At 39.2% G+C, this 115,343-nt stretch carries 112 protein-coding genes, 1 tRNA gene and 1 riboswitch (1 of these 114 running past the window's edge); of the genes, 55 read left to right on the forward strand and 58 right to left on the reverse strand.

Annotated elements, in window-relative coordinates; genetic code table 11:
- The 22 genes from QM959_RS01550 to lacD all read left to right on the forward strand — a co-directional run.
- Positions 1–374: transposase (locus QM959_RS01550; RefSeq protein WP_414370959.1), on the forward strand; the 374-nt coding region annotated here is incomplete at its 5' end.
- 202 nt (positions 375–576) lie between these two features.
- Entirely contained in the window at positions 577–1,374 is a 798-nt protein-coding gene (locus QM959_RS01555; protein WP_414370961.1) for a formate/nitrite transporter family protein, read from the forward strand.
- 152 nt (positions 1,375–1,526) lie between these two features.
- Complete coding sequence (locus QM959_RS01560) at positions 1,527–2,807, forward strand: O-acetylhomoserine aminocarboxypropyltransferase/cysteine synthase family protein (RefSeq protein ID WP_414370963.1); 1,281 nt, start codon at positions 1,527–1,529, stop codon at positions 2,805–2,807.
- 95 nt (positions 2,808–2,902) lie between these two features.
- Entirely contained in the window at positions 2,903–4,177 is a 1,275-nt protein-coding gene (locus QM959_RS01565; RefSeq protein ID WP_414370964.1) for a DUF2130 domain-containing protein, read from the forward strand.
- Between the two features lie 9 nt (positions 4,178–4,186).
- Positions 4,187–5,065, forward strand: coding sequence for a tRNA pseudouridine(55) synthase TruB (truB, locus tag QM959_RS01570; RefSeq protein ID WP_414370966.1), 879 nt, complete (start codon positions 4,187–4,189; stop codon positions 5,063–5,065).
- 112 nt (positions 5,066–5,177) lie between these two features.
- Positions 5,178–5,816 (forward strand): uridine kinase, encoded by a 639-nt coding sequence (udk, locus tag QM959_RS01575; protein WP_414370967.1) that lies wholly within the window; start codon positions 5,178–5,180, stop codon positions 5,814–5,816.
- Positions 5,817–5,943: 127 nt separating this feature from the next.
- Complete coding sequence (xseA, locus tag QM959_RS01580) at positions 5,944–7,284, forward strand: exodeoxyribonuclease VII large subunit (RefSeq protein ID WP_414370969.1); 1,341 nt, start codon at positions 5,944–5,946, stop codon at positions 7,282–7,284.
- Positions 7,262–7,474: an exodeoxyribonuclease VII small subunit gene (locus QM959_RS01585; protein WP_000043226.1), complete on the forward strand. Its 213-nt coding sequence runs from the start codon at positions 7,262–7,264 to the stop codon at positions 7,472–7,474. The genes xseA and QM959_RS01585 overlap by 23 nt, the downstream gene beginning before the upstream one ends.
- Positions 7,471–8,346 (forward strand): polyprenyl synthetase family protein, encoded by an 876-nt coding sequence (locus QM959_RS01590; protein ID WP_414370971.1) that lies wholly within the window; start codon positions 7,471–7,473, stop codon positions 8,344–8,346. Before QM959_RS01585 ends, QM959_RS01590 begins: the two co-directional genes overlap by 4 nt.
- A complete protein-coding gene (locus tag QM959_RS01595; protein WP_414370972.1) occupies positions 8,339–9,154 on the forward strand; it encodes a TlyA family RNA methyltransferase in 816 nt (271 codons plus the stop codon). Before QM959_RS01590 ends, QM959_RS01595 begins: the two co-directional genes overlap by 8 nt.
- Positions 9,147–9,578, forward strand: coding sequence for an arginine repressor (locus tag QM959_RS01600; RefSeq protein WP_020900686.1), 432 nt, complete (start codon positions 9,147–9,149; stop codon positions 9,576–9,578). The genes QM959_RS01595 and QM959_RS01600 overlap by 8 nt, the downstream gene beginning before the upstream one ends.
- 6 nt (positions 9,579–9,584) lie before the next feature.
- A complete protein-coding gene (gene recN, locus QM959_RS01605; protein ID WP_414370974.1) occupies positions 9,585–11,252 on the forward strand; it encodes a DNA repair protein RecN in 1,668 nt (555 codons plus the stop codon).
- Position 11,253: 1 nt separating this feature from the next.
- Positions 11,254–11,982 (forward strand): metallophosphoesterase family protein, encoded by a 729-nt coding sequence (locus QM959_RS01610; protein WP_414370975.1) that lies wholly within the window; start codon positions 11,254–11,256, stop codon positions 11,980–11,982.
- 78 nt (positions 11,983–12,060) lie between these two features.
- Positions 12,061–13,884 (forward strand): translation elongation factor 4, encoded by a 1,824-nt coding sequence (gene lepA / locus QM959_RS01615; RefSeq protein ID WP_414370977.1) that lies wholly within the window; start codon positions 12,061–12,063, stop codon positions 13,882–13,884.
- A 263-nt stretch (positions 13,885–14,147) separates the two neighbouring features.
- Positions 14,148–14,624, forward strand: coding sequence for a PTS sugar transporter subunit IIA (locus tag QM959_RS01620; protein ID WP_247934364.1), 477 nt, complete (start codon positions 14,148–14,150; stop codon positions 14,622–14,624).
- A 38-nt stretch (positions 14,625–14,662) separates the two neighbouring features.
- The gene (locus QM959_RS01625; protein ID WP_000590547.1) at positions 14,663–14,968 is read left to right on the forward strand and encodes a PTS sugar transporter subunit IIB; all 306 of its coding nucleotides are present in this window, start codon (positions 14,663–14,665) and stop codon (positions 14,966–14,968) included.
- A 48-nt stretch (positions 14,969–15,016) separates the two neighbouring features.
- Complete coding sequence (locus tag QM959_RS01630; protein ID WP_033683550.1) at positions 15,017–16,492, forward strand: PTS galactitol transporter subunit IIC; 1,476 nt, start codon at positions 15,017–15,019, stop codon at positions 16,490–16,492.
- A gap of 101 nt (positions 16,493–16,593) precedes the next feature.
- A complete protein-coding gene (locus QM959_RS01635; RefSeq protein ID WP_414370980.1) occupies positions 16,594–17,490 on the forward strand; it encodes an aldose 1-epimerase family protein in 897 nt (298 codons plus the stop codon).
- A 291-nt stretch (positions 17,491–17,781) separates the two neighbouring features.
- Positions 17,782–18,207 (forward strand): galactose-6-phosphate isomerase subunit LacA, encoded by a 426-nt coding sequence (gene lacA, locus QM959_RS01640; RefSeq protein WP_000029277.1) that lies wholly within the window; start codon positions 17,782–17,784, stop codon positions 18,205–18,207.
- A 148-nt stretch (positions 18,208–18,355) separates the two neighbouring features.
- Positions 18,356–18,871 carry a galactose-6-phosphate isomerase subunit LacB gene (lacB, locus tag QM959_RS01645; protein WP_001216913.1) on the forward strand — a complete coding sequence of 172 codons (516 nt, stop codon included), beginning with the start codon at positions 18,356–18,358 and terminating at the stop codon, positions 18,869–18,871.
- A gap of 10 nt (positions 18,872–18,881) precedes the next feature.
- A complete protein-coding gene (locus QM959_RS01650; RefSeq protein WP_414370982.1) occupies positions 18,882–19,811 on the forward strand; it encodes a tagatose-6-phosphate kinase in 930 nt (309 codons plus the stop codon).
- 1 nt (position 19,812) lies between these two features.
- Positions 19,813–20,793 (forward strand): tagatose-bisphosphate aldolase, encoded by a 981-nt coding sequence (gene lacD, locus QM959_RS01655; RefSeq protein WP_001229114.1) that lies wholly within the window; start codon positions 19,813–19,815, stop codon positions 20,791–20,793.
- 172 nt (positions 20,794–20,965) lie between these two features.
- Here lacD and QM959_RS01660 read toward each other — a convergent pair whose 3' ends face one another.
- The 4 genes from QM959_RS01660 to nrdH all read right to left on the reverse strand — a co-directional run bounded on the left by QM959_RS01660 (position 20,966) and on the right by nrdH (position 25,487).
- Positions 20,966–21,733, reverse strand: a complete 768-nt coding sequence (locus QM959_RS01660) for a DeoR/GlpR family DNA-binding transcription regulator (protein WP_414370984.1) — start codon at positions 21,731–21,733, stop codon at positions 20,966–20,968.
- Between the two features lie 143 nt (positions 21,734–21,876).
- Entirely contained in the window at positions 21,877–22,839 is a 963-nt protein-coding gene (gene nrdF, locus QM959_RS01665) for a class 1b ribonucleoside-diphosphate reductase subunit beta (RefSeq protein ID WP_004262458.1), read from the reverse strand.
- A 189-nt stretch (positions 22,840–23,028) separates the two neighbouring features.
- On the reverse strand, positions 23,029–25,188 hold the full coding sequence (gene nrdE / locus QM959_RS01670; protein ID WP_414370986.1) for a class 1b ribonucleoside-diphosphate reductase subunit alpha: 2,160 nt from the start codon (positions 25,186–25,188) through the stop codon (positions 23,029–23,031).
- An 80-nt stretch (positions 25,189–25,268) separates the two neighbouring features.
- Positions 25,269–25,487 carry a glutaredoxin-like protein NrdH gene (gene nrdH / locus QM959_RS01675; protein ID WP_049500732.1) on the reverse strand — a complete coding sequence of 73 codons (219 nt, stop codon included), beginning with the start codon at positions 25,485–25,487 and terminating at the stop codon, positions 25,269–25,271.
- Positions 25,488–25,836: 349 nt separating this feature from the next.
- On the opposite strand from nrdH, the gene QM959_RS01680 reads away from it, so the two are divergent.
- The 6 genes from QM959_RS01680 (at position 25,837) to QM959_RS01705 (ending at position 31,130) form a co-directional block, all read left to right on the forward strand.
- Positions 25,837–26,100 (forward strand): phosphocarrier protein HPr, encoded by a 264-nt coding sequence (locus QM959_RS01680; RefSeq protein WP_000146947.1) that lies wholly within the window; start codon positions 25,837–25,839, stop codon positions 26,098–26,100.
- Positions 26,101–26,105: 5 nt separating this feature from the next.
- Positions 26,106–27,839 (forward strand): phosphoenolpyruvate--protein phosphotransferase, encoded by a 1,734-nt coding sequence (ptsP, locus tag QM959_RS01685; RefSeq protein WP_414370987.1) that lies wholly within the window; start codon positions 26,106–26,108, stop codon positions 27,837–27,839.
- Between the two features lie 239 nt (positions 27,840–28,078).
- Entirely contained in the window at positions 28,079–28,573 is a 495-nt protein-coding gene (locus QM959_RS01690) for a YkgJ family cysteine cluster protein (protein WP_000031476.1), read from the forward strand.
- A 226-nt stretch (positions 28,574–28,799) separates the two neighbouring features.
- Entirely contained in the window at positions 28,800–29,843 is a 1,044-nt protein-coding gene (locus QM959_RS01695; protein WP_414370988.1) for a glycosyltransferase, read from the forward strand.
- Positions 29,840–30,751, forward strand: a complete 912-nt coding sequence (locus QM959_RS01700; RefSeq protein WP_414370990.1) for a phosphodiester glycosidase family protein — start codon at positions 29,840–29,842, stop codon at positions 30,749–30,751. The genes QM959_RS01695 and QM959_RS01700 overlap by 4 nt, the downstream gene beginning before the upstream one ends.
- Positions 30,726–31,130 (forward strand): hypothetical protein, encoded by a 405-nt coding sequence (locus QM959_RS01705; RefSeq protein ID WP_414370992.1) that lies wholly within the window; start codon positions 30,726–30,728, stop codon positions 31,128–31,130. Before QM959_RS01700 ends, QM959_RS01705 begins: the two co-directional genes overlap by 26 nt.
- Positions 31,131–31,493: 363 nt before the next feature.
- On the opposite strand, the gene dhaQ is transcribed toward QM959_RS01705, so the two are convergent.
- Together dhaQ and dhaS are read right to left on the reverse strand one after the other, a co-directional pair.
- On the reverse strand, positions 31,494–32,483 hold the full coding sequence (gene dhaQ, locus QM959_RS01710) for a DhaKLM operon coactivator DhaQ (RefSeq protein WP_414370993.1): 990 nt from the start codon (positions 32,481–32,483) through the stop codon (positions 31,494–31,496).
- Positions 32,480–33,010 (reverse strand): dihydroxyacetone kinase transcriptional activator DhaS, encoded by a 531-nt coding sequence (dhaS, locus tag QM959_RS01715; protein ID WP_414370995.1) that lies wholly within the window; start codon positions 33,008–33,010, stop codon positions 32,480–32,482. Before dhaS ends, dhaQ begins: the two co-directional genes overlap by 4 nt.
- 152 nt (positions 33,011–33,162) lie before the next feature.
- Here dhaS and dhaK point away from each other — a divergent pair, with 152 nt between their 5' ends.
- From dhaK to QM959_RS01805, 18 genes are all read left to right on the forward strand, one after another.
- Entirely contained in the window at positions 33,163–34,152 is a 990-nt protein-coding gene (gene dhaK, locus QM959_RS01720; protein ID WP_414370996.1) for a dihydroxyacetone kinase subunit DhaK, read from the forward strand.
- 21 nt (positions 34,153–34,173) lie between these two features.
- Positions 34,174–34,749 carry a dihydroxyacetone kinase subunit DhaL gene (gene dhaL, locus QM959_RS01725; protein WP_414370998.1) on the forward strand — a complete coding sequence of 192 codons (576 nt, stop codon included), beginning with the start codon at positions 34,174–34,176 and terminating at the stop codon, positions 34,747–34,749.
- Complete coding sequence (gene dhaM / locus QM959_RS01730) at positions 34,749–35,123, forward strand: dihydroxyacetone kinase phosphoryl donor subunit DhaM (RefSeq protein ID WP_414371000.1); 375 nt, start codon at positions 34,749–34,751, stop codon at positions 35,121–35,123. The genes dhaL and dhaM overlap by 1 nt, the downstream gene beginning before the upstream one ends.
- Before the next feature lie 643 nt (positions 35,124–35,766).
- Positions 35,767–36,498 (forward strand): hypothetical protein, encoded by a 732-nt coding sequence (locus tag QM959_RS01735; RefSeq protein ID WP_414371001.1) that lies wholly within the window; start codon positions 35,767–35,769, stop codon positions 36,496–36,498.
- Positions 36,499–36,796: 298 nt separating this feature from the next.
- Positions 36,797–36,988, forward strand: coding sequence for a hypothetical protein (locus QM959_RS01740; protein WP_414371003.1), 192 nt, complete (start codon positions 36,797–36,799; stop codon positions 36,986–36,988).
- A 30-nt stretch (positions 36,989–37,018) separates the two neighbouring features.
- Entirely contained in the window at positions 37,019–37,252 is a 234-nt protein-coding gene (locus QM959_RS01745; RefSeq protein WP_414371005.1) for a hypothetical protein, read from the forward strand.
- A gap of 39 nt (positions 37,253–37,291) precedes the next feature.
- On the forward strand, positions 37,292–37,510 hold the full coding sequence (locus QM959_RS01750; protein WP_414371398.1) for a hypothetical protein: 219 nt from the start codon (positions 37,292–37,294) through the stop codon (positions 37,508–37,510).
- A 124-nt stretch (positions 37,511–37,634) separates the two neighbouring features.
- Positions 37,635–38,327: a YjjG family noncanonical pyrimidine nucleotidase gene (locus QM959_RS01755; RefSeq protein ID WP_414371007.1), complete on the forward strand. Its 693-nt coding sequence runs from the start codon at positions 37,635–37,637 to the stop codon at positions 38,325–38,327.
- A 64-nt stretch (positions 38,328–38,391) separates the two neighbouring features.
- Positions 38,392–39,147 (forward strand): DUF4336 domain-containing protein, encoded by a 756-nt coding sequence (locus QM959_RS01760; protein ID WP_414371399.1) that lies wholly within the window; start codon positions 38,392–38,394, stop codon positions 39,145–39,147.
- A gap of 11 nt (positions 39,148–39,158) precedes the next feature.
- On the forward strand, positions 39,159–39,812 hold the full coding sequence (locus tag QM959_RS01765) for a uracil-DNA glycosylase (protein WP_414371009.1): 654 nt from the start codon (positions 39,159–39,161) through the stop codon (positions 39,810–39,812).
- Positions 39,813–39,821: 9 nt separating this feature from the next.
- On the forward strand, positions 39,822–40,286 hold the full coding sequence (locus QM959_RS01770) for an NUDIX hydrolase (protein ID WP_414371010.1): 465 nt from the start codon (positions 39,822–39,824) through the stop codon (positions 40,284–40,286).
- Between the two features lie 12 nt (positions 40,287–40,298).
- Entirely contained in the window at positions 40,299–41,567 is a 1,269-nt protein-coding gene (locus QM959_RS01775) for a dihydroorotase (RefSeq protein WP_414371011.1), read from the forward strand.
- 41 nt (positions 41,568–41,608) lie between these two features.
- Positions 41,609–42,949 carry an MATE family efflux transporter gene (locus QM959_RS01780; protein ID WP_414371013.1) on the forward strand — a complete coding sequence of 447 codons (1,341 nt, stop codon included), beginning with the start codon at positions 41,609–41,611 and terminating at the stop codon, positions 42,947–42,949.
- Between the two features lie 181 nt (positions 42,950–43,130).
- Entirely contained in the window at positions 43,131–44,099 is a 969-nt protein-coding gene (locus QM959_RS01785; RefSeq protein ID WP_414371015.1) for a thiamine pyrophosphate-dependent dehydrogenase E1 component subunit alpha, read from the forward strand.
- Between the two features lie 16 nt (positions 44,100–44,115).
- A complete protein-coding gene (locus QM959_RS01790) occupies positions 44,116–45,108 on the forward strand; it encodes an alpha-ketoacid dehydrogenase subunit beta (RefSeq protein WP_414371017.1) in 993 nt (330 codons plus the stop codon).
- 327 nt (positions 45,109–45,435) lie between these two features.
- Complete coding sequence (locus QM959_RS01795) at positions 45,436–46,479, forward strand: dihydrolipoamide acetyltransferase (RefSeq protein ID WP_414371018.1); 1,044 nt, start codon at positions 45,436–45,438, stop codon at positions 46,477–46,479.
- Positions 46,480–46,518: 39 nt separating this feature from the next.
- Positions 46,519–48,225 carry a dihydrolipoyl dehydrogenase gene (gene lpdA, locus QM959_RS01800; protein WP_414371020.1) on the forward strand — a complete coding sequence of 569 codons (1,707 nt, stop codon included), beginning with the start codon at positions 46,519–46,521 and terminating at the stop codon, positions 48,223–48,225.
- Positions 48,226–48,283: 58 nt separating this feature from the next.
- The gene (locus tag QM959_RS01805; protein WP_414371022.1) at positions 48,284–49,273 is read left to right on the forward strand and encodes a lipoate--protein ligase; all 990 of its coding nucleotides are present in this window, start codon (positions 48,284–48,286) and stop codon (positions 49,271–49,273) included.
- Between the two features lie 136 nt (positions 49,274–49,409).
- On the opposite strand, the gene tnpA is transcribed toward QM959_RS01805, so the two are convergent.
- The 10 genes from tnpA to QM959_RS01855 all read right to left on the reverse strand — a co-directional run bounded on the left by tnpA (position 49,410) and on the right by QM959_RS01855 (position 64,597).
- Complete coding sequence (tnpA, locus tag QM959_RS01810; RefSeq protein ID WP_414371023.1) at positions 49,410–49,883, reverse strand: IS200/IS605 family transposase; 474 nt, start codon at positions 49,881–49,883, stop codon at positions 49,410–49,412.
- A 211-nt stretch (positions 49,884–50,094) separates the two neighbouring features.
- A complete protein-coding gene (xerS, locus tag QM959_RS01815; RefSeq protein ID WP_414371025.1) occupies positions 50,095–51,165 on the reverse strand; it encodes a tyrosine recombinase XerS in 1,071 nt (356 codons plus the stop codon).
- A gap of 334 nt (positions 51,166–51,499) precedes the next feature.
- Positions 51,500–52,243, reverse strand: a complete 744-nt coding sequence (locus QM959_RS01820; protein WP_414371027.1) for a CPBP family intramembrane glutamic endopeptidase — start codon at positions 52,241–52,243, stop codon at positions 51,500–51,502.
- A gap of 61 nt (positions 52,244–52,304) precedes the next feature.
- The gene (locus QM959_RS01825) at positions 52,305–53,855 is read right to left on the reverse strand and encodes a chloride channel protein (protein WP_414371028.1); all 1,551 of its coding nucleotides are present in this window, start codon (positions 53,853–53,855) and stop codon (positions 52,305–52,307) included.
- A gap of 16 nt (positions 53,856–53,871) precedes the next feature.
- On the reverse strand, positions 53,872–54,651 hold the full coding sequence (locus QM959_RS01830) for a ribonuclease HII (RefSeq protein WP_414371030.1): 780 nt from the start codon (positions 54,649–54,651) through the stop codon (positions 53,872–53,874).
- A complete protein-coding gene (ylqF, locus tag QM959_RS01835; protein ID WP_414371032.1) occupies positions 54,638–55,489 on the reverse strand; it encodes a ribosome biogenesis GTPase YlqF in 852 nt (283 codons plus the stop codon). The genes QM959_RS01830 and ylqF overlap by 14 nt, the downstream gene beginning before the upstream one ends.
- 188 nt (positions 55,490–55,677) lie before the next feature.
- Positions 55,678–56,856 (reverse strand): hypothetical protein, encoded by a 1,179-nt coding sequence (locus tag QM959_RS01840; protein ID WP_414371034.1) that lies wholly within the window; start codon positions 56,854–56,856, stop codon positions 55,678–55,680.
- 17 nt (positions 56,857–56,873) lie between these two features.
- Complete coding sequence (gene addA / locus QM959_RS01845; RefSeq protein ID WP_414371036.1) at positions 56,874–60,524, reverse strand: helicase-exonuclease AddAB subunit AddA; 3,651 nt, start codon at positions 60,522–60,524, stop codon at positions 56,874–56,876.
- The gene (gene rexB, locus QM959_RS01850; protein ID WP_414371038.1) at positions 60,521–63,796 is read right to left on the reverse strand and encodes an ATP-dependent nuclease subunit B; all 3,276 of its coding nucleotides are present in this window, start codon (positions 63,794–63,796) and stop codon (positions 60,521–60,523) included. The genes addA and rexB overlap by 4 nt, the downstream gene beginning before the upstream one ends.
- A 129-nt stretch (positions 63,797–63,925) precedes the next feature.
- Positions 63,926–64,597 (reverse strand): lysostaphin resistance A-like protein, encoded by a 672-nt coding sequence (locus QM959_RS01855; RefSeq protein WP_414371040.1) that lies wholly within the window; start codon positions 64,595–64,597, stop codon positions 63,926–63,928.
- 201 nt (positions 64,598–64,798) lie between these two features.
- Here QM959_RS01855 and QM959_RS01860 point away from each other — a divergent pair, with 201 nt between their 5' ends.
- From QM959_RS01860 to QM959_RS01870, 3 genes are all read left to right on the forward strand, one after another.
- Positions 64,799–65,608, forward strand: coding sequence for a Cof-type HAD-IIB family hydrolase (locus QM959_RS01860; protein WP_414371042.1), 810 nt, complete (start codon positions 64,799–64,801; stop codon positions 65,606–65,608).
- A gap of 164 nt (positions 65,609–65,772) precedes the next feature.
- A complete protein-coding gene (locus tag QM959_RS01865) occupies positions 65,773–66,681 on the forward strand; it encodes an ABC transporter ATP-binding protein (RefSeq protein ID WP_414371043.1) in 909 nt (302 codons plus the stop codon).
- A 10-nt stretch (positions 66,682–66,691) separates the two neighbouring features.
- Positions 66,692–67,444, forward strand: a complete 753-nt coding sequence (locus QM959_RS01870) for an ABC transporter permease (RefSeq protein ID WP_414371045.1) — start codon at positions 66,692–66,694, stop codon at positions 67,442–67,444.
- 40 nt (positions 67,445–67,484) lie between these two features.
- Here the strand turns inward: QM959_RS01870 and QM959_RS01875 are convergent, their stop codons facing one another.
- The 9 genes from QM959_RS01875 to QM959_RS01915 form a co-directional block, all read right to left on the reverse strand.
- Positions 67,485–68,363 (reverse strand): sensor histidine kinase, encoded by an 879-nt coding sequence (locus tag QM959_RS01875; protein ID WP_414371046.1) that lies wholly within the window; start codon positions 68,361–68,363, stop codon positions 67,485–67,487.
- A complete protein-coding gene (locus QM959_RS01880) occupies positions 68,360–69,061 on the reverse strand; it encodes a response regulator transcription factor (protein ID WP_414371401.1) in 702 nt (233 codons plus the stop codon). The genes QM959_RS01875 and QM959_RS01880 overlap by 4 nt, the downstream gene beginning before the upstream one ends.
- 175 nt (positions 69,062–69,236) lie before the next feature.
- Positions 69,237–70,112, reverse strand: a complete 876-nt coding sequence (gene aguB, locus QM959_RS01885; RefSeq protein ID WP_414371048.1) for an N-carbamoylputrescine amidase — start codon at positions 70,110–70,112, stop codon at positions 69,237–69,239.
- 9 nt (positions 70,113–70,121) lie between these two features.
- Positions 70,122–71,207 (reverse strand): agmatine deiminase, encoded by a 1,086-nt coding sequence (gene aguA, locus QM959_RS01890; protein WP_414371050.1) that lies wholly within the window; start codon positions 71,205–71,207, stop codon positions 70,122–70,124.
- Positions 71,204–72,331: a carboxynorspermidine decarboxylase gene (gene nspC, locus QM959_RS01895; RefSeq protein WP_414371052.1), complete on the reverse strand. Its 1,128-nt coding sequence runs from the start codon at positions 72,329–72,331 to the stop codon at positions 71,204–71,206. Before nspC ends, aguA begins: the two co-directional genes overlap by 4 nt.
- Positions 72,331–73,590, reverse strand: a complete 1,260-nt coding sequence (locus tag QM959_RS01900) for a saccharopine dehydrogenase family protein (RefSeq protein WP_414371053.1) — start codon at positions 73,588–73,590, stop codon at positions 72,331–72,333. The genes nspC and QM959_RS01900 overlap by 1 nt, the downstream gene beginning before the upstream one ends.
- The gene (gene speE / locus QM959_RS01905) at positions 73,587–74,447 is read right to left on the reverse strand and encodes a polyamine aminopropyltransferase (protein WP_000366713.1); all 861 of its coding nucleotides are present in this window, start codon (positions 74,445–74,447) and stop codon (positions 73,587–73,589) included. Before speE ends, QM959_RS01900 begins: the two co-directional genes overlap by 4 nt.
- A complete protein-coding gene (locus QM959_RS01910) occupies positions 74,448–75,902 on the reverse strand; it encodes an aminotransferase class I/II-fold pyridoxal phosphate-dependent enzyme (RefSeq protein WP_414371055.1) in 1,455 nt (484 codons plus the stop codon).
- A 629-nt stretch (positions 75,903–76,531) separates the two neighbouring features.
- Entirely contained in the window at positions 76,532–77,548 is a 1,017-nt protein-coding gene (locus tag QM959_RS01915; protein ID WP_414371057.1) for a hypothetical protein, read from the reverse strand.
- A 249-nt stretch (positions 77,549–77,797) separates the two neighbouring features.
- On the opposite strand from QM959_RS01915, the gene QM959_RS01920 reads away from it, so the two are divergent.
- A complete protein-coding gene (locus QM959_RS01920; protein ID WP_414371059.1) occupies positions 77,798–78,817 on the forward strand; it encodes a hypothetical protein in 1,020 nt (339 codons plus the stop codon).
- A 61-nt stretch (positions 78,818–78,878) separates the two neighbouring features.
- Here the strand turns inward: QM959_RS01920 and QM959_RS01925 are convergent, their stop codons facing one another.
- The 20 genes from QM959_RS01925 to QM959_RS02020 all read right to left on the reverse strand — a co-directional run bounded on the left by QM959_RS01925 (position 78,879) and on the right by QM959_RS02020 (position 94,655).
- Positions 78,879–79,190 carry a hypothetical protein gene (locus QM959_RS01925; RefSeq protein ID WP_414371060.1) on the reverse strand — a complete coding sequence of 104 codons (312 nt, stop codon included), beginning with the start codon at positions 79,188–79,190 and terminating at the stop codon, positions 78,879–78,881.
- Positions 79,191–79,194: 4 nt separating this feature from the next.
- Positions 79,195–79,377 (reverse strand): hypothetical protein, encoded by a 183-nt coding sequence (locus QM959_RS01930; protein WP_414371062.1) that lies wholly within the window; start codon positions 79,375–79,377, stop codon positions 79,195–79,197.
- Between the two features lie 14 nt (positions 79,378–79,391).
- Positions 79,392–80,276, reverse strand: a complete 885-nt coding sequence (locus tag QM959_RS01935; RefSeq protein WP_414371064.1) for a DUF4300 family protein — start codon at positions 80,274–80,276, stop codon at positions 79,392–79,394.
- 176 nt (positions 80,277–80,452) lie between these two features.
- On the reverse strand, positions 80,453–80,974 hold the full coding sequence (locus QM959_RS01940) for an RDD family protein (RefSeq protein ID WP_414371066.1): 522 nt from the start codon (positions 80,972–80,974) through the stop codon (positions 80,453–80,455).
- 41 nt (positions 80,975–81,015) lie between these two features.
- A complete protein-coding gene (locus QM959_RS01945; protein WP_414371068.1) occupies positions 81,016–81,897 on the reverse strand; it encodes a diacylglycerol/lipid kinase family protein in 882 nt (293 codons plus the stop codon).
- 242 nt (positions 81,898–82,139) lie between these two features.
- Positions 82,140–82,712: a hypothetical protein gene (locus QM959_RS01950; protein ID WP_414371069.1), complete on the reverse strand. Its 573-nt coding sequence runs from the start codon at positions 82,710–82,712 to the stop codon at positions 82,140–82,142.
- Between the two features lie 111 nt (positions 82,713–82,823).
- Positions 82,824–83,234 (reverse strand): DUF7668 domain-containing protein, encoded by a 411-nt coding sequence (locus QM959_RS01955; protein WP_414371071.1) that lies wholly within the window; start codon positions 83,232–83,234, stop codon positions 82,824–82,826.
- 198 nt (positions 83,235–83,432) lie between these two features.
- Positions 83,433–84,182, reverse strand: a complete 750-nt coding sequence (locus tag QM959_RS01960; RefSeq protein ID WP_414371073.1) for a lysostaphin resistance A-like protein — start codon at positions 84,180–84,182, stop codon at positions 83,433–83,435.
- A 178-nt stretch (positions 84,183–84,360) separates the two neighbouring features.
- The gene (locus tag QM959_RS01965; protein WP_414371075.1) at positions 84,361–84,969 is read right to left on the reverse strand and encodes a Type 1 glutamine amidotransferase-like domain-containing protein; all 609 of its coding nucleotides are present in this window, start codon (positions 84,967–84,969) and stop codon (positions 84,361–84,363) included.
- Positions 84,970–85,016: 47 nt separating this feature from the next.
- Positions 85,017–85,445 (reverse strand): aminoglycoside 6'-N-acetyltransferase, encoded by a 429-nt coding sequence (gene aac(6'), locus QM959_RS01970; RefSeq protein WP_006151520.1) that lies wholly within the window; start codon positions 85,443–85,445, stop codon positions 85,017–85,019.
- 306 nt (positions 85,446–85,751) lie between these two features.
- Positions 85,752–87,110 carry a 23S rRNA (uracil(1939)-C(5))-methyltransferase RlmD gene (gene rlmD / locus QM959_RS01975; protein ID WP_414371077.1) on the reverse strand — a complete coding sequence of 453 codons (1,359 nt, stop codon included), beginning with the start codon at positions 87,108–87,110 and terminating at the stop codon, positions 85,752–85,754.
- 73 nt (positions 87,111–87,183) lie between these two features.
- Positions 87,184–88,158 (reverse strand): DUF1002 domain-containing protein, encoded by a 975-nt coding sequence (locus QM959_RS01980; RefSeq protein WP_414371079.1) that lies wholly within the window; start codon positions 88,156–88,158, stop codon positions 87,184–87,186.
- A gap of 73 nt (positions 88,159–88,231) precedes the next feature.
- A complete protein-coding gene (gene pmp23, locus QM959_RS01985) occupies positions 88,232–88,846 on the reverse strand; it encodes a cell wall hydrolase Pmp23 (protein ID WP_414371081.1) in 615 nt (204 codons plus the stop codon).
- Entirely contained in the window at positions 88,846–89,820 is a 975-nt protein-coding gene (locus tag QM959_RS01990; protein WP_414371082.1) for a nucleoid-associated protein, read from the reverse strand. The genes pmp23 and QM959_RS01990 overlap by 1 nt, the downstream gene beginning before the upstream one ends.
- Before the next feature lie 7 nt (positions 89,821–89,827).
- Entirely contained in the window at positions 89,828–91,084 is a 1,257-nt protein-coding gene (glyA, locus tag QM959_RS01995; RefSeq protein ID WP_414371084.1) for a serine hydroxymethyltransferase, read from the reverse strand.
- Between the two features lie 49 nt (positions 91,085–91,133).
- Entirely contained in the window at positions 91,134–91,565 is a 432-nt protein-coding gene (locus QM959_RS02000; protein ID WP_414371085.1) for a GNAT family N-acetyltransferase, read from the reverse strand.
- A 1-nt stretch (position 91,566) separates the two neighbouring features.
- Complete coding sequence (locus QM959_RS02005) at positions 91,567–92,169, reverse strand: L-threonylcarbamoyladenylate synthase (protein WP_414371086.1); 603 nt, start codon at positions 92,167–92,169, stop codon at positions 91,567–91,569.
- Positions 92,153–92,989, reverse strand: coding sequence for a peptide chain release factor N(5)-glutamine methyltransferase (gene prmC, locus QM959_RS02010; protein ID WP_414371088.1), 837 nt, complete (start codon positions 92,987–92,989; stop codon positions 92,153–92,155). Before prmC ends, QM959_RS02005 begins: the two co-directional genes overlap by 17 nt.
- On the reverse strand, positions 92,989–94,068 hold the full coding sequence (gene prfA, locus QM959_RS02015; protein ID WP_290105487.1) for a peptide chain release factor 1: 1,080 nt from the start codon (positions 94,066–94,068) through the stop codon (positions 92,989–92,991). Before prfA ends, prmC begins: the two co-directional genes overlap by 1 nt.
- Positions 94,065–94,655 (reverse strand): thymidine kinase, encoded by a 591-nt coding sequence (locus QM959_RS02020; protein WP_050306048.1) that lies wholly within the window; start codon positions 94,653–94,655, stop codon positions 94,065–94,067. Before QM959_RS02020 ends, prfA begins: the two co-directional genes overlap by 4 nt.
- 123 nt (positions 94,656–94,778) lie before the next feature.
- Here QM959_RS02020 and QM959_RS02025 point away from each other — a divergent pair, with 123 nt between their 5' ends.
- Together QM959_RS02025 and mnmE are read left to right on the forward strand one after the other, a co-directional pair.
- Positions 94,779–94,961: a 4-oxalocrotonate tautomerase gene (locus QM959_RS02025; RefSeq protein ID WP_001117401.1), complete on the forward strand. Its 183-nt coding sequence runs from the start codon at positions 94,779–94,781 to the stop codon at positions 94,959–94,961.
- A gap of 137 nt (positions 94,962–95,098) precedes the next feature.
- The gene (gene mnmE / locus QM959_RS02030) at positions 95,099–96,472 is read left to right on the forward strand and encodes a tRNA uridine-5-carboxymethylaminomethyl(34) synthesis GTPase MnmE (protein ID WP_414371090.1); all 1,374 of its coding nucleotides are present in this window, start codon (positions 95,099–95,101) and stop codon (positions 96,470–96,472) included.
- 46 nt (positions 96,473–96,518) lie between these two features.
- On the opposite strand, the gene dapA is transcribed toward mnmE, so the two are convergent.
- From dapA to QM959_RS02050, 4 genes are all read right to left on the reverse strand, one after another.
- Complete coding sequence (gene dapA, locus QM959_RS02035; RefSeq protein WP_414371092.1) at positions 96,519–97,454, reverse strand: 4-hydroxy-tetrahydrodipicolinate synthase; 936 nt, start codon at positions 97,452–97,454, stop codon at positions 96,519–96,521.
- A 56-nt stretch (positions 97,455–97,510) separates the two neighbouring features.
- Complete coding sequence (locus QM959_RS02040; RefSeq protein WP_414371093.1) at positions 97,511–98,587, reverse strand: aspartate-semialdehyde dehydrogenase; 1,077 nt, start codon at positions 98,585–98,587, stop codon at positions 97,511–97,513.
- A 388-nt stretch (positions 98,588–98,975) separates the two neighbouring features.
- Positions 98,976–99,048, reverse strand: a tRNA-Thr gene (locus QM959_RS02045).
- A gap of 99 nt (positions 99,049–99,147) precedes the next feature.
- Positions 99,148–99,657 (reverse strand): QueT transporter family protein, encoded by a 510-nt coding sequence (locus QM959_RS02050; protein ID WP_414371095.1) that lies wholly within the window; start codon positions 99,655–99,657, stop codon positions 99,148–99,150.
- Positions 99,655–99,751: riboswitch (PreQ1 riboswitch) on the reverse strand. It overlaps the preceding gene by 3 nt.
- A gap of 28 nt (positions 99,752–99,779) precedes the next feature.
- On the opposite strand from QM959_RS02050, the gene QM959_RS02055 reads away from it, so the two are divergent.
- Both QM959_RS02055 and mscL read left to right on the forward strand, forming a co-directional pair.
- Positions 99,780–100,211 (forward strand): GtrA family protein, encoded by a 432-nt coding sequence (locus QM959_RS02055; protein ID WP_414371097.1) that lies wholly within the window; start codon positions 99,780–99,782, stop codon positions 100,209–100,211.
- Between the two features lie 80 nt (positions 100,212–100,291).
- A complete protein-coding gene (gene mscL / locus QM959_RS02060; RefSeq protein WP_049526579.1) occupies positions 100,292–100,672 on the forward strand; it encodes a large conductance mechanosensitive channel protein MscL in 381 nt (126 codons plus the stop codon).
- A 41-nt stretch (positions 100,673–100,713) separates the two neighbouring features.
- On the opposite strand, the gene hemH is transcribed toward mscL, so the two are convergent.
- Positions 100,714–101,808: a ferrochelatase gene (gene hemH / locus QM959_RS02065; protein WP_414371098.1), complete on the reverse strand. Its 1,095-nt coding sequence runs from the start codon at positions 101,806–101,808 to the stop codon at positions 100,714–100,716.
- Between the two features lie 153 nt (positions 101,809–101,961).
- On the opposite strand from hemH, the gene pepT reads away from it, so the two are divergent.
- Positions 101,962–103,185, forward strand: a complete 1,224-nt coding sequence (gene pepT / locus QM959_RS02070) for a peptidase T (protein WP_414371099.1) — start codon at positions 101,962–101,964, stop codon at positions 103,183–103,185.
- 36 nt (positions 103,186–103,221) lie between these two features.
- Here pepT and QM959_RS02075 read toward each other — a convergent pair whose 3' ends face one another.
- The 8 genes from QM959_RS02075 to QM959_RS02110 form a co-directional block, all read right to left on the reverse strand.
- On the reverse strand, positions 103,222–106,779 hold the full coding sequence (locus tag QM959_RS02075; protein ID WP_414371101.1) for a pneumococcal-type histidine triad protein: 3,558 nt from the start codon (positions 106,777–106,779) through the stop codon (positions 103,222–103,224).
- Between the two features lie 208 nt (positions 106,780–106,987).
- Complete coding sequence (locus QM959_RS02080) at positions 106,988–109,990, reverse strand: pneumococcal-type histidine triad protein (protein WP_414371103.1); 3,003 nt, start codon at positions 109,988–109,990, stop codon at positions 106,988–106,990.
- 7 nt (positions 109,991–109,997) lie between these two features.
- Positions 109,998–110,915, reverse strand: a complete 918-nt coding sequence (gene adcAII / locus QM959_RS02085; RefSeq protein WP_414371105.1) for a zinc-binding lipoprotein AdcAII — start codon at positions 110,913–110,915, stop codon at positions 109,998–110,000.
- Between the two features lie 142 nt (positions 110,916–111,057).
- On the reverse strand, positions 111,058–112,449 hold the full coding sequence (locus tag QM959_RS02090; protein ID WP_414371107.1) for an APC family permease: 1,392 nt from the start codon (positions 112,447–112,449) through the stop codon (positions 111,058–111,060).
- 122 nt (positions 112,450–112,571) lie between these two features.
- Positions 112,572–113,138 (reverse strand): thiol-disulfide oxidoreductase-associated lipoprotein SdbB, encoded by a 567-nt coding sequence (gene sdbB, locus QM959_RS02095; RefSeq protein WP_414371109.1) that lies wholly within the window; start codon positions 113,136–113,138, stop codon positions 112,572–112,574.
- 10 nt (positions 113,139–113,148) lie between these two features.
- Entirely contained in the window at positions 113,149–113,856 is a 708-nt protein-coding gene (gene ccdA2 / locus QM959_RS02100) for a thiol-disulfide oxidoreductase-associated membrane protein CcdA2 (protein WP_414371111.1), read from the reverse strand.
- Positions 113,857–114,220: 364 nt separating this feature from the next.
- Positions 114,221–114,496, reverse strand: a complete 276-nt coding sequence (locus tag QM959_RS02105) for an HU family DNA-binding protein (RefSeq protein ID WP_001284637.1) — start codon at positions 114,494–114,496, stop codon at positions 114,221–114,223.
- A gap of 107 nt (positions 114,497–114,603) precedes the next feature.
- Positions 114,604–115,343, reverse strand: partial view of a DegV family protein gene (locus tag QM959_RS02110; RefSeq protein ID WP_414371113.1) — the 3' portion only. 100 nt of this gene lie beyond the right edge of the window; 740 of the gene's 840 nt are visible here — the last part of the coding sequence; its start codon lies beyond the right edge, outside the window; the stop codon is at positions 114,604–114,606.

A 115,343-nucleotide genomic window follows, 5' to 3' on the forward strand; every position in this document is an offset into this window, starting at 1 on the left:
ACCGTGAGTATAAGAGTAATCCCAAAGTATGTGTTGCCTGTCCTTTATTATCCGTTTGTACCCAAAGCAAGAATTTTCAAAAAGTAGTAACGAGACATGTCTGGAAAGATGACCTTGAATTTTGTGAAGAGGTTCGCCACCAAAAAGAAATGAAGGAACTCTATAAGAAGCGCAAAGAAACAATTGAACGACTCTTTGGGACAGCTAAGGAGTACCATAACTTGAGATACACTAGAGAGAAAGGAAAGTCCAAAATGGAGGATAAAGTTGGGCTTACTTTGGCATGCTTAAATATTAAAAAATTGGTGAAATGGATAGAGAATATCCCTTTTTATTTTGTTCTAAATCCGGTTTTTGGTTGGAATATCAGATGATGAGACAAAATATTTTTGAAAAGCAAAAAAGACAAACGCCAAAAATGACGTTTGTCTACATTCTGAATCAGTAAAATCTCAGGTTTTACTGATTTTTTATAAATAGATTTTCAAAATAAACTGTTATGAATTACAGAAAACGCTTCCTTAATTCTAAAGTTTGTGATATAATTATCAGGTAAAAAAATTTTAGGAGTTTATTATGGTCTCTTCAGAATTTATCTCAAAGATTGAATTTGCTTGCAAGAAGAAGGAAAATCTTTATAATAAAAGCAAATTTAAGTATGCGATTCGTTCCATGTTCGCAGGTGCATTTTTAACCTTTAGTACTGCTGCAGGTGCAGTTGGAGCTGACTTGATTAATAAAATTGCACCAGGTAGTGGACGCTTCCTTTTCCCCTTTGTCTTTGCTTGGGGATTGGCCTACATTGTTTTCTTGAATGCCGAGTTGGTAACATCCAACATGATGTTCTTGACTGCAGGTAGTTTCTTGAAAAAAATCTCTTGGAGAAAAACAGCAGAGATTCTACTTTACTGTACCTTATTCAACCTTATCGGAGCCTTGATAGCAGGTTGGGGCTTTGCTCATTCGGCAGCCTATGCACATCTGACTCACGATAGTTTCATCTCAGGTGTTGTTGAGATGAAGTTAGGCCGCTCAAATGAATTAGTCTTGCTTGAGGCGATTTTGGCAAATATTTTCGTAAATATTGCGATTCTTTCATTTATTTTGGTCAAAGATGGTGGAGCTAAACTTTGGCTTGTTTTATCAGCAATTTACATGTTTGTATTCTTAACAAACGAGCACATTGCTGCGAACTTTGCTTCTTTCGCGATTGTAAAATTCAGTGTTGCTGCGGATTCAATTGCTAACTTCGGTGTTGGAAATATGCTTCGTCACTGGGGTGTAACCTTCATCGGAAACTTAATTGGTGGTGGTCTCTTGATGGGTCTTCCATACGCCTTCCTCAATAAAAACGAAGATACTTATGTAGATTAAGAAAATGAGCACAGCACGATTGAGTCGTGCTGTGCTCATTTTTAAAATAAGGCAATAGCTATTTCTTATATCAAAATATAGAAAATTAATATTTGTAAACTATACCTTAAGGTGCTACAATATCCTTAATCAAACTATTTGGAGGTCGTTTTATGACTCGTGATTTTAAATTTGAAACTTTGCAACTACATGCTGGTCAAGTTGTGGATCCAGCTACCAAGTCTCGTGCAGTGCCGATTTATCAAACAACATCCTTCGTTTTTGATGACACGCAGGAAGGTGCTGATCTATTTGCCTTGAGAAAACCAGGGAATATCTATACTCGTATTACCAACCCTACAACAGCTGCCTTTGAAGAACGAATTGCTGCTCTTGAAGGTGGTGTTGGAGCTCTTGCAACAGCATCAGGTATGGCCGCAGTGACTTATACGATTTTGGCTCTTGCCCATGCTGGTGATCATGTAGTAGCGGCATCAACTATTTACGGTGGAACCTTCAATCTCTTGAAAGAAACCCTTCCTCGTTACGGAATCACAACAACCTTTGTTGACGTGGATAATTTGGAGGAAGTGGAAGCAGCGATCAAAGACAATACCAAGCTTGTATTGATTGAAACCTTGGGCAACCCCTTGATTAATATTCCTGACTTGGAAAAATTGGCGGAGATTGCTCATAAGCATCAGATTCCACTTGTTTCTGACAATACCTTTGCTACACCTTATTTGATTAATGTCTTTTCTCACGGTGTCGATATTGCCATTCACTCAGCTACTAAGTTTATCGGTGGGCATGGTACGACTATTGGTGGAGTGATTGTCGATAGTGGTCGTTTTGACTGGGCAGCTTCAGGAAAATTCCCTCAATTTGTTGAGGAAGATCCAAGCTACCACAATTTGAGCTATACTCGTGATGTGGGTGCAGCAGCCTTTATTATCGCTGTTCGTGTCCAATTGCTTCGTGATACGGGTGCGGCCTTGTCTCCATTTAATGCCTTCCTCTTGCTACAAGGACTTGAAACTCTCTCACTTCGTGTGGAACGCCATGTGCAAAATGCTGAGAAAATTGTTGATTTCCTTGTCAATCATCCTAAGGTAGAAAAGGTCAATTATCCAAAACTTGCAGATAGTCCTTATCATGACTTAGCTGAGAAATATCTTCCTAAAGGTGTGGGCTCAATCTTTACTTTCCATGTTAAAGGTGGGGAGACAGAAGCACGCAAGGTTATTGATCATTTAGAAATCTTTTCTGACCTAGCAAACGTGGCAGATGCTAAATCGCTTGTTGTCCATCCAGCTACAACCACTCACGGTCAATTGTCAGAAAAAGACCTTGAAGCAGCAGGTATCACACCAAACCAAATCCGTTTGTCTATCGGTCTTGAAAATGTAGAAGATTTGATTGAAGACTTGCGCTTGGCCTTGGAAAAAATTTAAAGTAACAGAGGATAAACAGTGGGTTTCGACTCGCTGTTTTTGATTTTCCCTCAGGCATGATATAATGGTTAAAGAAGTCTAGAAAGAGGAACGTTATGAACGAAATCAAATGCCCCAACTGTGGGGAAGTCTTTACAGTAAATGAAAGTCAGTATGCTGAACTTTTGTCCCAAGTGAGAACGGCAGAGTTTGATAAGGAATTGCACGATCGGATGAAGCAGGAACTGGCTTTGGCTGAGCAAAAGGCCATGAATGAACAACAGACCAAACTAGCTCAAAAAGACCAAGAAATTGCACAATTACAGAGTCAAATCCAAAACTTTGATACAGAGAAAGAATTGGCCAAGAAAGAAGTTGAACAGACAAGCCATGAGGCTTTATTGGCTAAGGACAAGGAAGTACAAGCCTTGGAAAACCAACTGGCTACCTTGCGTTTGAAGCATGAAAATCAACTGCAAAAGACTTTTTCTGACCTAGAAAAAGAACGAGATCAGGTTAAAAATCAACTTCTTTTACAAGAAAAAGAAAATGAGCTTTCTCTTGCATCAGTTAAACAAAACTACGAAGCACAGCTCAAGGCGGCTAGTGAGCAGGTCGAATTTTACAAGAATTTCAAAGCTCAACAATCTACAAAAGCTATCGGGGAAAGTCTGGAACAGTATGCAGAGAGTGAGTTTAACAAGGTACGAAGTTTTGCCTTTCCAAATGCTTACTTTGAGAAGGATAACAAGGTCTCTGCACGTGGGTCTAAGGGGGATTTTATTTTCCGTGAATGTGATGAAAATGGAGTAGAGATTATCTCCATTATGTTTGAGATGAAGAACGAAGCGGACGGAACAGAGAAGAAACACAAGAATGCAGATTTTTACAAGGAATTGGACAAGGACCGTCGGGAGAAGAATTGTGAATATGCGGTTTTGGTGACCATGCTTGAGGCTGATAACGACTACTTTAACACAGGGATTGTTGACGTCAGCCACGAGTATGAAAAGATGTATGTGGTTCGTCCTCAATTCTTTATTCAGTTGATTGGGCTCTTGCGAAATGCAGCGCTTAATTCTTTAAAGTATAAGCAGGAGTTGGCCTTGGTTCGCGAGCAAAATATCGACATTACGCATTTTGAGGAAGATTTGGACGCCTTTAAGCTAGCTTTTGCTAAAAACTATAATTCAGCTTCGACCAACTTTGGTAAAGCTATTGATGAAATAGACAAGGCTATCAAACGCATGGAAGAGGTCAAGAAATTCTTAACTACATCTGAAAACCAACTCCGACTGGCTAATAATAAGCTGGAAGATGTTTCAGTAAAAAAACTGATTCGGAAGAATCCAACCATGAAAGCCAAGTTTGATGCCTTGAAGGGGGAGTAGAAAGCAAATATGAACGGTATTATTAACTTAAGAAAAGAAGCGGGCATGACCTCGCATGATGCAGTTTTTAAGCTGCGTAAGATTTTGGGAACAAAGAAAATTGGTCATGGTGGGACCTTGGATCCGGATGTAGTGGGTGTTTTACCGATTGCGGTTGGGAAGGCGACTCGCATGGTAGAGTTTATGCAGGATGAGGGCAAGGTCTATGAGGGGGAGATTACTCTAGGCTATTCCACGACGACTGAGGATGCTAGTGGGGAAGTGGTTGCAGAGACCCCTGTTTTGTCGCACTTAGATGAAAAGCTTGTCGATGAAGCGATTGCGAGCTTGACTGGGCCTAATACCCAGATTCCGCCTATGTATTCGGCAGTCAAGGTCAATGGTCGCAAACTTTATGAGTATGCACGTGCTGGACAGGAAGTGGAGCGTCCAGAACGTCAGGTGACCATTTATCAATTTGAGAGGACAAGTCCGCTTTCTTATGAGAGCGAACTTGCACGCTTTACTTTCCGTGTAAAATGCAGTAAGGGAACTTATATCCGTACCTTGTCGGTTGACTTGGGAGAGAAGATGGGTTATGCGGCTCATATGTCTCAGTTAACACGGACGAGTGCTGCAGGTTTACAACTGGAGGATGCTCTGACCTTGGAAGAAATTGCTGAAAGAGTAGAGGTAGGGCAACTAGACTTTCTCCATCCTCTTGAGATTGGGACGGGTGACCTTGTCAAAGTTTTCCTAACTCCAGAAGAGGCTACAGAAGTACGCTTTGGTCGTTTTATCGAGTTAGACCAAACAGATCAAGAATTGGCTGCCTTTGAAGGCGATACTTTGTTAGCCATTCTAGAGAAGCGAGACAATCTCTACAAGCCAAGGAAGGTTTTTAACTAGTATAACTGGGGTGTAGGAATTGGAATTGTTTCCCCTAAACTATCCAAACCAGACTATAAATTTTGCAAAAAATGTGATAGAATAGACGACGGATAAAAAAACGGAGGATAGCATGCAAAATAGACCAATCATTATCGGAGTGACAGGTGGTTCTGGTGGTGGTAAAACCAGTGTTTCAAGGGCCATTCTATCGCATTTCCCTGATGAAAAGATTTCCATGATTGAGCATGATTCATACTATAAGGATCAGTCTCACTTGACCTTTGAAGAGCGTGTCAAAACCAACTACGACCATCCTTTTGCCTTTGATACAGACTTGATGATTGAGCAGATAAAGGAATTGTTGGCAGGGCGTCCAGTGGATATCCCGACTTACGACTATACAGAGCATACACGAAGCAGCAAGACCTATCGTCAAGAGCCTCAAGATGTCTTTATCGTTGAGGGGATTTTGGTCTTGGAGGATAAGCGTCTGCGTGAATTGATGGATATCAAGATTTTTGTGGATACGGATGATGACGTGCGCATTATTCGTCGTATCAAGCGTGATATGGAAGAGCGTGGCCGTAGTTTGGATAGCGTTATTGACCAGTATTTAGGTGTGGTCAAACCAATGTACCATCAGTTTATCGAACCAACAAAGCGTTATGCTGATATCGTCATTCCTGAGGGAGTCAGCAATACAGTGGCTATCGACCTTTTGACAACCAAGATTTCTAAGATTTTGGAAGAAGCTCGAAATAGCAAATAATCAGATGTGGAGGCCTTGCCTCCTTTTTCTATTTTTCCCTCATATTGGTACATAAATGGAGATTTTTAGGCATATTTTTGGTATAATAATACCCATGGAAAAGCAAGAAAATGAATAGTAGGTGGAGATGGAAAAGTATTTATCGGTAACAACTTTGACCAAATATCTGAAAATGAAATTCGATAAAGACCCGTACTTGGAACGGGTATATTTAACTGGTCAAGTTTCCAACTTTCGTAAACGACCTACTCACCAATATTTTTCCCTAAAAGATGACCATGCAGTTATTCAAGCGACTATTTGGTCTGGAATTTATCAGAAATTAGGTTTCGATCTGGAAGAAGGGATGAAAATCAATGTGATTGGGCGTGTGCAGGTCTATGAACCTAGTGGTAGCTACTCCATCATCATTGAAAAGGCAGAGCCTGATGGGGTTGGTGCGCTTGCGATTCAGTTTGAACAGCTCAAGAAAAAATTGACAGAAGAAGGCCTGTTTCAAGAACGCTTCAAGCAAGCTCTGCCCCAATTTTCTAAGAGAATTGGGGTGGTAACCAGCCGCAGTGGAGCTGTTATTCGAGATATTATCACAACTGTCAGCAGACGGTTCCCAGGTGTAGATATCCTACTTTATCCAACTAAGGTGCAAGGTGAAGGTTCTGCGGAGGAAATTGCTCGAAATATTGCGCGTGCTAATGAACGGGACGATTTGGACTTGCTGATTATTGGTCGTGGTGGAGGTTCCATCGAGGATCTCTGGGCCTTTAACGAAGAAATTGTGGTACGAGCGATTTTTGAATCTCGTTTGCCAATTATTTCTAGTGTAGGTCATGAGACGGATGTGACCTTGGCGGATTTTGTGGCAGATCGTCGCGCTGCAACTCCAACAGCTGCTGCTGAGCTGGCAACACCTGTGACCAAGCTGGATCTATTAGCTCATTTGCAAAATCAGGAAAAACGGATGGCAACAGCAGTCCGAAATGTCCTATCTAAGAAACAAGAAGCCCTAAAAAAATGCAGTCAGTCAGTAATCTTTAGACAACCAGAGCGGTTATATGATGGCTATTTGCAACGCTTGGATCAACTGCAACTGCGCTTAAAACAAAGTTTGCGAACACGGATTTCTGATAACAAACAAGTCGTCCAAGCAAGGACGCATCAACTAGTCCAATTATCGCCTGTTACCAAAATCCAACGTTATCAAGACCGTCTAGGCCAGTTGGACAAGCTCCTCCGTAGCCAAATGGCGCTGGTTTATGACGCCAAAGTTGCTGAGGTCAAGCGACTTTCAGAAGCCTTGCTCATGTTGGATACCAGTCGAATCGTGGCGCGTGGTTATGCAATTGTCAAAAAAGAAGAGTCGGTTGTAGATTCGGTTGAGAGTTTGAAGAAAAATGACCAAGTGACGCTTTTGATGCGAGATGGTCAAGTAGAATTAGAGGTTAAAGATGTCAAAACAAAAGAAATTTGAGGAAAATCTAGCAGAACTGGAAACCATTGTCCAAAGTTTAGAAAATGGTGAAATTGCTCTGGAAGATGCGATTGCTGCCTTTCAAAAGGGCATGGTCTTGTCAAAAGAACTCCAAGCGACCTTGGACAAGGCTGAAAAGACTTTGGTCAAGGTTATGCAAGAAGACGGAACAGAAAGTGATTTTGAATGAAGAAGCAAGAAAAATTAGCTCTTGTTGAGTCGGCTTTGGAAGACTTTTATGGAGACCAGCAGTTTGCCTCTAGTTTAAGGAAGTCTGTTCTCTATTCTATTCATGCTGGTGGCAAGCGTATTCGTCCTTTTCTCTTGTTAGAAGTTCTGGAAGCCTTACAGGTTGCCATTAAACCTGCTCACGCGCAGGTGGCTGCGGCCTTGGAGATGATACATACAGGGAGCTTGATTCATGATGACCTTCCTGCAATGGATGATGATGATTACCGTCGGGGACGGTTGACAAATCATAAAAAATTCGGTGAAGCTATGGCGATTTTGGCTGGAGATGCCTTGTTCCTAGATCCTTATGCCTTGATAGCGCAGGCAGATTTGCCAAGTCAGATCAAGGTAGACTTGATTGCAAACTTATCGCTTGCTTCAGGAAGTCTGGGCATGGTGGCAGGGCAGGTTTTGGACATGGAGGGCGAACATCAGCATTTGTCTTTGGAAGAACTTCAGACCATTCATGCTAATAAAACTGGAAAATTACTAGCCTATCCCTTCCAAGCAGCTGCTATCATTGCGGAATTGGCTCCTGAAATGCAGGTAAAACTGAAAACTGTTGGCGAATTGATTGGGCTTGCCTTTCAAGTCAGGGATGATGTACTGGATGTGACTGCTAGTTTTGAGGAAATCGGCAAGACACCGCAAAAGGACTTGCAGGCAGAAAAGTCAACCTACCCTGCCTTGTTGGGCTTGGAAGAAGCCATTACCTTCTGTAACCAAACTCTTGATCAAGTCGAGGCTAAATTAGAAGAAATCGCCCAGCAGATTCCCTTTGAAACAGAATCGATTGTTAGTGTAGTAGAAAGTTTGAGAATCAATGGCTAAGGAAAGAGTGGATGTACTAGCTTATAAACAGGGCTTGTTTGAAACGCGAGAACAGGCCAAGCGCGGTGTCATGGCTGGTCTAGTTGTATCAGTCCTGAATGGCGAACGGTTTGATAAACCAGGGGAGAAAATCCCAGACGACACCGGGCTAAAACTCAAGGGCGAGAAGCTCAAGTATGTCAGCCGTGGTGGCTTGAAATTGGAAAAAGCCTTGCAGGTCTTTGATGTGTCAGTTGAAGGAGCGACCACGATTGATATCGGTGCCTCTACTGGAGGTTTTACCGACGTCATGTTGCAGAATGGTGCCGAGTTGGTCTTTGCAGTTGATGTTGGTACCAATCAGTTGGCTTGGAAACTACGCCAGGACCCGCGAGTTGTCAGCATGGAGCAGTTTAATTTCCGCTATGCTGAAAAGACTGATTTCGAAAAGGAACCGAGCTTTGCCAGTATTGATGTCAGTTTCATTTCCCTCAGTTTGATTTTGCCAGCCTTGCACCGTGTCTTGGCTGATCAAGGTCAGGTTGTGGCTCTGGTTAAGCCTCAGTTTGAGGCAGGACGTGAGCAGATCGGGAAAAATGGAATTATTCGCGATGCCAAGGTCCATCAGAATGTCCTTGAATCTGTCACAGCTATGGCAGTAGAGGAGGGCTTTTCAGTCCTTGGTTTGGACTTTTCTCCCATCCAAGGTGGTCATGGAAATATTGAGTTTTTAGCGTATTTGAAAAAAGAAGAGTCAGCAAGCAATCAGGTTCTTGCTGATATTGAAGAAGTAGTAGAGAGGGCGCATAGTCAATTTAAAAATGAATAAAAAAGAAAGACTTGAAAAAATTAGACGATTTGTGACAGATTATCAAATCGGTACGCAAGAAGAAATCGTAGAACATTTGAAAGAAGCAGGTATCACTGCTACTCAAGCAACGGTATCCCGAGATATCAAAGAGCTAGGTATTGTCAAAATTCCTTTGAGAGACAATACCTATGTCTATGAATTGCCAAAATCAATCGTAAAAAGTTTGCAATTGGCTGAAGACAATATCGAATCGGCAGAATTGATGGACAAGATGATCAATCTCCAAGTTATTCCAGGAAATACGGCTTTTGTAAAAGCTCAGTTAATCGAGACTTTTGCGGATAAGATTTTCAGCTGTTTAGCTGATGATAGCTCGATTTTAGTCATTGCCAGAAGTGAAAGTCTAGCCGAGGAAATCTTTGAACAAGTAAAAAATTGGTAGGTCTATATGTTACTTGAAATTTCGATAAAAAACTTTGCCATTATTGAGGCTATTTCCCTCAATTTTGAAAAGGGGATGACTGTCCTGACTGGTGAAACGGGTGCAGGGAAGTCGATTATCATTGATGCCATGAATATGATGTTGGGGGCTCGTGCGACGACAGATGTTATTCGTCATGGTGCACCAAAGGCAGAGATTGAGGGCCTTTTCTCAGTTGAGAATAGTCGCCTTTTACAGGAAATTTTTGATGAGCAAGGTTTAGAATTGGGTGATGAAATTATCATCCGTCGGGAAATTCTGCAAAACGGTCGCAGTATCAGCCGTGTGAATGGTCAGATGGTCAATCTGTCGGTTTTGCGTGCTATTGGGCAACATCTGGTGGATATTCATGGTCAGCATGACCAAGAGGAGTTAATGCGTCCTCAACTGCACATCCAGATGCTGGATGAATTTGGCGATGCAGCTTTTTGGGACTTGAAAGAAACCTATCAGACGAGTTTTGATGCCTATCGAAAAATGCGCAAGCAGGTTCTGGAAGTCAAGAAAAACCAACAGGAACACAAGGCTCGTATTGAAATGTTGGAATTTCAAATGGCAGAGATTGAGGCGGCTAATTTGCAAGCAGGTGAAGACTTGGCTCTCAATCAAGAGCGAGAGAAGCTCCTTAACCATAAAAATATTGCAGATACACTGACCAATGCTTACAGCATGTTGGACAATGAAGAGTTTTCAAGTCTAGCTAATGTTCGTTCGGCCATGAATGACATGGAAAGTGTCGAAGAGTATGATACCGAATACCGTGAAATTTCAAGTTCTTTGTCTGAGACCTACTATGTCTTAGAAGATATTAGCAAACGTTTGGAAACTATTATTGAGGACCTTGATTTTGACGGCAATCGTCTCATGCAGGTTGAGAATCGTTTGGACCTCCTTCATACTATTACCCGTAAGTATGGTGGGACTGTAGACGATGTCTTGCTTTATTTTGCTAAGATTACGGAAGAATACAATCTCTTGACAGGCAACAACCTTTCTTCTGAAGATATGGAAGCTGAACTCAAGAAATTGGAAGTTAATCTTGTTGATTTGGCCGGTCAGCTTGCCTCTGCTCGTCATGATTTGGCCCAGCAGCTCGAAGCTGAGATTAAACAAGAACTGCAAGACCTTTATATGGAAAAAGCCCAGTTTCAGGTTCGTTTTAGCAAGGGCAAATTCAGCCGTGAGGGCAATGAAACAGTTGAGTTTTACATTTCAACCAACCCTGGCGAAGACTTTAAACCTTTGGTCAAGGTTGCGTCTGGTGGGGAATTATCTCGTCTCATGCTAGCCATTAAATCTGCCTTTTCTCGTAAAGAGGGCAAGACAAGTATTGTCTTTGATGAGGTGGATACGGGAGTTTCAGGTCGTGTAGCTCAGGCTATTGCTCAGAAGATTCACAAGATTGGCCAGCATGGTCAGGTACTGGCTATTTCCCATTTACCACAAGTAATTGCGATTGCGGATTATCAATTTTTTATTGAGAAGATTAGCAATGAGCATTCAACAGTTTCGACTGTTCGCCTCTTGACGGTTGAAGAGCGAGTGGAAGAAGTTGCCAAAATGTTGGCAGGCGATGATGTGACAGAAGCAGCCCTCACGCAAGCCAGAGAATTATTGAGAAACAGGGAGAAATAAGATGACAGACTATTATGTAATTGGAGATGTTCACGGAAAAGCTGGAATGCTGGAAGACCTTCTCAAAACATGGGATGGTCAGACCCAGTTGCTCTTTCTAGGGGATTTGATTGACCGAGGTGAGGATAGTCGCCGTGTTCTAGAGATGGTTAAGGACTTAGTGGACAATCAAGGGGCTATCTGTTTGTCTGGAAATCATGAGTATATGTTTTTGACTTGGCTCGATAACCCAGAAGAAAGCTATGACCACTATCGTCGCAATGGTGGAGATACAACTATTAACTCAATCCTAGGTCGTCCCTTGGATGCACCAGTTGACGGGGTGGAGGATGCCAAGCGTGTTGCCACTGAAGCAGCAGATTTGGTTGCATTCATTCGTCAAATGCCATTTGTAGTAGAAACAGACAAGTATATCTTTGTTCACGCAGGTATTGATTTGACTTTGGATGATTGGCATGAAACAACAGATTACAAGAAAGTCTGGCTTAGAAAACCATTCCACGAGGCAGAAAATCATACTGGAAAAATCATTGTCTTTGGGCATACACCGGTTTATGGCTTGTTAAAGCAAGAACGAGGTACAGCTGAGCTTTGGACTACAGAAGATGGCAAGATTGGAATGGATGGAGGAGCTGTCTACGGTGGTGTCCTTCACGGGATTGTTTTTACAGACCAAGGGATGACAGAACACCACTTTATCGAGAATGACGGCTTTGTCGCTGAAGATTAGTACTCCTAGCAGGGTATGGTCTTGTCAAAATGTCAAAAACAATTTATAATAAATAGATACCCTGAAAGGAAGAGAATCATGAACTTAGAAGAATTGAAAAAACGAAAGGAGAAGATCCGTAACTTCTCCATCATCGCCCATATTGACCACGGGAAATCAACTCTAGCAGACCGCATTTTAGAAAAAACAGAGACGGTTTCCAGCCGTGAAATGCAGGCCCAGCTTTTGGATAGCATGGATTTAGAAAGGGAACGTGGGATTACCATTAAGTTGAATGCCATTGAGCTCAATTATACTGCAAAAGATGGGGAAACTTATATTTTCCACTTGATTGACACGCCGGGGCACGTTGACTTTACCTATGAAGTTTCACGTTCGCTAGCTGCCTGTGAGGGAGCGATTTTGGTGGTCGATGCTGCCCAAGGGATTGAGGCTCAAACCCTTGCAAACGTTTATTTGGCCTTGGACAATGATTTGGAAATTATGCCAGTCATTAACAAAATTGACCTGCCAGCTGCAGACCCTGAGCGCGTACGCACGGAGATCGAAGATGTGATTGGTTTGGATGCTAGTGAAGCAGTTTTGGCTTCTGCCAAGGCTGGTATCGGTATTGAAGAAATCCTCGAGCAGATTGTAGAAAAAGTACCAGCACCAACGGGTGATGTGACGGCGCCGCTTAAAGCTTTGATTTTCGACTCTGTTTACGATGCTTACCGTGGGGTTATCCTCCAAGTGCGTGTCATGGACGGAGTGGTCAAACCCGGCGATAAGATTCAACTTATGAGCAATGGCAAGACTTTTGATGTGACCGAAGTTGGTATTTTTACACCGAAAGCAGTTGGTCGTGATTTCCTTGCGACTGGGGACGTTGGTTATATTGCAGCTTCTATCAAGACGGTTCAGGACACTCGTGTGGGTGATACCGTTACCTTGGCAACCAATCCTGCGGCAGAGCCATTACATGGCTATAAGCAGATGAATCCTATGGTCTTTGCGGGTCTCTACCCAATTGAGTCAAACAAGTACAATGACCTTCGTGAAGCCCTTGAAAAATTGCAACTGAATGATGCTAGTCTTCAGTTTGAACCAGAAACATCACAGGCTCTTGGATTTGGTTTCCGTTGTGGTTTCCTTGGACTTCTTCATATGGATGTCATCCAAGAGCGTTTGGAACGTGAGTTCAACATCGACCTTATCATGACAGCTCCGTCTGTTATTTATAAGGTTAATTTGACCGACGGGGAGTCAATGGATGTGTCAAACCCATCTGAGTTTCCAGACCCAACTAAGATTGCGACCATTGAAGAGCCTTATGTTAAGGCGCAAATCATGGTACCTCAAGAGTTTGTTGGAGCAGTAATGGAATTAGCTCAGCGTAAGCGTGGGGACTTTGTGACTATGGACTATATTGATGACAATCGTGTTAATGTTATCTATCAAATTCCACTTGCTGAAATCGTTTTTGACTTCTTTGATAAGCTTAAGTCTTCGACACGTGGTTATGCAAGCTTTGACTACGAATTGTCAGAGTATCGCCCATCTAAGCTGGTCAAAATGGACATCCTTCTCAACGGAGATAAGGTCGATGCCCTCAGCTTTATCGTTCACAAGGATTTTGCTTACGAACGTGGAAAACTCATCGTTGATAAACTCAAGAAAATCATCCCTCGTCAACAATTTGAAGTGCCAATTCAAGCGGCTATTGGACATAAGATTGTGGCTCGTACTGATATCAAAGCCCTTCGTAAAAACGTACTTGCTAAGTGTTATGGTGGTGACGTTTCTCGTAAACGTAAACTCCTTGAAAAACAAAAAGCTGGTAAGAAACGTATGAAAGCTATCGGATCAGTTGAGGTACCACAAGAAGCCTTCCTCAGCGTCTTGAGCATGGATGAAGAGTAAGTCATCAAAATTGTTTTTCCTTCTTCATAGGAAATTTATATAAGAATCAATAGTAAAGCAGGCTAAAATGGTCTGCTTTTTTAGTTTCGAGAACAGAAAAAATGGTTGAAATGTTTGTTTATGTGTTTGTTTTTTTACGCAACAAACCGAAAAAGCAACAAAAGTATAAAAAAAGAGACAAAAAAAAACAGAAAAATCTTGACAACGATTTCATATAGTGTTATACTTATAGCATAAAGCTAATGGAAAGAAGGGAAAACCTTATGGGATTAGATCATTTCTTTGACAAAAACCTTGTGTTTTGCTTAGAAGCGGATAATCAAGAACATCTCTTTGATCAGGTTGCAACTTTATTGGAAGAACGAGAAATCGTAACTCCAACCTATCGTGAAGCCTTGATCACGCGTGAAAAGTCATTTCCAACTGGCTTAGATATGGAATTCTTGGGTAAGGATTTGCCGAATGTGGCTATTCCTCACACAGATATTGTTCATAACCTAGCCGAAAAAGTTGTGGTCGTTCGATTAGAGAAACCGGTGACTTTCCACAATATGATTGCACCAGATAAGGAAGTAGAAGTATCTTTACTCTTCTTTATCATTAATAACTCAAGTTCAAGTCAAACTAACATTCTTGCTCAGTTGATGGACTTCTTTACTGGAAATGGTCATCTTGAAGATCTATCAAAAATTTCTGAACCAGAAGCCCTCTATGCTTATATAGCTGAAGCAACCGTTTAATCTTGTCTATTAAAAATATTAAATCGGAGGAAATCCATATGATTAAAATTCTTGCTGCCTGCGGTGCAGGTGTTAACTCAAGCCACCAAATTAAAAGTGCTCTTGAAGAAGAACTTTCAAACCGCGGTTTTGATGTTCATTGTGATGCGGTAATGGTCAAAGACGTTAATGAAGACCTTATCAAAGGTTATGACATCTTCACACCAATTGCTGCGACAGATCTTGGCTTTGACCCAGGTATTCCAGTTATCGAAGCTGGACCAATCTTATTCCGTATCCCAGCGATGAGTGCTCCAGTATTTGACAATATTGAAGCAGCCATTAAAGAACACGGGTTAAGCTAATTAATAATTTGTTAACATTCATATAACATAAAAAAGGGAGGAACTGTTATGGATGCAATCTTTGGCCTAATCAAAGACTTTTTCACACCCATCTTAGATATGGGTGGACCTGTCATCATGTTAATCATTTTGACAGTATTGGCTTTACTTTTTGGAGTGAAATTCTCCAAAGCTCTTGAAGGTGGTATTAAACTTGCCATCGCTCTTACTGGTATTGGAGCTATCATCGGTATGCTAAATGGTGCTTTCTCAGCATCACTTGCAAAATTCGTTGAAAATACTGGTATCCAATTGAGTATTACTGACGTTGGATGGGCACCACTTGCAACAATCACTTGGGGATCAGCTTGGACACTTTACTTCTTGCTTATCATGTTGATTGTCAACGTAGTAATGCTTGCTATGAAGAAAACTGATACACTTGACGTTGATATCTTTGATATCTGGCACTTGTCTATCACAGGTCTTTTGATTAAATGGTATGCAGACAACAACGGTGTGAGCCAAGGGGTTTCACTCTTGATTGCTACAGCAGCTATCGTACTGGTTGGTGTGTTGAAAATTATCAACTCTGACTTGATGAAACCTACATTTGACGATCTTCTTAACGCTCCAAGTTCATCACCAATGACTTCAACTCACATGAACTACATGATGAACCCAGTTATCATGGTTTTGGATAAGATTTTTGAAAAATTCTTCCCAGGTCTAGATAAATATGACTTTGACGCTGCTAAATTGAACAAGAAAATTGGTTTCTGGGGTTCTAAATTCTTTATCGGTTTCATCCTTGGTATTGTTATCGGTATTATGGGAACTCCACATCCAATTGAAGGGGTTGCAGATGCAGATAAATGGCGTCTAGTTATCAAAGGTTGGTTGTCTCTTGGTTTGACTGCCGGTGTGTCTTTGGAACTCTTCTCACTTATCGGTTCATGGTTCATCGCAGCCGTAGAACCTCTTTCACAAGGTATTACAAACGTTGCTACTAAACGTCTTCAAGGACGTAAATTCAACATCGGTCTTGACTGGCCATTCATCGCTGGTCGTGCTGAAATCTGGGCTTGTGCCAACGTACTTGCACCAATCATGTTGGTTGAAGCAGTACTTCTTTCAAAAGTCGGAAATGGTATCTTGCCACTTGCAGGTATCATCGCTATGGGTGTTACTCCAGCTCTCTTGGTTGTAACACGTGGTAAATTGCTCCGTATGATTATCTTCGGAACACTCTTGTTGCCACTCTTCCTTCTTTCAGGTACACTTATTGCACCATTTGCAACAGAACTTGCTAAAGGTGTAGGTGCCTTCCCAGCAGGTGTGAGTCAAACTCAATTGATTACTCACTCAACTCTTGAAGGTCCAATCGAAAAACTTCTTGGTTGGACAATTGGTAACACTACAACAGGTGATATTAAAGCAATCCTTGGTGCTGTAGTCTTCCTTGTATTCTATATCGGTATCTTTGCTTGGTACAGAAAACAAATGATCAAACGTAACGAAGAGTACGCAGCAAAAGCAAAATAATGCGCTCCTATAAAATGTAAATTGTTGAAACTAGGTTGTCATTTTCCTGATAGGAGTGACAGCCTAGTTTTTTATAAACTATCAAGAAATCGGAGAAAATAATGGTAATTGAATTAAAATCAGAACAATTAAGAGTTCAATTTAATAGTTTTGGTGGGGCTCTTTCTTCTATAAAAGATGCTGAGGGACTTGAGTATTTGTGGCAAGGGGATGCTACTTATTGGAGTGGACAAGCTCCTGTTCTCTTCCCCATTTGTGGTTCATTGAGAGGGGATACAGCTTTCTATATAGATGAGAAGGGACAAGAAAGCAAAGGGAACATTCCTCGTCATGGTTTGGTTCGTAAGAAAGAATTTGAATTAGTTGAACAGACAGACAAGAGTGTAACTTTTGCAATTGAAGATGATGAGAATAGCTATCAAAATTATCCTTATCATTTCCGCTTAGAGATCACTTATAGTCTTTCTGGCAAGACAGTACGGACTCAATACAAGATTTTCAATAAAGAATCTAGCAAGGTCATGCCTTACTTTATTGGTGGACATCCAGGCTTTAATTGTCCTCTACTGGATGATGAGGTCTATGAAGATTACTATTTAGAGTTTGAGAAAGAAGAGACTTGCTCTGTTCCACGTCCTTTCCCAGAAACGGGTATGCTTGATTTTCAAGATAGAAGTCCATGGCTAGAGGGTCAAAAAGAAATCGATCTTAGTTATGATCTTTTCAGCACAGATGCAGTTACCTTAGATGAATTACAATCTAGAACAATTTCCCTTCGTTCTCGTAAACATGATAAGGGATTGAAAGTGCACTTCCAAGAGTTTCCAAACCTTATTATCTGGTCAACTTTGAACAAGGGACCTTTCATTGCTTTTGAACCATGGTCTGGCTTGTCAACATCCCTTGAAGAAGGCGATCATCTAGAAGATAAGAAGGATGTTCGTCTACTAGAACCTGGTCAAGTGGATCAAATTGGTTTTGACATCGAAGTTTTTTAGATTAAAAAATAAAACACAAAAACAAACATTAACTGTTGACTTTTTCAAGAAATAGGAGTATATTATGTTTGTAAGCAACAAATGATGTTTGTAACAAACAAATAATCGCTTGTTATATTCTCTTTCGTTAAGAAAGATTATTTTTAGGAAACTGGTTTCCTAAACTTGAATAAGGTGTAATTCATCTCATTCAATCCAATTTGTCAATAAACTGCTAGAAAGCTTTTTGTAGATAAACTGCTAACTATAAAAGGTTTTACTAGCCTAGAAAAATATAAAGGAGTATACAATATGTCTATTGTTATCGGTGCAGATGCTGCAGGTTTGAGATTGAAAGAAGTTGTGAAAGACTTTTTGGAAAAAGAAAACTTCCACGTTGTGGATGTTACAGCTGAAGGTCAAGACTTTGTTGATGTGACTCTTGCTGTTGCTGCAGAAGTAAACAAAGAAGAACAAAACCTTGGTATCGTGATTGATGCTTATGGAGCGGGTCCATTTATGGTCGCAACTAAAATCAAAGGAATGGTTGCTGCAGAAGTATCTGACGAACGTTCAGCTTATATGACTCGTGGTCACAACAACTCACGTATGATCACTATGGGTGCACAACTTGTTGGTGATGAATTGGCTAAAAACATCGCTAAAGGATTTGTTAACGGTAAATACGACGGTGGTCGTCATCAAATTCGTGTCGACATGTTGAACAAAATGTGCTAATACTCTTCAAAAATCAAGATAATCTGTTGTCAGCTCACTTTAGCTAACCTCAGTTATGCTTGCATCTCGCTTCCTAAGCTAATCTTGATTTTTCTTGAGTAGGGATAAATGATATTAGATTTATATAATTAATCGGAGGGAATAACTAATGAGAATTGCAATTGGATGTGACCACATCGTAACAGATGAAAAAATGGCGGTTTCAGAATTTTTGAAATCAAAAGGATATGAAGTCATTGACTTTGGTACATATGATCATACACGTACACACTACCCAATCTTTGGTAAAAAAGTAGGGGAAGCTGTAACTAGTGGTCAAGCTGATCTTGGGGTATGTATCTGTGGTACTGGTGTTGGTATCAACAACGCTGTAAATAAAGTTCCTGGTGTCCGTTCTGCCTTGGTTCGTGATATGACTACAGCTCTTTATGCTAAAGAACAATTGAACGCAAACGTTATCGGTTTTGGTGGTAAGATTACTGGTGAATTGCTCATGTGTGATATCATTGAAGCTTTCATCCATGCTGAATACAAACCATCTGAAGAAAACAAGAAATTGATTGCGAAAATTGAACACGTTGAAAGCCACAATGCTCAACAGACAGACGCAAACTTCTTCACTGAATTCCTTGAAAAATGGGATCGCGGAGAATACCACGACTAAGAGGTGGCCTATGATTTTAACAGTCACAATGAACCCATCCATTGATATTTCCTATCCTTTGGATGAGTTGAAGATTGATACTGTCAATCGTGTGGTGGATGTAACCAAAACGGCTGGTGGTAAGGGACTCAATGTTACCCGAGTACTTTCAGAATTTGGAGATTCTGTTCTTGCTACTGGTTTAGTTGGTGGTAAACTTGGTGAGTTTTTGGTTGAACATATCGATAATCAAGTAAAGAAAGATTTCTTCTCCATTCAGGGAGAAACTCGTAACTGTATCGCTATTCTCCATGGAGACAACCAAACAGAAGTTCTTGAAAAAGGTCCTGAAGTATTGGAACAGGAAGGTCAAGACTTTTTGGAACATTTCAAAAAACTCTTGGACTCAGTTGAAGTAGTAGCCATCTCAGGTAGTTTACCAGCTGGCCTTCCAGTTGATTACTATGCGAGCTTGGTAGAACTTGCTAATCAAGCTGGCAAGCCTGTTGTCTTGGACTGCTCTGGTGCGGCTCTTCAGGCGGTTCTTGAATCACCACATAAACCAACAGTCATCAAACCAAATAATGAGGAATTGTCTCAGCTTCTTGGAAGAGAAGTTTCTGAGGATTTGGATGAATTAAAAGAAGTCCTTCAAGAACCGTTGTTTGCAGGGATTGAATGGATTATCGTTTCACTTGGTGCCAACGGTGCCTTTGCCAAACATGGCGACACTTTCTACAAGGTAGATATTCCTAGAATTCATGTAGTAAATCCTGTTGGCTCTGGAGACTCTACTGTGGCAGGAATTTCTTCAGGACTACTTCATAAAGAATCAGATGCAGAATTACTCATCAAGGCAAATGTCCTTGGTATGCTCAATGCTCAAGAAAAAATGACTGGTCATGTCAACATGGCCAACTATCAAGCTCTATATGATCAATTAATAGTAAAAGAGGTATAAAATGGCTTTAACAGAACAAAAACGTGCACGCTTAGAAAAACTTTCTGATGAAAATGGTATCATCTCAGCTCTTGCATTTGACCAACGTGGTGCTTTGAAACGTCTCATGGCACAACACCAAACAGAAGAACCAACAGTGGCTCAAATGGAAGAACTTAAAGTCTTGGTAGCAGATGAATTGACTAAATACGCTTCATCTATGCTTCTTGACCCTGAGTATGGCCTTCCAGCGACTAAAGCTCTTGATGAAAAAGCTGGTCTTCTCCTTGCTTATGAAAAAACAGGTTATGACACAACAAGCACAAAACGCTTGCCAGACTGCTTGGATGTTTGGTCTGCAAAACGTATTAAAGAAGAAGGTGCAGATGCAGTTAAATTCTTACTTTACTATGATGTGGATAGCTCAGACGAACTCAACCAAGAAAAACAAGCTTATATCGAACGTATCGGTTCTGAGTGTGTGGCTGAAGATATCCCATTTTTCCTTGAAATCTTGGCTTACGATGAAAAAATTGCTGACGCTGGTTCTGTAGAATACGCGAAAGTAAAACCACACAAAGTTATCGGTGCTATGAAAGTCTTCTCAGACCCACGCTTTAACATTGATGTCTTGAAAGTAGAAGTTCCTGTTAACATTAAATATGTTGAAGGCTTCGCTGAAGGTGAAGTAGTTTATACACGTGAAGAAGCAGCAGCATTCTTCAAAGCTCAAGATGAAGCAACTAACTTGCCATACATCTACTTGAGTGCTGGTGTATCAGCTAAACTTTTCCAAGATACTCTTGTATTTGCCCATGAATCAGGTGCAAACTTTAACGGTGTTCTTTGTGGCCGTGCAACATGGGCTGGATCAGTTGAAGCTTACATCAAAGATGGTGAAGCAGCAGCTCGTGAATGGCTTCGCACAACTGGATTTGAAAACATTGACGAACTCAACAAAGTCCTTCAAACAACAGCGACTTCATGGAAAGAACGCGTGTAAGAAAGTCATTAGAAATTGAAATTTTTATACTCAATGAAAATCAAAGAGCCAAACTAGGAAACTAGCCGTAGGCTGTACTTGAGTACTGCAAGGCGACGTTGACGTAGTTTGAATTTGATTTTCAAAGAGTGTTAATACTTACAAAAATCCCCACCAATCGGTGGGGATAGTTTTATGGTTTAGAAAGAATAATTTTTGTTTGTTTCGAAAGTTGTTCAAACATTTCTTTGCTCAGTTTAGAGTCTGAAACGATGGTATCAATATCAGAGATATTGTAGAAGGTATAAAAATCAAATTTATTGAACTTACTATTGTCAGCTAGTAAGTATTTTTTATTGGAATTATTGAGGGCGATGCGTTGAGATTCACCTTCCTCTTCACTGAAGGTCGCAATCGCATTGTCCTTAATACCATTACAGCTAACGAAGGCTTTAGAAAATTGTAGATTAGCCAAGTTTTGCAAGGTTAGTGTTCCCACAAAGGCTCCGGTAATAGAGCGATAGTTTCCACCAATTAAAATCAAATCTGTTAGTTTTCGTTCGTTTAGGATGAGAAAGACTGGTAAACTGTTTGTTACAACACGAATATTATCAATTGGTAGTTCACGGGCAAAAGATTCTAAGGTGGTACCAGGGCCGATAAAAATAGTTTCACCCTCATCAATTAAATGGCCTGCAAAACGGCTAATTTCTTGTTTTTCTGCGATTTGTAAGCTTTGTTTTTCAATATTGGAACGTTCATTATTTAAAATAGAACCTGTGCGAATTTTTTCAGCTCCCCCGTGCACCCGAACAAGTAAATCCTTGTCTGCTAACTCTTGCAAGTAGCGTCTAGCAGTCATATCTGATACATCTAAGCGAGTCATGATTTCTTTTACAGTAATAGTTCCCTTTGTATTTACCGTTTCTAGAATATTATCTAGTTTTTCCTGCTTTAACATCGTTATCACCTCTATTTCTATTACTATTTTATCATAAAGTATTCAATCAATCAATTTAAAAAACAAAAGAAAACAAAAACAAAAATATCATGGTTGTTTTAAACAAACCATGATATTTGTTATTGCTTATAAAATAGATAACATTAGTTCAAACCGTAGTTGTAGTCATCGTCTTGCATGGCTTCAACTTCACCAAGGAGGTAACCATTTCCGACTTGAGAGAAGAAGTCGTGGTTAGAAGTTCCTGTTGAAATACCGTTCATAACGATTGGGTTGACGTCATCAGCTGAATCTGGGAAGAGTGGATCTTGTCCCAGGTTCATGAGTGCTTTGTTAGCATTGTAGCGAAGGAAGGTCTTGACTTCTTCAGTCCAACCAACACCGTCATAGAGGCTCTCTGTATAACCTTCTTCATTCTCGTAGAGAGTGTATAGCAGATCGTACATCCATTCTTTGAGTTTTTCTTGCTCTTCTTCAGGTAATTCATTGAAACCAAGTTGGAATTTATAACCAATGTAGGTTCCGTGAACAGATTCATCACGAATAATTAATTTAATGATTTCCGCAACATTGGCTAGTTTGTTGTTACCAAGATAGTAGAGGGGAGTGAAGAAACCAGAGTAGAAGAGGAAGGTTTCGAGGAAGACACTGGCAACTTTCTTTTCAAGTGGGCTACCGTTTAGGTAGATTTCGTTGACAATCTCAGCTTTCTTTTGTAGGTAAGGATTGGTATTGGTCCATTCGAAAATTTCTTCAATCTCAGCCTTAGTATTCAAGGTAGAAAAGATTGATGAATAAGATTTTGCATGGACAGATTCCATAAATTGGATGTTATTGAAAACAGCTTCCTCATGGGGTGTACGGATGTCTGCGCGAAGGGCTTGAACCCCAGTTTCAGATTGCATAGTGTCGAGAAGGGTTAAACCACCAAAGACTTTTCCAACTAAGTCTTTTTCTACATTTGATAGCTTTCTCCAGTCATCCAAGTCATTTGACAAGGGAATACGTGTATCGAGCCAGAATTGCTCGGTCAGCTTTTCCCAAGTTGATTTGTCGATGACATCTTCGATGGCATTCCAGTTAATGGCTTTGTAGTAAGTTTCCATTTGAAATCTCTTTCTGTGTTTAATATTGCGAACTCACAATTATTTCTATTTTATCATAATTCCAGAGGAGTATCGCATAAAAAGTCGGAAGCCCGACTTTTTTGTTATTTCATAGTATAGATGCTTATTCCAGCTTAGCTTGGTAAATGAATCGATAGCTTGAGAAAATGTAGTTTCCTCAAGCAAGGATTAAATCACACAGCTTTCACATTGGTTAGCACCGACTTCTCCACCATCATCTGTAAAGGTACGGACGTAGTAGATAGACTTGATACCCTTGTTAAAGGCATAGTTACGAAGGATAGATAAGTCACGTGTCGTTTGTTTGTTTTCTTTCTTCCATTCGTAAAGTCCTTTTGGAATGTCACTACGCATAAAGAGTGTGAGTGAAAGTCCTTGGTCCACGTGCTCAGTTGCAGCAGCATAGACATCAATCACTTTACGCATATCCATGTCGTAGGCAGAAGTGTAGTAAGGAATGGTTTCTGTTGACAAGCCAGCAGCAGGATAGTAGATTTTCCCGATTTTCTTTTCTTGACGTTCTTCGATACGTTGTGTAATCGGGTGGATAGAAGCAGAAACGTCATTGATGTAACTGATCGAACCATTTGGAGCAACAGCTAGACGGTTTTGGTGGTAAAGTCCATCTGCTTGAACCTTGTCGCGAAGTTCAGCCCAGTCAGCAGCACTTGGGATAAAGACATCTTTGAAGAGTTCTTTAACACGTTCTGATTTTGGAACAAATTCGCCAGTTACATACTTGTCAAAGTAGCTTCCGTTAGCATAGTCTGATTTTTCAAAGTTGTGGAAGGTGATGCCACGTTCACGCGCAATATTGTTTGATTCTACCAAGGTCCAGTAGTTCATGAGCATGAAGTAGATGCTTGTAAATTCAACAGACTCAGGCGATCCATATTCAATCAATTGTTGGGCAAGGTAGCTGTGAAGTCCCATGGCACCAAGACCAAAGGTATGAGCTTGGCTATTTCCGTGGTCGATAGTAGGAACAGCTACGATGTGTGAACTATCTGTAACGAAAGTAAGTGCACGAACCATAGCACGGATAGAACGACCAAAATCAGGTGAAGTCATCATGTTAACCACGTTGGTTGAACCAAGGTTACATGAAACGTCCGTTCCCATTTGCAGGAATTCTTGAGCATCGTTGATCAAGCTTGGTTCTTGGACTTGAAGAATCTCAGAACACAAGTTACTCATGATAATCTTACCATCAACAGGGTTTGCACGGTTAGCCGTATCAATGTTGACGACATAAGGGTAGCCAGACTCTTGTTGCAATTTAGAGATTTCCGTTTCCAAATCACGCGCCTTGATTTTTGTCTTGCGGATGTTTGGATTTGCGACTAATTCATCGTATTTTTCAGTGATGTCAATGTAGTTGAATGGCACACCGTATTCAAGCTCTACAGAATAAGGGCTGAAGAGGTACATTTCTTCATTCTTACGAGCCAATTCGTAGAATTTATCGGGTACTACAACACCAAGTGAAAGGGTCTTAACACGAACTTTTTCATCGGCATTTTCTTTCTTAGTTGAAAGGAAGGCGATGATATCTGGGTGGAAGACGTTGAGGTAGACAACCCCAGCACCTTGACGTTGCCCCAATTGGTTTGAGTAAGAGAAGCTATCTTCGAAAAGTTTCATAACTGGAACGACCCCAGAAGCTGCTCCTTCATAGCCTTTGATAGGTGCACCAGCTTCACGAAGGTTGCTGAGGGAAATTCCAACCCCTCCTCCAATACGTGAAAGTTGAAGAGCTGAGTTGATAGAACGTCCGATAGAGTTCATATCATCAGTTACTTGGATTAGGAAGCAAGATACTAACTCCCCACGGCGAGCACGTCCAGCATTCAAGAAGGAAGGAGTAGCCGGTTGGTAGCGTTGGTGGATGATTTCATTGGCAATATCGATTGCAACAGCTTCATCACCATCAGCGAAATAAAGGGCGTTAAAGAAGACGCGGTCTTCCATACTTTCAAGATAATATTCACCGTCGTTGGTTTTCAAAGCATATTGATTATAAAATTTATAGGCAGCCATGAAAGACTTGAATTGGAAGTTTTGGTCTTTGATAAATTGATAAAGCTCTTCTAAGAATTCTGGACGATATTTCTTGATAAATGCTGTTTCGATATAGTTGTGTTCAATGAGGTAATTGATTTTATCTTTGATTGAATCAAAAACCATAGTGTTTGGAACTACATTTTCTTTAAAGAAGGCATCCAAGGCTTCCTTATCTTTATGAAGCATGATTTGTCCATTGACAGGACGGTTGATTTCGTTATTGAGACGGAAGTAAGTCACGTCCTCAAGATGTTTTAATCCCATAAAATTTCCCTTATCTAATTACAAAAGAAAGGCTTCTAAGTTAGCCCTAGAAGCAGTTTCTTCTGGATGATGTACTAAGATTATGCTAATTGTTTCAGTTTTCCTGGTTGGAAACCTGAAAAGACTTCAGTTGGTGTTTGGATAACAGGAGCTGCGCTGAAACCGAGCTCTTTAACTTGATCGATGTACTCAGGTTGCTCATCAAGGTTGATTTCACGATAAGTGACATTATTACTGTCCAAGAAACGTTTGGTCATCTTACATTGGACACAATTGTTTTTAGAATAAACGGTTACCATTGTGTAACTCCTCTTTAAAATTTAATACTATCCTAGTATATCAGAAAATAAAATTTTGTCAATGATTTAGAACTAAATATAGTGGTATGTTTTTATGAAGAACCTACCTAAACACAATATATAGTGTTTTAAGTGTAAAATAGCAAAGAATATCCTACAGATTGTTTTTTGGAAAACTATATCCTGTGTTTTGTTATTTAGGATAGAAGATTTTCAGCAAGTTATCTGAAAGGAAATCGAATAAATCCCATAAAATGCTTGAAAAAAAACCTAGAAGATGATATAATACCAAATTGTAAGGGTTATCACATATAACTCAAAAAAGAAAGAACAAAAGGAGAGTCAAACTATGGCTTCTAAAGATTTCCACGTAGTGGCAGAAACAGGTATTCACGCACGTCCAGCAACATTGTTGGTACAAACTGCTAGCAAATTTGCTTCAGATATCACTCTTGAGTACAAAGGTAAATCAGTTAACCTTAAATCAATCATGGGTGTTATGAGTCTTGGTGTTGGCCAAGGTGCTGACGTAACTATCTCAGCTGAAGGTGCAGATGCAGATGACGCAATCGCTGCAATCTCAGAAACAATGGAAAAAGAAGGATTGGCATAAGGAAAATGACAGAAATGCTTAAAGGAATCGCAGCATCTGATGGTGTTGCAGTTGCAAAAGCATATCTACTCGTTCAACCGGATTTGTCATTCGAGACTGTTTCAGTCGAAGATACAAACGCAGAAGAGGCTCGTTTGGATGTTGCTCTTGAAGCTTCTCAAAACGAGCTTTCTCTTATCCGCGAGAAGGCTGTAGGTACGCTTGGTGAAGAAGCGGCTCAAGTTTTTGACGCTCATTTGATGGTTCTTTCTGACCCAGAATTGATCGGTCAGATTAAAGAAACAATCCGTGCTAAGAAAGTCAATGCTGAAGCAGGTCTTAAAGAAGTGACTGACATGTTCATCACTATCTTTGAAGGCATGGAAGATAACCCATACATGCAAGAACGTGCAGCGGATATCCGCGACGTGACAAAACGTGTATTGGCAAACCTTCTTGGTAAAAAATTGCCAAACCCAGCTTCTATCAATGAAGAAGTAATCGTAATTGCGCATGACTTGACACCATCTGATACAGCTCAATTGGACAAAAACTTTGTAAAAGCTTTTGTAACTAATATTGGTGGACGTACAAGCCACTCAGCTATCATGGCACGTACACTTGAAATTGCAGCTGTATTGGGAACAAATAACATCACTGAAGTGGTGAAAGACGGCGATATCCTTGCCGTTAACGGAATCACTGGTGAAGTCATTATCAACCCAACAGATGAACAAGCGGCAGAATTTAAAGCAGCTGGTGAAGCTTATGCTAAACAAAAAGCTGAATGGGCACTTTTGAAAGATGCTCAAACAGTGACTGCTGACGGTAAACACTTCGAGTTGGCTGCTAACATCGGTACTCCAAAAGATGTTGAAGGTGTTAACAACAACGGTGCTGAAGCTGTTGGACTTTACCGTACAGAGTTCTTGTACATGGATTCTCAAGACTTCCCAACAGAAGACGAGCAGTATGAAGCATACAAGGCTGTTCTTGAGGGAATGAATGGTAAACCAGTAGTTGTTCGTACTATGGACATCGGTGGAGATAAGGAACTTCCTTACTTCGATATGCCACACGAAATGAACCCATTCCTTGGATTCCGTGCTCTTCGTATCTCTATTTCTGAAACTGGAGATGCTATGTTCCGTACACAAATCCGTGCTCTTCTTCGTGCTTCTGTTCATGGTCAATTGCGTATCATGTTCCCAATGGTTGCCCTATTGAAAGAATTCCGTGCAGCTAAAGCAGTTTATGAAGAAGAAAAAACAAACCTTCTTGCTGAAGGTGTTGCAGTTGCGGATGACATCCAAGTTGGTATCATGATTGAAATCCCTGCAGCAGCCATGCTTGCAGACCAATTTGCAAAAGAAGTTGACTTCTTCTCAATTGGTACAAATGACTTGATCCAATACACAATGGCAGCAGACCGTATGAACGAACAAGTTTCATACCTTTACCAACCATACAACCCATCAATCCTTCGTTTGATCAACAACGTTATCAAAGCAGCTCACGCTGAAGGTAAATGGGCTGGTATGTGTGGTGAGATGGCTGGTGACCAAACAGCTGTTCCACTTCTTGTCGGAATGGGCTTGGATGAGTTCTCTATGTCAGCTACATCTGTACTTCGTACACGTAGCTTGATGAAGAAACTGGACACTGCTAAGATGGAAGAGTACGCTAACCGTGCCCTTACAGAGTGTTCAACAATGGAAGAAGTCCTTGAACTTCAAAAAGAATACGTTAACTTCGATTAATGTCATTAACCTTGTAACCTAGTTGCAAGGTTTTTTGATGCATTTTGGGAAAGTATAGTCTTATAATACTCTTCGAAAATCAAATTCAAACCACGTCAGCTTCGCCTTGCCGTACTCAAGTACTGCCTACGGCTAGCTTCCTAGTTTGCTCTTTGATTTTCATTGAGTATAAAGTCCACTTTTCAATGAGTCAGAGGCATGATATAATAGGGTGAAACAAATAGAATAAGAGAGAAACCATGTCTAAAGAAATTGATATTGAGTATTACCATCAGTTAGCCTTGCAAAAGCAAAAGGAGCACCGTAAAGTTTTAGCCAATTTAAAGAAAAAGCCACCAAAAAATTTAGATAAGATAGCCCAGCAGATTCACCAAGAAGTTTTTGCTGAGATTGATTGTACGGCCTGTGCTAACTGTTGTAAGACATTGGGGCCTGACTTTAAAGAAGCGGATATTACACGAATCGCCAAGTACTTTAAGATGAAATTACCAGCTTTTGAAGCTGAATTCCTTCAGGTAGATGAAGATGGGGATAAGGTTTTCAAATCCATGCCCTGCCCATTTTTAGGAGGAGATAACCTTTGTTCTATCTATGACGTTCGTCCAAAGGCCTGCAGGGAATTCCCCCATACAGACCGTAAAAAAATCCATCAAATTAACCATTTGACAATTAAGAATACCTTGACCTGTCCAGCAGCCTATCTCTTTGTTGAGAAATTAAAGGATAAGTTGTAGATATGTGCACTCTTCATTCTCACACAGAAGTGAGCTCCCTATTTTCTCTATCCCATTTATTTTTATAAAGATACCAGTCTAACTCTGTAGAAATACTTTCTATGGAGTTTTCTTTTTATGGACTATTTTGAAAAATCATCAATTTATTTTTGTAAAAAAGCAGATATAAGGATTTTTTAAGCAAGTCAACGTATACTTATACAAATCAAAAGAAAGAGGTGCGGATATGAATTATCTAGTTATTCCAGCATACCAACCCGATTTTAATCTGCTAACACTGATTGAAAAAATTCACAAGAAGTGTGATTTTTCTATCATTGTGATTGATGATGGTAGTTCTCCTGAATGTCAAGAAATATTTGCTCGAGCTGAAAACTATGGGACTGTACTTCGTCATCAAGTCAATCAAGGTAAGGGACAGGCTTTGAAAACAGCTTTTGCTTATATTCAATCACTCAATATTCCTGGAACTATCGTCACAGCAGATGCAGATGGTCAACACAAGATTTGGGACATATTACGTACCAGTAACAAGGTGGACGAAAATCCTAGCACTCTTGTTCTTGGTGTTCGTGCTTTTACTGGCAAGGTTCCCTTACGTAGTCGTTTTGGAAATAGCTTGACCCGTATCTTATTTAAAATTCAAACAGGTATAGCCGTTTCGGATACGCAGACAGGACTTCGTGCTTTCACGACAGACTTGATTCCTTTTATGATGGAAGTGGAAGGTCAACGCTATGAGTATGAAATGAACATGCTATTGGAAGCCAGCAAGCAATATTCTATTTTGGAAGTTCCTATTGAAACAGTCTATATAAATGACAATCAAGCTTCTCACTTCCGACCTATTCGAGATGGGTTAATAATTTACAAAAACATTTTTAAATTCGCTCTTTCATCATTCAGTAGTTTTATCGTAGATTACCTGGTTTATGCTCTCTCCATTCTATGCTTGAGCTTTATTCCATCGGGGTTACGCCTTATCCTCTCAAATGGGCTGGCTCGTGTTACTAGCTGTATCTTCAACTTTTCGACTAATAAAAAATTGGTATTTAAAAATAAAGCAAGTAATTTAAAAACAGGTGTAGGTTATTTAACGCTGTCTCTTGTTCTATTTTTCTTAGATACTCTCCTAATTAGCCTTTTTAATACAGGTTTCGGAATCAATTTATTCATGGCTAAAATTGTTGTAGGAATGCTTCTCTTTGTGGTATCTTGGACTGTTCAAACACGATTTATTTTCAAAGAAAGGATTTGTTATCCAGTATGAATTTTTTTAAGAAAGCTTATCTATACGCCTCGGTTTTTGGCTTGCTTCTGACAAGTTTCTTTACCTATTCGATGTTAAAGACCTTTGTACTCTCTGAAACGATTTCCACTGTATCAAATACTAGCTTTACGTCTAACACCGTAGTAGAAAGCCAAGCAGCAAAAAATGCCCAAGTGACGGATACCAGCTATTCAGATGGAAATATCAGTGTCAATCTAACTAAAAAGACGGTGAATGAAACGCAAATCTATGTGGCGGATGTGACTCTGAGCTCTGCAGATTATCTGAAAACAGCCTTAGCTCAAAACTCCTATGGAAGCAACGTTACAGCCAAAACTTCTGTGACAGCTGCTGAAAACAATGCTATTTTAGCTATTAACGGTGACTACTATGGAGCCAATAGCTCTGGTTATGTTATCCGGAATGGAGTTGTCTATCGAGATAGTGCCCGTGACAATTCAAGTAATGGTGATTTGGCTATTTACAAGGACGGTTCCTTTAAAATCATCTACGAGAACCAAGTTTCAGCCGACCAATTGGTTCAAGATGGTGTAGTCAATTTACTGGCGTTTGGCCCTTCTCTAGTTGAAGATGGGGAAATCTCTGTCGGCACTAATGCAGAAGTTGGTCAGGCTATGGCTTCAAATCCTCGTACAGCTATCGGGATTATCGATGAAAACCACTATATCATCGTCGTTTCGGATGGTCGTACCTCTGAGAGCAAGGGCTTGTCTCTTTACCAGATGGCAGAAGTGATGAAGTCGTACGGAGTGAAGACAGCCTATAACCTTGATGGCGGTGGATCCTCAACTCTCTACTTTAACGGTCAGGTGATTAATAAACCGACTACAGGTGGAAGCAAGATATCAGAAAGGGCGGTGAGTGATATTGTCTACATCGGTTACTAAAATCAAAAATAAACGCCTCAAAAAGACAGTCGTTGGCTATAGTCTTCTAACTATTTTCTTTTTATCATTTAGTCGTATCTACGAGTCCTATAGTTTTGGGGAAACTTCGCTTCATATGCACTATCTTTTTGTAGGTCCTCTAGTAGGGGGCATCATTCTGACATTATTGTTGAAAATCATTCCAAACTTAGCGCGGCTCAGTCTAAACTTGTGGAATTCGGCAGTTGCAGTTCTAACAACTGGAATGCTCTTTCGTGGGATCATCAATCTATCAGGTCGTTCAACCACCCTAGATCAACCCTACTGGTATGTTAGCATTGCCTTTGCTATTTTGGCTATAACATCGCTTTTCTTTCAGAAGAAAAAAGTAAAGAATTAGCTTAAAAATGAAGAAACTGGTTGTTGAGCGGAACATCCAGTTTTTTGATAGAAGAATTGTAAAAGGTAGATGGACTCTTTGAAATAGAAAGAGTGATACTCTTCGAAAATCTCTTCAAACCACGTCAACATCGCCTTGCCGTATATATGTGACTGACTTCGTCAGTTCTATCTGCAACCTCAAAACAGTGTTTTGAGCTGACTTCGTCAGTTCTATCTACAACCTCAAAGCAGTGCTTTGAGCAATATGTGGCTAGTTTCCTAGTTTGCTCTTTGATTTTCATTGAGTATGAATTCTTTTAAACGTGAGATAAGATTAAAAGGGTTATCAAGTGATGTAGTCCTTTTGAGTTATACAAGAAAATTACCATGCAAAAGCTGTCGTTGGAGCATTGAGTGCTTCTAACCACTGTTTATTTTTTACGGGGCATAGAGTTACGGATATACCTGCCATATCCAAACTGGTCATAAATGTTCCTGATTTTATAAAGGTAATAGTGATTCCTTCAATTTCTAAGAGTTGAAGGAGATCGTTGATAAATATCCCCATTTCTAGGTTGCTGCTAGTACCTAGATTATTTACAAGCAATATAAATTGATCACTATTTTTCCAATGATAGTGTAATCTTAATTTGCTTATAATTTCATTTGCTAGGATTTCTGATGATTGGAATGGGACGATACGATAACCTTCTTCGCCATGTATGCCAATACCATAGGAAATATTTCCTTCTTCCAAGTTAAATAGTGGAAGGGTAGCTTGGGGGAGACTAGCGGATTTCGTTGCAAAGCCAATCGTTGCGATTTCGGGAGCAAGCTGATGACCTAAATCAGTTAGTTGCTCGATGTCGGCGCCGTTCTGAGCCGCATATCCTAGGATTTTATGAAGTAAAATGGTCCCTGCAAGCCCTCTACCTCTAATTTGAAATCTATTGTGAGGTTCAATGGAAATATCGTCGTGTGCTAGACTATATCCGACTTTAATTCCTTCCTTTCTAGCGGTGTTAATGGCCGAGCTAAATTCTTTGATGTCTGCTTCGAAATTTTTAACAATGATGAAGACACCTTGACCATTGTTTAAAAAACGAATGGACTCTAAGATTTCAGTTCTTGTAGGTGGAGTAAATAATTGGCCATAGATAGCAGCGGTCAGCATTCCTTTTCCCACATATCCAATATGAGCAGGTTCGTGACCTGAACCTCCACCCGACAATATTGGAACCTGATGAGGATTGCGATTTTTTTGATAGACTAATGGTAAAGTAGGGTGTTTTTCTAATTCAGGATGACTGCTGACAGTTGCTGAAATGTAACTTGAAATAATTTTTTGTTTATGATTTGAAATAAATGTCATTGTGGTCTCTTTCCAATAATCGTCAGGATGAGATAGTCTGGTTGTGGAACTGGACTTTTTTTATTGACGTAAGCCTTCACGATTTCTGCTAGAGCGTGTGAATGATAGTCTAATAAAAAACAAGTATAGGTAGATGAATCGATATCAAATTGACCATATTCTCTTAAAATTTTTGATACAAGCAAGCGACAGTAGTTTATAAAGTGGTCATAGAAGTTATTTTGCCCTTGAATATCAAAAAGTTGAATATAAAAGTCGCGCTCTTGTTCGAAATAAAGAAATAATTCTTGTAATAGTTTTTGGCCCGAAATGAAGTCCAAGTTATTAGTGATATACTCGGTTAAGTCAGTTTCAAAAATCCAGTCTAGCAGTTCATATTTGTCAAGAAAGTGATTATAAAAGGTCTGTCTACGAATGCCAGCTGATTCCATGATATCTACAATGGAGATTTTGTCAAATTCTCTAGTAGCTAATAGGTCTCTAAATGCCTTGGCAATCCGTTTTTTTGTAATAAGTGATGATGCCATAGGAAGCCTTTCTTTTACTTACTTCATTTTACCAAAAATTTTTTTAAATGGGTTTAAAAGGGGACAAATAATAGAATCTGTCCCTTATCAGCCAGCAGTAAAAAATATATAATGAAAGCGAAAACAAAGGTACATGCCGAAAGGAGTTTCTCATGAAAAAAATTATAAATGAACCGACACAAGTTGTTGATGAAATGTTGCAGGGCTTGTCATTCATGCATGATGACCTGGTAGAACGCTTAGATGGTTTTGATGTCATCGTTAGAAAGGCAGAAAAGACAGGAAAAGTTGGACTCATTTCAGGTGGAGGTTCAGGACATGAACCAAGTCATGCTGGATTTGTAGGAGATGGAATGTTGTCTGCTGCCATTTGTGGAGCAGTCTTCACTTCACCTACTCCAGACCAAATTTTAGAAGCCATTAAGGCGGCTGATGAAGGGGCCGGAGTTTTCATGGTCATCAAGAACTATTCTGGGGACATCATGAACTTTGAAATTGCACAAGAACTTGCTGAGATGGAAGGTATTGATGTAGCAAGTGTTGTAGTCGATGATGATATTGCGGTTGAAAATAGTCTCTATACCCAAGGTCGTCGAGGTGTTGCAGGTACTATATTAGTCCATAAAATTTTGGGTGATGCGGCTCGTTCTGGTAAATCATTAGCTGAAATGAAGGACTTGGCCGATAAACTTGTCTTAGAAATCAAAACAATTGGATTGGCCTTATCTGGAGCAACCGTTCCTGAAGTTGGGAAACCAGGCTTTGTTCTAGAAGATGATGAATTTGAATATGGTGTTGGTATTCACGGTGAGCCGGGATATAAAAAAGAGAAAATGCAACCTTCAGCACAATTAGCTTCTGAATTGGTTGAAAAATTATCTGAAGGTTTCCAACTTAAAGCTGGTGAACGCTATGGCCTTCTCATCAATGGTTTAGGAAGTACCCCTCTTATGGAGCAATATGTATTTGCAAATGATGTGGCTAAATTACTCCATGAAAAAGGTGTTCAGTTGGCATTTAAGAAAATTGGAAACTATATGACCTCAATTGATATGGCTGGCTTGTCATTAACATTGATTCGATTGGCAGATGATGAATGGTTGGATGCTCTAAATGCACCTGTTACTACCCCAGCTTGGTAAAACTCAAGGAGGAAATGTCGCATGAATGCTGAACAAGCTCTTGAATGGATGAAGCTTTTTAATGAAAAGATTCAGGAACAGAAAGATTACCTTAGTGAGCTAGATACTCCTATAGGAGATGGAGACCACGGTGGAAATATGGCGCGTGGAATGGCTGCAGTTATGGAAAACATAGAAGGAAAGCAATTTGAGACAAGCAGTGATGTTTTTAAGCTTGTCTCAATGCAACTACTGAGTAAGGTAGGCGGTGCTTCTGGTCCCTTGTATGGCTCTGCTTTTATGGGAATGTCCAAGGCTGATTCTAATTCGAAATTAGAAGAAATCTTACAAAGTGGTCTGGATATGATTGTCAAACGTGGGAAAGCAGAAGTTGGAGAAAAGACAATGGTTGACGTTTGGACTCCTGTTATTGCTGCCTTGTCTGATGGCCAATTGACTCAAGAGGTTATTGATAAGGTAGTGAATGCTACCAAAGATTTACTTGCAACTAAAGGGAGAGCATCTTATGTAGGGGAACGTTCTCTTGGACATATTGATCCTGGGTCATTCTCATCTGGATTACTCTTTACTGCTCTTTTAGAAACTGGGGTGGTCTAATGGGAAGTATTGGTCTTGTTATCGTTTCGCATTCCAAAAACATTGCACAAGGTGTTGTTGAACTGATTAGTGAAGTTGCTAAAGATGTTCCGATTACTTATGTAGGAGGAACCGAAGATGGAGGAATTGGAACTAGTTTTGATCAAGTAGATAGGGTTGTTTCCGAAAATCCAGCAGATACTTTACTTGCCTTTTTTGATCTAGGATCTGCTAAAATGAACTTAGAAATGGTGGCTGATTTCAGTGATAAAAGTATCGTCATCAACAGGGTTCCAATTGTAGAAGGTGCTTATACTGCAGCTGCTCTTCTTCAGGCTGGTGCAGAACAATCAGTTATTCAAGCACAGTTGGCGGAGCTTGAAATTAATAAATAAGGAATTTTCCTATTATTCCGTCTATAGATGACTTATTTATTACCTCTACTATCAAATTTTAAGTAAATGATTTCAAAATCAGAAAGGGATTGCTTTAGGCAGTTCCTTTTTAATGTAAAAGGAGTAGAATCATAGAGTTTCTAAATTGTTAATCATTCAAAACTGATTGTGATAGGACTATTCTAGCTTTAGAATTCTTCAAAAATTAAAATTTAAGGCAATCAATGGCATAGAATAGTGCAAAAACATTTAGTTTATAGGAATTCTAGGTCTAGAATTACATGGATATTTATGAAACCGGGGTATTCGATAGTTAGGATAGTTCTATTCTAAAAGATTTGGGTTGTCAATCTTATAGAATAGTAGTTTGACAATGAATTTTGTTGAAAGATTCCTTGTTTTATGGTAGTCTAAAGTAAAAGAAAGCCTTATCATTATATTTGTATCTTTAATCTGACTTGCTTTATGTCTAAAAGAGGGATAGATTTTTGTGGACTGCAAATAACAATTATATTTTCACTTGCAGAAATGTATTTCAACTTTACCTAATGTAGAAGAAGGAAATATCATGAAATGCTTATGACTTGTTGGAAAAAGAATGTGAACTAAAAATGGATTCCCTTTGCATATTAGGAGTAGGCAGATGAGTAATCTAGAGTCAATTCGTAAAGCGCATATCATCGTGTGGGGCGCCTATCTATTTTTATCATTAAGGGTATCACTAATTAGCAGCATTGAGTATTTCTTGCTTATTTTTTTAGCGTTTCTCTATTCAATAGTATCGCTACCTATATACTCTGCGAAGAATAAAATAGTATCTATTTGTTTGGCTATAAACTCGATTATGTTAATGAGTTTTCCAATTTTAATCAATAAATTTTTCCCAGGAAACGTTTCTACTTATATCTTATTAATAAGTGTTTTTATCTTGGAGTTCTTAATCTTTAATAAAATTGGGAAAGATTTTGATACTAGATTAACTAGTGAATATAGGAAAATTAGTCAGTTTAAAAGTAAGATGTCTCAATCTCCTTGGATAAAATATTTAGAGATTTCTAGTTTTATATTAACTCTATTTCCATTTATTCTTCATGCCACAGTTGCTAATCATGTACTGACTCTTATCTTTTTGATAAAAATTTGTGTAGATACTACGATAAAGGTTCTATTAAACAGAATTTTTAAGACAAGTAAGGTAATGAAAAGGAGAATATTTTCTCTTTTTGTACTAGATTTGATGATCTATTTATTTTTAGGCTATGTTTTAGCAATGCAAAAAGACGGATATCTGTTTTCAATTCTACTAATTTTTTCTAATTTTTCACTTCCCTTTATCAGAGAAAAAGAGTATGAATTATTTAAAAATAAGAAGTAAGATAAATAGGGTTAAATCTTAGTTTTCTGTAAAATAAAATCAGGTAGAGAAAGAGTATCTTATTTAGCTGACGGAGAGATAAAAACGAAGTTGTCCATTGTTTGAACACTATCCTAGCCATGCCACATTAAGGAGGAGAAATCTTATGGCACTCGTATCACTAAATAATGATGTTGATCTTGACTCAGGAAAAATGAGGTATCTTAAATGGGAAATTATCTCTCAATAACGAAGTTCTTTCTTTTGGGATAGATTTTACAGTAAACATAGCAATTGCTTATTTTATGGGAGACCCAATATGTTTAAACTAAGTGATAAAGTTAGACTAATATTTGCCATTATAGGAGCAAGTTCCATATTGGTTAGTATGTATCTTATACCTTTCATTAAAACTGAGAATAAATTTTGGGAAATACTTTTATTTATATTAGGTGTGTTGTTAATTGTAATTTCATTACTAAGTCCCCCAAAAATTAAATTTTGGAAATAGAGTTAGTGAGAAGGACAGGACGGTAGTATTATGATGGTTGTTTTAATTTCAGTGGTTGTGGCATTTCTGTATTATGTAATTACAGAATATTTTCAGAATAGTTATATTGACTGTATACTATTTCTAACATTGCTGATTTCTCATTTGATATGGGATTACTATTTTTTGCCCATTGAAATTTTAGTGGCATTAAGTGGAGTAAATTTGCTGTCAAGATTTTTCAAAAAAAAAGAGAAGTCAATAGAGTTGTTAGTGGCTTGTTAGTGGATTATAAAGATGAAAGGTAAAATGGGGATATTTAAAATGAAACATTTTTTTGCAGGAATTGGTGAGATAAGATTTAGTAGTTATCTATTGTATATATGTGTAGGACTAGCCCCTCTTTTTCATATATATTTCATAGGTTCGGAAATGAGTTTTGTGAAAATAGTATTATCTATTCTGGGAGTCATATTTGTATGTATTTTAACCATTGCTCGAATTTATAGAAGATTTTTCTATAATAAAACTAAACTTGATTAGAATAGTATGGGGTAGTTAATCAATTGGAACGATTATTCTTTGTGATACTATACCACTTTTAAGTTTTTACATTAAACAACCGAATGAAGTGAAAGTTGTTTATCATAGAAAGGAAAACCTCAAATTGTCCTACAAATTTCTACTCTTCGACCTTGACCACACCTTGCTTGATTTTGATGCTGCTGAAGATGTGGCTTTGACGCAACTTCTAAAAGAAGAAGGGGTTGCGGATATTCAAGCCTATAAAGAATATTACGTTCCTATGAACAAGGCTCTCTGGAAGGAATTGGAGCTGAAGAAAATCAGTAAACAGGAGCTGGTTAACACGCGCTTTTCTCGTTTATTTGGTCATTTTGGACAGGAAAAAGACGGTAGTTTTCTAGCCCAGCGTTACCAATTTTACCTCGCTCAGCAGGGGCAAACTTTTTCAGGCGCTCATGAACTCTTAGACAGCCTCATTGAGCGAAATTATGACTTGTATGCTGCGACAAATGGCATTACTGCCATTCAGACAGGGCGTTTGGTTCAATCTGGTCTAGCACCTTATTTCAATCAAGTCTTTATCTCTGAACAGTTGCAAACACAAAAGCCTGATGCTCTCTTTTATGAAAAGATTGGTCAGCAGATTGCTGGATTTAGCAAAGAGAAAGCTTTGATGATTGGAGATTCTTTAACAGCCGACATTCAAGGTGGCAATAATGCTGGGATTGACACCATCTGGTACAATCCTCATGACCTCGAAAATCACACACAAGCCCAGCCGACTTACGAAGTCCATTCTTACCAAGACTTGTTGGATTACTTAGGTAAACTGTAAAAAGTGGTTTCCATAGCCACTTTTTGCTATAATAGAGGCAGTAAAAACGAAGGAGTAGTAAATGATGTCAAGACCAGCTCTTTCTCTTTATGCACCATTGTATACACTAAAGGAAGTTGATCAAAATATCTGGATAGTAGACGGTGATTTGATTCAAATGGATATGAAGGTCTTCAAACTACCTTTTCAGACACGTATGACGGTGGTTAAGTTAAATGATGGCAAACTATGGATTCATTCTCCTATCGCGCCAAACGAGGAGCTCTTTGCTGAACTGGATGCTATGGGTAGAGTCGCTTACCTGATTTCTCCAAATAAGATTCACTATACCTATATTGCAGATTGGAAAAAAAGATATCCTCATGCGCAAGCATGGTCTAGTCCAGGAGTTGAAGAGAGAGCGAAAAGTCAGAAAGTAAAGCTGGTATTTGATGCTCCCTTAACAGATGAGTCTCCTGACTTATGGTCTGACGAGATTGATCAACTTATTTTTAAGGGAAGTTCTGTGATTGAAGAAGTGGTGTTTTTTCATAAATCAACTAAAACACTCATTGTAACGGACCTTATAGAGAATTTTGAACCGGAAATGATAGCTAGTCCAATCCGAAGAAAAATCTATCGATTAGCCCGAGTAACAGCCCCTGATGGGCAAACTCCTATCGATTATAGGATGACCTTTTTTAGAAGACAAATAGAGGCAAAGGTTTCCTTTTCCCGTATGTTAAACTGGGAACCTGATAAGATTATACTTGCACACGGCCTATGCTTTTTTGAGAATGGTACGGATGAATTAAGACGTGCTTTTAGATGGATACGGTAAAGGAGAGAAAGATGCAACACTCGTCTTGGCATGCTTTGATTAAGGAGCAATTACCTGAAGGTTATTTTGGGAAAATCAATCAGTTTATGGAGCAAGTCTATGCTCAGGGGACTGTTTATCCGCCCAAGGAAAAGGTTTTTCAGGCTCTCTTGACAACACCGCTTGAAGAAGTTAAGGTGGTGATTCTAGGGCAAGACCCCTATCACGGACCAGATCAAGCGCAGGGCTTGAGTTTTTCTGTACCTGACTCTATCCCAGCTCCGCCATCTTTGCAAAATATCTTGAAAGAATTGTCAGATGATATCGGCGTTAAGAAATCTCATGATTTGACAGCTTGGGCTCAGCAAGGAGTCTTGCTTCTTAATGCTTGTTTGACGGTTCCTGCTGGCCAGGCCAATGGTCATGCTGGTCAGATATGGGAGCCTTTTACAGATGCGGTTATAAAGGTCGTCAATAATCTTGATAGACCAGTCGTTTTTGTACTCTGGGGAGCCTATGCACGTAAGAAGAAGGCCTTGGTTACCAATCCTCATCACTTGATTATCGAATCAGCCCATCCCAGTCCTTTATCGGTTTACAGAGGATATTGGGGTTCTAAGCCTTTTTCCAAGGCCAATACATTCTTAAAAGAGACAGGACAAGAGCCAATCGATTGGCTTAGATAAGGAGAAAATATGCCTCAGTTAGCGACGATTTGCTACATTGATAACGGGAAAGAACTGCTCATGCTCCACCGTAATAAGAAACCCAATGATGTCCATAAAGGAAAATGGATTGGTGTGGGTGGTAAGTTAGAGCGTGGAGAGACGCCTCAGGAATGCGCGGCGCGTGAAATCCTCGAAGAAACAGGTCTCAAAGCCAAACCAGTTCTAAAAGGTGTTATCACTTTTCCTGAATTTACGCCAGATTTAGACTGGTATACCTATGTTTTTAAGGTGACAGAGTTTGAGGGCGACTTGATTGATTGTAACGAGGGAACACTAGAATGGGTTCCTTACGACCAAGTTCTAAGCAAGCCGACTTGGGAAGGGGACCATACCTTTGTCGAGTGGCTTTTAGAAGATAAACCATTCTTTTCAGCTAAGTTTGTCTATGATGGTGATAAGTTATTGGATACCCAAGTGGATTTCTACGAATAAAGGAGAAAATAGATGTTACTAATTAAAAATGGACGAGTAATGGATCCTAAGTCTGGTTTGGATCAAGTGTGTGATGTCTTGGTTAAAGATGGCAAGATTCATGAAATTGCTCCTGAGATTAAGGAAGAAGGAGTAGAAATTATTGACGCTACAGGTCTTGTTGTTTCACCTGGTTTGGTGGATATCCATGTTCATTTCCGTGAACCTGGTCAAACTCACAAGGAAGACATTCATACAGGTGCTCTTGCAGCTGCTGCTGGTGGATTTACAACTGTCGTTATGATGGCTAATACTAATCCAACAATCTCTGACGTAGAGACCTTGCAAGAAGTCCTTCAGTCAGCAGCTAAGGAAAAAATCAACGTCAAGACTGTGGCCACTATTACCAAAAACTTTAATGGCCAAGATTTGACAGACTTTAAGGTACTTTTAGAAGCTGGAGCTGTAGGTTTTTCTGATGATGGTATTCCGCTTGAAAGCAGTAAAGTTGTCAAAGAAGCTATGGAAGAGGCTAAAAAACATAACACCTTTATCAGCTTACATGAGGAAGATCCTGGCTTGAATGGAATTCTCGGTTTCAATGAAAACATTGCTAAAGAACATTTCCATATCTGTGGGGCGACAGGAGTAGCTGAGTATGCTATGATTGCACGTGACGTTATGATCGCCTATGCAACAAAGGCTCATGTCCATATTCAGCATTTATCAAAAGAAGAAAGTGTCAAAGTTGTCGAGTTTGCTCAAGGATTAGGTGCGCAAGTAACAGCAGAAGTAGCACCACAACATTTTTCTAAAACTGAAGCTTTGCTATTGACCCAAGGAAGCAATGCAAAAATGAACCCACCATTACGATTGGAGTCAGACCGTCTTGCCGTTATTGAAGGTCTGAAATCGGGAGTTATCTCTGTTATAGCGACTGACCACGCGCCTCATCATGTAGATGAGAAGAATGTCGAGGATATTACTAAAGCACCATCAGGTATGACAGGACTTGAAACCTCCTTGTCACTTGGTCTAACTTACCTAGTAGAAGCTGGGGAACTAAGCTTAATGCAGTTATTAGAAAAAATGACTATTAATCCAGCTAAATTGTATCATTTTGAAGCAGGTTATTTGGCTGAGAATGGTCCAGCAGATATCACTATTTTTGATGCTAAGGCTGACCGCCTTGTGGACTCCCATTTTGCTTCGAAAGCAACTAATTCACCATTTATCGGTGAAACCTTAAAAGGGCAGGTTAAATACACCATCTGTAAGGGACAAATCGTCTATCAAAACTAGGTGGGAGTCTGCTCTGTAAACAAAAAGAATAGAGAGCCTATATGTATCAAACCCATCATTTTAAAGACAAGTTTATCTTATTTTTAAAGATATTTTTCCCTATCCTGATTTATCAATTTGCAAATTATTCTGCCTCCTTTGTTGATACGACTATGACAGGTCAATACAATACCATGGACTTGGCTGGTGTGTCTATGGCAACCAGTATCTGGAATCCTTTTTTTACCTTTTTAACAGGGATTGTTTCGGCCTTAGTTCCTATCGTTGGCCATCATTTAGGAAGAGGAAAGAAAGAGGAAGTGGCTTCTGATTTTTATCAATTTCTTTATCTTTCGCTTGGCTTATCAATTTTTCTTTTTGTTTTAGTCTTTATCGCTGCTCCTCTTGTTTTAAGCAATATGGGGTTAGAACTAGAAGTGGCGGATATAGCTATTCGTTATCTATGGTTTTTGTCAATCGGAATCATTCCACTCTTACTCTTTAGTGTCATTCGTTCATTGCTAGACGCTCTAGGGCTGACTAAGCTATCCATGTATTTAATGCTTCTGTTGTTACCTCTAAATAGCGGTTTCAACTACTTATTGATATACGGCGTCTATGGTTTACCTGAGTTTGGAGGAGCAGGAGCAGGTCTTGGTACTTCTTTGGCTTATTGGGCTTTGTTGCTAATTTCTATATTCGTTCTTCTCAAACAAGAAAAACTAAAAGAACTCCATTTAGAGAACCGATTACCTTTAGACAAGAATAAAATAAAAGAAGCAATAAAATTGGGGTTACCTATTGGTGGAACTGTATTTGCAGAGGTTGCTATTTTTTCAGCAGTAGGATTGATTATGGCAAAGTTTTCATCTTTGATAATAGCAAGTCATCAATCTGCCATGAACTTTTCATCTCTCATGTACGCCTTTCCTATGAGCATTTCAACAGCAATGGCTATTGTTGTTTCTTACGAAGTCGGTGCTAAACGTCTAGATGATGCTAAGAAATATATAAAAATTGGACGTCTATCTGCTATGGTATTTGCGATTTTAACACTTTTCTTTTTATATATTTTTAGAGAAAATGTTGCTAGTCTGTATGGCCATGATTCGGAGTTCATCCAATTAACTGCTAGCTTTATGACTTATAGCTTGTTTTTCCAATTAGCTGATACATTTGCAGCACCATTACAAGGTATATTACGTGGTTATAAAGACACAGTCATCCCTTTCTATCTGGGACTTTTGGGATACTGGGGAGTAGCTATACCTCTGGGGTTGTTCCTAGATTATTCAACAGATCTCGATGCCTATTCCTACTGGATAGGTCTTATTGTAAGTTTAGTAGTCAGCGGACTACTCTACCAGTGGCGTTTACAAGTTATTATGAAAAGATTCAAATAATTTGTTGAAATTATCCCTGAAAATCAGCTTGTGAAATAGTTGTTTTATGTAAAGAAAAGTCTTGATTTCATTGACTTTTCTTTTTTTATATTGTGAAAAATTATAAAGCATAATCTTTGACTCTAGTTAACCTATAAGTTAAAATAGAAGTATAAGAAATTTAACTTAGAAAGGCAAGATTATGTCAACTTTAGATAAAAATCTTTTGCTTGAGATGTTCCGTAAGATGGAAGAAATTCGTCGTATGGATTTAAAAATTGCTCAATTAGTAAAAAAAGGTAAAGTGCCCGGTATGACTCACTTTTCTGTTGGAGAAGAGGCGGCTAACGTGGGTGCTATGTTAGCTCTCAACCCAGATGATTTGATTACTTCAAACCACCGTGGTCACGGACAAGCTATTGCTAAAGGAATCGACCTTAATGGTATGATGGCTGAGATCCTTGGTAAATATACGGGAACTTGTAAAGGTAAAGGTGGATCTATGCATATCGCCGACCTAGATGCGGGTAACCTTGGTGCTAACGGTATCGTAGGTGGTGGTATGGGAATCGCAGTAGGTGCAGCCCTTACTCAACAAATGAAAAAGACTGGTAAGATTGTTGTTTGCTTCTTTGGTGATGGCGCGACAAATGAAGGTGTATTCCACGAGGCTGTTAATATGGCTTCAATTTGGAATCTACCAGTTATTTTCTACTGTATCAATAACGGTTATGGAATCTCTGCCGATATTAAGAAAATGACAAATGTGGCGCATATCCATGAGCGTAGTGCTGCATATGGAATTCCTGGAATGTTTATCGAAGACGGTAACAATGTTATCGATGTATACGAAGGATTTAAGAAAGCAGTTGATCATGTTCGTTCTGGTAAAGGTCCTGTCTTAATTGAAAGTGTAACCTACCGATGGCTTGGTCACTCGTCATCTGACCCTGGTAAATATCGTACACGTGAAGAAGTCGATGCGTGGAAAGAAAAAGATCCAATTGAAAACCTTCGCAAGTACCTTGTAACGAATAATATTGCTAGTGCAGAAGAGCTCGAAGAAATTCAAGCACAAGTTAAGGAAGCAGTGGAAGCATCTGTTAAATTTGCTGAAGAAAGTCCTTTCCCTCCACTAGAATCAGCATTTGAAGATATTTACGCAGACTAAGGAGAAGTAGAGAAATATGGAAACAAAATTAATGTCTTTCCGCGATACCATTATCCTTGCAATGTCTGAGGAAATGCGTCGCGACGAAAATGTACTCTTGATGGGTGAAGATGTCGGTGTCTTCGGTGGAGACTTTGGTACATCTGTTGGTATGCTTGAAGAATTTGGACCAGAACGTGTTCGTGACTGTCCTATTTCTGAAGCAGCTATTTCTGGTGCAGCTGCGGGTGCTGCTATGACGGGACTTCGCCCAATCGTTGACATGACCTTCATGGACTTTTCTGTTATTGCCATGGATAATATCGTCAACCAAGCAGCTAAAACTCGTTACATGTTTGGTGGTAAAGGTCAAGTACCTATGACAATCCGCTGTGCCGCTGGTAACGGCGTAGGTTCTGCAGCTCAACACTCACAATCATTGGAATCATGGTTTACCCATATTCCTGGTTTGAAAGTTGTTGCTCCAGGTACTCCGGCTGATATGAAAGGACTTCTCAAGTCTTCTATTCGAGACAACAACCCTGTTATCATTCTTGAATATAAATCAGAATTTAACCAAAAAGGTGAAGTTCCTGTTGATCCAGACTATACTATCCCACTTGGTGTCGGAGAAATCAAACGCGAAGGAACTGATGTAACAGTAGTAACCTATGGAAAAATGCTTCGACGTGTCATCCAAGCAGCTGAAGAATTGGCTGAAGAAGGAATCTCAGTTGAAGTAGTAGACCCACGTACTTTGGTTCCACTTGATAAAGAAATCATCATTAACTCAGTTAAGAAAACAGGAAAAGTAGTTCTTGTCAACGACGCCCACAAAACAAGCGGATATATTGGTGAAATCTCAGCTATTATTTCAGAATCAGAAGCATTCGATTATTTAGATGCACCTATTCGCCGTTGTGCAGGTGAGGATGTACCAATGCCTTACGCACAAAACCTTGAGAACGCAATGATCCCAACAGTTGAAAGCATCAAAGATGCAATCCGTAAAACTCACAACAAGCAATAATACATAAAATAAATTATGTAAATAAATTAATCGGACGAGAAACTTTGTATCTTTTAGGTGCAGAGTTCTCTGCGTTCTTGATATCTTAGATTAGAGCACGGGCTAAAAGTTCGGAAAAAAGATAAATCTCCTTTACTTCATCGAAGTCTGCGTAGATTTCCTATTTTTCGGTCGCTTTTAAACGCCCTTAGTATCATGTAATTGAATTCGGACGGAGGTCTGTGAAAAAAAGATAGATTTCCTTGTGTTCATCGAACACATCGTCAATCTCCTATTTTTTCATTGCCCTCTTCGTCCTTAATATCTTAGTATAGAATAGGAGAGGTCATGGCTGATGATAAGCTAAGAGCGACTCCTGCAGCTAGAAAATTAGCGGATGATTTAGGAATTAATCTCTACGATATTTCTGGCTCAGGCGCAAACGGTCGTGTCCACAAAGAAGACGTGGAAACATTTAAAGACACTAATGTGGTTCGCATTTCACCACTTGCAAAACGAATTGCCCTTGAACATAACATTGCATGGCAGGAAATCCAAGGGACTGGTCATCGTGGTAAGATTATGAAGAAGGATGTTTTAGCTTTCCTTCCTGAAAATATCGAAAACGATACGATTAAGTCACCTTCTCAGATTGAAAAAGTGGAAGAAGTTCCAGATAATGTAACTCCTTATGGTGAAATCGAGCGTATTCCAATGACACCGATGCGTAAGGTTATTGCTCAACGTATGGTTGAATCTTACTTGACTGCACCAACCTTCACGCTTAACTACGATGTAGATATGTCTCAAATGCTTGCCCTTCGTAAGAAAGTCCTTGATCCAATCATGGAAGCAACTGGTAAGAAAATTACTGTTACTGACTTGCTCTCACTTGCGGTTGTTAAGACTCTTATGAAACACCCATACATCAACGCTTCATTAACTGAAGATGGTAAGACAATTATCACTCACAATTATGTCAACCTTGCGATGGCAGTTGGAATGGATAATGGATTGATGACGCCAGTTGTTTATAATGCTGAAAAAATGAGTTTGTCTGAGTTGGTAGTTGCCTTCAAAGACGTTATCGGACGTACTTTGGATGGTAAACTAGCTCCTAGCGAATTGCAAAATTCAACCTTCACCATCAGTAACTTGGGAATGTTTGGTGTTCAATCATTTGGTCCTATCATCAACCAACCGAACTCAGCAATCCTCGGCGTTAGCTCAACGGTTGAGAAACCGGTTGTAGTAAATGGTGAAATCGTAATTCGTCCAATTATGAGTCTTGGATTGACAATTGACCACCGTGTCGTAGATGGTATGGCTGGTGCTAAGTTTATGAAAGACTTGAAAGCTTTGATTGAAAACCCAATCTCAATGTTGGTTTAAAGTATTTATTATTAGAAATATAGATAAAGGAAGTAAGATATGGCCTTAGAAGTAATTATGCCAAAAGCCGGCGTGGATATGACAGAAGGACAAATCGTCCAATGGAATAAAAAAGTCGGAGAATTTGTAAAAGAAGGAGAAATCCTTTTGGAAATCATGACTGACAAAGTCAGCATGGAATTGGAAGCCGAAGAAGACGGTTACTTGATCGCTATCCTTAAAGGTGATGGAGAAACTGTCCCTGTTACTGAAGTTATCGGTTATCTTGGTGAAGAAGGGGAAAATATCCCAACTGCTGGGGCAGCTGCACCAGAAGCTAGTCCAGCACCTGCTGTAGCTAGCGCTTCAAACGATGATGGTAAGAGTGATGATGCTTATGATATCGTTGTTATTGGTGGTGGACCTGCTGGTTATGTTTCTGCCATTAAAGCAGCTCAATTAGGTGGTAAGGTTGCTCTTGTTGAGAAATCTGAACTTGGTGGAACATGCTTGAACCGCGGATGTATCCCAACTAAGACTTACCTTCACAACGCTGAAATTATCGAAAATATCGGTCACGCTGCAAATCGTGGTATTGTGATTGAAAATCCTAACTTCACTGTTGACATGGACAAACTTTTAGAAACGAAATCAAAAGTTGTTAATACTCTTGTTGGTGGTGTTGCGGGTCTTCTTCGTAGCTACGGAGTTACTGTACATAAAGGTATCGGTACAATCACTAAAGATAAGAATGTCTTGGTAAATGGTTCTGAATTGCTTGAAACCAAGAAAATCATCCTTGCTGGTGGTTCAAAAGTCAGCAAAATCAACGTTCCTGGTATGGAATCATCTCTTGTTATGACTAGTGATGACATCCTTGAAATGAACGAAGTACCAGAAAGCCTTGTGATCATCGGTGGTGGTGTTGTCGGTATCGAACTCGGTCAAGCCTTCATGACCTTCGGTTCAAAAGTTACTGTTATCGAAATGATGGATCGTATTGTTCCAGCAATGGATGCTGAAGTATCTAAGAACCTTCGTTTAATCCTTGAACGCAAGGGTATGACAATCTTGACGGATACTAAACTCCAAGAAATCATTGAAGAAGATGGCAAACTTCGTATCAAAGTTGAAGGAAAAGATGATATCATTGCTAACAAAGCTCTTCTATCAATCGGACGTGTTCCAGACCTTGAAGGTATCGGTGAAGTTGAGTTTGAGCTAGACCGTGGTCGTATCAAGGTTAACGAGTACATGGAAACTTCTGTTCCAGGTATCTATGCGCCAGGTGATATCAACGGTACTAAGATGTTGGCTCACGCTGCCTTCCGTATGGGTGAAGTTGCTGCTGAAAATGCCCTTAAAGGGAATCACCATGTTGCTAAATTGAACTTGACTCCTGCAGCTATTTACACACTTCCAGAAGTAGCAGCAGTTGGTTTGACTGAAGAACAAGCTCGTGAGAAATATGATGTCCAAATCGGTAAATTCAACTTTGCTGCTAACGGACGTGCGATTGCTTCTGATGCTGCTCAAGGTTTTGTTAAAGTCATTGCAGACAAGAAATATGGTGAAATCCTTGGTGTTCATATCATTGGTCCTGCTGCTGCAGAGTTGATCAATGAAGCGTCAAGTATCATCGAAATGGAAATCACTGTTGAAGAAATGCTTAAGACAATCCACGGTCACCCAACATACTCTGAAGTTATGTACGAAGCATTTGCTGATGTTCTTGGAATGGCTATCCATTCACCTAAGAAAAAATAAAAATAGATAGACTAGACTGGAATTATTTTCCAGTCTCTATCGTATTAGAAGGTATCTTATGAAATACATTATCAATCATTCAAACGACACTGCCTTTAATATTGCTTTGGAAGAATATGCCTTTAAACACCTTTTGGACGAGGATCAAATTTTCTTGCTTTGGATTAACAAACCATCTATCATTGTAGGACGTCACCAAAATACCATCGAAGAAATCAACCGTGATTACGTTCGTGAAAATGGAATTGAAGTGGTGCGTCGTATCAGTGGTGGTGGAGCTGTTTACCATGATTTGAACAACCTTAACTATACCATCATTTCTAAAGAAGATGAAACTAAAGCATTTGACTTTAAGAGTTTCTCCACTCCAGTAATCAATACTTTAGCTCAACTTGGTGTTAAAGCTGAATTTACAGGTCGTAACGACTTAGAAATCGACGGTAAAAAATTCTGTGGTAATGCCCAAGCCTATATCAATGGACGCATCATGCACCATGGTTGCCTTCTCTTTGACGTTGATTTGACTGTCCTTGCCAATGCTCTCAAGGTATCTAAAGACAAATTTGAATCAAAAGGTGTTAAATCAGTTCGTGCTCGTGTAACCAATATCGTAGATGAATTGCCAGAAAAAATCACCGTAGAAGAATTCCGTGACCTACTTTTGGAATACATGAAAAAAGAATACCCTGAAATGACAGAGTATGTCTTCTCAGATGAGGAATTGGCTGAAATCAATCGTATCAAGGAAACTAAGTTTGGGACTTGGGACTGGAACTATGGTAAATCACCTGAATACAATGTTCGTCGTGGAACTAAATTCCCAAGCGGTAAGGTTGAAATCTTTGCGAATGTCATTGAATCAAAAATCCAAGACATCAAGATTTACGGTGACTTTTTCGGTATCGAAGATGTTGCAGCAGTAGAAGATGTTCTTCGTGGCGTTAAATACGAACGTGAAGATGTCCTTAAAGCTCTTCAAACGATTAATTTAGGCCGTTATTTCGCAGGAATTACTGCAGAAGAAATTGCTGAAGCAGTTGTAGAATAAGTCATAACCACCCGTGAAAACGGGTGGCTTGTACACCGGCTATAAGCCGTTTCTCTCCAGCGGCGTCTAAAGACGCTCGCTGAACTTCGTTCAGGTCGTGCTATATTACTTGACTAATGCCCGTCACAACGGGCTTTTACCTTGTTCTAAATCCACCATCAGAAAACGGATCTTCATATTCTTTTACACTCAACTTATCGAGTGCAATGTCATTCTTTTCCTGCTCGCGAATATATTTAGCTACGGTCTTTTCGTTTAGTCCAACGGTACTTACATAGTATCCCCTAGCCCAAAACTTTCGATTTCCATACTTATATTTTAAATTAGCATGCTTATCAAATATCATCAATGCACTTTTACTCTTGAGATACCCCATAAAATCGGAAATCGAAAGTTTAGGAGGTATCAGTACAAGCAGGTGTACATGGTCTGGCATCATATGACCTTCGATAATCTCCACGCCACGACAACGGCATAGATATTTAATAATATCTATCAAATCCGACCTGACTTTGTAATATATCGCCTTACGGCGATACTTAGGTGTAAAAACTATATGATATTTGCACATCCATTTGGTATGTGATAAACTGTAACTGGTTTTAGCCATTTATTTTTCCTCCTTTATCTAACCTGAACAATTAGATTATACTTGGAAAAATAAATGGAAGCTAGAAGCCTTGTCAGCCACCAGCATAGCTGGTGGTTTTCTTGTTTTTCTCTACGAGAAAAACTGGCTTGAAGCCATAACAAAAAAAAGAAGTTGGTTTTATCCAGCTTCTTTTTTATAATCAAATATTACATAATTTATATTATGTTTCTTATAAACTATCCAAGGCATTTTTCTGTTCGTCATTAACGATATGGGTATACAAGTCTGTTACTTGTGTGCTAGCATGTCCTAGCTGGTGGCTGACCAAAACTTGGGATTTAGTTGCATCATAGAGCCTAGTTGCAAGTGTATGACGAAGCTTGTGGGGGGTTACCCGGACTTTGAAGTCTTCTGAATACTTGGCTACCATCTTTTCAACACTGGAAGCATCGATACGATTGGGAACACCTCTATACAAAGTTAAGAAGAGGGCTGTATCGGTCTTTTCTGTCTTATATCGTTTGTCCCGAATGGCAAGATATTGTTCTAAATAGGGCTTAGCAAAGGCAGCAACATTAACCGAGTCACGTTTTCCACCTTTTCGAGTGACGTCAATCACCATCATCTTAAGATTAAGATCTCGAAGATCCAGGTTTACTGCTTCAGAGAGACGGACACCAGAGGCAAGAAGAAGCGCTATAATGGCTAAATCACGTTCTTTATTTTTATTGAATGATGAGAGAGCGCGATTTGAGAGAGTTTTAGGGTATTCCTGGTCGATATAGTTCAGAAAACCTTCTGTCTCATCACCTAAAAAGAGTTTTTGTTTGATATTTTCAGCTCGAGCGGCTAAGGTTTCTTTCTTTTTCTTGGTAGCAACCTTCTTCATGACGTTACGGTAGAAATAAGGTTCGCCTTGTTCATTCTCAACCTCTTCAGTTAAGTACTTATAGAGACTAGAAAGAGCAGAAAGTGTACGGTTAATGGTTGTTTGAGACACACCATTTTTCGTTGTGTTAGCATTCAACAAAGGACGTTCTCGTAAATATAGAATGAAAGATTCCAAATCTTTCTTTGTCATGTTTTCTAAAACATCTAATGGGATATTGGCCATGGTGTCAGCATCCGATATACCAGATTTCAAGACCCAGGTGAAAAATCGATCGTATTCCTTTAAGTATTCATACAAGGTCGTAAAACTGTATGGAACGGCCAGTTTCGATTGGTAGTATTCTAATACATACCAGGGCATGACTTGTTTGAGTTTATCAATGCGTTCTAATAAGATCTCACGTTTCATGTTTTTCTCCAAATCTTTCTATACTAGTAGTATAGCATAACCAGGTATATTTTTCAAGAAAATTATAGTTTTTCGGAAAGATGTTATAGGGGATATATGCATTATCTAAATCTTTGCTAGTGTAACCTAAATTTTTTTAGTTTTTCTTTTAATTAATTTATTATGATTAAAATTTTTTATTCTTTTTACTAAATGCTCCTCCATCGATTTTCAACTCTAATAAATGTAATTCAAGTAAAATTTGATTCTTATTATCATAAAAACCAAATCATATTTGATTTGGTTTTGGAGTTTTATATTTCATTTTATTAAAATGAAAAGTTTACCAATACAATCAGTTACGACTATACTCTTCTTTTTTATTCATTACCATATAGCATGAAACTAAGATGACGAAGATTTTTATCAAGTAAGTTTCGTATTGATTAGTATCTATGGTTAGTTGAGACAAGACATTAATAATTGAATGAGTCATTACACAAATCCAGAGATTGTTTGTTTTAATATAAAGTGCTGATAGTATGAAAGAATTTGTCAGTAATCCAAATAAAAACGGCGTCAATTGTAATATTGCCAGGGAACCATCTATGTAAAAGTACAACAGATGCCAAATAGCCCAACTAAAAAAGGTTAAGATTGTTGAGAGGAAATACGGCAAATGTTCTTGTAAAATTGGTTGAAATACATATCGCCATCCAATCTCTTCTATTCCTCCAAATAAAATAAATTTGAAGAACATCAAAAAAGGGAGATACCAGCTAAATTCTAACATTTTCCCACCAAACATTAGAAAAGAAAAATCAAGGATAATTAGAAAAAAAGATAATAAATAATGTTTATAACTGGTATGAATGTTAAAAAAATCTTTTAAAATCTTCTTAAAATGAATATGAAAATATCGGTTCGCAACAATTATTCCCCAAAGAGCTGAAGAAATTCCACCTAGAATGATTCCTGAAATAGTTAATACATCAGACTGAACAGAGTAACGATTTAATAGAAAGAAAACTAGACAAACGGATACTAATTGGATAAATGTTCCTAGCAAATATACCAAAATTGCCTTATTTTTTTTCATAGAGAAACCTTTCAAAATATATTATAACTTTTCGTAATAAAAATTATGTAAATCAACACTTCTATAAAAGCAAATCTTTCACTTTTCCAATTTCACTTTTTGGAATCACGAGATGGATCATATCACCTAGATACATCCTTGTAGATCCATTAACAGTCTTACTTTTACCGTTATGTACTTGGGTTGTGATAAGCACATTATGAGGTAAATTGAGTTCATGTACTTGTTTTCCAGCTATTTTGTCTGAAACAGGGATTTCTATCAGTGTAACTTCTCCATCATCAGTTGCTGATTCAGGTAACATTTTTTCTAGCATGGCTTCATATACGGGCGCTCCTTTGAGCAAATCCATAACAATATAGGCAACTAGGGTCACCATCCCTAAAGGCATGAGATTGCGGATGTCACCAACCATTTCAGTTACAAGAATCATAGCTGTCAAAGGTGCTTTTGAAATAGCTCCAAAATAGCCACTCATTCCAAGAATTACAAAAATTGGAAATTGCTGCTGACTAACAAGGCCAAGATTGACACAAATAACGCCTACTAGGGCACCAAGTAAAGAACCTAGTGCTAAAATAGGTAGGAAAATTCCACCTGGCAGTCCACTTCCGTAACTAATCATGCTCCAGATAAAGCGAATGATAAAGTAAAGTAAGAGAATTTGGAAGCTATAATCTTGTTCTGTTAAGGATAAGACAACCTGATTGCCTCCACCAAGTATCTGTGGCAGGAATATTCCCACAGGAATAATCAGGCTAAAAGCAAAAATTGGATGATAAGCTTTATCAATATGAAGCATTTGGCCAATCCATTCATAAACTTTGCCGACATTTAGAACGGCTTTCTCATAAAGAAAACCTGAGAGTCCAAGAAAAATCCCCATTACTAAATAAATCCAATATTGATTCAAACTCATGAGAGGGATATCATCAGGCATATCCAGAACAGGTGTTAAGCCGAAGATGAGAAGAGAGACGAAGTTTGCTACCAGACTGGCAGCCAGGGTTGAAACCCAGAAAAATCTTGAAAAATGATGGTAGACTTCTTCTACGACAAAGAGAAGTCCTGCAATCGGAGCATTAAAGGCTGCGGCTAATCCTGCTGCAGCACCACTGGCAATCAGGGAACGTTCCTCTACTGGACTGGATTTGAGCCACTTGGCAATACCTTTACCACCGACCGCTCCAAGTTGAATACTTGGCCCTTCACGCCCCAGCATGAGTCCACTGGCAATAGCTAGAATTCCTAGCACATATTTTTTCCAAAGAACGCCCCACCAGTTGAGGGTCATGAGGCCTTTCAGTTCGGCTTCGACTTGAGGAATTCCTGAGCCTTTGATATCTTTTTCTGATTGAGTTAATTTAGCACTGAGCCAGCAGATGAGTATGTAAAATAAAACCAGTACAAAAAGATTGCGCACGAGGTGCGCTTGATCTTGATAAAGTCCTTGTATCAGGTGGAAGCTTTTTTCGATTAAGAAACGAAAGGATCCGACAATGATTCCAACGACGAGACCGACAATGATTCCTCGTCCAACTTGGGATAATATGGTGCTCGAGGCAAAGGCAAATTCTTTCTTGGAACTGAGTGTTTCTGACTGTTCCTCCATAATCATTCCTTCTAACTTAACTTTCTTTTTCTCCTAAAACCAGCGATTTAACGGGTTCAAAGCTGGTTCGGTGAATAGGTGTAACTCCTAGTTTTTCCATTCCTTCTAGGTGTTTAGCTGTTCCATATCCTGCATTTGCAGCGAAATCATAGCCAGGGAACTGCTGATCGTATTCCTTCATCAATTCATCACGTGTGACCTTGGCTACTATAGAAGCTGCTGCAATTGAAAGGGAATTAGCATCCCCTTTGATGATGGAAGTTTGTGAAATTGGTAATTCCAGTTTCATGGCATCTATCAAAAGGTGCTCAGGTTGAGGACTGAGCTGGGAGATTGCTTCCTGCATGGCCAGTTTGGTTGCTTCATAGATATTGACTTGGTCGATGACTTGATTATCCATGATACCAATGCCGATTGACAAGGCTTGGTCTTGAACTGCTTGGAAAATCTCCAGATGTTTCTTTTTAGGAATTTTCTTGCTGTCGTTGAGACCTTTAATCTTACAATTTTGAGGTAAAATAACAGCTGCAGCGACTACAGGACCAGCCAAAGGACCACGGCCAACCTCATCAACACCAGCAATTAAGGTCAATCCTTGCTTATACAGTTCTTTTTCGTAGGAAAGCATAGATTCTAAACGAAGCTCCTCATCTAATTCAGCCTGAATGGCTTTTTTACGCTTGCTGATTTCCTTTTGAACTCCAGAGCGATTGTCCTTTTCAAGCTCTAAAAAAATAGGGCTATCTAACTCCTTGACTGTTGCAAGGAGTTCTTTGATTTCTTTAATCGTCGCCATCGAGGTCTTCCAATGTATCTAAGGTATAGTTACCGAGTTTGCCATCGCGGACTTCCTTCACGAAGAGACTGTAAAAGCGGTCATAGTCATCTCGGAAACCGAGGGCGCGAGTCATATCCATAATAATAACAGGCGCATCTTCTTCAATTTTCATTTGTTTGAAGCGTTCAGCCAACTTTTCTGGGTAATGTTCTTTGAAATAATTGAGGCCAAAAATAGTTACCTCATCCATAGGAAGCAACTGGTCTTTGATAGCTCCAGTCAAGGCCAACTTAAGCGCAACAGTTTCATCCTCAAACTTAGGCCAGAGAATCCCTGGTGTATCCAAGATTTCCAGGTCTTTATTGGTTTTGAGCCATTGTTGTCCCTTGGTAACACCTGGTTTGTTGCCGACAACGGCAATTTTTTTACCAGCCAAACGGTTCATCAGAGTTGATTTACCAGCATTTGGAATCCCAATAATCATGGTACGCAAGGTTTCAATCTGAATCCCACGTTCTTTCTGGCGAGCAATCTTATCAGCCATGAGCTTCTTGGCCGCATCTGTTACAACTTTTACAGTTACTTGCTCTTTGGAGTTAATAGCCAGCGTCTGGATTCCTTGTGATTCAAAATATTGGCGCCATTCCTTGGTCATTGCTGGATCGGCCAAGTCTGCCTTGTTTAAAATCAAGAGTTTTGGTTTGTCACCAACAATCTTGGTCAACATAGGATTTTGACTAGATAGAGGTAAACGTGCATCCACCAAAATCGTTACAAAATCAACAAATTTTAAATTTTCCTGAACCTGTCGACGAGCTTTAGACATGTGACCAGGAAACCATTGAATAGTAGCCATAATATATCTCCTTCGGATTGAAAAAATTGTAAAAACGTTTTCTTTCTTATCCTCTATTCTATCATAAATTATTCTTTTTTGCATAAGCTTTTATCTGGAATAGCTGCTTTATTAAGGAAGACTGATTTTAAATCCACTTGATTTGTATATTAACTTTATATAAAATTCTATGTCTTATATATTTAGTTTTAGATGAGTATTCGAGATAAAAATGGGACTATACAATTTGTTAGAATTCCTTCTATCCAGCTTTCTTGTGCTGAGGAGAGATGATCTGCCTGGAGGCTTTCTTTTAGAAAATCTCGGACTTGTTCTGGTGAGATTTCAAACTCAAAGGCTTTCATTTTATAGAAAAAGTCGAGCAGATGGTCTGATAAGTATTCAGTTGAAAAAGGAACTTCTCCACTTTTTCGATATTCTAATAAGAGCCGAGCAAATCTGGATTTTTCTTCAGGAAGCTCACGAAAATAGGAATTGAGGAGCCAGGTCTGCTTCTGCTTTCTTTCAATTGGATCCTGACCTGCAATTCGTTGTTCTTTTTCCAACTCTTTTTGGTATTGTTTGGCCTTAATAGCCCGTTCTGTTCGATTTTTACCAAAAAGAATTTTCTCCCACTTGCGTTCTTCTTGGGTCAGGGTCTCTGTAAAGCCAAAGTAGTCTTGGTAGGCTCGTTCTGCTGGTCCCATAGCTAGGACTAGATTATCTGCATATTGCTTGGCGATTTTATCCCTCTTCTTACGTTCTTTCTCTGCTTGGATACGCAGTCCTTGCTCGTAATCAATTTTCTCCTTACCTAGCTTGACAAGGTAGAGTTGGTCATCTGGTTTCCCAAGTAAAAAGGGTTTGATACACTTTTCAAGGACTTCTTCCATACGAGCCTTCTTCTTAGGCTCTGCCTTGGTCCAACTTCCTCCTTGAAAGACTTCCAGGAAGAGCTGGTAGTCTCTTTCAGGTGAGAACTGATTGCCACGATTGGGTTTAAAAACACCTTTTTCCCAGAGCCATTTTAGAAGTCGTTCGTCAAAATCACTTTTGTTAACCTTGATTTTTTCCTTTTTCTGGGCTTTTCTGGTCAGATTTTCAACCTTTCTGAGCAGTTTTTCTTCCTCTTCCAGTTGCTGGTCAAGGCTTAATCGATGAAAATGCCGAACACAATCGCTACCAATCGGAAAGAGGCGTTGACCTGTGACGCCGTTAAAGAGTTCGTAGGCGTACTTGATGGCATTTCCACAGACACAATTGCTACGGCCGATACCGTTAAAAATCAAGGAAACTTCATTCCATTCCTTGGTAGCTTGTTCCCAAGTATCAGCTTTTGAAGCCTGTAAAACCGTATCATGCAGGGATTTTCTAACTGGGAGTGTCATGAGGTCTCCTTTCTAGATTATACTTTTACAACTTGAACCTCGTCTTTACCGAGTAAAATCAAGTATTTATCTATGTTTTCAATCGAATAGGCTCGTGATAAAGCCTCTCCGTATAGGGCCAACTGACCACGATAACGGTCTATGAGTTGACTTGGTTCATCATAGCGGTCTGTCTTATAGTCGAACAGAACAATTCTGTCCTCGTACAGCAGATAGCCATCAAGGATACCACGGACAACAAAGTCTTCCTGACTCTTTGGGTCTCGTTTGAGCATGGAGAAGGGTTGCTCGCGATAGAGATGATTGGTATTTGCGAGAATTTCCTGACCGAGTGCTGTGTCAAAGAATGCAAGAATTTGAGAAAGATTGATCTTGTCTCTGACAGCCGGCCTGGTTTGAACTTGTCTGAGAGTTTCTGTCAGGCTAGCAAGCGTTGGTCGCTGACTGAGATCAATTCTCTGCATGAGTTCATGGGTAGCACTACCAATCTCAGCTCCAGTTACCCTTTCTTTGCTTGAAAAATCTGGTAAATCAAAACTGATCTTCTTGTCTACTGACTGGCCTTGACCAGCAATCTCAACACCTTCCATATCCATAACAGGCTCGTAGAATTTCTTGATTTGACTTGGGGTTTGAACACTAGGAAGTTCAATGGCTGCGCGGTGAAGAGTATTATATACTTCCACTTCTTTCAGCATTTCAAGCGCTTCTTTAATAGTTTCAGACTGGCGGTTGTCTGCTTGGGAGCTATTTTGGAGTGGACTTTTGTTTTCCAACTCTCCGATAGCTTCTCTAGTCAGCTGATCTTCACCAATAAAACGATAGCTAAAGTTGAGAATGTCCTTAGCAAATACTTTAGTAATAGCCCACATCCAATCTTGGAAATTCCTTGCTTGGAGTCTAGTGTTGCTATTTAGTTTTCCATTTTTAGCTGCTGGGTATTCCTTGGCTTCCATCTTTTCACGAGAACCCTTGCCGACAAGATAGAGCTTTTTCTCAGCCCGCGTCATGGCAACATAAAGCAGACGCATTTGCTCAGAATAGCTTGCCAGCTGTAATTCCTCTTCGTTCTGCCTATAAGTCAGGCTAGGAATGGAGAGTTTGATGGTTTTAGGATAGTGATCTTCCACTGCCCCTGACTCCATCTTAGCAATATATTTGACACCAAGCCCATTTTTACGACTGAGAATGACTTCTGACATAGAGTCTTGATTGTTGAAATCTTGATCCATATTGAGGATAAAGACGTAAGGAAACTCCAGCCCTTTACTCTTGTGGATGGTCATGAGCTCTACTGCATCTTTTGGCGGTGCAACTGCCACGCTTGCAAGATCGTGCTGGGCTTCCAAGACTTGGTCAATCATACGAATAAAACGAGACAAGCCCTTGAAATTGCTCTTTTCAAACTGATCAGCACGCAGAGCTAGTGCATAGAGATTGGCCTGTCTAGCAGGACCATTTGGCAAAGCCCCAACATAATCATAATAAAAACGGTCGTTGTAAATCTTCCAAATCAGGTCATAGAGGGAGTGGTTTTTGGTATACAAGCGCCAAGAAGCCAAGATATCCATAAATTGCTTTAGTTTCTCAGCTAGAGCTGAGTGAATCAATCCTTTTAGGCTTGTTGACAGTTTTTGAGCATTGACCAGTTTCTCATAGAGATTTTCTTGGATTTTATCCTCTGCTTTCTGAAGGGATAAACGTGCTAACTCGTCCTCATCAAAATCAAACATTGGAGACTTCATAAGGGCAACTAAGGCATAGTCTTGCAGGGGATTGTGAATGACACGAAGGGTGTCTAGCATGACTTGCACTTCTAGCGATTGGAGATAATTATTTTGCTCTCCGTCAGTTTTGACAGGAATTCCGTACTCAGACAGGGCGAGGAGAATCTGGTCATTACGACTACGACTGGCGGTCAGAAGGGCAATTTCTTTAAAGGCAACACCTTTTTCCTGATGAAGTTTCAGAATCTCCTTGATGACTAAGCGCATCTCACCAGTTAATTTTGTGTCTGCTTGGTTCTCTTCTTCCTCGCCTGTGTCGTCCTTGTCGTAGAGGAGAAATTCTGCCTTGTTGTCTGGATTTGGAGTCAGTTTGGTATTGGCAAAAACAAGCTGGTGCATGTTGTCATAGTTGATTTCGCCGACCTCTTGATCCATGAGACGTTCAAAGACATCATTGGTTGCTGACAACACTTCTGAACTACTACGGAAATTTTCCTTGAGGAGAATCAGCTTTCCTTCTTGTGGATTTTGCGCATAGCGTTGGAATTTTTCATTGAAAATATGCGGGTCTGCTTGACGGAAACGGTAGATGGACTGCTTGATATCCCCCACCATAAAGCGATTGTGGCCATTAGACAGCAATTCTAACATTCGTTCTTGAATGTGGTTGGTGTCCTGATACTCATCGACCATGACTTCATGGAAACGCTCCTGATAAGCCTCACGGACAGAAGAAAAATTCTCTAAAATCTCAATAGTATAATGGCTGATATCAGCAAATTCAAAGGCATTTTCTTGGCGCTTACGCTGACGATAAGCCTCCACAAAATCGCTCATGAAAGATTGGAAGGTTTTAGCTAGATTCCATGTGTCTCCATGATAACGTTCTTGATAGTCGAGAATCGTTATCTGGTCTGCTAGTTGTCCCAGTTTAGCAAACTGGGCTTTTCTCTCTTCGTTGTAGGCATCGGCCAGTGGCTTCAAATCAGCCTTACGACTGGCATTCGTCAGAGCCCGACCATTTTTCTCTTTCGAGATTGCGACAACACGCGCAAGCACTGCCTGATAAGCCTGACTATCGGACTCCTGATTTAAGGAGCCAATTTCATCCAGAATCAACTGGACATTTTCTAAAAATGCAGCTTTGGGAAACTCCTTGGCATCATTATCCAGATGATAACGGAAAAAGCTTTCCAAATCCCAAAGGGCTTGTTTGATTTGCTCAGTCAGTTTTTCTTTTTCACTGGTAAAATCAGCCTCTTCAAAGCCTTTGAGGAAAGACTCACTCAACCATTTTTGAGGATTGCTGGTGGATTGGAGGAAGTCATAGATTTTGTAGACTTGCTGGCGCAGACCCCGTTCATCCTTGCCACGCCCTGCAAAGTTTTTCAGCAAATGGCTAAACTTTTCTTTCTGATTCCCTTGGTAATGAGCTTCAAAGACCTCATGGAAGACTTCGTTTTTGAGAAGGAGTTGTTCACTTTGGTTTTGTAAAATACGGAAATTAGGAGCAATATCAAGCAGATAGCCATGTTTGCCAAGGAATTTTTGTGTGAAAGAGTCCATGGTACCAATAGCAGCGTTGGGTAGGTCTGCCAACTGGCGACCCAAGTGTTGTTTGAGGTCGACATCATTCGTTTCTTGGATTTGTTGGCTGATTTTTTTCTCCAAACGTTCCTTGAGTTCAGTCGCAGCCTTGACGGTAAAGGTTGAGATAAAGAGTTGAGAAATTTCGACACCACGCGCTAACTGGTCCAGAATACGCTCAGCCATGACAAAAGTCTTCCCAGAACCAGCCGATGCTGAAACGAGGATATTCTGACCAGAAGTGTAGATGGCTTCGATTTGCTCGGCCGTTTTTTTCTGTTCCTTGCTCGAATTTGCTTCTGCTTCTTGCAGTTTTTGAATTTCTTCCTCAGTTAAAAAGGGAATGGGCTTCATCGATTCAACTCCTCTCTTATTTTTTCAAACCAAGCTTGCTTGAGTTTTTCTCCAACAAGACGCTTGCCATCAGCTAAGTCCAACTTCTCAAGAAAACGGGCTTGACCCAAGTGGTAATTGGCTTCAAAACCAGTGATGGATTGATGTTGCTGAACGTATGGGGCAATACTTCTGCCGTTTTCTGTGTATGGATTGATAGCGAACTGGCCTTCTAAAATCTTCTCAGCTGCTTTCTTGTAAAGATGGGCATTGTAGTCCAGTAAGAGCTGGAATTCCTCATCTGTCAGCTGATTAGCCTTGTTTTTATTGTAAAATTCGCCCAAGTGACTGCTTTCTTTTTCTAAAAAGAGGCCTTGGTATTTCATTGACTTGCTGGCTTCTACTACTGCACCTGCCAGACTTTTAACAGCCATCAGAGATTGGACAGGTTCAGCCATTTCCAAGTACATGGCACCGAAAAAGTTCTCCTCCCCTTCTCTTTTTAGGGCAGCTAGGTAGGTTGGTAACTGGGAATTGAGTCCATTAAAGAAATGAGGAAACTGGAACTGAGTCAGACTGGATTTGTAGTCTACCACTCCTATCGCCCCATCAGCTTTCAATCGGTCAATGCGGTCAACCTTACCTCGTACAAAGACACTGCGACCATTATCTAATTGGATAAAGGCTTGGTCTTTTCCACCGAAATTTGCTTCCTCTTTGATGGTTTCGATGGCTGGATTGTGTCGGAGAATATGTCCAGTTGTCTGGGCGACATCAAGAAGAACTTCCTTGGTAAACTGGGCTTCCAAACTTTCCTGATAAATAGCCTCAAATTCTCGTTCTTGACTGGTTTCTTGAATAGCTTGTTCTAAACGTTTATCAAAGGAATCTTCGTCAGGCAACTGCAAGGCGCGTTCAAAAATGCGGTGTAAGAAATTTCCGTGACTACGAGCATCTGGACGTAGGCGCAATTCTTCCTGCAAGCCTAAAACGTAGCGGAGGAAATAGCTGTATTCATTGCGATAAAACTCCGTCAAGCCAGAGGTAGACAAATAAAATTCCTGTTCAGCAGGATAGAGAGCTTGCAAGGTGTCCTTGGCTAAGGGCTTACTGCTTGGGCTGGTTGGAAGGGCAGGATTTGCAAGGCCTTTTTGGTCAAGTTTTTTACCCATGACACGCGCCAGAACCTTGACAAAGGTCAAATCTTGCTCAGTATCGCTCGCCTCGCTCTGCTGGTGATAGGCAACCAGACTAGACAAAAGACTGTGATAGGACCCCATATCCTCCTTAGACAGCCCTTTGTGATTCATCCTCTTCTCTCTCCTACTAAATCCAAAATGGACTAGCTCTTGAAGATAGGCTGACTCCTTGCTTTCACTTTCATTAAAAAGGCTTGGAGTCGACAAAACCAACTGCTTACGGGCAGAATTGACCAAGGAAAGCATAGTATAGCGATTTTTCTTGAGATTTTCACTGCTGGCAATCAGCAATTGCGCCCCTTCCTCTGTCGTTTGGTTTAGGTTTTGCCTTTCTTCATCTGTCAAAAGGCTGGTGTTTTGAGCAATTTTTGGTAAATTGTCCTGAGTCAGCCCAATAGCGTAGACAAAATCAGCCGTCAAAGGTGCAATCAAATCGTAACTCTGCACCAGAACAGTGTTCACTGTCGCTGGAATGGTACGATACTGAGACAAACTCATTCCAGAATGAAGCAAGGCAAGAAAGTCTTCTAGACTAACCTGTGAACCAGCAAAAACAGTCGCAAATTGTTCTAAAACATGGCAGAATGCCTTCCAAACTTCAGTCTGTCTTTCCTGTTCAAGAGCTTCCATAGTGACTGTCAAATCTTGGAGTTGATTAGTCACCGCTCCTTCTTTTAGAAAAGAATTCCACTTTTGCAAGAGATTTTCTGCCTTCTGTTTTCTACTGGCAAAAAGAGTTTCAAGAGGGGCTAAAATACGCAGACGAAGAACATTTAAACGTTCCAGATTAAATTTTCCATGGTGGGATTTGGTGAAGGCTTGCTGAAAGGCTAGCAAGCCATTGATACCAAGATAACGGATATATTGCTCAAAAGCATCAATATCAGCCTGACTAAGGTCGGTATACAGACCTGTTCTAAGAAGGTTAATCAAATCTTCCTGACGGAAACGATAGCGTTTCAAAGCTAAAATAGACTCGACAAACTGTGTCAAAGGATGATGAGCCATGGATTCGCTTTTTCCAAGATAGAAAGGAATCTGGTACTGGTCAAAAACGGTTTTCAGCGATAACTGGTAAGACGCTACATCCCCCAAGAGAATTCGAAAATGCTTGTAACTCAGGTCTGAGTTCTCATGCAATTTCTGACGAATGCTACGAGCTACTAACTCCAACTCTTCTTTTTGCGTCAAGCAAGACCAGATTTGTAAGTTTTCACGGTCTTTCTCATCGATATCCAAAGAAAGTTCTGAAAAGTCATAGGATGATTCCAATAAACGAGAGGCCTTGTCAAAACTATCCATTTTCTCATGAGTCTGAGAACAGTATTGAGCAGGAGTTTGGTATTTAGAGGCTAGATGATGGAGAAACTCCACACTGGCTTGGTAGAGATTGCCCTCGCTAAAAGGACTAGCATAAGCTTTCTTACTAGCATAAACCCCAATGACAATCTCAACTCCCTTGGCATGAAGTAGGTCCACAATCCGTTCTTCCTCGGCAGAAAAACGGGTAAATCCATCAATGACTAAGGCAATCTGGCTAAAATCACTACTTACCTTGTTATTATCAATAGCCTCAATCAAATTGGACAACTGACCTCCCTGAGCCAACTGGCCTTGATTGAGATAGGTCGTTACTTTCTCAAAAATCAAGAGTAAATCGGCTCTCTTGTCCTCATCCGCCAAGCTTTCCAAATCCAAAAAATTCATCTGAGCTTTGGTCATCTCGTGGTAAAGTTCAATCAACTGCTGGATAAATTGAGGATCCTGCTTAATGGCACCATAAACACGTAAATCCTTAGGGTCAAGTTCTGCAAGGCATTTGTAAAAGGCCATCCCAAGACCGATGTCATCTAGACTGGTCTTTATAGGCAAGTCATTCAAAATCAGGTATCGAGCCATCTGCGCGAAGCGCGTGACTGTGATAGCAAAAGAAGCCTGCTGACTCAAGCACTCCAGCACGGCACGTTCCTTTTCAAAAGAAAGAGAGTTAGGGGCAATGTAGAAAACCCGCTTACCAGCAGCAACCAGCTCTTCCGCCTCTCTGGTTAGAATTTCTGTCAAAGAAGTCCGAATATCAGTATAAAGTAATTTCATCTCTGCCTCGTTGGAATTTTTCATTACCCTATATTATACCATGATTAGCCACCCAAGTCTGTAAATAATTAGTTCTTGCTCATCTGTTGAAAAGAAAATGCCGGAAGGTTCCGACATTGTTTTAGTAAGCTAGCTTCCTGAAAATAGGAGTAACCACACGTCCCAGAAGGCAGTGATATTGATGAGAATATGAACTAGTATTGGATAGTAGAGACTTTTTGTCATGCGATACAATAGGGCTAAAATAAGCCCTCCACTAGCATAAATGAAAAAAGCAAGAGGAGTTAAAGCAAAATCGATATGAATATAACCGAAAATAATAGCAGAAAGCAAGACATCTCCGTACCAAGGCGAGTTTTTGAAAAAGGTTGTCATAAGCACACCACGATAAATCAATTCCTCAGCAACAGGGCCGATGAAGCAAACTATGAGCAAAAAATAGGGTAACTCCTGTCGTCCCATCATTTCTACCGTTTCATTCAAGGAAATTTGATTTGAAGACGGGGATATGAGATAAGAAAAGAGGAAGTCAGATATATACGAAATGATGTAGCCCAGTAAAAGGTAGATAAAATACCTCAGCCGCAACTTGAAATGAAAAGTTTTCTTTCCTGCAAAAACTAGTAGATAGATAACTGCTGACAAAAGAGCTCCACTCTCCATCAAAAGCAGAATATGAAAAAATTCACGACTTGCTGGTAGATAGGGCTTTGCGAGGTGATTAAAAATCCACCAAAACCAAGTTGATTTATAAAAAATTAAGGATAATGCTAGTAAAATCTGAATAATTCGTTTTTTCATATTAAATTTTCTGCTTTTCTTGACTAAATTATTGAATAGAGCGGTTTGCTTAATTAAATAACAAATTTAGTATAGCATATATTTTCCAAATATATTCTACAAATCTTGAATTGTCATCGAAATGTCCTAAATTGAAATAGTAATCCTTATTTCCCTCAAAATATGCTATAATATAGACAAAACACGTGAAAAGGAAATATTATGATTAAACTACTTGCCCTAGATATGGATGGAACTCTGCTCAACGAAGCCAAGGAAATCCCTCAGGCTCATATTGATGCCATTCATAAGGCTATCGACAAAGGTGTCAAACTGGTTCTCTGTACTGGTCGACCTCTCTTTGGAGTTCTCCCCTATTATAAGAAACTCGGTCTTGATTTGCAGAATGAATACGTTATTGTCAACAATGGTTGTTCTACCCACCAAACGAGTGATTGGGGCCTTGTTGACTGGAGAGAACTTAGCAAATCAGACATTGAATACCTGAATGAACTTGCTGAAAAGAGTGAGGTCCAATTGACTCTCTTTGACGAGGAACACTACTTCGTTCTCGGAGGCGAACCAAATCCTATCGTTCAATATGATGCCACACTTGTCTTTGCTGATCTGACTGAAATCTCACTGGAAGAAGCTACTAGTGGTAAGTATCGTATGTTCCAAGGCATGTTCTTAGGCACAAAAGAGCAAACGGATGACTTTGAACAACGGTTTGCTGAAGAACTTTGTCAGAGATTTAGCGGAGTTCGTTCTCAACCTGTTATCTATGAAGCGATGCCACTTGGCACAACCAAGGCTTCTGCTCTTTCTCGCTTGGCTGAGATTTTAGATATTCAACCTTCTGAAATCATGGCAATGGGGGATGCCAATAACGATATTGAGATGTTAGAGTTTGCTGGGCTAGGGATCGCCATGGGAAATGCCAGCGACCACGTCAAATCTCTTGCTGATGCCGTAACTGCTAGCAATGAAGAAGATGGTGTTGCACGCGCTATTGAGAAATATATTTTGTAGAAAATAAGCCCAGTCAACTAGTATTTCTAGCCAACTGGGCTTTTATTTTTTTAAAAATTTAAAAACTTTAGAAACTCTTTAGAAATGCTTGACGATTCTTTGATATCTATGCTTTATACTAGAGTTATAAAAATAAAACATCTTAAAGATTAAAGGAGAAAACTATGAAAACAGTCCTCGAAATCCATGGCTTGTCCAAACAATTTGGCAAACAGCCTATTCTACAAGATCTAAGTCTCTCAGTTAAAGAAGGAGATGTCTATGGACTTATCGGAAAAAATGGTGCTGGTAAAACAACTCTGATTAAAATCATTACCCAATTATTATCTGCTGACCATGGAACTATTTCCCTCTTTTCCAGTCAAGGTTATAAAGAATGCACAAAAGCCCTATCTCGAGTAGGTTCAGTCATTGAATCGCCAGTAGCTCACAATCATTTAACAGCCTATCAAAATCTAAGATACTATTGTACTATTCGACATATCCCAAATGCTGATCAAGTCATTCAGGAAACATTAAAGTATGTGGGGTTAACAGATACAGGTCGAAAAGTTTTTCGAGATTTCTCTCTTGGGATGAAACAACGTCTAGGTATTGCTATTGCCCTACTATCAAAACCAGACTTTCTCATCCTTGATGAACCTATCAATGGACTTGATCCAATCGGTATTCAAGAGTTTCGTCAAATGATACAACGTCTGAATCAAGAACTAGGAATAACAATTCTCATCTCTAGTCATATCTTGTCAGAGCTCTATCTGGTTGCCAATCGCTTTGGAATTCTTGACCAAGGGAAAATCATTAGAGAAATCAGTAAGGCCGAATTTGAGACACTGAACGAAGACTATATTGTTCTAAAAACAAGTGAAAAAGAAAAAGCTAGTCAAATCTTAAAAGACAAAGTGCATCTTGAATTTAAGGTCGTTAATTCAGATAATGAGATTCATATTTTTAGTCATGAACAAGATATCAAACGAATTCTCAAAGAACTTACTCTAGCAGATATTGCAGTGGACGAGATTTACTATGCTCGTCAAAATCTTGAAGAATACTTCACACAATTAGTAAAATAGGAGGATAACCATGATACATACCATTCAAGCAGACTTTTACCGTCTTTTCCGTTCCAAAGGTTTTTGGATTACAGAGCTCGTTCTCTTTGTACTTATGTTACTGGGAGCTATTTTTGGGGCTACTGGTCATCTGATGGCAATCCAGACAGAAGAACCAGATATTCCAACCCAAGGTTGGAATGGTGTACAAGCACTTATTAACGCATCTAGTCAAGGTTCAAACCTCGTTTTTCTCTGCATTGTTCTAGCATGTCTCATTCTTGGAGTTGATTTAATCGGCAAACTCTATAAAAATAATTTAACAGTGGGTGTTTCTCGTACCGAGTTTTTCCTTGCCAAAGCCTTTGTATTGACTTGTATTGCACTTTCGCAAGTCATCATCTGTCTTGTGATTGCCTTTATTCCATCAACTATCCTCAATGGATTTGGAACTATGCCTGATGGCTTTGTTGGCAATCTACTGGTAACCATTTCCCTTCAATTTCTTTGCCTCCTTGCTTGGCTTTCCATTGTTTCCTTCATTCTCTATGTTAGTCATTCTTATATTGCGGTATTTATTGGTTATTTTGTCAGCGCTACCTTACTTTCTATGCCAATGCTCATTTTTCCAAATATCAAAATTTTACCATATTTATCATTGCAATTTGTCTATGCTATGACTGCTAATAGTGAGTCAATTCTCTACACACTTATAGTTACTTTAGTTGTTATTGTAATCTTTAATATAATGGGACTGACAGTTTTCAAAAAGAAAAGTCTATAAAAAATGACCTCCTCTGTTCAAAAAGAGGAGGTTTCTTGTTTTAAAAGAGTATTTTAACTGTAAACCAAGCACCATCTGTACTTAGTTGTAGTTCTGCACCAAGTATATGGGATAATTCTTCTGTAATATAAAGACCTAAACCAGAGGATTCTTCAGTATCTGAGAGGTTTTCAGAGTAAAATCGTTGACTGAGATTTTCAATTTTACGAATCGGTTGTTTGACCAGATTCGCAATTTCTAAACAGATGTGATTGTCCACTTCCTTCAAAGAAAATATCGCTTCATCTTTACCATGTTTTAGAACATTGCCAAGCAGATTTTGTAACATACGGTCTAATAAATCTGAATCTGTCAGTAAATACAAACCAGGTTCTACTTGCAAATCAAGGTTAATCTTTGCCGTTTGAAAAGAATCATAATAGGTCAGTAATTTTTGAGTTATAAAAGCTGAAACTTCTAACTCAGATAAGTTAGGTTTCACTGCTCCTTCCATTAACCGACGATAGTCCAAAAGAGCCTCTAGACGTTTTGAAACTTGATTGAGATGATGGGAAATTTTTTTTAAACTCTCAGACTCAGGATTTTCTGTTTTAAGCAATTGCTGAGTATAACCCGACGCAATCGTTAAAGGGGTTCGAATATCGTGTGCAATATTGCTAATAGCCATATCTAAAGTCTGTTTTTCACGTTTCATAATCAAGCGTGACTGTTCAACTTCTTGAAAGAGATGATTGATTTGCTGGTAAAGATGTAAAAAAGCCTTGGAGAAGGTTGACACTCCTATTCTCTTCATACTTCCAGTATGAATCTTGTCTTCGATTTGTTGGCTTAAGTTCACCAGTGCTAAATGATAACGAATCAACCATATTATCAATACGATAATGACTATCAGTAGCAAAGATAGTAAAATGTAGATCATTGCTCATCTCCTTTTAACCGAACACCAACTCCCCAGATAGTCTCAATATACTCTTTCTCTGGATCCAGTTGGCTTAATTTTTTACGAAGATTACTTAAATGAGTGTTGAGAGTATTGTCGCCTGGTAAATAAGTATCCTCCCAAATCAATTCATAGAGTTCTTCTTTCGTAAAAATCTTCTTAGGATGTTTCAGCAAGGTTTGGAGTATCAAACATTCTTTTTTAGCTAGGCGAATAGTTTCCTGGCTATTTTTGATTTCAAAACTATCTGCATCAAATTGAATATTTTTTAACTTTTGAATTAACTTTTCTGAATGTTCAATTTCAGCTGGTTGTTTGTCACTATTCTGACGTAATTGTACCATAACCCTGGCAAAAACTTCATCCAAATCAAAAGGCTTTACAATATAATCATTAGCACCATCTAGGAGATATTGACTGATAAGCTTTTTATCGCTTAGGGCAGTTAGCATGATGATAGGAACTGAACTATCTTGTCTAATGAGTTTTAATACCTGATCACCATTTTTACCCGGAAGCATAATATCTAACAAGATTAGATCAATAGCCTCTTGTTCAAATCGAATCATTCCTTCAGTACCAGAAAAAGCCTGAATTACCTCATGTTCCTCAGAAAGAAGTGTTCGCAAAATTTCTTGAATGTCACTATTGTCTTCAATAACCAATATTCTAGCCATAAATACCAACCTTTCTGCAACTATTATAGCATGTTTTATTGATAAAGATTAAACAGAAAAGCTCCTCGCATAAAAGCGCGAGAAAGCTTTGGGGGGTTACCACTTACTAGGTAACATAGTATCTTATAGTTGCCAGTGAAAACGAGTCTAGCAGAATGAATCTCTCATTCCCCTACTAGTCCGTAATTCGTTGGTACATTTCTGGTCTTCTATCTCTAAACAAACCCCAGTTTAGGCGCTCATTTGCTCCCCTGTCAAGGTCATAAGTTGATAATAGGATAGCTTCAGCTTGTCTATCTGCTTGAGTCAAGATAGCTCCTGTTTCATCGGTCATAAAGGATGAACCGTAGAAGTTAAGGCTAGAACTTTGTCCCCCATTTTCCTCGCAAGGTTGAACTTCTTCTAAGCCATAACGATTAGCCGCAATAACTGGCACAATATTTGCTGCAGCATGTCCCTGCATGGTACGTTGCCAATGACCACAACTATCTGTATCCAAAATCGGCTCCGAACCAATGGCTGTTGGATAAAAGAGTAATTCTGCGCCATTTAAGGCAAGACAACGGGCTGTTTCAGGGAACCACTGATCCCAACAAATCCCAATACCAATTTTCGCATAGCGAGTATCCCAAACTTTAAAACCAGTATTTCCAGGAGTAAAGAAGAATTTCTCTTGATAATAATGGTCATCAGGAATGTGAGTCTTCCGATAAACGCCAAGCACTTCTCCATCTGCATCAATGACAGCTATGGAATTGTATAAGACATTGCCATCCTTTTCATAGAAACTGATCGGTAAAACGACCTTTAGTTCCTTGGCAATCACTCTAAAATGCTGAATAGCCGTATTTTCTGACACCGACTGGGCATACTGGTAGTAGTCATATTGACGTTCCTGACAGAAATAGGGACGTTCAAACAACTCAGGCAAGAGAATAATTTGCGCACCTTGCTCAGCAGCTTGTCGAACTATACGTTCAGCTGTTTGGATATTCGTTTCCACATCCTTAGCGCATTGCATCTGAATAGATGCAACCGTTACATTTCTCATCTTTTTCTCCTATTCTGGAATTTGTTGGGTAATACAGTGGATATTTCCACCACCTAAAAGAATATCTCTTGCAGGGATTCCTACGACTTCACGGTCTGGGAAACACTTACTCAGGATATCCAAGGCCACTTGGTCGTTTTCATCCTGAAATTGTGGCACCAAGACAGACTTATTAGCAATATAGAAATTCACATAGGATGCTGCTAAACGCTCACCAGCATAGCGTTCCTCTTCGCCTTCTTCATAAGTATAGCCTGGCGAATCTTCTTCCGTCACTACTTGATGGATAGCTGGAATCGGAAGTTTATGAATGGTAAAGGAACGCCCCTTTGCATCTGTTTCCGTCTCTAAAAGAGCTAGATCAGCAGCAGACATGCCAAACTGAGGATCGTCTTGGTCGTCTGTCCAAGCTAAAACAAGCTCTGCAGGACCAACAAAGGCTGCTACATTGTCGACGTGCTCATTGGTCTCATCTTGATAAATACCGTAAGGTAACCAAATAACTTTTTCAGCTCCAAGGCTCTCTAGTAAGGTATTTTCAATCTCTTCTTTAGTCATATGTGGATTGCGACCCGGACTGAGCAAGCAGCTTTCAGTCACAAGAATAGTTCCTTGACCGTCACTGTGAATAGCTCCACCTTCTAGTACAAAAGGTTTGGCATCGTAAACAGGCATTTCCAACGCCTCAGCAAAGCGACTGGCCACTTGGTCATCTGCTTCATAGTCTTGGTAGAGACCATCAACAGCCCCACCCCAGGCATTGAAAGACCAATCAACTGCCAACTTTTCTCTTTTATCACTAACGAGAATGGTCGGACCTGTATCACGCGCCCAGGCATCATTTGTTGCGATATCTAGATAAACGACCTTGTCTCCAAGATAAGATTGTGCTTCAGATAAGTGAGCTTGGTCTACCAAGAGATAGACTTGTTCACCTTTAGCAATGGTATGAATAATTTGGCTAAAAGCTGCTTTAGCAGCCTTTCCTTGATAAGGCCATGAACCTGGTCGAGTCGGCCATATCATGAGAGTTCCATGGTGGGGTTCATACTCCGCCGGCATACGATAGCCTAATTTTTTTGGACTGTCCATCATGATAATCTCCCTTTAAAATCTTGATAGCCAAAGGCTTTGACTAAGCTGCAGTCACCCTGCTCGTCCATGAGATAGAGACTTGGCAATCCAATACCATTAAAGGTATTATTTTTGACAAAGGAATAAATTGCCATATCTTCGAAATAAAGTCTATCTCCAATTTTAACAGGATTTTCAAAACTATAGTCTCCAATGATATCACCTGTTAGACAGGTATTGGAAGAGAGTCTATAAGTATACGCTTTTTCTTGCGCTTCAAAACCATCTCTCAATGGGGGACGATAAGGCATTTCAAGAACATCTGGCATATGGCAACTTGCTGAAGCATCTAACACTAAGGTCTCAATCCCATTTTCAACGATATCTAAGATTTCAGTAGCTAGATAACCCGCATTAAGTGCAATGGCTTCTCCTGGTTCGATATAGACGTCAAGGTTATAGGTTTCTCGAATTCGCCTGATTTCAGAAATCAGCAAATCCACATCGTAATCTTCTCTTGTAACGTGATGTCCACCACCCATATTGAGCCATTTAAGGTGATGCAAATAGGATCCAAACCGCTCTTCGACTGCTTTCAAAGTTGTCTCTAAATCATCTACCCCTTGCTCACAGAGGGTATGAAAATGTAGTCCGTCAACCAAATCCAACAAATCACTTGGTATCTTGTCTGAAGTCACTCCAAAACGTGAGCCAGGAGCGCAAGGGTCGTAGAGAGCGTGGTCACCCTGCGTTGAACATTGAGGATTGATGCGAAGGCCTACACTAATACCAGCCCCACGACAAAGTTGACCGTATTTACGTAGTTGTCTCTCTGAGTTGAAAACAATATGATCCGATATTTGCAGTAGCTCTTCCATATCTGATTCCTTGAAAGCAGGCGCAAATACATGAACTTCTCCCGGGAACTCTTCTCTAGCTAGCTTAGCTTCAAAAAGTCCACTAGCTGTCGTACCTGATAGATAGTGACTAATCAAAGGATAGGTTTTGTAGAGGGAATAAGCCTTTTGAGCTAGCAAAACCTTACAACCGGCCTCTTCTTGTACATATTGTAGGATACGGCAATTGGCTTCTAACTTGGCTAAGTCAATGATATAAGAAGGCGTTGGTACTTGTTCTAACTTCATTAGTCCACCATTTGTGGATTTTCAACCACAACCCATGGCAAACCGTATTTATTCAAAGCTTCCATAAATGGATCTGGATCCAATTCTTCAAGGTTATAAACTCCTGGTTGTTTCCAAGTGCCATCCAACACTAATTTTGTCCCAATCATAGCTGGAACACCTGTTGTGTAAGAAATGGCTTGTGAACCAACCTCTGCGTAGCATTCCTGATGATCACAAATATTGTAGATGTAGATTGTCTTTTCAACACCATCTTTGACACCTTTAAAGATACATCCAATATTTGTTTTACCAACAGTGCGTGGTCCAAGGCTGGCTGGATCTGGAAGCAAGGCTTTCAAGAATTGGATAGGAACAATTTCTTGTCCGTTAAAGTTAATAGCATCCGTACGAAGGAGTCCAACGTTTTCCAAGCATTTCATATGTGTAAGATAAGATTGACCAAAAGTCATAAAGAAACGAATCCGTTTAACTCCTGGAATGTTTTTGGCCAGTGATTCAATTTCTTCATGGTGAAGAAGATACATGTCTTTTTGTCCAACTTGAGGGAAATCATACTCACGTTTGATAGACATGGCTTCGACTTCAACCCATTTTCCATCTTCCCAATAAGAACCTGGTGCAGAAACCTCACGTAGGTTGATTTCTGGGTTGAAGTTTGTCGCAAATGGATAACCGTGGTCACCACCATTACAGTCTAAAATGTCGATGTAATGGATTTCATCAAAGTAGTGTTTAAGAGCATATGCTGAAAAGACACTAGTGACACCTGGGTCAAAACCAGATCCAAGTAGAGCTGTCAAGCCTGCTTCCTTAAATTTTTCTTGATAAGCCCATTGCCATGAGTAGTCAAAGTAGGCTGTAAAACCAAGTTCCTTGCAACGTTTCTCATAGATGGCACGCCATTCAGGGTCTTCTGTGTCCTCAGCCTCATAGTTGGCAGTATCGATATAGTGGACTCCTGTTGCCAAACAAGCATCCATAATGGTCAAATCTTGGTATGGTAGAGCTACGTTCAAAACAGCTTCTGGTTTGTAGCTTTCAATCAAGGCAATCACTTCTTCCACCTTGTCAGCATCAAGAGCAGCTGTTTCAATCTTGGTATTAGTTTTGCCTTCTAGTTTAGCCTTCAAGTCATCACATTTTGATTTGGTACGGCTAGCAATCATAATCTCTTTAAATGTTTCGCTATCTTGACAAATCTTTGAAATAGCAACTTGGGCAACGCCCCCACATCCAATAACTAATAAACGACTCATTTTTTTCCTTCCTCTTCTTCTAAAATGTCTTCTACATACTTAGGTAACATAAAGGCACCCACATGTAAGTTTGCAGTGTAATATTCCGTAAATAACTGACGTTTTTTCCAACCTTCCTTGTCAAAATCTTTGACAGGGTGATATTTTTTAGATGCAAATCCAAACAACCAATAGCCAGCAGGACTGGTTGGAATATGTGCCTGATAGACACGGCTGATTGGAAAGGCTTGATTGACCTTGCGGTGCATGCTTCGGCAAGCTGACTCATCTTCGTCAAAGAAGGGACTACCATGCTGATAGATCATAATACCATCCTCTTTGAGAGCTCTATAACTATTGCCGTAAAACTCCTTGGTAAAGAGCCCTTCTGTATGACCAAATGGATCTGTCGCATCGTTGATGATAATGTCGTAATCATCTTCACAATTTCTCAAAAAGCGAAGTCCATTTTGGTAGTAAATGGTGACACGAGGATCATCAAGACCTGCAGCAAAATCTGGGAAGTATTCTCGACAAACCTCAACCAGCATCTCATCTGGTTCCACGATATCGATTTGTTCCAATTCTGGATAGAGTGTTAAAACTTGGGCAACACCACCGTCACCACCCCCAATAACCAAAACTTTCTTTGGATTTGGATGCACGGCCATAGGAACGTGAACAGTCATTTCATTGTAAACAAAGTCATCTGCATCTGAGAACAAGACATGCCCATTTAAAATCAAAATCTTTCCAAAAGCTGGAGTATCTAATACTTCAATATCCTGCCACTCACTTTTTCCAGCATAGAGTTGTTTAGCAGTTCTAAGCGACAATTTCACATCTGGAGTATGAACTTCAGAAAACCATAAATCCATCTAGTTCTCCTTTCTTTCAATAACATTGATGTGATTGACCTCTGGATCTTCCGTTCCTTGGAGGGAACAACCACGTTCCTTTGCAAATTGGATATAATCGACAATTTCTCGTGTAATCCGTTCACCTGGCGCTAGGATTGGAATCCCAGGAGGATAACACATGACAAATTCCCCACAAACTTGTCCAACGGACTCGGTCAAAGTTAAACTTCTTCTCTCTGAATAGAAAGCTTCCTGAGGAGATAGCACCAACTCTGGCTGGATATATTCTCCAGCAATTAAGTCCTTCCCGTCTCGCGAGTAAAGTCTCTTGATATCAGCTAAAGCTCCTACCAAGCGTTCAATGTCTTGGATACGGTCACCAATCGAAATGTAGGCCAAAATATTCCCGATATCACCAAACTCGATCTGAATGTCATATTCATCCCGTAAGAGATCATAAACCTCAATCCCTGTTAGACCGATTCCCTGAGAGTAGACGGATAATTTAGTCACGTCAAAGTCACAAACGGACACTCCGTCTACTAACTCTTTTGAGTAGGCATAGTACCCTCCGATAGCATTGATTTCACGGCGGGCATACTCGGATAGCTCAATAACTTTCTCAAAAGACTCTTTACCACGAAGGGCCAGGTTGCGACGTGAAATATCCAAACTAGCCATCAACAAGTAAGAGGCGGATGTTGACTGGGTCAGGTTGATTATCTGACGTACGTACTCAGGATTCATCTGATCCCCAACTAAAAGAAGGGAACTTTGAGTCAAGCTGCCACCAGACTTATGCATGGATACGGCTGACATATCTGCTCCAGCGTCCATAGCAGATAGAGGAAGTTTATCTGTAAAGTGCAGATGAGCACCGTGTGCTTCGTCTACTAAGACTTTCATTCCTGCAGCGTGAGCCATCTCTGTTAGTCCTTTAAGATCTGAACAGATGCCGTAGTAAGTAGGATTGTTGATTAGGATAGCCTTGGCATCTGGATGTTCCTGAATAGCTTGTGCTACACGCTCATTTTCAAGCCCCAAAGCAATACCGATTTTGGGATCCACACTCATCTCGATATAGATGGGAATAGCTCCGCATAAAACGAGTGCATTAATAGCTGATTTATGGACATTTCTAGGAAGAATGATTTTATCTCCCGCTTTACAGGTAGAGAGAATCATGGTTTGAACAGATGAGGTTGTGCCCCCAATCATTAAAAAGGCATGAGCAGCACCAAAAGCCTCAGCCGCTAGTTCCTCTGCTTCTCTGATAATCGAAATGGGATGCCCCAGATTATCCAAGGGCTTCATAGAATTGACATCAATCCCTACACATTTTTCCCCTAAAAGTTCAACCAACTCTGGGTTTCCACGGCCACGCTTGTGACCAGGTACGTCAAACGGTACAATTCTTTTCTTTCGTAACTTGACCAACCCCTCATAGATGGGAGCTTGGTTTTGATTTAACATTATAAAGACATACTCCTTATCATATTTTTTAAACCTTAACCATGCAAGGCTCTAAAGGATACTTATGAAAAAAGAGCAGGTTGGCACCTGCTCTACAATCTACTGACGTGTTTATGTTTGTTTCTTTTGAGTATGTCTGTTCCTGATGTTTCCTAACTCTCTAGTAGCAAATATTACGTACTTTATTGATCGTTTCACAAGATGACGTGTGCTTTCACCACACTAACAAATCTATACGAATTAGGACAAGTGTCCTAACATCAACTTATAAAAGTAGGCTTTTAACCCTATCAATAATGTGGCTTTTCAACCACGCTTCGGCATTCAACCCTGCCTGTCCGTAGGCATTTTTTACTCGGGTTTATATTTGCTAGAAAACATCATCTCATTTTCTAAGCTTCATTACTATATCATGTTTTCGTATTCTTGTAAAGTATTTTTAGAAACTTTTTTTAATAAATTCATTTTATTCGTTCGTGAAATTTATTTAACTTAAAAATGGAAATCGTTTTAAATTTAAATCAAAAAACAAAAAAAGAAAAAATAACGTTTGTCTTCGTTCTGAAAGAAACTAAATAGATTAGTTTCTTTAATGAATTATAAGCATAATCAACTATTCAAAATCCTATCTAGTCATCTCGTGCTACTTGAACAGCTAGCTCAAAATCAGTCATCAAGTAATTTTCATCCAGACGGATGAGACTATAATACTCATTCCAAAATAGAGAGTCACTGTTGCTGGGCCACTTTAATCCATACCACAATTGAGTGACATCACTTGTATGTGATGGGGGGATTGACCATAGATGCTTTTTAAAAATTTCTTGAACAAGAGGAAGGTCCAGTCGCCTAGTCATGTCAAGTTCATCTAATTTCAAAGTGATAGAATGTTTTTTCGCTGCCTCAATACTTTCCTTGTTAAATCGAACCTGAATAACCTTAGAATCTTCTAAAGCCACATTCTGGTCCTCAGCACCGTAAAAGGAAATACTCCCCAGTACTATGCCATCTTTTGCTAGGAGATAGGGAGCGTAAGGAACAGCATTGCTATCCAGTCTGAAGCCTTTTTCGATGGTAACTGTTTTATCGCCTGGATACTTTTGGAAACTTCCCTCTGTCAGAAGGTTGTCGTAGTCACTAGCACCATCGCTCTGTCTTACATAAATGTCAAAACCAGCATCCATCAGCTCACTGGCTTTAGTTTCTGCTAAAATGATTTTACTTTCATTAATTTGCAAAATCGGTGCCTGAGGTGGCAAACCAATCGTGAGATTAAACATGACCCCTACTAGAAAGACCATAAAGGTTATAAGGAGGGCAAGTAAAGACTTTCCAGTCCTTTTTCTTGCATTGAAAAGAGCCATTAGAGCAGGTAGGAGGATCATTTTGGCTAAAATAGAATTCCCAACACCACCTCTATTTAAGGTCTGAAAAGCAAAGATCCCTGCAATAGCAATCAGGGACAGATAGACCAAAATCTCGCCCAAACCCAGTTTTTCTGTTCGAGTTTGTTGATTTACAGGAGTTTCGTACAATGACTGCCCATTCTCTTTCCTCTTTTTTAGAAAGAGATAAAAGCCCAGACCGAGTAGCAGATTAAAGATTGCAAAAACTACTAAGGTACCTATAATCACCGTTCTAGCCATAGCTCTCTACTCCTTTATGCTCTCTCTCAAATCTAAACTTTCTCTTTAATACCCAATTTCCAACCAATCAAACAATTCGTAATAAGGGGTCGCCTTCTATCAGTACAATCGGTAAAGCTTAAATGGCAATAATTTTCATCTTTTTATCTTTAAGAAACTGCTGATATTTCTAGCTCTATTTCCCTAGAAAGTGCTATAATGTAGCTAACAAAATAGATCTCTAGCAATTGAAAAACAGGGGAAGTAGTCATGTTCACTAGTATTGTTTTGGGGTTTTATGCTCTTTTCTTTCTATCCCTATCCTTTACTATCTATCTCTATATCAGACTCGTAGTTGCAGTTAAAAAAGGCAAAGACATTCCCAAATGGATTTATAAACTCGGTCATGCTGTTCAAGGAAGAATTCACGTTGACTATGAAGAAATCACAGATACCAATGCCATTAAAGAGATTCATTGGTTCCTTCTAATCTATCTAATCGTAAATCTACTCGTATTAGCTGGCTTCTACTATCATAGCCATAGCTTTCCGCAAGCAATTTATGAATGTTTAAAAAAACAATTTTTCATTGTACTTGTTAGTATGGTTTTAAAAAGTATTGGCAAATTGATCGTATTAACTATAAGAAAAAACTTTCAAAACAGTCATGCCTATGCATCAACCAACGCTTTTATCGGAACAGCTTTTTTAACGAGTTATGTGTTTATGTTTTGCATGATGATGAGTGGTCTTCCAGCTCAACCTGTTCCAGTAAGCCTTCAAGATACCACTGTCATTATCGGAGAAACCAAGGCTTCAGAGCTTTTGGATCAAGGATTTAGTCTCGAAGATAAAAGTTCAGAGAGCCCCATCACCAATCCCAAAAACGACCACTTCTATTACGGTCAGCTTCTTGAAGTCAAGCGAGATAATCAGTCCTATGGCTTTATGAGCCTTACTCCTACAGGAAAAGATACTGATCAACTCAAAAACTGTATCATTACCTACTATAGAACTCCCAAGGACGACCATCAACTGCAGGAAATTTCTATCAATCATGTCAATCTAACAAATCTCAAGCTCCAAGATTTTCAAACACGAAAGTTAATCGATATCTTTCAACTAAATCCTGCTGATTATGAAGAAAGTAAAAATCCCAACAACTTCACCTTGACCATTCAAACAGCAGATTACGATCTCTGGAAAAGATACAGGATTGAAGCCAAGTTTAATACAGATGGTTCCCTAGATAGTTATGGTGTCAGAGCCCAACATAGCATGTGGGAATGATGGAGTGTTAGCTATAGTCATTAGTAAGCATATAATCAAATAGACGAGCGTTTAGGCGTTCCTACTTGATTTTATGCTTATTCATTTTCTCTTGGAAAATAGTTGTAAGAATTTGGCGTAATTCTTGAGCTTCTTTTTCTGGAAGCTGGCCTTCTTGTTCAGCAACAGCGTACAATTCCGGATACTCAAGAGAGATTCTCTTAATAGTACGTGTAATAGCATGTTTTCTAACAAAAAACGGGATACGCTTAATATATTCATGAGGGATTAGAGCGATAATCTTATCAGCTGTTTCCTTATCACTAAGTTTAGAAAAAGTTAATCCCTTTTTAATCATTTCTTGTTCTTGTTTCGTAAAATCTTGTAGTTCCATATGTCTACTCCTCATCTTCTGTCACATGCAAAACTTCAGCTTGGTAGGGGTCTCCATTTTCATCGTATCGATTGATATAACCAATAAATCGTTCATTCTTTCTTGGCGTCTGCTGATTTTCTTTGATAACCCAAACAGCCCATACTCCGACTAAGACAATTATTATGAATGCCAGTACTACTTCCATTTCAATGCCACCCTTTAGAATTGAACCCACTTATCATTATCCATAATAAATGGCTTCGCTAAACCTTCACCTGTATAGTTTTCGTATTTTGTATCGAGATATTTGTAACAATCTTCCTTGGTCGCAAACTTGATGGCTTGATAAGGTTCCTCAAAGGTCAGCTTTTCGACAAAGAGATAGCCGTCCTCGCTCGGTACAAGTATGCCGACATGGCCGATAAAGAGAGATTGACCATCCAAGTCATCATGGACTACTACAGAGAGCATTCTTGCATTTTCATTAAACTTGAATTGAGAAAGGAATTGTTCCATTTTTGCAGCATGAACTTTGACATCTGTCGTTGCTTCGGTCTTGACTCTTGAAAATAAAATATCAAAAGCTTCCTTGTCTTCAGCACTAAAGACTTTTCCCTTGTCAATGGCATCATTATCGACAAACAAGAGGGAATCATCTTTCTCTAACTTTGGGATTTCGATAGAGTTTTTTAATAAACAATAACTGTTAATACGACAGTTGGTGCCGACAAAATCACCTTTTTTAGGTGCCCAAAGATTGTTTATCTTTTCAACATCATAGTCTGTTTTGGTAAATGTAGAAAAATCTCCAGTTAAGCCCACTGAACCGACAGTCCCGTTATAATCATTTACAAGGTTGAAAAATGCATCGACACTATCTTTATCCAAATGTGCAGCCAAGGTTTTTCGAACTTCTTCTTCACTTTCCTTGCTATTGAGATTGCTATAGGTTCCTTTGTAGCTTTCTTTATCTGAGCTAACCAACTTAGTAGTTGAACTATTCTGTTTTTCCGTAGATTGGTTTTGGTTTGTACCACAGGCAGCTAAAGTAAAAATAGCTAGACCACAGCAGCTCATTAATCTGATTTTTTTAGATACTTTCATAAAATGTTTCCTTTTTAACTAAGACCTTTCAGGTCGATTAGCTTCTCTTATATTATAGTTCAAATTTATTTTAAGTCCAAGCATTTTGCTAAGTAAAGTAGATTTTAAATCATTAAAAAGGAAGCTGGCACACAGCACGCTCCCTAATAAGTGAAATATCTATGAAATATTTAATTTTAGTCACCTTTTAGCTGCACCTGTGTATGAGCTATAAGATCACCTAGATGACGCTTATCTTTCCTGAAAACCATCATTGCTAGTAAGGCAACTGCGAGGAGAGTAGCTAAAAACGAGAGGATAATAGATATGAAATCAAACTCACTATAGAAACCATGTATCGTGCCCATGTGACCTATTTGCCAAGGTAAAAATTTAATGGTGTTTCTAAGCAAGCTAGCTTGCACAGTTTTTTTCTTGTAAACCAATTGAAGTCCTGCTTTGGCCTTCCCAAAACTCCCATTTTTTGTATAATCTAAGAATGTAAAAACTAGAGTGATTGGAAAAACAGAGGTGAAAAATACAAGACACTGCGACTGAATTTCTGTAAACTCTGGGATACCATTAAAAAGAATAATATAAAAAAGCATAGAACCTAAAAACAGAAGTGCTAAATAAGCTAGAATGAAAAGATAATCAAATAGTAATTCAATCATTCTTTTTTTAAACGAAATTGAATTAATTGCTAAAATCTTCATCATCATCGCCTCCTTTATTATCTACTATTCTTTTCAAAAGTTTATCATTCTTTCGGTTGAGAATAGACCTCGATATGCTGACCTAGCACTTTGATTTCTACTGGTAGGTCATCAGATTTATCGCCATCAACATCCGTTTCTAAGGCGGCATCTGAAGAAATTTTTATGTGACGAGCTTTTATGTACTCGATGTGATCATTTTCTACAACATCACCTTTTAATAAATCAGGGATAACTGACAATTTAGTAAGGATTGAGGCATCTTTTAAAATCAAAATATTAGCATAACCATCCTTATCTTCTTCAAAGATTTTTTTGTCAGCGAAATAATTGGTAAGGAGAACCAAGATATGACTGGCTGGGCCAATGTAATTTCCATTTTCTGTCTCAACTTTAATGTCAAATACTTGATCTGTAACAACAGACTTCATGGTGTTAATCGCATAGGCTAGCATGCCAAATTTTGTTTTATCTTCTATTCCAACGTTATGGATGGCTTCTGGTAGTGAACCAATACTAAAGATATAACCAAAATAATTACCATTTGATTTTCCGATATCAATCTTGTTTGTAGAACTGAAATCAAGCTCGTCAATGGCGCCATCAATATCTTGATTAATCTCTAATAGTTTCGTGATGAGATTTCCAGTTCCTCCTGGGATAATCGCAAGTTTAGGAATGTAGTCTTTTTCCGCGATACCAGAGATTACTTCATTGACAGTCCCATCTCCACCAAAAACAAGAACTGCATCATAGTGCTCCTGAGAAGCTTCTGCTGCAAAGTTTGTGGCGTCTTGCGCTTTCTCCGTAATTTTAATTTCCACATCTTCAAAATAGTCTCTAGCTTTATTCTCCAGTTTTACCTTATAATCCAAAGCTTTTTCACCACCAGAGGTTGGATTGATGATTACCATAATTTTTTTCATTTATAATTCTCCTTAAGGATTTTAAAAACAATAAAGATCAATTAAAAAACCTTTTTGCTTCTCATTCACTTATTTGATGTCGTATTAGATAGATTTATATTGAGCTAAAACTATACATATAGAACTATCTAAACTCATTGTACTTGATTCTAGTTTATTTAGCAAGTTTACAAGATGAGCATTAAAAAACCAACCGATATTTCCTTTCGATTGGTTTGTTAATTTGTGAAGAATTCATAAGTTTAACTATACAAAAACTCTTCCATCGCTTCTTTCACATATCCTTCTACATCTTCAATCTCTACAAACAGCGGGTCTAAGTGACATAGGAAGTGCAAATCTTCGGTGTCGCGTTTTCTGTAGACAATCGCTTCACCGTCTTCACTTCCGAAAAAGCTTCTATCGACTTCATATCCACTGCCTTCTAAAAAGTCTTTTGCCTTGCGGAAGTTTGCTTCTCTGGCTTCGATATAGGCTTTCACTTCATCGTTATTCACGACATAGGCATCGATTTTTGTAGCTCCTTCGATCACTTTATCGTTTTTAACGGATAGATTCGAAATCTCTTTCCAAATAATATCCACATTTTCCTCAGGATTAAACGAAAATCTAGATAAAGGGACAATGTTTCCATTGAAGACAATTTCCATATAATCCGGTAAGTGTTTGGGGTCCACATACTCCACTTCAAAGCCATCTTCTGTTTCTAAAGTATATCCCGGAATTTGATCAACAAAGGCTCTCCCCTCTTCTAAAGTCTCAAATACAACTAAATCCTTTTGATAATCACCTTGATACAATTCCAATAGATACATCTTTCATTCTCCCAATATTTGAAAAATCAACCGATATTTTAAGCAACTTACAAACAAACTATCTATCCTTAATATATGCATTATCATATAACGAAGATAATTAAGTTTGGTTTATCCAGGATCTACATCTACAGAAGTTATTTTGTAACCATCATTATTATATAAAAATTCTAATTGTAGGGTTAAATCTACTAATTCAGAATCGGACGTCATCTGATATTCAACAGCAAAGCCAGTTTGATCATTAAATTCATAAACTTGTAATTGAGAGTACTCATAGTTCGGATGGAAATTACATTCTACACCATATTCATCAATTTTATCAAAATCATTTAATTGTAATGAATCCTCAATATATTCAAGTAACTCTTTTACATCATTAACTTCTGAACCATCAACACAATCCATAATCTCATTATAGTTATTTAGATGAATTGCTCTTAAAATTTTTTTAAGTACCTCAATTACTTTTTCTTCATTTTGGTACTTGTCTTTGTACTCAAAATCATCGAATATTCCCATGATAATAATTCCTTTTTTTAGTAGTTAATTTTACAGCTTATGAATAGTAAAAATGGTTCTCTAACAAGTTTACACACTCAGTGGTTCGGACTTACCGTATCATCTCGTCAGATTCCCTCCTTACTCTACGATATGATTTTGAAATGATACTGTGGAACAGAAAGTTGATCACTTTATCCAAAAGAAACAACATCCATTCTATAATTTAAAATCCTTTTCCTTACTAATTCTATTACTAGCCAATATAGTATAAATTAAATAACCAACAAAAATGATAATAAAAATAACATTAATTTTTAACACAAAATAAAGGTTTAACAAATTTGCGAACGCGTGAAATAAAATACAGTACCCTACAGATTTCGTTTGTCGATAAAGAAGCCCTAAAGCAAAACTTAAAAATAATGTATATATAAAAAATAAAATAAAAGGAAATCCTTGATGACTTTCTCCATCTATAAACCATAAAGGCAGATGCCATATTCCCCAAATTGATACTACAATCAAATTAGATTGCCAATATGTATATTTTTTATCAAGTAACGGCTGTAATATTCCTCTCCATCCTAATTCTTCATGTCCACCACCAAAAAAAATTAATTGAATAAAGAATAGTGGCATTAGATAAATGGATACTCCATTAAATTCTAAGGAAGATACAGAAAATAGTATCAAAATTGCTAACAAATGAATAATGAAATAAATACTACTATTTTCTTTCTTACTAAATAAAAAATGTTTAAATTTTATATTATTCCTTTTCAAATAAAAGCCACTTGCAATAGCTGGTCCAAGTGCACCTACTATATGTAATATTCTTCCTATGATTGTTTCTAATCCCAAAATATGAGATTGAGAAAAGATGGCAAGAATCCCCCAAGATATATAAGTAATTCCAAATGTACAATAAAGATAATTTTTTAAATTCTTTTTGTCAATTTCTGTCATTTTATTGCCCTTATTTTTATTATTTTATATGTAATATTTGTTACTGCTTCTTAGTTGCTCTCGATTATAACTACCTATATTCTATCATAAAAAACAAAAAAAGCCTTACAATCAAGGCTTTTCATTATTCATTTCGTCAATACTTTAGTTTCTTAGATTCAGATTCGCATGATTAAAACTAGTCAATTTTCTCTATGATATTTCCAAATTTATCCAATACAAGCCATGAATGATCATTTAGTGGAATTATGGGAACATTAACGAGTTCTTCAGCTCTATCCTTATTAGCTTTATCATTCCAGGAATCATAATGAACACTAATTAAAAACTGACTAAAGAGTCCTAATCCATTTTTTATCTTTATCTGATGGTCTGAATTATCATTAGGTGAAATATAAACTTTTTCTCCTAATAATAAGGCTCCTGCAGAAAATCCTATAACTATCGCCCCTTTTTTCAGCATAAGTTTGATATAATTTTTGAACTCATGATTGACATAAGTAGCTATATATTTTTCCGTATTTCCACCACCGATGATAATTAGATCAGCATCTAGATAGCTATCAAAATCAATCTGCTCAGTGTCCAAGAGTAAGTAATCAGTGTTTAGGTTAGAAAAAAGGCTTTGGAAAACTTCCGTGTACTTTTTCATATAGGGTTGCCAATTTTCTCGATAAACTGTAAAAATGACAATTCTTTCGATCTTCCTTGATGACACAATTTTATTAACAATCGTATGGTTCTTTATCGGCGGATTTCCACCCATCAAAAAAATTTGTTCGTCCAATCTTTCACACTTCCTAAAGATACATAAATTTTGACCACGTTCTGAAATTATAAATTCTTCTTAAAATGAATAATTCTATTTGCCTCCTGAAATCCAATACTGAGATGAAATCTTATAGAATCCGTATTCGTTAAAGTACAGTCACTTGCAAATTCCTTACATCCTTTATTTTTCGCCCATTCCTCACATTTTGTACAGAGATTTTTAGCAATATCCTTTAAACGATATTCCTCGTCGACAATAATCCCTTCCAAGAATCCAACAGGACTATATTTACAACCTTCAACATAATCAAATCTGAGTGAACATAGTGCTAGACCTACAATTGTGTCGCCTTCAACTTCAGTAAAGATTGCAGTATTTTTGCCATTCGTATATCTTTTTACTTCATCAATAGCTTCTTTATCGGTCAATTGGGGCCATAATTGTTTCATTAGTTTAGCCGTTTTTATAGAATCTTTTGTTATTCCATCCATATTGATGTTCCTCCGCAAATTACAAGCAAATGTTTCGAATCATGCTTTTACTTTGTTACTCATTGATTGATACTAATACCATCCCCTTCTACTTTTCGACTGTCTCAGATCTGAAGAGTAGAGTCACACACTCAGCGGTTCGCTGTTGCCGTATCGTTTCGTCGTAAACTCCTTACTCTACGACAGCTATCGCATGGGCGGAACATCTCCTTCTACTTCGCTGATGCCTCAGCTTGTACTAGCAGTGATACCACCTCAACATGATGCGTTTGTGGGACTCAAAAGGTTTGGGAAACCTTTTGAGGATTAATTGCATTTCACTAACAAACTTACACACTCAACATGATGCGTTTGCGGAAAGAGGTCCACCGGCTGGACTTTCTTAAACTCATATCCCAACTCTTGGTAGAGTTTGATATCACGCGCCATAGTAGCGACATTACATGAAATATAGGCAATGCGTTCAGCTCCTGTTTGGCTACTTGCCTTGATAAAGCTTTCTGTGAGTCCTTTTCTTGGTGGATCCACTAGGATAAGGCTTGGTTGAATTCCATCTTTGAGCCAATTCTGCATAGCATTTTCAGCTGTATCACAGACATAATGGGCATTTGAAATATTGTTCAATTGAGCATTCTGCTTGCTATTCTCAACCGCTTCTGGAATCACTTCAACACCATAAACTTCCTTGACATGTTTGGCAACAGAAAGGCCAATCGTCCCAATACCAGAATAGGCATCAATAACCACATCATCTTCTTTTAATTCAGCAAAGTCAATGGCTGTTTGATAGAGCTTTTCAGCCATTTGAGTATTAACTTGGTAAAAAGCTGGACCAGAGATTTGGTAGTCATTTCCCAACATCTGGTCAGTGATAAAGTCCTGTCCATAAAGGGTGCGCCATTCCTTGCCAAAAATTGCATTAGTATTTTGGTCGTTGATATTTTGCATAACAGACACAATCTCTGGGAACTGCTTGATTAGTTGTTCAATCAATTGGTCCACTCGGAAAATCTTCGGACGAGTTGTCACAAAAATAACCATGATTTGTCCTGAATAGTGTCCGCGACGCACCACAAGGTTTCGAATCAAGCCAGCTTGTTCCTTTTCATCATAAGGTTTCAAATCATAACGACGGAGCAAGTCGCGTAGGGCCACTACTACCTCGTCAATCACAGAATCTTGGATAAAGAAATCTTCCAAAGGCATGAGGTCGTGGGAATTCTTACGGAAAAATCCAGTTTCTAAGACACCATTCACTCTACGAACAGGCACCTGCGCCTTATTTCGATACTTGACTGGATTTTCCATACCCAAAGTTTCAGCAACCTCTACATCAGCAATTCCTGCAATCTTGTAGAGGCTGTCCTTGACTTGCTTGGTTTTAAACTTGAGCTGTTCTGGATAGGAAAGGTGTCCTAAATCAGCGATTCCTGAACGCAGGTAAGCCAAATCTAGATCTTGATTTCGGTGTGGTGACTGGACAAGGTATTCTTCAACCTTCCCAAAGCCAATCTTTTTATTGACCTTGAGGACACGCATAAGGATTTTTTCACTCGGTAAAGCATTCTCTACAAAAAATACCAACCCATCCACCTTGGCAACTCCTGCACCTTCATGGGTCAAATCAACAATTTCAACTTCTACAATATCATTTTTCTTTAACATTCTCTTCTCTTTCTATTGGCCGACAAAAAAGACGGCAACGTTACGGTTACCATCTATTATACCATGAAATTTCTTAAGAACCAAAACTCTTGAAGAAGTTGACAATGGCTTGCCAGAGGGAGCTTAAGAAGTTTCCTCCGTCCTCTAGCGCCTTATCAGCATCAAAGTTAAGGTTGATATTTTTAAAACTGTCGCCAGCTTGTGATACGATACTTTGTTTAAGGTCATTTAGGGTCTTAGTGAAGTCTGCATTGCTGAGGATATCACTCTTTGAAAGATTCAAAGCAAAATTGATGATGATATTGATCTGGTTTCCTGTTATGACCTGATCAAGTTTGTAATTTTTCAAGGTATCTTCAACGATTTTGCGGACATCTTCTTCTGTCAGATTTCCCTTGCTTTCTTTAGCTTTGGCGACTCCTGACTTGATATCAGCTAGGGCAACGTTTAATTTATTAGCATCATAGCCTGACTTGTCCTTGTTTTCAGCATTGATATCTGACAAAGCCTTCAACTCTTCTTGAGCCAAATCTTTGTTGGCTTGTGGCACCTTGGCTCCATTAGCTTCTAGCGAATAGTAAATCCCCGCTAAAGCACTCTCACCTGTAACTGGAATGGGCGCTGCTACAGTGATTTTAGCATGTTCCACACCCAAGGTTACTGCTGCGTTTCGGTACATATCCTGAGTTACCTTAGTAATGTTTTCTGGTGTTTCAATTTTGACCTCAAGTGGCGACTTGTCACCTAGTTTTTGAATCTTGGCTGATGAATACAACTGTAAACTAGAGTCATTTGCCACATTCATGATTTTAGAATAGACATCAGGTGTCATGGTCTTGAGTTCTTTGGTGTCTGATGAGGCATTGTAGCCAAGTTTTTTAAGGGTTTGATTTTTTTGGTCTTCAGTTAGGGATGAACCTAGGACATATTCAGGTTGAACATAGGTTTCGTCAATGACTTTTTGAACATCTGTTGCTGCGTGGACACTCGTCATAGCTGTTGCTGCCCACAAGACCGCAGCACTGGTCAGAAAGAGTTTCTTTCTCATAGGGAATTTCCTCCTTTACCTTTCTAGAGTAATATATCTATCTTAAAGAAAACTTATAGCAAAAACACCTGGACTAGCCAGATGTCGAAAAGAGAGTGAAACATTTGATGATGTAAAGGTTGAGTTGCACCTGTCTAGAATAATAATAGTTTCCTCCATTTACATAGAGTTCTGCACCGTGAAAAATGGAAATGGGGTGAATATAACTATATGTCTTTCCAGTGGTATTGCCAAGCAAGGGAGCAACAGTCTCACGAGAGTACTGTTTGGCCAGAGCCAAGGTATTTTCCTTGCCATTTTGGGCGATAAAATCGATATAGGCAGGTCCAAAATTATAGGCTTGAACAGCCGTCCAGACATCTACCCCCTTCTTCTGGGCCAGGTAGAGATTGTCTGTCAGAGTTTGAACACCTTGCCGAATGCTAGAGGCATTATCATTGATGGTGTTGGTGGAACCACTTGCAGACTCACTAGACTGCATAACATCGCCTTCTTTTCCTTTTGTTTCGGTATAAATCATGGCGAGCACAAGCTCTTCGTTTGCTGGTGTGTCTTTTTCACTCAAGATTTCTCGCACCATGGGTTGATAGGTCATGACTTGCTTGACATCTTGGTGAACGAGGTAAGCTTTATAGCCAGCAAAAAGGAAGACTGCTAGTACAAGCACTCTTCGAATTCGTTTAAACATTATTTACTTTGGATATCCTCGATATTTTTGATTAAGATAGAGTAAGTTCCATTGTCGTTTTGGATAAACTCAACAGACTCGGCATCTTGATAGACGTTATTGGGAACGATGAGTTCAATTCCATTTGACAAGGAGAGTTTTTGGTTTTCAAATTTCTTTAATTGGCGACTGGCATCAATTTCATCAAATTGAACAGGTTCTGGTACAGCTTCTTTAACTTGGTCAATAAAGCTCAAACGAGCTGTTAGATTATTGTCAAAAAGGTCATTAGCCAGTTTCTCAGGTGACAATTCATTGCTTTCTTCTAGGTTATTGAAAATCGCTGATTTGACCTTGGATTGAAATTGAAAATCATCTGTATTAAAGGATTCAGCAATTCTCTGGGCTGTTTTTTCCAGTTCCTTGATAGATTTCTTAGGAGAAATCTTAGGAGCGACAGCAAGAAGATTATCTGAAAAATAGTTCAAAAAAGTCCCGTTGTACTTGATTCGTTTTTCAATCAGGTGATACTTACGACTTTGAAGATTGACCACCAAGGCCTCGTCAGCACCTGTCCCAAATCCAGGCAGGTTATTCTGAGTCAGCTTGATGGGATTATCAACTTCTCCACCTAAGTGGGTCAGGGTCTCCCGCAGGGCAATTCTCAAGAAAGCGAAATATTCTATACCTTCTTTAGAAAATTGTACAAAAATCAAGTCATTGGTCTTGAGATTTTCTGAAATGCTAAACTCTTCTTTCCAGAGATTAGCCAGTGTTACTGATGTCTCCAACAAATCGTCTGTGATGTGATTGAAGAAGGGATTTTCTTCTTCGAAAATCCCAGTCTTGGCTTCATCTGAATACACACGTTCAATTTTTTTACGCAGGTATTCTTCGATTTTTGGAGTGATATTGAGAAACTTATCCGCTAGGAACAGCTCAGTATCATTCGAACTGAACTGGTGGATAATGGCTTTCTTAATATAAATGTCCATAAAAGTTTTAGTCCTCGTATAATGGGAAGGCATCTGTTAATGCTTTGACTGCGCTTCTCACTTCTTCTAAGACAGCCTCATTTTCTGCATTTTTAAGAGTTTTAATGATGAGTTCAGCCACTTTACGGCTTTCTTCTTCACCAAATCCACGTGCAGTAATGGCTGCTGCTCCAATACGAATCCCACTTGTCTTGAATGGTGACAAGGTTTCGTAAGGGATTGAGTTTTTATTTAAAGTAACATTGACTTCATCCAGCAAGTTTTGAGCAACTTTTCCGTTTTCTACAACCTTAGTCACGTCCACTAGGAAGAGGTGGTTTTCAGTTCCGCCAGAAATGATACGGAAGTCAGGGTCTTGCAAGAAAACAGCTGCCATAGCCTTGCTGTTCTTGATAACATTTGCAGCATATTCCTTGAAGGCTGGATCTAATACTTCTTTGAAAGAAACAGCTTTAGCTGCCACAACATGCTCCAAAGGACCGCCCTGAATACCAGGGAAAATAGCTGAGTTGATTTTCTTAGCTAGGTCTTCGTCATTGGTCAAAATCAAACCACCACGAGGTCCACGAAGGGTTTTGTGAGTTGTTGTTGTTGTGATATGAGCGTATGGAACCGGACTCGGATGTAGACCAGCAGCAACCAAACCAGCGATATGGGCCATATCTACCATGAGCTTAGCCCCAACAGCATCTGCAATTTCACGGAATTTTGAGAAGTCGATAATTTGAGAGTAGGCTGAAGCACCTGCTACGATTAGTTTAGGTTTTACTTCTTGGGCTTGTTTCAAGATAGCATCAAAGTCCAAGAGTTCTGTTTCAGGATCTACACTATAAGAAACAAAGTTGTAGGTTTGACCAGAGAAGCTGACAGGAGCTCCGTGGGTCAAGTGACCACCTGCAGCCAAATCCATTCCCATAACCGTATCGCCAGATTCAATCAAGGCCATATAAGCCGCACAGTTGGCCTGGCTTCCTGAGTGTGGTTGGACATTGGCAAATTTAGCACCGAAAATTTCTTTTGCGCGTTCAATAGCAAGAGTCTCTACAACGTCTACCACATCCGTTCCACCATAATAACGGCGTCCCGGATAACCTTCAGCGTATTTATTCGTCAAGATAGACCCTTGAGCTACCATAACAGCCTTGGAAACTACGTTTTCCGAAGCAATCAACTCGATGTTGTTTTGTTGGCGTTCTTCTTCTTTGGCAATAGCATTCCAGAGATCAGCATCGTATGCTTTAAAATCATCTTTGTCAAAAATCATAGGTCTTCTCCTTTATAGTGTGACAGGTCATTTAGTTTAAGAAAATAAACTAAATGATGCGAATAAACCGCTTCTGCACTTTATCACAAGTATAACCAACTTTTTCATAAAATGCATGAGCTTCTAGACGATGATCGGCAGAATTTAAGCGGATAAACCCATAACCACGTCTTTTTGCTTCTTGTTCCAACCCTTGCAGTAAGCATTTACCGATACCTTGACCTTGCGCTTGAGGCGAAACTGCTAAGGCTAAAATATTAAATCCTGCTTTAGAATAAAGGGATTCATAAACCTCAGCGTGGACATATCCCAGCAAGACATGGCTGACTGCGTCCTCATATCCAAGAAGGAAATGATGGGAATCCTGAGATAGTCTAGCTAATTGACTAGCCGTTTCCTCTGGACTAAAAGTATAGCCCAAAGCCTCTTGGTTAATGTCACAAATAGCTTTCACATCTGTTTCTTGCAAATCTCTTAGCATCTCATTCCTCCTCAAAAGAAATCTCTGGCAACTGAGCAAGAATATCTTCTCGCTTAATGGTCCCTTGGCGTAAGATTTTCACCTTTTCTCCAGACAAGTCCAAAATAGTTGAATCCTGTCCAGTTAGAAAAGCATCGTCTTCCAGACCCAAAACCTCTTGGTCAAAATCTTTAAGAATTTCTTTAAAGCTAACTCCACTTGCCTGACCTGAGATATTGGCAGACGGTCCAATCAAGGGACCTGTCTCTCGAATCACATCAAGCGTAATAGGGTGACTGGGCATCCGAAATCCAACAGTTGCAAGTTCAGAATTAACCCAATAAGGAACTCTGTTATTAGCTTCGAGAATAATGGTCAAAGGTCCTGGTAAAAAGGTCTCTACAAGTTTTTGTAGATAAGTTGGCTGGTTCTTAGAAAAGTGTAAGATGTCCTTGAGAGAGGCGATATTGAGATTGAGCGCCTTGTCTCTTGGACGACGTTTGAGTTGGTAAACATGGTCCACTGCTTGTTCGTCTAGAGCTTTTGCAAAGAGACCGTAAACTGTCTCTGTAGGCAGAACAACAGCTCCACCCTTTTCCAACTCTTGTCTAATCCTGTCCATCATCAACGACAACCATCCTATCTTGACCAAACTGGTCCTTGAGTGTTCGAACTCTTTTATCAGGAAGATGTTTCCTAAAAAGTTCAGGGACACTTTGACCTTGCTTGTATCCAATTTCAAGGTAAATCTTACCACCATCTTTGAGATAGTCTTTTGCATCTTCCGCAATTCTACGGTAAATTGCCAGACCATCCTCATCTGCAAAGAGAGCTAGATGAGGTTCTGAATGCAAAACATTCAAACCTACCTCTGACTCATCTTTACGAGAGATATAGGGTGGATTGGATACAATTATATCATATTTTTCAGAAATTTCTGCAAAACAATCAGATTTTTTAAAAAATATATTAAGTTTTTGATTTTTAGCATTCTCGGATGCAAGGTCAAGAGCCTCTTGGGAAATATCTGCTGCTGTCACTAACCAATTTGGTCTGTTTTTTGCTATTGCAAGGGCTATGGCACCACTTCCAGTCCCGATATCTAGGATCTTTAGATTTTCCTCAGAATTTTCATCTAGGATAAGCCCAACCAACTCCTCTGTCTCTGGACGAGGAATCAAAACCCACTCATCAACTTTTAACTGCATTCCGAAGAAATCTGCATGACCAATAATGTACTGGGCTGGTTTATGAGCTGCTAACTGCTGGTAAATATCCTCTACAAATAGTTCTTCCTCTGTTGTCACTTCCTGCTGAAGGGCAAAAACAAAGTCTGTAAAAGAGAGGTTTTTCAGGCTACGATAGACAAAAGAGAGGCTTTCAGCTTCCTCTCCTTGTCTTATCAATTCTTCTTCAAAATCTGAAAATAATTGAGCTAATTTCATTATTTGTTTAATTCTTCTAATTTTTGTGTTTGGTCATAGAGCACCAAGGCATCTACAACTTCGTCCAATTTACCAGACAAAATCGTATCTAGTTTTTGTAGGGTTAAGCCGATACGGTGATCAGTCACACGGTTTTGTGGGAAGTTGTAAGTACGGATCCGTTCTGAACGATCCCCAGTACCGATTGTCGACTTACGCTCAGCGTCTTGTTCGTCTTGAGCAATCTGTGCAAAATGGTCCGCCACACGCGCACGGATGATCTTCATAGCCTTCTCACGGTTTTTCTGCTGGGTACGTTCTTCCTGCATCTCAACCTTAATATTGGTCGGCAAGTGAACGATACGAACGGCAGTCGCAACCTTATTGACGTTCTGTCCACCAGCACCAGAGGCGTGGTAGATATCGACACGAAGGTCTTTTGGATCAATATCGTATTCAACTTCTTCTACTTCAGGCATGACAAGAACCGTCGCAGTTGAAGTATGAACACGGCCTTGGCTTTCTGTCACAGGGACACGTTGTACACGATGGGCACCTGATTCGTACTTGAGTTTAGAGTATACAGATTGACCCGAAACCATAGCAACTACTTCCTTGAAACCGCCGACACCATTCATGGATGCTTCCATGACTTCAAAGCGCCAACCTTGGGCTTCCGCATACTTTTGATACATGGTTAACAGGTCTCCAGCGAAAAGTGCTGCTTCGTCTCCACCAGCTGCTCCACGGATTTCAAGGATGATGTTCTTGTCATCGTTTGGATCCTTTGGAAGGAGCAAGATTTTCAGTTTTTCTTCGTATTCTTCTTTTTCAGCCTTAGCATCTTTGAGCTCTTGCTTGGCCATTTCTTCCAAGTCAGCATCTCCACCTGATTCCTTAATCATCTCTTCGGCATCGATAATGTTCTGAAGGACTTGCTTATATTCTCGGTAAGCCGTAACCGTATCACGACTTGAAGCCTCCTCTTTTGAAAGCTCCATAAAACGTTTGGTATCTGATACAACATCAGGGTCACTAAGCAATTCTCCTAACTCTTCGTAACGGTCTTCTACAGCTTGTAGTTGATCATAGATGTTCATTTTTCTTCATTCTCCTTATTGATTTCAGGCGCAAAATAATGTTTACGGCAAACCGAGATATAGGTTTCATTACCACCAATCTGGATCTGTTCTCCATCATAAACGGGCAGTCCATCCTGTGTTCGTAAAACCATGGTCGCCTTTTTCTTACAATACTGACAAATGGTCTTGATTTCGTCAATCTTATCTGCTAAAAGCAAGAGATATTTAGAACCTTCGAATAGTTCATTGCGAAAGTCATTTTTCAAACCAAAAGCCATGACGGGTATATCTAGCTCATCAACGACACGAGCTAAATCATAAACATGATGACGCTTGAGAAACTGGGCTTCATCGACCAACACACAGTAAGGTCTTTCTGGTAAGTCTCGAATATAGCCAAAGATATCCGTCGTTTCCTCAATGGCAAGGGCAGGGCGTTTCATACCAATACGACTCGACACATAGCCAACACCGTCACGCGTATCCAGAGCTGAAGTCATGATGACAACTCCCTTTCCTTGCTCCTCATAGTTATAGGCCACCTTGAGAATCTCGATTGTCTTTCCAGAGTTCATGGTCCCATAACGATAATACAACTGTGCCATGTTTCTTGCTTCACGTCCATTTCTAAATTTTTGCTACATTCTAGTATATCATAATTTTCTTAAGCTTTAAACGGCAAAATGTGGTAAAATAGAAGAAATCAAAAACTAGTGGAGGAAGCTATTATGCCATTTGTACGCATCGATTTATTTGAAGGACGCACGCTCGAACAAAAGAAGGCTCTTGCTAAGGAAGTAACAGAAGCTGTTGTTCGCAACACAGGAGCACCTCAGTCTGCTGTCCATGTCATCATCAACGACATGCCAGAAGGAACTTACTTCCCACAGGGAGAAATGCGCACCAAATAAGCTAGCTTAAGCAGAATTGCTTAGGCTTTTTCAATCTCCAAGTAGCATTCATTGAAGAAATAGCCTAAATTTGTTACAATTTGAAAAGAGACTTGGAAAATTTTCCAAGAAAAGAGCTATTAATTAAAGGAAAAACTATGATTACACGTGAATTTGATACCATCGCTGCTATCTCTACTCCACTAGGTGAAGGGGCTATTGGTATTGTCCGCTTGAGCGGAACAGACAGTTTTGCTATTGCGCAAAAAATATTTAAAGGAAAAGACTTGAGCAAGGTTGCCAGCCACACTCTCAACTACGGTCACATTGTTGATCCTCTGACTGGAAAAGTCATGGACGAGGTCATGGTTGGAGCCATGAAGTCTCCAAAAACCTTCACTCGTGAGGATATTATCGAGATTAACACCCACGGTGGGATTGCCGTGACCAATGAGATTCTCCAACTAGCTATCCGTGAAGGAGCTCGATTGGCTGAACCTGGTGAATTTACCAAACGTGCCTTCCTAAATGGTCGTGTAGACTTGACACAGGCTGAGGCTGTGATGGATATCATCCGCGCCAAGACAGACAAAGCCATGAACATTGCAGTCAAACAACTAGATGGTTCCCTTTCTGATCTCATTAATAATACCCGTCAAGAAATCCTCAATACACTTGCCCAAGTTGAGGTCAATATCGACTATCCTGAGTATGACGATGTTGAGGAAGCCACTACTGCTGTTGTCCGTGAAAAGACTATGGAATTTGAGCAATTACTAACCAATCTCCTTAGAACAGCCCGTCGCGGTAAAATCCTTCGTGAAGGAATTTCAACGGCTATCATTGGTCGTCCAAACGTTGGAAAATCAAGCCTTCTCAACAATCTCTTGCGCGAGGACAAGGCTATCGTAACAGATATCGCTGGGACAACCCGAGATGTCATCGAAGAATACGTCAACATCAACGGTGTTCCCCTAAAATTGATTGATACAGCCGGTATTCGTGAAACAGATGATATAGTTGAACAAATCGGTGTTGAGCGTTCGAAAAAAGCCCTTAAGGAAGCTGACTTGGTTCTTCTAGTCCTAAATGCCAGTGAACAACTAACTGCCCAAGATCGTCAACTCCTAGAAATTAGTCAAGATAGCAACCGCATTATTCTACTTAATAAAACAGACCTGCCTGAAGCGATTGAGACTTCGGAACTTCCAGAAGATGTCATCCGTATTTCAGTCCTTAAAAATCAAAACATCGATAAGATTGAAGAGAGAATCAACAACCTCTTCTTTGAAAATGCTGGTTTGGTTGAGCAAGATGCTACTTATCTATCTAACGCCCGTCACATTTCCTTGATTGAAAAAGCAGTCGAAAGCTTACAAGCTGTTAATGAAGGGCTGGAACTGGGGATGCCAGTTGACTTGCTTCAAGTTGATTTGACTCGTACTTGGGAAATCCTCGGTGAAATCACTGGGGATGCTGCTCCTGATGAACTCATCACCCAGCTCTTTAGTCAATTCTGTTTAGGAAAATAATCAAAATCCATGATCGTTCTTTCGGTCATGGATTTTATTGTCTTTCTTAGTAATCTGGTCTTAAAACACCTGTTACAGTTGCCTTGGTCGCTTCGTAGTCGCCATCTACAACAACCTTGATAATGCGTTTGGCATCTTCTTCTGGTGCTGGAACAAGAGGTAGACGAGTTGGTCCAGCTTCAAATCCCATGTAGTTCAATACTGCCTTAACTGGTGCAGGGCTTGGATAAGAGAAGAGAGCATTTACCTTAGGAATGAATTTACGCTGAATAGCTGCGGCTTTTTTCATATCGCTTTCTGCAATGGCAGTAAACATATCGTACATTTCATCTCCATTTGTATGAGAGGCAACAGAAATAACCCCGTCCGCACCAAGGTTCATGGCATGAAAGGCATCTCCATCCTCACCTGTATATACCAAGAATTCTTCAGGCTTGTGTTCAATCAAATAAGCCATATTAGCTAAGCTGGTACATTCTTTGACACCGATAATATTCGGATGGTCAGCCAAGCGAAGCATAGTTTCTGGAGTCAACTCGACAACTACACGCCCTGGAATGTTATAGATAATAATTGGTAGGTTAGAAGCATCTGCAATGGCCTTAAAGTGCTGATACATTCCTTCTTGAGAAGGTTTGTTGTAGTAAGGAACAATAGCAAGCCCAGCTGCAAAACCACCAAATTCTGCTACTTCTTTGACAAACTCGATCGAGTCACGCGTATCATTGGTACCCACACCCGCAATTAAAGGAACACGTCCATTAACAACCTTTTGAACCGCCGCAAAGAGTTCCAACTCTTCATCGTGAGTTAAAGTTGGACTCTCAGCTGTCGTCCCTGCAAGGAGAATTCCGTCTGTATGATGCGCCAACAAATGCTCAATCAAGGCTGGAATAGCATCAAAGTTGATGGAACCATCCTCGTGGAAGGGAGTAATAAAGGCTGTGATGATTTTACACTCTTTTAAATCTTGATAAGACATGAGAAACACCTCTCTATTTCAAAGAAGGAGTTCATCTGAACTCCTAAACAATATGACTATTTTAATTCAAATTTCAATTCAGCTGTTGGACGAACCAAGCCACGTTCGTGCAAAGTTTCAGCAATCTGAACTGAGTTCCAAGCAGCACCTTTGAGCAGGTTATCTGAAACAACCCACATGTGGATTCCTTTTTCTGCATCCAAGTCTTTGCGGATACGACCAACAAAGGTATCACGAGAACCCACTGCATTAATGGCTTGAGGATAAATTTGATGAGCCACATCATCTTCAAGAACAGCACCTGGGAAGGCTGCGATAGCTGCTTTTACTTCTTCAATTGGAGCCACTTCTTTTGTTTCGATGTAAACAGACTCAGAGTGAGCTGACAAGACTGGAATACGCACACATGTTGCAGATACTGCAATGCTATCATCTTCCATGATTTTCTTAGTTTCCTTAGTCATCTTCATCTCTTCGTAAGTGTAATCATTATCAGTGAAGACATCGATTTGTGGAAGAGCATTAAAGGCGATAGGATAGTGTTTCTTATCACCACCTGAAGGCAAGATTTCCGCATGCAAATCACGTGGATTCACACCATCATTCAAAACTTCACGAAGTTCACGTTGTGTTTCAAGAATCGCTCCCATACCAGCACCTGAAACTGCTTGGTAAGTTGAAACAATGATACGGTTCAAGCCCCATTTTTGACGAATAGGCTCAAGAGCCACCATCATTTGAATTGTTGAACAGTTAGGGCAGGCAATAATTCCGTTGTGAGCATCAAGTGCATGAGCATTAACTTCTGGAACAACCAAAGGAACATCTGGGTTTTGACGGAAGTAAGATGTATTATCTACTACTACCGCTCCAGCTTTCACTGCGTAGGGTGCATACTTAGCTGATGTAGAACCACCTGCTGAAAAGAGAGCAATATCAACACCCTCAAAAGCTGTTTCAGTTGTTTCTTCAATCGTAATATCTTGATCTTTAAATTTCAAAGTCTTGCCTGCTGAACGTGCAGAAGCAAGGTAACGGATTTTATCGATTGGAAGTGTTGATTCTTCCAACATTTTTATCATCTGAGCTCCGACAGCACCTGTCGCGCCGACTACAGCAACTGTATATCCCATAAATAACCTCTTTCGGAATTTTCTAAAAATTTCTATAATAGATGTATTATACTACTTTTTCCATGAATTGCAAAGCTTTTTCATCATTTTTTAAAAAATAAAAATCCCCAGTCGTTAGACTAGGGACTAAGAGGCATCTTCATGTGATGAGCAGGTTCACACAACTCATCAAGGTCCGCTCCTGCGTTATGACCTCCTTATGCTCAATAGTAGTCCGAAGACTACCTATCGACTCATCGCATCTTCTATTCTACTAAAGAGAATCACTTTTGTCAACAGATGAAACTCTTTAGTTTCATTTACACAGCTGACTAAGAAATATCTTTGAAAAATTTAGGGCAGAAATAACAAAAACCCTTGTAAATCAAGGGCTTTTCTGTCTATTTTATGCTAATTGCCGGGATTGAACCGGCGACCTCATCCTTACCATGGATGCGCTCTGCCAACTGAGCTAAATCAGCTTACTTAAAAAGTATACTATAGTTAGAAAAACTTGTCAAGTTTCCTAAGAAATTTTCCATAAGAAAAAGCCAGGTAAAAACTACCCAGCTTGTCTTCTTCTATTTGCTTAAATCAATTCGACGACCAATTTTACCGATAATAATCGCTCCAATAATTAATGAGGCAAATTCACCAATTCCTGTTGTGAACCAAGTAAGGAAAAATGGTAATTGCGCTACAATATGCAACTCAGCAGCAATGGTAAACATGGAAATTGAAAAGAGGATTGAAAAGAAGAAATGATCTTTTCGAATCAATCCGTTAAAGAGATAATCCTTGCTATATTTTGCAAAAAGCCAAACACCTAGACTGAGGAATACCAAGGTTGAGCCACCACCAACAAAGACATCTAGCAGTCCGAAGCTAAAGAAATTAGCAATCATACAACCAATGGTAACTCCGATGATGTACTTAGGATTGTAAAAAGCCATAAAGTTCATCATTTCTGAAATACGAAACTGATAAGCACCATAGCTGATGGCATTTAGGGGCGGTGTGACAGTCAAAACGACATAGATGGCAGCAACGATTGCAATATCAGCTACATCACGAATAGTTAATTTTTTCATCTTTTCTCCTTTGGCGGTTGCCCGCGTAAAATATGCTTGGTGAAAGAAGCTAAGCACCAAGGGTTGATTCAATCAACCTTACCAGTATAGCACAATAGGCTGCTTTATGCTATACTAAAAGCATGAAAAAAATAATCACTTATGTTTTTAAGAACGAACTTTTAGCCTATCTCTTTTTTGGTATAGCAACTACTCTTGTCTCCATTCTATCCAGATTAGTCATTTATCAACTAACTCATCAGGAACTCCTGGCTACTGCCTTGGCAAATATAATTGCTATCCTATTTGCCTTTATCACAAATGATAGGCTTGTATTTAAGCAAGCTAGGCAGAATTGGACAAGACGTTTAGTGAAATTTTTTCTTGCTCGCCTTTCTACTTTTCTGTTAGATTTGCTCCTTACTTTTCTGTTTGTGACTCAATTCCCTCATATCATAGGGCAATTTGTAAATGAAAATCTTGATAAGATAAATACAATTGAAACGATAATTGCACAATTCTTAATAGTCATTCTTAATTACATTTTAAGCAAGGTCTATATTTTTAATAAATAGAATCTCTGAGCATATATCTTGCAAGTATTTCTTAATTAATATATAATAAAGAGTAAAAATTTTGGAAAGGAATTATGAAAATGTTAAAAGATCTTAAAGAATTTTTGCTCCGCGGTAACGTTGTAGACCTTGCTGTCGGTGTGATCATCGCTTCTGCTTTTGGTGCTATCGTTACTTCATTTGTTAATGATATCATCACTCCACTCCTATTGAACCCAGCCTTGGAAGCTGCGAAAGTACAAAACATCGCTGAGCTTGCATGGAATGGTGTTACATATGGTAAATTCTTGAGTGCTGTTATCAACTTCCTTGTAGTTGGTACTGTTCTATTCTTTGTGATTAAAGCAATGGAAAAAGCTCAAAGCCTTACTAAAAAAGAAGAGGTTGTTGAAGAAGCACCTGCTGGTCCAACTGAGTTGGAAGTTCTTCAAGAAATCAAAGCTCTTCTTGAGAAAAAATAATCGATTAAAAGGATCTAGCACAAAGCTAAATCCTTTTTTCTTTACTCTTTTGGCAACTTACCTGCTTTTTCAAGCATTCTCTTGATAAGATAAGGCATTTTAACATTTTCCCGACCTTTTTTCTCGATCAATTTTTTCACAAATTCTGGCATTTGTAAATCTTGAGATTCGGCCAAAATGTTTTTAGTATCGTCTGAAGGGACTAACTCATCAAAGGTTTCTTCTTCTGGGAGAAATTCCTTAAATTCTTGATGTTCGTTAGCTCTGACTGTACTAATCAAAGCATCAATCAAACGAGAATCCGTATTTGGCATTGGTGGACGATGATAGTTCACACCCAATTCTTGACACAAGTCATAACATTCCACATCATTATCAAAAAGAACTTCGATATGTTCACTGATAAAGCTAATCGGGACAAAGATATAATGCTCTGGATGTTGCTTTTGTTCTCGTAAATATTCTAAGACATCTGGCTTGATCCATGGAATACCAATATCACTTTCACTTTGCCAAGTGTTGGTATATTGCTCAGAACTCAAACCTATTTTTTCAGCAACTAGCTTACTATTTTCAAAAATTTGGTCAATATAAGGGTCACCAAAATCCAAGGCAAAAATGGGCACACTATGGGCTGAAAAGATGACTTTAAAGCTATTTTGCTTCACTTCTTCTTTTAAAATCTTAGCAATTTCATCTGCCCAATAGTTTAAGAGCGCTTCTTCTTGATACCAGTCCTTGATAACTAAAAATTGAATTTGCTTGCTTTCTAAAAATTTCTCATAGCCCATAACAGAGTAAAAAGAATAATGGGGCTCTAAAATCAAGCAAATACACTGCTCGATTCCATCTGCTTCCATCTGACCAATCACATCTGGGATAAAGGGTCTGGAAAATTTATTGGCAAAGTAAACACTGTATTCATTCCCCAGCCTAGCTTCTACCAAGGCAACCTCTTCACGGGTAATTTTTTGCAGAGGCGTGCCTCCAATTCGTACATAATTATCATAGAGAGTTTGAATTTCGTGGTCTTGAGGTCTCACTCCACGACGAATATTTGTGAAAAAATCAGCCACACCTTCAAAGGTAATCTCTTCTGGCGAACCGAAAGTCATCATTAAAATTGCTTTTTTCATAATCGCTTCCTTGTGATGTTTTTATCAAGTTTATTTTATCATTAATTCATTGATAAGTAAACGCTAACATTGTAAATTCCCCTAACTTCTGTCTTTTGTTTTTCTCTTCTTTCTATGATACAATGGAAAAAATGAATTCAAAAGGAGTTTTTTATGACTTATCCAAATCTCTTGGACCGTTTCTTAACCTACGTTAAGGTCAACACGCGCTCTGATGAACACTCTACTACTACTCCAAGTACACAGTGTCAGGTTGACTTCGCTACCAATGTTCTTATCCCTGAAATGAAACGTGTTGGACTGCAAAATGTCTACTACCTTCCAAATGGTTTTGCGATTGGGACCTTACCAGCCAATGATCCAGCTCTAACACGTAAGATTGGCTTTATATCTCACATGGATACTGCTGATTTTAATGCCGAAGGAGTTAACCCTCAGGTGATTGAAAACTACGATGGTGGTGTGATTGAACTAGGGAATTCTGGTTTCAAACTCGATCCAGCTGACTTCAAGAGTCTTGAGAAATATCCAGGACAAACGCTTATCACAACAGATGGAACAACCTTGCTAGGTGCTGATGATAAATCCGGTATCGCAGAAATCATGACAGCTATCGAATACTTGAACGCTCATCCTGAAATTAAACACTGTGAAATTCGTGTCGGTTTTGGTCCAGATGAAGAAATTGGTGTCGGTGCCAACAAATTTGATGCAGAAGACTTCAATGTCGACTTTGCTTATACAGTCGACGGCGGGCCTCTTGGTGAACTTCAGTATGAAACCTTCTCTGCTGCGGGTGCAGAACTCCATTTCCAAGGTCGTAATGTTCACCCAGGAACAGCCAAAGGACAAATGGTCAATGCTCTTCAGCTAGCCATTGATTTCCACAACCAACTTCCAGCTGGTGACCGACCTGAATTAACTGAAGGTTACCAAGGCTTCTACCATCTCATGGATGTGTCAGGTACGGTCGAGGAAGCGCGTGCTAGCTATATCATTCGTGATTTTGAAAAAGAAAACTTTGAAGCTCGTAAAGCTGCCATGCAAGCTATTGCTGATAAGATGAACCAAGAACTTGGTAGCAATCGTGTTACTCTAACTTTGACAGACCAGTACTACAACATGAAGGAAGTCATCGAGAAGGATATGACACCAGTTACCATTGCCAAAGCAGTTATGGAAGAACTTGAAATAACTCCAGTCATCGAACCAATTCGTGGTGGAACTGACGGGTCAAAGATTTCCTTTATGGGGATTCCAACGCCAAATATCTTCGCTGGTGGTGAGAATATGCATGGCCGTTTTGAATACGTTAGCCTTCAGACCATGGAGCGCGCTGTTGACACCATCATTGGTATCTTAGCTTATAAAGACTAAAAAAGACGAGGTAGCTCAGCTACTTCGCCTTTCTGTTTATTCTGCTGGTTTTTCTTGATTTCCAGTACTTGTTGTAGATTCTGTTGTTTCCTTTTCTGAAGTTGATTCAGCAGGTTTAGAATCTCTTGTGTTGCTTGGTTTGTTTTCATCGCTGGCAGTTTCACTGTTAGATTCAGATGCCACTGGTGCTTCGGCTGCTGTAGCTGCAATTGGTTGATTCTCTGCACTTGTGCTATCAGCATTCGATTCAGCTTTTGTTGTTGGAGTCGCTTCTTCACTTGCTCTTGATTTTGACTTGATTTCTTGAGTCAAGGCTACTATTGTTTTGGCTAATTCAAGTAAAGCTTCTTTATCATTATTTTTCACATCATCATCAAGCTGATCGAATAGTTTATCAACTTTGTCAAATTCTTCATTTGAACCATTGTTATCTTCTAAGTACTTATGTAGTGAGTTGATATATCCATAGAGTTGTTTATGTAGATTAATTATTTGTGGATCTTGTTGCGCAGTCTCTTTCTCTTTTTGCAGAGTAGCTACAATACGTTTCAAGAGATCGTTAACTTGGACATTGATTTCATCCAAGTCTGCATCAGCCTTGTTAGCTGCAACTTTTAGATTTTCTACTTCTTCTGCTAAGGATTGTCTGATTCCTACTTCTTTAACTTGAGCTAAGAATTGCTCTGCTTTAGTTAAGATAGTTTCGACTTGATCTTTACTAATATGATTGACATGTTCCTCCTTCTTAAGATCAGGATAGAGTTCTTTCAGAAATTCATAAATTGCTTGCTTAGCAGATTGACTATCAACTTTTTCTTTATCTAAAGCTGTTTCATTTACTTTTGCAGAAGTTGGCTGATTTTTCAAAGCCTCTTCTACTTCTTGTTTTGTTTGATAAATGCTTGGGAAAAGCTTATTCAAATCCACAGCCTTACGGAAAGATTGTGATTGATATAAAGTCAAAGTCAAATTAGCAACTTTATTACGAAGCTCATCACTCAAACGACTATCATTTACATGCTCATAGAAGTACTTGATATATTCCACTGTTGTATCACCAGTACGATCATTAAAGTCTTGAAGAGCTTGAAGTTGTGATTCAACCGCTGCTAAACCAGCCTCATCTTTAGCCAGCTTAGCTTCTTGGAGTCGAACTAGAAGGTCTTTCTTAGGAAGTCCATAAGAGTCTGTATCCAGTGTATTGATTTTATCAATCAAGGCCTGGTATTTCTTATCTAAAGCACTTGTTTCAACTGGTTTGACACTTTCATCAATATGGATATATTGCTTATCAAAGAGATCAAGTGTCGCAAGATAACCTGCTGTAGAGTTCGTTGCCAGTTTCTTCATATTTTCAGTAAACTGACCTAAAGCTAACTCAATCTGTCTTTGTTCGATAGGCTTATCTTTGTAGATACTTCTGCTATCAGCTAGAAGTTGATCTACTTTTGCCAAGACTGCCTTCTCATCAAAAGCTCCAGGTTGATAGTTGGATTGCAATGCTGGAATCTTGTTTTTCAAAGCCACTTCATATCCCTTAGTTTGAACTTTGATGTAGTGATTATGGTCTCCATGAGGAATCACAAAACTACCATTTTCTACCTGCAAGCTATAAGGTGACACACCATCTCGCAAAGCAGTGGTATAAAGTTCATTTAGGAAATCAAGTTCTGGATTGCCAGTTTGGAGAGGAATCCGAACGTGTTCTTTACGAACAGCATATGGATGGATATGAGTTGGATCATAGGCTTGGTCTGGATTTCCAAAGACAAAGAATCCGTTTGAAATTCTAATAGCTTCAAGTGGAACTCCATAGGTTTTAGAAATGTATGCAATCTTCTCTTCATCGCTAGCATCTCTTGAGAAAGACTCAACGGTTTTAGCAAGAGGTTTTACAGGCTCTGCATCATGATGTGTTTGCAAATGGTCTTGCGCTGCCTTAATTTGGTCTGCTGTCAAGTCCTTCTTGAAGAAGTAATGATTGTGGTCACCGTGACTCATGACAAAACCTTGCTCATCCTCACTAATGACACGATTGGCATCAAAACCATGATCATTGTCTTCATCATGTTTGTGGCCATGTGTTTCTTCATCGTGATTATCATGGGCTGGACTTGGTACTGATGGCGTTTTACCTTTCAGATGATTTTGTGCAGCCTTAATTTGTTCTGGTGTCAAATCTTTCTTGAAGAAGTAATGATTGTGGTCACCATGACTCATGATAAATCCTGATTCATCTTCAGCAATAATACGATCTGCATCAAAACCGTGACCATCTTCTTCATGTTCCACGTGTGAAGTTCCTGGATTGATTGGAAGTGATGGCGAAGGTGTCGCTAAACCATTATTTGGAAGGGTCGGTTGACCAATTTGATTCGACTTAGGAATGTAATGGAAATGATCACCATGTCTTACAATATAAGCTGTAGACGTTTCTTCAACGATATCTTTTGGATTAAAGACATAGCCATCAGATGCTGAAGAGATTGCCTTATTTGTAGTCATTGTAGATGGATTACTTGGAAGACTGCCTAGACTAGGCCTTACTACATTAGATTTTTCAGTTGTAGATACCGTAGAACCAGTTCCACCGATAGGCACCATTCTGGCAATCTTTTCTTCTAAAGGAGAGAGCTTGCTGTAAGGAATAAAGTGATAATGGTCGCCATGTGGAATCGCAACACCATTTGGTGTACGACTGATAATCTTAGCAGGGTCAAAGACCAGACCATCTGATTCACTGTAACGTTGGTCACTAGGTGAATTATAGAGTTCTTTCAATAAACTTTGGAGATTTTCAGATTTACGTTCTGACTTGCTAGTTGATTCTTTCTCTGTAGCTTGATTAGTATTGTCACTAGCTGTTGAAGAATAGCTTAACTGGCTCGGTTGCGTATTTTTACCAGCCAGATGAGCTTTAGCTGCTGCTAATTCACTAGCAGATAAATCACTTTTTGGAATATAATGATAGTGTCCTCCGTGAGGAACAATATAAGCATCACCAGTATCTTCGATAATATCAGCTGGATTAAAGACATAACCATCATCTGTCGTATAGCGTCCCTGAGACCTTGCTACAGCAACATCTGAGCTGATCTTCTCCTTATCTTTGACATGTTCTTGTTTTTGACGGTTGATTTCATCTTTCGTTCGAACATTGTCAGCATGAGCTGCATCTTTCAGGTAGACATAATATTTCCCATCTACCTTGATGATATAACCACCCTTGACTTCATTGACAATATCTCCATCCTTAAGTTGATAGTTTGGATCCTTCATCAGAAGTTCTTCACTAAAGAGGGCATCATAAGGAACTTTCCCGTTATAGTAATGGTAGTGATCACCGTGTGACGTCACATAGCCCTGATCTGTAATTTTGATTACAATTTGCTCAGCCTGAATTCCTTCTTTCTGGCTAACCTGATCTGGTGTCAAGTTTTCACTTTTCTGACTGGACTGGCTGCCATCCACATAAGAGACACGATTATTGTCCTTACTTTCCTGCGAGCGATGCTGGTTCAGTGCATAGGCACAAAGACTCAAGGATACGATAAGAGCTGATCCAGCTGCTATATATTTTTTACTGAATTTCATAATTTCCTCATTTCAATAGATGATGAAGCTTTTTCTTAACTTCTTTTCTCGGTTAAACAGTTTTCCTAAACTGGTTATTTAACCAATTAATTAACCAGTAAATAGTTTACCTTTTTTAAGTTTATATGTCAAGATTTTTATATCATTTTAAAAAATAAAAGCCAGTATTGCTACTGACTCTTACATCCCATTGATTTATAGGACAAACTTATGCTTCTGGTTTCGTCGTGACTGACTTGCTTCCTTTTAACAAAGCAAGTAATTTCTCCGCTTCTGCTATGATGCCATTATTATCCATGGTTTGGAGACTCAAATTATTTCTTAAACCAGCTAGGGTTTCTGTTGCATTGGCCTTCAGACTAGCATCAGTTACTTTAGCAAGTAAAGCTTCTGCTTCTTTGAGCTTGGATTCTACTTTTTCAGTCTCTACTTGAGGGACTTCTGGCTCAGCAGGTGTTTCCTCTACGGGTTCTTCATCTGCTTTGAAATTCTTTTTGGGATCTTCACTGTGGTCTTTCTTACCTAAGACATGCTCGCTGGCATTTCCCCATCCGTCATTAGAATGTGGACGTTCGTCAGGATGTTCAACATAGTACTTAATCGTCGCAAAGAGATCCTCTAAACTATAGCCTTTGGGTGCCTCATAAAGTCCTTCGTCAAACCACCCAAATTTAATGTTATGGTAATGGTCGTAATGAGGTATAATTAAGCTACCATTTTTAACTTCAACAGTATGTTGTAGATTGTAAGGAATATGATCAAGTGGAACCTTCTTAGCTGCTTTTACTTTATTATAGATTGCTTCTACTCCTTTAACCTCAGTATTTCCTGAACCCTGATTATCTGTTGAAGGAGGCGTCAAACCTTTCTCTTTAACATAAGCCTGAGCTGCCGCTCTTTCAGCTTCAGACAAGCTCTCTTTCTTAATCCAATGACTATGGGTCATATGTGGAGTTACATAGGCATCTCCCTCATCACTGGTAATATCATGAGTATCAAAAATATAACCATCTTCTGTTGTGTACTTGCCTGCTAATTTCGCTAATTTAATTTCATCGTCTGTATATGCAATTTGAGAATTTGGTTTGCCAAGTCGCTCTGGGTGGGTGATTGGTGCTAGGAATGCCAATAAATCATCTACCAATTTTCCTTTATTAGTTGATTCATCATTCAAGCGTTCTGCTAATTTATCCAAAACTTGGAAATCAGTAGAGCGACCCTTATTTTCAGACAAGGCTTTATGAGCCTCGGCCAACAGATTATATGCTTTATCATAAAATTCTTGGTCACGAGGAGCAACATTTTCTTTCTTCGCAACTAGAGCGTGTGTCTCTTGAGTTTTCTTAGACAAGAGATTTTCAATAGCATCAATCTTATCCTTGGCCAAATCTTTAGCTAGAACATAACGACTAACGCCCCTATCCTCTATAATATATCCGTCGCCAACTTTTCTAACAACCTGGTTGACATCAAGGTCAGTCGGTTTATTTTCCACTGGTGCTAGAGGTTTGGTAGTAGGGGCTGGCTTCAGTGGTGTGACGCTTGGCAAGACACTGCCATTTTGTCCCTTGACAGCTATCATACGAGCCAATTTTTCTTCCAAAGGTGACATTTGTGAATAAGGAATAAAGTGATAATGGTCTCCGTGAGGCACAGCAACACCGTTAGCTGTACGTTTGATGATTTGTGCCGGATCAAAAACTAAGCCATCCGATTCTACATGTCGCTCTGACAAAGGTTTGGCATACAATTCTCGTAAAAGGCTTGGAATATCTTCCCCTTGATTTTGATGATAGGTTGGCGTGACAGTCAGATTAGGAGTCTCTGTCAAACTTGGTTGGGCTGGTTTTGTATCATTGCTATTCGTTTTACTTGAACTTGTAGCAGAATGTGAGCCCTGTTTACCATTCCAATAATCTTGAGCGGCAGCTAATTCTCCTGCAGACAAATCACTCTTAGGTATATAGTGGAAATGATTGCCGTGTGGTACAACAAAAGCATCTCCTGTATCTTCAATCACATCTGTCGGACTAAAGACATACCCATCATCCGTTGTATAGGCTCCTCCAGTTCCTCGATTCGGCGCTGGCGTATTGAGATTAAAGTTTGGTTTAATGGTTGAAATTGGTTTCTCAGTACTACTTGGTTTCGGATTGTCAGCATGACTTTGAATTGGTTGACCTCCAATTGGTAGATTTCGAGCCAACTTTTCTTCCAAGGCAGACATTTGCGAATAAGGAATGAAATGGAAATGATCCCCGTGAGGAACTGCCACACCATTGGCTGTACGTTTTGTAATCTGTGCTGGGTCAAATACCAATCCATCAGACTCCACATGGCGTTGGCTAAGTGGTAAAGCGTACAATTCTTGAAGAAGACTAGCTAAGTCCTCGTTTTGACTCTCAGGAGCTGTTGCAGGATCTTGAGGAGTTTCAGATGAACTCGTTCTCACATTAGATCTTGTTTCTCCCCTGCTTGAACGATATTCAACCGTACTTAATTGACCACCTTTTCCAGATAAGAAGGCTTGGGCGGCAGCTAATTCACTAGCAGACAAATCACTCTTTGGAATATAGTGGAAGTGATTGCCATGAGGGACGATATAGGCATCGCCCGTATCCTCAATGATATCAGATGCATTAAAGATATAACCATCATCCGTTGTATAACGTCCTTGAGCTCTGGCTGCAACTACCGCCTGATCGTTAGAGCCGCCTCCATGATTACTACTATGTTCCTGTTTCTGACGTTTAATCTCTTCTTTTGTCCGAATATTGTCCGCGTGAGCAGCATCCTTGAGGTAAACATAGTATTTCCCGTCTACCTTAATGACATAGCCACCCTTGATTTCATTGACAATATCTGAATCCTTCAACTGATAATTTGGATCTTTCATCAGCAGTTCTTCACTGATAATAGCATCATAAGGAACCTTGCCATTATAGTAATGATAATGGTCTCCATGAGAGGTCACATAACCTTGGTCCGTAATCTTGATAACGATTTGCTCGGCGTTGATTCCCTCTCTCTTACTGACTTCATCAGGTGTCAAATTTTCTGCTTTTTGGCTTGGTTGGTTACCATCTATATAAGCAACTCGATTAGAATCTTTCTTAACTTGACCAGCTTGATATCGTCCAAGTTCATAGGAACAGACACTTAGGGCAAGGACTGCCACTGAACCTGCTACATATTTTTTATTGATTTTCATTTTTGCCTCACTTTAATTCTTCAGCTAATACACTCATATTTTCTTCTAGATTTTCTAGGTAAGTCTTGTCATTTTGTGGGTCTGCCTCTAAAGGATTCAGAGTTTTAAGACCAACACCTGTTGATTTGACAAGAGTTTCAGCTACTTTTGAAGAAGCGTTACTTTCTGTAAAAATCGTTTTAACCTTATAGGTTTTAACAAATTCCTGAATTTCAGTTAGTTGTCTTGGACTTGGTTCTTGTTCAGGAGAGATACCTGCTATACCAAGTTGATTGAGTCCAAATCGCTTAGCTAGATAAGAAAAAGCTGTATGTTGTGTTACAAATGTTTTCTGACTCGCTTTTTCAAATTTAGGCTGGAATTTCTTAGTCAATTCTTGAGCTTTTTTGATAAAGGCTTGCGCATTTTTCTGGTAAGTTTCTTTATGCTCATTATCAACCTCTGAAAGTTTATCAGCGATAATCTGGGCTTCTTCGCCAGCTTTTTCAGGATCTAGCCAAGTATGAGGATCATAGAGCGTTTTTTCGTCAACTCCATCACCTGCTTCCACATCTTCTAGCCCAGGAACACGGTCTAAGGTCATTCCCTCAGAAGCCTCTAAAACCTTAACTTTGGATTTTTTAAGATTGGGATCCAGACTTCCTGCCCAAGATTCGAGCGTATGCGAGTGATAGACAAAGACATCCGCATCATAGATTGCTGCGATATCATTTGCTGAAGGTTCAAAGGAGTGAATTCCACTACTTGACTGAATCATTCGAACATCATTCAAGTCACCAGATACTTCCTTAACCATGGCATAGATAGGGTAAAAACTAGTTACAATTTTCATCCCTTTCCCTGTCTGGCTTTCCTTCTGCCCACAAGCAGCTAAACACAAAAGAAAGACACTTAAAAATACTAAAAATAAACTTTGTTTTTTCATAAACAACCCCTTAACTAATTAATTAACTGGTAAACATTCTACTCCTAAAAATTTAATCTGTCAAGATATTTTTAGAAAAAATTTGAAATTTCTTTCACATATAAAAATCTGCTGAGTTTCAACAACTCAACAGACTTTCACTTTATTCTTCTATAGTCGAATGCTTATAGCCATAAGTAAAGTAAATAAGACTTCCTATCAACAAAGCAACTAGGAAAGCAATCCAGGTTTCCACATTATACTGCAACATGAAAGATAAACAAATGATGATTGATAAAATCGGTAACAAGGCTACCAATGGTGTCTTAAATTCTCCAGCTTTTGGCATCCCTTTTTCCTTTCGTAAGCAAATCAGGCCGTAAGCTAGCATGATCAAGTAGGCTAAGGTACAAATATTTAAGAAGGCTGCGATACTAGCAAGAGGGAACATTCCAGCAGCTATCGCTGAAGCTAGACCTGTCAAGATAGTAGCATTTTTTGGTACCTTGCTTGTCTTCGTTAGTTCTTTAAAGGCAACAGGCATCAATCCGTCACGCGCTAAACTGTAAATCATACGCGATAGGGCATAGGTCATCGAGATACAAACCGTAATCAAGGTCAAGATGGCCACTAATGACACATAATTAGCTGCCCAACTAATTCCAACGCTGCGAAGAGCAAAGGCAACGGCATCATCGACATTTAGATGACTATAGTGAACCACACCAGTCAAGACAAGCGTCACAAAGGCATAGAGAATGGTTACGATAGAAAGCGATAAGACAATCCCTCTAGGAATATTTTTTTGAGGAGTCTTGACTTCATCTACGGCCATAGAGATGGATTCAAATCCCAAAAAACCAAAGAACATCAAGGATGCACCAGCCATAATACCAGTGCTAGCTCCATAGAATTGTCCAAAACCATAAGGAGCAAAATTGCTCCAATTATCAAGTTTGATATGCCAAATTCCTACTAAAACAAAAAGAGCTAAAGCGGAAAATTTCAAAATAACTAGGATAGAATTAAAGCGTAAGGCTGCTTTGGCATTTAGTAAAACAAGCGAAGTCACCAAGACCAAGACAAGAATTGGCAATAAATCAACAAATGTCCCTGCTTGAGGATTAAAGGTACCATTTAAAGCCTGAGGAAGAGCTATCCCGTATTGAGAGAGCAAGCCTTTAAAATAAGCTGCCCAACCCGAAGCAACACCCGATATGGCTGTCATGAATTCCATCATGGTTAACCAGCCAGCCAACCAAGCTGGAAATTCTCCTAAAATAGCATAGAGATAACTGTAGGCACCACCTGTAGCAGGTACCCGTGAAGCAAATTCTGCAAAAAATAGAGCTGATAATCCCACACACAAGGCAGAAATGACGATTGAAATCACTAGAGCTGGACCCGCTAGAGTTGCGGCTGCAGTACCTGTAATTGTAAAGACACCTGTCCCTACCATGGCTCCAATACCCAACAAAATCAAATCCCATAACTTCAAATGCCTATGCATCTCCGTTTTATCTAAACTAACATTCTTTGTTCTAAATATATTCATCTTTGACTCCAAAATAGAATGATGATCCTATTTTACCATAAATATGGGGTATTTGTGAATATTTATAAAATGATTTTCTAAAAAAATCTGACTACTCTCTTGTAATCAGATTTTTATCTATTCTAGTTCATTTCTTTAAAGGCTGCTTCTGCATCCGCGTTGCTGATAACACCAAATTGAATCTTTCCAATCTTTCCTTGACTATCAATTAGGTATTCTGTAGGAATGCTTCGGATTTGATAAGCTTGGAAGGTTGTTGCTTTAGTATCGTAAAGAACTGGGATATCCTTATAACCTTGATCTTGGAACCATTGTGGGAATTGCTCTACAGTTTTTTCACCTTGAATTCCCGGTGCAATGACACTAAGAATTTCAAAGTCACGATCTTCTTTTGCAGCTAATTCCATCAACTCAGGCATACTTTTCTTACATGGACCACACCATGAAGCCCAAAACTTCAAATAGACTTTTTTACCCTTATAATCAGACAACTTCACTTCTTTGCCATCCATTGATTGCAAGGTAAAGTCTGGAGCCTCTTTTCCAACAGCAATTTGTTGTACAGTCGTTTGTTGCTGTTGTTTTGGGGTTTGTTCTGGTGCTTGACTCTTTTTAGTCTCTTCCTCACCACAAGCCATCAATACAACTAATGACAAGAGGCTTAAGCCAGCAAACATTACTTTTTTCATTTGTTCTCCTTTATTCAAAAATTCCAGCTAGAACATTTACTTGTCCTAATAGTAACAAAATTCCCATTAAAATAATGAGGAAACCACCAATTTTCTTCAGTAGCATCATATGACGCTTGATTTTACTAAAATAAGGCATCACCACACCTGAAGCTAGGGCCAAAACCAAGAAAGGAATGGCCATCCCCAAAGTGTAAATCAAGGTATAGATAGCTCCTTGCCAGGCGCCATTGCCTCCAGAAGCCGCAAGTGCTAAAACAGAACTTAAGACCGGACCAATACAAGGCGTCCAACCAAAGCTAAAGGTAATACCAAGTAAAAAAGCTGACCAATAACGATTAGAATCTGATTTTTTAAAAGTAAAGCTTTTTTGAACCTCTAATTTATTAAAATGAAAAATTTCCATTTGGTGTAGACCTAAAACGATAATAATCGTCCCCATGGTATATCGAAACCAATTGGCATAGAGAATATTACCAAAGTAACCAGCACCAAATCCTAGAATAAAGAAAATGAGAGAAATACCTGCAATAAAGCAAAGTGTTCGAATCAATCCTGACCAAAGAACCTTTCTCCCAAACAAAGAAAAGCTTTTTGCGCTTTCCTGATCATCCAATAAAATTCCAGTATAGACTGGTAACAGAGGAAAAATACAAGGGGAAAAGAAGGACAAGATCCCTGCTAAAAAAACGGAGATTGAAAATAATATCGTTTCCAATAAAGAACCAACTTTCTTAATAATTCATATCCTATTTTACTATAATCAATTTTATTTGTATGATTTCTGCTACGCAATTTGAATTATACTCAATGAAAATCAAAGAGCAAACTAGGAAGCTAGCCGCAGGTTGCTCAAAACACTGTTTTGAGGTTGCAGATAGAGCTGACGAAGTCAGTAACATCTATACGGTAAGGCGACGCTGACGTGGTTTGAAGAGATTTTCGAAGAGTATTAGCTTGTATTTGAAAGATTTTTTCACTTACTAGTTCATTCTGATTCTGCCCCAAAATGCCCCCTATACACAAAAAAAGCCTACTGACCAAGCTAGAAAGCTTGATACAATAGGCTTTTTAAGGGCTGGTTATTTAACAGCGTCTTTGAGAGCTTTACCAGCTTTGAATGCTGGAACTTTAGAAGCTGCAATTGTGATTTCTTTACCAGTTTGTGGGTTGCGACCTTTACGTGCAGCACGCTCACGAACTTCAAAGTTACCAAAACCGATCAATTGAACTTTTTCACCAGCTGCAAGGTAATCAGCTACTGCTGCGAATACAGCTTCAACTGCTGCTGCTGAGTCTTTCTTAGTCAATTCTGTAGCTTCTGCTACTTTAGCGATCAAATCTTGTTTGTTTGCCATGTTAATGATTCCTCCAAATTAATTTCTAATTAACAAATATAATCATATCCTAAAATCCCTTTTTGGTCAAGTTAAAAACGTTGTTTATTCGCATTTTCTTTATTTTTTTAGGAATGGTAACGTACTAAAATAGCCCATGCATTCTCGCCTGTATGAGTCTGAATAATAGAGCCCGTTTCCAAAACTGAAATTGGCTTTTCAACATAAGCTTGTAAGCTTTCTTTCATCTCTTTTGACCAATCAGCACTACCAGAATATGAAATTCCAATCTCTGCTACAGAACGTTCAGAGAGAGATGTTGTCAACTCATCTAACCATTTTTTAAAGGTTTTAGCTCCACGACCTTTAACAATTGGCTGCAATTCATGGTCTTTCATTTGCATGACAACACGAATATTGAGAAGTGAGCTCAACAATCCAGTTACACGTCCAATTCGTCCACCTTTTACTAAATTTTCCAAAGTTGAAACGCCAATATAAAGTTCTGTATGGTTTTTAACCTCTTCTACACGAGTTAAAATTTCCTCCATATCTTTGCCTTCTTGTGCTAACTTCGCAGCCTCAACAACCTGAAATTTCAGGGCTTGGTCAGTAAAGGAACTGTCAATAACTGTTACGTCAGCAGTAGATAAACTAGCACCTTGGCGCGCTGCTTCTACAGTACCTGAAAGGGCATGGGACATATGAATAGCAAGAATCTGACTACCATCCTTGCATAGGTCTTCAAATACTTCAGCAAAGACACCTACAGGTGGTTGACTTGTCTTAGGAAGATTCTTACTTGCTTGCATCAACTGAAGAAATTTACCTTCTTCTTTCAAATCAGCATCAGAATAAACAACATTAT

It is taken from the genome of Streptococcus mitis (genome assembly GCF_047459985.1).
GTDB classification, from domain to species: Bacteria; Bacillota; Bacilli; order Lactobacillales; family Streptococcaceae; genus Streptococcus; species Streptococcus mitis_DZ.

Coding starts and splice junctions, on each gene's coding strand:
- QM959_RS01855 (WP_414371040.1), bottom strand. CDS start 64,597: ATGAAAAAACGAATTATTCAGATTTTACTAGCATTATCCTTAATTTTT.
- ptsP (WP_414370987.1), top strand. CDS start 26,106: ATGACAGAAATGCTTAAAGGAATCGCAGCATCTGATGGTGTTGCAGTT.
- nspC (WP_414371052.1), bottom strand. CDS start 72,331: ATGAAGTTAGAACAAGTACCAACGCCTTCTTATATCATTGACTTAGCC.
- dhaK (WP_414370996.1), top strand. CDS start 33,163: ATGAAAAAAATTATAAATGAACCGACACAAGTTGTTGATGAAATGTTG.
- QM959_RS01805 (WP_414371022.1), top strand. CDS start 48,284: ATGAAATACATTATCAATCATTCAAACGACACTGCCTTTAATATTGCT.
- QM959_RS01915 (WP_414371057.1), bottom strand. CDS start 77,548: ATGGCTAGAACGGTGATTATAGGTACCTTAGTAGTTTTTGCAATCTTT.
- QM959_RS01790 (WP_414371017.1), top strand. CDS start 44,116: ATGGAAACAAAATTAATGTCTTTCCGCGATACCATTATCCTTGCAATG.
- nrdF (WP_004262458.1), bottom strand. CDS start 22,839: ATGGAAACTTACTACAAAGCCATTAACTGGAATGCCATCGAAGATGTC.
- sdbB (WP_414371109.1), bottom strand. CDS start 113,138: ATGAAAAAAGTAATGTTTGCTGGCTTAAGCCTCTTGTCATTAGTTGTA.
- tnpA (WP_414371023.1), bottom strand. CDS start 49,883: ATGGCTAAAACCAGTTACAGTTTATCACATACCAAATGGATGTGCAAA.
- QM959_RS02075 (WP_414371101.1), bottom strand. CDS start 106,779: ATGAAATTCAGTAAAAAATATATAGCAGCTGGATCAGCTCTTATCGTA.
- QM959_RS01940 (WP_414371066.1), bottom strand. CDS start 80,974: ATGATGAAGATTTTAGCAATTAATTCAATTTCGTTTAAAAAAAGAATG.
- QM959_RS01780 (WP_414371013.1), top strand. CDS start 41,609: ATGTATCAAACCCATCATTTTAAAGACAAGTTTATCTTATTTTTAAAG.
- recN (WP_414370974.1), top strand. CDS start 9,585: ATGTTACTTGAAATTTCGATAAAAAACTTTGCCATTATTGAGGCTATT.
- QM959_RS01830 (WP_414371030.1), bottom strand. CDS start 54,651: ATGGCGACGATTAAAGAAATCAAAGAACTCCTTGCAACAGTCAAGGAG.
- QM959_RS01560 (WP_414370963.1), top strand. CDS start 1,527: ATGACTCGTGATTTTAAATTTGAAACTTTGCAACTACATGCTGGTCAA.
- QM959_RS02005 (WP_414371086.1), bottom strand. CDS start 92,169: ATGATGGACAGGATTAGACAAGAGTTGGAAAAGGGTGGAGCTGTTGTT.
- QM959_RS01620 (WP_247934364.1), top strand. CDS start 14,148: ATGGGATTAGATCATTTCTTTGACAAAAACCTTGTGTTTTGCTTAGAA.
- glyA (WP_414371084.1), bottom strand. CDS start 91,084: ATGATTTTTGACAAAGATGATTTTAAAGCATACGATGCTGATCTCTGG.
- dapA (WP_414371092.1), bottom strand. CDS start 97,454: ATGTCTTATCAAGATTTAAAAGAGTGTAAAATCATCACAGCCTTTATT.
- nrdH (WP_049500732.1), bottom strand. CDS start 25,487: ATGGTAACCGTTTATTCTAAAAACAATTGTGTCCAATGTAAGATGACC.
- lacB (WP_001216913.1), top strand. CDS start 18,356: ATGAGAATTGCAATTGGATGTGACCACATCGTAACAGATGAAAAAATG.
- QM959_RS01825 (WP_414371028.1), bottom strand. CDS start 53,855: ATGGAGGAACAGTCAGAAACACTCAGTTCCAAGAAAGAATTTGCCTTT.
- QM959_RS01865 (WP_414371043.1), top strand. CDS start 65,773: ATGAAAACAGTCCTCGAAATCCATGGCTTGTCCAAACAATTTGGCAAA.
- QM959_RS01900 (WP_414371053.1), bottom strand. CDS start 73,590: ATGAGTCGTTTATTAGTTATTGGATGTGGGGGCGTTGCCCAAGTTGCT.
- QM959_RS01990 (WP_414371082.1), bottom strand. CDS start 89,820: ATGGACATTTATATTAAGAAAGCCATTATCCACCAGTTCAGTTCGAAT.
- QM959_RS01565 (WP_414370964.1), top strand. CDS start 2,903: ATGAACGAAATCAAATGCCCCAACTGTGGGGAAGTCTTTACAGTAAAT.
- prfA (WP_290105487.1), bottom strand. CDS start 94,068: ATGAACATCTATGATCAACTACAAGCTGTAGAAGACCGTTACGAAGAG.
- QM959_RS02090 (WP_414371107.1), bottom strand. CDS start 112,449: ATGAATATATTTAGAACAAAGAATGTTAGTTTAGATAAAACGGAGATG.
- QM959_RS01635 (WP_414370980.1), top strand. CDS start 16,594: ATGGTAATTGAATTAAAATCAGAACAATTAAGAGTTCAATTTAATAGT.
- aguB (WP_414371048.1), bottom strand. CDS start 70,112: ATGAGAAATGTAACGGTTGCATCTATTCAGATGCAATGCGCTAAGGAT.
- QM959_RS01555 (WP_414370961.1), top strand. CDS start 577: ATGGTCTCTTCAGAATTTATCTCAAAGATTGAATTTGCTTGCAAGAAG.
- dhaQ (WP_414370993.1), bottom strand. CDS start 32,483: ATGACATTTATTTCAAATCATAAACAAAAAATTATTTCAAGTTACATT.
- QM959_RS01950 (WP_414371069.1), bottom strand. CDS start 82,712: ATGTATCTATTGGAATTGTATCAAGGTGATTATCAAAAGGATTTAGTT.
- QM959_RS02020 (WP_050306048.1), bottom strand. CDS start 94,655: ATGGCACAGTTGTATTATCGTTATGGGACCATGAACTCTGGAAAGACA.
- speE (WP_000366713.1), bottom strand. CDS start 74,447: ATGGATTTATGGTTTTCTGAAGTTCATACTCCAGATGTGAAATTGTCG.
- QM959_RS01795 (WP_414371018.1), top strand. CDS start 45,436: ATGGCTGATGATAAGCTAAGAGCGACTCCTGCAGCTAGAAAATTAGCG.
- QM959_RS01870 (WP_414371045.1), top strand. CDS start 66,692: ATGATACATACCATTCAAGCAGACTTTTACCGTCTTTTCCGTTCCAAA.
- QM959_RS01955 (WP_414371071.1), bottom strand. CDS start 83,234: ATGGGAATATTCGATGATTTTGAGTACAAAGACAAGTACCAAAATGAA.
- dhaL (WP_414370998.1), top strand. CDS start 34,174: ATGAATGCTGAACAAGCTCTTGAATGGATGAAGCTTTTTAATGAAAAG.
- mscL (WP_049526579.1), top strand. CDS start 100,292: ATGTTAAAAGATCTTAAAGAATTTTTGCTCCGCGGTAACGTTGTAGAC.
- QM959_RS01625 (WP_000590547.1), top strand. CDS start 14,663: ATGATTAAAATTCTTGCTGCCTGCGGTGCAGGTGTTAACTCAAGCCAC.
- QM959_RS01700 (WP_414370990.1), top strand. CDS start 29,840: ATGAATTTTTTTAAGAAAGCTTATCTATACGCCTCGGTTTTTGGCTTG.
- QM959_RS02080 (WP_414371103.1), bottom strand. CDS start 109,990: ATGAAAATCAATAAAAAATATGTAGCAGGTTCAGTGGCAGTCCTTGCC.
- dhaS (WP_414370995.1), bottom strand. CDS start 33,010: ATGGCATCATCACTTATTACAAAAAAACGGATTGCCAAGGCATTTAGA.
- QM959_RS02055 (WP_414371097.1), top strand. CDS start 99,780: ATGAAAAAAATAATCACTTATGTTTTTAAGAACGAACTTTTAGCCTAT.
- QM959_RS01590 (WP_414370971.1), top strand. CDS start 7,471: ATGAAGAAGCAAGAAAAATTAGCTCTTGTTGAGTCGGCTTTGGAAGAC.
- lepA (WP_414370977.1), top strand. CDS start 12,061: ATGAACTTAGAAGAATTGAAAAAACGAAAGGAGAAGATCCGTAACTTC.
- QM959_RS01770 (WP_414371010.1), top strand. CDS start 39,822: ATGCCTCAGTTAGCGACGATTTGCTACATTGATAACGGGAAAGAACTG.
- QM959_RS01765 (WP_414371009.1), top strand. CDS start 39,159: ATGCAACACTCGTCTTGGCATGCTTTGATTAAGGAGCAATTACCTGAA.
- xerS (WP_414371025.1), bottom strand. CDS start 51,165: ATGAAACGTGAGATCTTATTAGAACGCATTGATAAACTCAAACAAGTC.
- addA (WP_414371036.1), bottom strand. CDS start 60,524: ATGAAGCCCATTCCCTTTTTAACTGAGGAAGAAATTCAAAAACTGCAA.
- lpdA (WP_414371020.1), top strand. CDS start 46,519: ATGGCCTTAGAAGTAATTATGCCAAAAGCCGGCGTGGATATGACAGAA.
- QM959_RS02050 (WP_414371095.1), bottom strand. CDS start 99,657: ATGAAAAAATTAACTATTCGTGATGTAGCTGATATTGCAATCGTTGCT.
- QM959_RS01820 (WP_414371027.1), bottom strand. CDS start 52,243: ATGAAAAAAAATAAGGCAATTTTGGTATATTTGCTAGGAACATTTATC.
- aguA (WP_414371050.1), bottom strand. CDS start 71,207: ATGATGGACAGTCCAAAAAAATTAGGCTATCGTATGCCGGCGGAGTAT.
- adcAII (WP_414371105.1), bottom strand. CDS start 110,915: ATGAAAAAACAAAGTTTATTTTTAGTATTTTTAAGTGTCTTTCTTTTG.
- QM959_RS01785 (WP_414371015.1), top strand. CDS start 43,131: ATGTCAACTTTAGATAAAAATCTTTTGCTTGAGATGTTCCGTAAGATG.
- QM959_RS01775 (WP_414371011.1), top strand. CDS start 40,299: ATGTTACTAATTAAAAATGGACGAGTAATGGATCCTAAGTCTGGTTTG.
- QM959_RS02105 (WP_001284637.1), bottom strand. CDS start 114,496: ATGGCAAACAAACAAGATTTGATCGCTAAAGTAGCAGAAGCTACAGAA.
- QM959_RS01840 (WP_414371034.1), bottom strand. CDS start 56,856: ATGACACTCCCAGTTAGAAAATCCCTGCATGATACGGTTTTACAGGCT.
- QM959_RS01610 (WP_414370975.1), top strand. CDS start 11,254: ATGACAGACTATTATGTAATTGGAGATGTTCACGGAAAAGCTGGAATG.
- hemH (WP_414371098.1), bottom strand. CDS start 101,808: ATGAAAAAAGCAATTTTAATGATGACTTTCGGTTCGCCAGAAGAGATT.
- QM959_RS01595 (WP_414370972.1), top strand. CDS start 8,339: ATGGCTAAGGAAAGAGTGGATGTACTAGCTTATAAACAGGGCTTGTTT.
- dhaM (WP_414371000.1), top strand. CDS start 34,749: ATGGGAAGTATTGGTCTTGTTATCGTTTCGCATTCCAAAAACATTGCA.
- xseA (WP_414370969.1), top strand. CDS start 5,944: ATGGAAAAGTATTTATCGGTAACAACTTTGACCAAATATCTGAAAATG.
- QM959_RS01660 (WP_414370984.1), bottom strand. CDS start 21,733: ATGTTAAAGCAGGAAAAACTAGATAATATTCTAGAAACGGTAAATACA.
- QM959_RS01920 (WP_414371059.1), top strand. CDS start 77,798: ATGTTCACTAGTATTGTTTTGGGGTTTTATGCTCTTTTCTTTCTATCC.
- QM959_RS01930 (WP_414371062.1), bottom strand. CDS start 79,377: ATGGAAGTAGTACTGGCATTCATAATAATTGTCTTAGTCGGAGTATGG.
- pepT (WP_414371099.1), top strand. CDS start 101,962: ATGACTTATCCAAATCTCTTGGACCGTTTCTTAACCTACGTTAAGGTC.
- ylqF (WP_414371032.1), bottom strand. CDS start 55,489: ATGGCTACTATTCAATGGTTTCCTGGTCACATGTCTAAAGCTCGTCGA.
- QM959_RS01880 (WP_414371401.1), bottom strand. CDS start 69,061: ATGGCTAGAATATTGGTTATTGAAGACAATAGTGACATTCAAGAAATT.
- truB (WP_414370966.1), top strand. CDS start 4,187: ATGAACGGTATTATTAACTTAAGAAAAGAAGCGGGCATGACCTCGCAT.
- QM959_RS01935 (WP_414371064.1), bottom strand. CDS start 80,276: ATGAAAGTATCTAAAAAAATCAGATTAATGAGCTGCTGTGGTCTAGCT.
- pmp23 (WP_414371081.1), bottom strand. CDS start 88,846: ATGTTTAAACGAATTCGAAGAGTGCTTGTACTAGCAGTCTTCCTTTTT.
- QM959_RS01980 (WP_414371079.1), bottom strand. CDS start 88,158: ATGAGAAAGAAACTCTTTCTGACCAGTGCTGCGGTCTTGTGGGCAGCA.
- QM959_RS01875 (WP_414371046.1), bottom strand. CDS start 68,363: ATGATCTACATTTTACTATCTTTGCTACTGATAGTCATTATCGTATTG.
- prmC (WP_414371088.1), bottom strand. CDS start 92,989: ATGAAATTAGCTCAATTATTTTCAGATTTTGAAGAAGAATTGATAAGA.
- QM959_RS01585 (WP_000043226.1), top strand. CDS start 7,262: ATGTCAAAACAAAAGAAATTTGAGGAAAATCTAGCAGAACTGGAAACC.
- QM959_RS01945 (WP_414371068.1), bottom strand. CDS start 81,897: ATGAAAAAAATTATGGTAATCATCAATCCAACCTCTGGTGGTGAAAAA.
- udk (WP_414370967.1), top strand. CDS start 5,178: ATGCAAAATAGACCAATCATTATCGGAGTGACAGGTGGTTCTGGTGGT.
- QM959_RS01760 (WP_414371399.1), top strand. CDS start 38,392: ATGTCAAGACCAGCTCTTTCTCTTTATGCACCATTGTATACACTAAAG.
- QM959_RS01690 (WP_000031476.1), top strand. CDS start 28,079: ATGTCTAAAGAAATTGATATTGAGTATTACCATCAGTTAGCCTTGCAA.
- QM959_RS01650 (WP_414370982.1), top strand. CDS start 18,882: ATGATTTTAACAGTCACAATGAACCCATCCATTGATATTTCCTATCCT.
- QM959_RS01695 (WP_414370988.1), top strand. CDS start 28,800: ATGAATTATCTAGTTATTCCAGCATACCAACCCGATTTTAATCTGCTA.
- nrdE (WP_414370986.1), bottom strand. CDS start 25,188: ATGGGATTAAAACATCTTGAGGACGTGACTTACTTCCGTCTCAATAAC.
- QM959_RS01910 (WP_414371055.1), bottom strand. CDS start 75,902: ATGTTAAATCAAAACCAAGCTCCCATCTATGAGGGGTTGGTCAAGTTA.
- QM959_RS01860 (WP_414371042.1), top strand. CDS start 64,799: ATGATTAAACTACTTGCCCTAGATATGGATGGAACTCTGCTCAACGAA.
- QM959_RS01680 (WP_000146947.1), top strand. CDS start 25,837: ATGGCTTCTAAAGATTTCCACGTAGTGGCAGAAACAGGTATTCACGCA.
- QM959_RS01600 (WP_020900686.1), top strand. CDS start 9,147: ATGAATAAAAAAGAAAGACTTGAAAAAATTAGACGATTTGTGACAGAT.
- mnmE (WP_414371090.1), top strand. CDS start 95,099: ATGATTACACGTGAATTTGATACCATCGCTGCTATCTCTACTCCACTA.
- QM959_RS02025 (WP_001117401.1), top strand. CDS start 94,779: ATGCCATTTGTACGCATCGATTTATTTGAAGGACGCACGCTCGAACAA.
- QM959_RS01740 (WP_414371003.1), top strand. CDS start 36,797: ATGTTTAAACTAAGTGATAAAGTTAGACTAATATTTGCCATTATAGGA.
- QM959_RS01630 (WP_033683550.1), top strand. CDS start 15,017: ATGGATGCAATCTTTGGCCTAATCAAAGACTTTTTCACACCCATCTTA.
- QM959_RS01745 (WP_414371005.1), top strand. CDS start 37,019: ATGATGGTTGTTTTAATTTCAGTGGTTGTGGCATTTCTGTATTATGTA.
- QM959_RS01750 (WP_414371398.1), top strand. CDS start 37,292: ATGAAACATTTTTTTGCAGGAATTGGTGAGATAAGATTTAGTAGTTAT.
- lacA (WP_000029277.1), top strand. CDS start 17,782: ATGTCTATTGTTATCGGTGCAGATGCTGCAGGTTTGAGATTGAAAGAA.
- QM959_RS01960 (WP_414371073.1), bottom strand. CDS start 84,182: ATGACAGAAATTGACAAAAAGAATTTAAAAAATTATCTTTATTGTACA.
- rlmD (WP_414371077.1), bottom strand. CDS start 87,110: ATGTTAAAGAAAAATGATATTGTAGAAGTTGAAATTGTTGATTTGACC.
- QM959_RS02040 (WP_414371093.1), bottom strand. CDS start 98,587: ATGGGATATACAGTTGCTGTAGTCGGCGCGACAGGTGCTGTCGGAGCT.
- rexB (WP_414371038.1), bottom strand. CDS start 63,796: ATGAAATTACTTTATACTGATATTCGGACTTCTTTGACAGAAATTCTA.
- QM959_RS01925 (WP_414371060.1), bottom strand. CDS start 79,190: ATGGAACTACAAGATTTTACGAAACAAGAACAAGAAATGATTAAAAAG.
- lacD (WP_001229114.1), top strand. CDS start 19,813: ATGGCTTTAACAGAACAAAAACGTGCACGCTTAGAAAAACTTTCTGAT.
- QM959_RS01735 (WP_414371001.1), top strand. CDS start 35,767: ATGAGTAATCTAGAGTCAATTCGTAAAGCGCATATCATCGTGTGGGGC.
- QM959_RS02000 (WP_414371085.1), bottom strand. CDS start 91,565: ATGCTAAGAGATTTGCAAGAAACAGATGTGAAAGCTATTTGTGACATT.